95 protein-coding genes and 1 tRNA gene (2 of these 96 running past the window's edge) are annotated in these 115,343 nt (G+C 63.5%); 26 read left to right on the top strand and 70 right to left on the bottom strand.

Annotated features, from left to right (window positions below; genetic code table 11):
* Window positions 1-607, top strand: partial view of a PP2C family protein-serine/threonine phosphatase gene (locus tag SH412_RS10390; protein ID WP_336523445.1) — the end only. The gene continues 680 nt to the left of window position 1, outside the view; the window shows 607 of its 1,287 coding nt (coding positions 681-1,287); its start codon lies off the left edge, out of view; it ends in the stop codon at window positions 605-607.
* Window positions 608-749: 142 nt separating this feature from the next.
* On the opposite strand, the gene SH412_RS10385 is transcribed toward SH412_RS10390, so the two are convergent.
* Together SH412_RS10385 and SH412_RS10380 are read right to left on the bottom strand one after the other, a co-directional pair.
* The gene (locus tag SH412_RS10385; protein WP_336523444.1) at window positions 750-2,138 is read right to left on the bottom strand and encodes a DUF1501 domain-containing protein; all 1,389 of its coding nucleotides are present in this window, start codon (window positions 2,136-2,138) and stop codon (window positions 750-752) included.
* A gap of 238 nt (window positions 2,139-2,376) precedes the next feature.
* Window positions 2,377-5,316 carry a PSD1 and planctomycete cytochrome C domain-containing protein gene (locus SH412_RS10380; RefSeq protein ID WP_336523443.1) on the bottom strand — a complete coding sequence of 980 codons (2,940 nt, stop codon included), beginning with the start codon at window positions 5,314-5,316 and terminating at the stop codon, window positions 2,377-2,379.
* 203 nt (window positions 5,317-5,519) lie between these two features.
* On the opposite strand from SH412_RS10380, the gene SH412_RS10375 reads away from it, so the two are divergent.
* Both SH412_RS10375 and SH412_RS10370 read left to right on the top strand, forming a co-directional pair.
* Window positions 5,520-6,905 (top strand): PIN-like domain-containing protein, encoded by a 1,386-nt coding sequence (locus SH412_RS10375; RefSeq protein ID WP_336523442.1) that lies wholly within the window; start codon window positions 5,520-5,522, stop codon window positions 6,903-6,905.
* A gap of 336 nt (window positions 6,906-7,241) precedes the next feature.
* Window positions 7,242-7,667 carry a helix-turn-helix transcriptional regulator gene (locus tag SH412_RS10370; RefSeq protein ID WP_336523441.1) on the top strand — a complete coding sequence of 142 codons (426 nt, stop codon included), beginning with the start codon at window positions 7,242-7,244 and terminating at the stop codon, window positions 7,665-7,667.
* 152 nt (window positions 7,668-7,819) lie between these two features.
* Here the strand turns inward: SH412_RS10370 and SH412_RS10365 are convergent, their stop codons facing one another.
* On the bottom strand, window positions 7,820-8,830 hold the full coding sequence (locus tag SH412_RS10365) for an alpha/beta hydrolase (RefSeq protein WP_336523440.1): 1,011 nt from the start codon (window positions 8,828-8,830) through the stop codon (window positions 7,820-7,822).
* A 410-nt stretch (window positions 8,831-9,240) separates the two neighbouring features.
* Between SH412_RS10365 and SH412_RS10360 the strand changes: the two genes are divergently transcribed.
* Window positions 9,241-9,690: a response regulator gene (locus SH412_RS10360; protein WP_336523439.1), complete on the top strand. Its 450-nt coding sequence runs from the start codon at window positions 9,241-9,243 to the stop codon at window positions 9,688-9,690.
* A gap of 92 nt (window positions 9,691-9,782) precedes the next feature.
* Entirely contained in the window at window positions 9,783-10,532 is a 750-nt protein-coding gene (locus tag SH412_RS10355) for a 3-keto-disaccharide hydrolase (RefSeq protein ID WP_336523438.1), read from the top strand.
* 87 nt (window positions 10,533-10,619) lie between these two features.
* Here the strand turns inward: SH412_RS10355 and SH412_RS10350 are convergent, their stop codons facing one another.
* The gene (locus SH412_RS10350; protein WP_336523437.1) at window positions 10,620-11,198 is read right to left on the bottom strand and encodes a DUF1990 family protein; all 579 of its coding nucleotides are present in this window, start codon (window positions 11,196-11,198) and stop codon (window positions 10,620-10,622) included.
* Between the two features lie 169 nt (window positions 11,199-11,367).
* On the opposite strand from SH412_RS10350, the gene SH412_RS10345 reads away from it, so the two are divergent.
* On the top strand, window positions 11,368-12,294 hold the full coding sequence (locus SH412_RS10345) for an NAD(P)H-binding protein (RefSeq protein WP_336523436.1): 927 nt from the start codon (window positions 11,368-11,370) through the stop codon (window positions 12,292-12,294).
* A 7-nt stretch (window positions 12,295-12,301) separates the two neighbouring features.
* Here the strand turns inward: SH412_RS10345 and SH412_RS10340 are convergent, their stop codons facing one another.
* From SH412_RS10340 to SH412_RS10330, 3 genes are all read right to left on the bottom strand, one after another.
* Window positions 12,302-13,576 carry an outer membrane protein assembly factor BamB family protein gene (locus SH412_RS10340; RefSeq protein WP_336523435.1) on the bottom strand — a complete coding sequence of 425 codons (1,275 nt, stop codon included), beginning with the start codon at window positions 13,574-13,576 and terminating at the stop codon, window positions 12,302-12,304.
* A gap of 125 nt (window positions 13,577-13,701) precedes the next feature.
* Window positions 13,702-15,171: a pyruvate kinase gene (gene pyk, locus SH412_RS10335; protein WP_336523434.1), complete on the bottom strand. Its 1,470-nt coding sequence runs from the start codon at window positions 15,169-15,171 to the stop codon at window positions 13,702-13,704.
* 82 nt (window positions 15,172-15,253) lie between these two features.
* The gene (locus tag SH412_RS10330; protein WP_336523433.1) at window positions 15,254-17,812 is read right to left on the bottom strand and encodes a DUF255 domain-containing protein; all 2,559 of its coding nucleotides are present in this window, start codon (window positions 17,810-17,812) and stop codon (window positions 15,254-15,256) included.
* 159 nt (window positions 17,813-17,971) lie between these two features.
* Between SH412_RS10330 and SH412_RS10325 the strand changes: the two genes are divergently transcribed.
* The 3 genes from SH412_RS10325 to SH412_RS10315 all read left to right on the top strand — a co-directional run bounded on the left by SH412_RS10325 (window position 17,972) and on the right by SH412_RS10315 (window position 20,060).
* Window positions 17,972-18,490, top strand: a complete 519-nt coding sequence (locus SH412_RS10325) for a GNAT family N-acetyltransferase (protein WP_336523432.1) — start codon at window positions 17,972-17,974, stop codon at window positions 18,488-18,490.
* A gap of 207 nt (window positions 18,491-18,697) precedes the next feature.
* Window positions 18,698-19,468, top strand: a complete 771-nt coding sequence (locus tag SH412_RS10320) for a hypothetical protein (protein WP_336523431.1) — start codon at window positions 18,698-18,700, stop codon at window positions 19,466-19,468.
* Window positions 19,469-19,553: 85 nt separating this feature from the next.
* A complete protein-coding gene (locus tag SH412_RS10315; RefSeq protein WP_336523430.1) occupies window positions 19,554-20,060 on the top strand; it encodes a hypothetical protein in 507 nt (168 codons plus the stop codon).
* 1,036 nt (window positions 20,061-21,096) lie between these two features.
* Here SH412_RS10315 and SH412_RS10310 read toward each other — a convergent pair.
* The 3 genes from SH412_RS10310 to leuB form a co-directional block, all read right to left on the bottom strand.
* A complete protein-coding gene (locus tag SH412_RS10310) occupies window positions 21,097-22,113 on the bottom strand; it encodes a prenyltransferase/squalene oxidase repeat-containing protein (protein WP_336523429.1) in 1,017 nt (338 codons plus the stop codon).
* A 16-nt stretch (window positions 22,114-22,129) separates the two neighbouring features.
* Window positions 22,130-22,492 carry a gamma-glutamylcyclotransferase family protein gene (locus SH412_RS10305; RefSeq protein ID WP_336523428.1) on the bottom strand — a complete coding sequence of 121 codons (363 nt, stop codon included), beginning with the start codon at window positions 22,490-22,492 and terminating at the stop codon, window positions 22,130-22,132.
* Between the two features lie 188 nt (window positions 22,493-22,680).
* Window positions 22,681-23,751 carry a 3-isopropylmalate dehydrogenase gene (gene leuB, locus SH412_RS10300; RefSeq protein WP_336523427.1) on the bottom strand — a complete coding sequence of 357 codons (1,071 nt, stop codon included), beginning with the start codon at window positions 23,749-23,751 and terminating at the stop codon, window positions 22,681-22,683.
* Between the two features lie 354 nt (window positions 23,752-24,105).
* On the opposite strand from leuB, the gene SH412_RS10295 reads away from it, so the two are divergent.
* The 3 genes from SH412_RS10295 (at window position 24,106) to SH412_RS10285 (ending at window position 25,825) form a co-directional block, all read left to right on the top strand.
* A complete protein-coding gene (locus tag SH412_RS10295) occupies window positions 24,106-24,369 on the top strand; it encodes a hypothetical protein (protein ID WP_336523426.1) in 264 nt (87 codons plus the stop codon).
* A gap of 255 nt (window positions 24,370-24,624) precedes the next feature.
* Window positions 24,625-25,389, top strand: a complete 765-nt coding sequence (locus tag SH412_RS10290; RefSeq protein WP_336523425.1) for a hypothetical protein — start codon at window positions 24,625-24,627, stop codon at window positions 25,387-25,389.
* A gap of 124 nt (window positions 25,390-25,513) precedes the next feature.
* Window positions 25,514-25,825, top strand: a complete 312-nt coding sequence (locus SH412_RS10285) for a hypothetical protein (protein ID WP_336523424.1) — start codon at window positions 25,514-25,516, stop codon at window positions 25,823-25,825.
* Window positions 25,826-25,854: 29 nt separating this feature from the next.
* On the opposite strand, the gene SH412_RS10280 is transcribed toward SH412_RS10285, so the two are convergent.
* Entirely contained in the window at window positions 25,855-26,889 is a 1,035-nt protein-coding gene (locus SH412_RS10280) for a hypothetical protein (RefSeq protein WP_336523423.1), read from the bottom strand.
* A gap of 123 nt (window positions 26,890-27,012) precedes the next feature.
* Between SH412_RS10280 and SH412_RS10275 the strand changes: the two genes are divergently transcribed.
* Window positions 27,013-28,968 carry a WD40 repeat domain-containing protein gene (locus tag SH412_RS10275; RefSeq protein ID WP_336523422.1) on the top strand — a complete coding sequence of 652 codons (1,956 nt, stop codon included), beginning with the start codon at window positions 27,013-27,015 and terminating at the stop codon, window positions 28,966-28,968.
* A 24-nt stretch (window positions 28,969-28,992) separates the two neighbouring features.
* Here SH412_RS10275 and SH412_RS10270 read toward each other — a convergent pair whose 3' ends face one another.
* A complete protein-coding gene (locus SH412_RS10270; RefSeq protein WP_336523421.1) occupies window positions 28,993-31,095 on the bottom strand; it encodes a terpene cyclase/mutase family protein in 2,103 nt (700 codons plus the stop codon).
* Between the two features lie 346 nt (window positions 31,096-31,441).
* On the opposite strand from SH412_RS10270, the gene SH412_RS10265 reads away from it, so the two are divergent.
* From SH412_RS10265 to SH412_RS10230, 8 genes are all read left to right on the top strand, one after another.
* On the top strand, window positions 31,442-32,827 hold the full coding sequence (locus SH412_RS10265) for a 6-phosphofructokinase (RefSeq protein WP_336523420.1): 1,386 nt from the start codon (window positions 31,442-31,444) through the stop codon (window positions 32,825-32,827).
* An 81-nt stretch (window positions 32,828-32,908) separates the two neighbouring features.
* Window positions 32,909-34,441, top strand: a complete 1,533-nt coding sequence (locus tag SH412_RS10260; protein ID WP_336523419.1) for a leucyl aminopeptidase — start codon at window positions 32,909-32,911, stop codon at window positions 34,439-34,441.
* A gap of 175 nt (window positions 34,442-34,616) precedes the next feature.
* A complete protein-coding gene (locus SH412_RS10255) occupies window positions 34,617-36,272 on the top strand; it encodes an FHA domain-containing serine/threonine-protein kinase (RefSeq protein WP_336523418.1) in 1,656 nt (551 codons plus the stop codon).
* Window positions 36,273-36,548: 276 nt separating this feature from the next.
* Window positions 36,549-36,974, top strand: coding sequence for an iron-sulfur cluster assembly scaffold protein (locus tag SH412_RS10250; protein WP_336523417.1), 426 nt, complete (start codon window positions 36,549-36,551; stop codon window positions 36,972-36,974).
* Window positions 36,975-37,026: 52 nt separating this feature from the next.
* Window positions 37,027-38,331 carry an aminotransferase class V-fold PLP-dependent enzyme gene (locus SH412_RS10245; protein ID WP_336523416.1) on the top strand — a complete coding sequence of 435 codons (1,305 nt, stop codon included), beginning with the start codon at window positions 37,027-37,029 and terminating at the stop codon, window positions 38,329-38,331.
* Window positions 38,332-38,342: 11 nt separating this feature from the next.
* Window positions 38,343-39,644 (top strand): aminotransferase-like domain-containing protein, encoded by a 1,302-nt coding sequence (locus SH412_RS10240; RefSeq protein WP_336523415.1) that lies wholly within the window; start codon window positions 38,343-38,345, stop codon window positions 39,642-39,644.
* Between the two features lie 171 nt (window positions 39,645-39,815).
* Complete coding sequence (locus tag SH412_RS10235) at window positions 39,816-40,724, top strand: DUF1559 domain-containing protein (protein ID WP_336523414.1); 909 nt, start codon at window positions 39,816-39,818, stop codon at window positions 40,722-40,724.
* Between the two features lie 25 nt (window positions 40,725-40,749).
* The gene (locus SH412_RS10230; RefSeq protein WP_336523413.1) at window positions 40,750-41,139 is read left to right on the top strand and encodes a hypothetical protein; all 390 of its coding nucleotides are present in this window, start codon (window positions 40,750-40,752) and stop codon (window positions 41,137-41,139) included.
* Between the two features lie 913 nt (window positions 41,140-42,052).
* Here the strand turns inward: SH412_RS10230 and SH412_RS10225 are convergent.
* Entirely contained in the window at window positions 42,053-44,746 is a 2,694-nt protein-coding gene (locus SH412_RS10225) for a helicase C-terminal domain-containing protein (protein ID WP_336523412.1), read from the bottom strand.
* A gap of 418 nt (window positions 44,747-45,164) precedes the next feature.
* On the opposite strand from SH412_RS10225, the gene SH412_RS10220 reads away from it, so the two are divergent.
* Window positions 45,165-46,547: a transposase gene (locus tag SH412_RS10220; protein ID WP_336523411.1), complete on the top strand. Its 1,383-nt coding sequence runs from the start codon at window positions 45,165-45,167 to the stop codon at window positions 46,545-46,547.
* Window positions 46,548-46,563: 16 nt separating this feature from the next.
* Here SH412_RS10220 and SH412_RS10215 read toward each other — a convergent pair whose 3' ends face one another.
* The 5 genes from SH412_RS10215 to pglZ all read right to left on the bottom strand — a co-directional run bounded on the left by SH412_RS10215 (window position 46,564) and on the right by pglZ (window position 54,783).
* Entirely contained in the window at window positions 46,564-46,920 is a 357-nt protein-coding gene (locus SH412_RS10215; RefSeq protein WP_336523410.1) for a hypothetical protein, read from the bottom strand.
* Window positions 46,917-48,746 carry a phospholipase D family protein gene (locus SH412_RS10210; protein ID WP_336523409.1) on the bottom strand — a complete coding sequence of 610 codons (1,830 nt, stop codon included), beginning with the start codon at window positions 48,744-48,746 and terminating at the stop codon, window positions 46,917-46,919. The genes SH412_RS10215 and SH412_RS10210 overlap by 4 nt, the downstream gene beginning before the upstream one ends.
* Window positions 48,739-50,025 (bottom strand): DUF6361 family protein, encoded by a 1,287-nt coding sequence (locus tag SH412_RS10205; protein WP_336523408.1) that lies wholly within the window; start codon window positions 50,023-50,025, stop codon window positions 48,739-48,741. Before SH412_RS10205 ends, SH412_RS10210 begins: the two co-directional genes overlap by 8 nt.
* A gap of 95 nt (window positions 50,026-50,120) precedes the next feature.
* Entirely contained in the window at window positions 50,121-52,175 is a 2,055-nt protein-coding gene (gene brxL, locus SH412_RS10200; protein WP_336523407.1) for a protease Lon-related BREX system protein BrxL, read from the bottom strand.
* Window positions 52,165-54,783 carry a BREX-1 system phosphatase PglZ type A gene (gene pglZ, locus SH412_RS10195; RefSeq protein WP_336523406.1) on the bottom strand — a complete coding sequence of 873 codons (2,619 nt, stop codon included), beginning with the start codon at window positions 54,781-54,783 and terminating at the stop codon, window positions 52,165-52,167. Before pglZ ends, brxL begins: the two co-directional genes overlap by 11 nt.
* A 236-nt stretch (window positions 54,784-55,019) precedes the next feature.
* Between pglZ and SH412_RS10190 the strand changes: the two genes are divergently transcribed.
* Window positions 55,020-56,051, top strand: a complete 1,032-nt coding sequence (locus tag SH412_RS10190) for an IS630 family transposase (RefSeq protein ID WP_336518647.1) — start codon at window positions 55,020-55,022, stop codon at window positions 56,049-56,051.
* Between the two features lie 19 nt (window positions 56,052-56,070).
* Here SH412_RS10190 and SH412_RS10185 read toward each other — a convergent pair whose 3' ends face one another.
* From SH412_RS10185 to SH412_RS10005, 37 genes are all read right to left on the bottom strand, one after another.
* The gene (locus SH412_RS10185) at window positions 56,071-56,640 is read right to left on the bottom strand and encodes a hypothetical protein (RefSeq protein ID WP_336523405.1); all 570 of its coding nucleotides are present in this window, start codon (window positions 56,638-56,640) and stop codon (window positions 56,071-56,073) included.
* A 2-nt stretch (window positions 56,641-56,642) separates the two neighbouring features.
* Entirely contained in the window at window positions 56,643-60,293 is a 3,651-nt protein-coding gene (gene pglX, locus SH412_RS10180) for a BREX-1 system adenine-specific DNA-methyltransferase PglX (protein WP_336523404.1), read from the bottom strand.
* A gap of 10 nt (window positions 60,294-60,303) precedes the next feature.
* Window positions 60,304-61,023 carry a hypothetical protein gene (locus SH412_RS10175; protein ID WP_336523403.1) on the bottom strand — a complete coding sequence of 240 codons (720 nt, stop codon included), beginning with the start codon at window positions 61,021-61,023 and terminating at the stop codon, window positions 60,304-60,306.
* Between the two features lie 10 nt (window positions 61,024-61,033).
* On the bottom strand, window positions 61,034-64,639 hold the full coding sequence (brxC, locus tag SH412_RS10170; RefSeq protein WP_336523402.1) for a BREX system P-loop protein BrxC: 3,606 nt from the start codon (window positions 64,637-64,639) through the stop codon (window positions 61,034-61,036).
* Window positions 64,640-64,652: 13 nt separating this feature from the next.
* Window positions 64,653-65,228, bottom strand: coding sequence for a DUF1788 domain-containing protein (locus SH412_RS10165; protein ID WP_336523401.1), 576 nt, complete (start codon window positions 65,226-65,228; stop codon window positions 64,653-64,655).
* Window positions 65,225-65,815, bottom strand: coding sequence for a DUF1819 family protein (locus SH412_RS10160; protein ID WP_336523400.1), 591 nt, complete (start codon window positions 65,813-65,815; stop codon window positions 65,225-65,227). Before SH412_RS10160 ends, SH412_RS10165 begins: the two co-directional genes overlap by 4 nt.
* Before the next feature lie 356 nt (window positions 65,816-66,171).
* A complete protein-coding gene (locus SH412_RS10155; protein ID WP_336523399.1) occupies window positions 66,172-66,543 on the bottom strand; it encodes a hypothetical protein in 372 nt (123 codons plus the stop codon).
* A gap of 65 nt (window positions 66,544-66,608) precedes the next feature.
* A complete protein-coding gene (locus SH412_RS10150; RefSeq protein ID WP_336523398.1) occupies window positions 66,609-67,664 on the bottom strand; it encodes a helix-turn-helix transcriptional regulator in 1,056 nt (351 codons plus the stop codon).
* Window positions 67,665-69,027: 1,363 nt separating this feature from the next.
* Window positions 69,028-71,421 carry an AAA family ATPase gene (locus tag SH412_RS10145; RefSeq protein ID WP_336523397.1) on the bottom strand — a complete coding sequence of 798 codons (2,394 nt, stop codon included), beginning with the start codon at window positions 71,419-71,421 and terminating at the stop codon, window positions 69,028-69,030.
* Window positions 71,422-71,553: 132 nt separating this feature from the next.
* A complete protein-coding gene (locus SH412_RS10140) occupies window positions 71,554-71,859 on the bottom strand; it encodes a DUF1580 domain-containing protein (protein ID WP_336523396.1) in 306 nt (101 codons plus the stop codon).
* 181 nt (window positions 71,860-72,040) lie between these two features.
* Complete coding sequence (locus SH412_RS10135) at window positions 72,041-73,072, bottom strand: IS630 family transposase (protein WP_336518647.1); 1,032 nt, start codon at window positions 73,070-73,072, stop codon at window positions 72,041-72,043.
* 156 nt (window positions 73,073-73,228) lie between these two features.
* Window positions 73,229-73,990 (bottom strand): hypothetical protein, encoded by a 762-nt coding sequence (locus SH412_RS10130; protein WP_336523395.1) that lies wholly within the window; start codon window positions 73,988-73,990, stop codon window positions 73,229-73,231.
* Window positions 73,991-74,110: 120 nt separating this feature from the next.
* Window positions 74,111-75,184, bottom strand: a complete 1,074-nt coding sequence (locus tag SH412_RS10125) for a tyrosine-type recombinase/integrase (protein ID WP_336523394.1) — start codon at window positions 75,182-75,184, stop codon at window positions 74,111-74,113.
* Between the two features lie 205 nt (window positions 75,185-75,389).
* Window positions 75,390-76,178, bottom strand: coding sequence for a DNA-methyltransferase (locus SH412_RS10120; protein ID WP_336523393.1), 789 nt, complete (start codon window positions 76,176-76,178; stop codon window positions 75,390-75,392).
* A 246-nt stretch (window positions 76,179-76,424) separates the two neighbouring features.
* Complete coding sequence (locus tag SH412_RS10115; RefSeq protein WP_336523392.1) at window positions 76,425-77,303, bottom strand: DNA adenine methylase; 879 nt, start codon at window positions 77,301-77,303, stop codon at window positions 76,425-76,427.
* A gap of 56 nt (window positions 77,304-77,359) precedes the next feature.
* Window positions 77,360-79,216, bottom strand: coding sequence for a glycosyltransferase (locus SH412_RS10110; protein WP_336523391.1), 1,857 nt, complete (start codon window positions 79,214-79,216; stop codon window positions 77,360-77,362).
* Between the two features lie 16 nt (window positions 79,217-79,232).
* Window positions 79,233-80,429, bottom strand: a complete 1,197-nt coding sequence (locus SH412_RS10105) for a hypothetical protein (protein ID WP_336523390.1) — start codon at window positions 80,427-80,429, stop codon at window positions 79,233-79,235.
* Window positions 80,426-81,145, bottom strand: coding sequence for a hypothetical protein (locus tag SH412_RS10100; RefSeq protein WP_336523389.1), 720 nt, complete (start codon window positions 81,143-81,145; stop codon window positions 80,426-80,428). Before SH412_RS10100 ends, SH412_RS10105 begins: the two co-directional genes overlap by 4 nt.
* On the bottom strand, window positions 81,142-83,610 hold the full coding sequence (locus tag SH412_RS10095; protein WP_336523388.1) for a hypothetical protein: 2,469 nt from the start codon (window positions 83,608-83,610) through the stop codon (window positions 81,142-81,144). Before SH412_RS10095 ends, SH412_RS10100 begins: the two co-directional genes overlap by 4 nt.
* A 97-nt stretch (window positions 83,611-83,707) precedes the next feature.
* A complete protein-coding gene (locus tag SH412_RS10090) occupies window positions 83,708-84,577 on the bottom strand; it encodes a hypothetical protein (protein ID WP_336523387.1) in 870 nt (289 codons plus the stop codon).
* Window positions 84,574-86,544 carry a coiled-coil domain-containing protein gene (locus SH412_RS10085; protein ID WP_336523386.1) on the bottom strand — a complete coding sequence of 657 codons (1,971 nt, stop codon included), beginning with the start codon at window positions 86,542-86,544 and terminating at the stop codon, window positions 84,574-84,576. The genes SH412_RS10090 and SH412_RS10085 overlap by 4 nt, the downstream gene beginning before the upstream one ends.
* Window positions 86,541-86,738, bottom strand: a complete 198-nt coding sequence (locus tag SH412_RS10080; protein WP_336523385.1) for a hypothetical protein — start codon at window positions 86,736-86,738, stop codon at window positions 86,541-86,543. The genes SH412_RS10085 and SH412_RS10080 overlap by 4 nt, the downstream gene beginning before the upstream one ends.
* Window positions 86,739-86,758: 20 nt before the next feature.
* Entirely contained in the window at window positions 86,759-87,232 is a 474-nt protein-coding gene (locus SH412_RS10075; protein ID WP_336523384.1) for a hypothetical protein, read from the bottom strand.
* 57 nt (window positions 87,233-87,289) lie between these two features.
* A complete protein-coding gene (locus tag SH412_RS10070; protein ID WP_336523383.1) occupies window positions 87,290-87,742 on the bottom strand; it encodes a hypothetical protein in 453 nt (150 codons plus the stop codon).
* A 13-nt stretch (window positions 87,743-87,755) separates the two neighbouring features.
* A complete protein-coding gene (locus SH412_RS10065) occupies window positions 87,756-88,292 on the bottom strand; it encodes a hypothetical protein (RefSeq protein WP_336523382.1) in 537 nt (178 codons plus the stop codon).
* Window positions 88,293-88,296: 4 nt separating this feature from the next.
* Window positions 88,297-88,734: a hypothetical protein gene (locus tag SH412_RS10060; RefSeq protein ID WP_336523381.1), complete on the bottom strand. Its 438-nt coding sequence runs from the start codon at window positions 88,732-88,734 to the stop codon at window positions 88,297-88,299.
* Window positions 88,735-88,821: 87 nt separating this feature from the next.
* Entirely contained in the window at window positions 88,822-89,172 is a 351-nt protein-coding gene (locus SH412_RS10055; protein WP_336523380.1) for a hypothetical protein, read from the bottom strand.
* A gap of 15 nt (window positions 89,173-89,187) precedes the next feature.
* Window positions 89,188-90,135: a major capsid protein gene (locus tag SH412_RS10050; protein ID WP_336523379.1), complete on the bottom strand. Its 948-nt coding sequence runs from the start codon at window positions 90,133-90,135 to the stop codon at window positions 89,188-89,190.
* Between the two features lie 81 nt (window positions 90,136-90,216).
* Window positions 90,217-91,218, bottom strand: coding sequence for a hypothetical protein (locus SH412_RS10045; RefSeq protein ID WP_336523378.1), 1,002 nt, complete (start codon window positions 91,216-91,218; stop codon window positions 90,217-90,219).
* Window positions 91,202-92,677 carry a phage portal protein gene (locus SH412_RS10040; RefSeq protein ID WP_336523377.1) on the bottom strand — a complete coding sequence of 492 codons (1,476 nt, stop codon included), beginning with the start codon at window positions 92,675-92,677 and terminating at the stop codon, window positions 91,202-91,204. Before SH412_RS10040 ends, SH412_RS10045 begins: the two co-directional genes overlap by 17 nt.
* Window positions 92,674-92,874 (bottom strand): hypothetical protein, encoded by a 201-nt coding sequence (locus tag SH412_RS10035; protein ID WP_336523376.1) that lies wholly within the window; start codon window positions 92,872-92,874, stop codon window positions 92,674-92,676. Before SH412_RS10035 ends, SH412_RS10040 begins: the two co-directional genes overlap by 4 nt.
* 214 nt (window positions 92,875-93,088) lie before the next feature.
* A complete protein-coding gene (locus SH412_RS10030) occupies window positions 93,089-94,975 on the bottom strand; it encodes a TOPRIM nucleotidyl transferase/hydrolase domain-containing protein (protein WP_336523375.1) in 1,887 nt (628 codons plus the stop codon).
* A gap of 43 nt (window positions 94,976-95,018) precedes the next feature.
* Window positions 95,019-95,306 (bottom strand): hypothetical protein, encoded by a 288-nt coding sequence (locus tag SH412_RS10025; RefSeq protein WP_336523374.1) that lies wholly within the window; start codon window positions 95,304-95,306, stop codon window positions 95,019-95,021.
* Between the two features lie 20 nt (window positions 95,307-95,326).
* Window positions 95,327-97,408: a terminase gpA endonuclease subunit gene (locus SH412_RS10020; protein ID WP_336523373.1), complete on the bottom strand. Its 2,082-nt coding sequence runs from the start codon at window positions 97,406-97,408 to the stop codon at window positions 95,327-95,329.
* Window positions 97,408-97,779 (bottom strand): hypothetical protein, encoded by a 372-nt coding sequence (locus SH412_RS10015; protein WP_336523372.1) that lies wholly within the window; start codon window positions 97,777-97,779, stop codon window positions 97,408-97,410. Before SH412_RS10015 ends, SH412_RS10020 begins: the two co-directional genes overlap by 1 nt.
* A gap of 18 nt (window positions 97,780-97,797) precedes the next feature.
* Complete coding sequence (locus SH412_RS10010) at window positions 97,798-98,559, bottom strand: hypothetical protein (RefSeq protein WP_336523371.1); 762 nt, start codon at window positions 98,557-98,559, stop codon at window positions 97,798-97,800.
* Between the two features lie 147 nt (window positions 98,560-98,706).
* A complete protein-coding gene (locus SH412_RS10005; RefSeq protein WP_336523370.1) occupies window positions 98,707-99,324 on the bottom strand; it encodes a host-nuclease inhibitor Gam family protein in 618 nt (205 codons plus the stop codon).
* 255 nt (window positions 99,325-99,579) lie between these two features.
* On the opposite strand from SH412_RS10005, the gene SH412_RS10000 reads away from it, so the two are divergent.
* Window positions 99,580-99,717 carry a hypothetical protein gene (locus tag SH412_RS10000; protein WP_336523369.1) on the top strand — a complete coding sequence of 46 codons (138 nt, stop codon included), beginning with the start codon at window positions 99,580-99,582 and terminating at the stop codon, window positions 99,715-99,717.
* Between the two features lies 1 nt (window position 99,718).
* On the opposite strand, the gene SH412_RS09995 is transcribed toward SH412_RS10000, so the two are convergent.
* The 3 genes from SH412_RS09995 to SH412_RS09985 are packed head-to-tail and all read right to left on the bottom strand — an operon-like array spanning window position 99,719 to window position 102,512.
* Window positions 99,719-100,153 carry a hypothetical protein gene (locus SH412_RS09995; RefSeq protein ID WP_336523368.1) on the bottom strand — a complete coding sequence of 145 codons (435 nt, stop codon included), beginning with the start codon at window positions 100,151-100,153 and terminating at the stop codon, window positions 99,719-99,721.
* Complete coding sequence (locus SH412_RS09990) at window positions 100,122-101,258, bottom strand: C1 family peptidase (RefSeq protein WP_336523367.1); 1,137 nt, start codon at window positions 101,256-101,258, stop codon at window positions 100,122-100,124. The genes SH412_RS09995 and SH412_RS09990 overlap by 32 nt, the downstream gene beginning before the upstream one ends.
* A gap of 45 nt (window positions 101,259-101,303) precedes the next feature.
* Entirely contained in the window at window positions 101,304-102,512 is a 1,209-nt protein-coding gene (locus SH412_RS09985) for a hypothetical protein (protein ID WP_336523366.1), read from the bottom strand.
* Between the two features lie 285 nt (window positions 102,513-102,797).
* Between SH412_RS09985 and SH412_RS09980 the strand changes: the two genes are divergently transcribed.
* Complete coding sequence (locus tag SH412_RS09980) at window positions 102,798-102,995, top strand: hypothetical protein (RefSeq protein ID WP_336523365.1); 198 nt, start codon at window positions 102,798-102,800, stop codon at window positions 102,993-102,995.
* A 74-nt stretch (window positions 102,996-103,069) separates the two neighbouring features.
* Here SH412_RS09980 and SH412_RS09975 read toward each other — a convergent pair whose 3' ends face one another.
* The 11 genes from SH412_RS09975 to SH412_RS09925 form a co-directional block, all read right to left on the bottom strand.
* Window positions 103,070-106,756: a leucine-rich repeat domain-containing protein gene (locus SH412_RS09975; protein WP_336523364.1), complete on the bottom strand. Its 3,687-nt coding sequence runs from the start codon at window positions 106,754-106,756 to the stop codon at window positions 103,070-103,072.
* 330 nt (window positions 106,757-107,086) lie between these two features.
* On the bottom strand, window positions 107,087-109,048 hold the full coding sequence (locus SH412_RS09970) for a ParB/RepB/Spo0J family partition protein (RefSeq protein WP_336523363.1): 1,962 nt from the start codon (window positions 109,046-109,048) through the stop codon (window positions 107,087-107,089).
* Window positions 109,045-109,371 carry a hypothetical protein gene (locus SH412_RS09965; RefSeq protein WP_336523362.1) on the bottom strand — a complete coding sequence of 109 codons (327 nt, stop codon included), beginning with the start codon at window positions 109,369-109,371 and terminating at the stop codon, window positions 109,045-109,047. The genes SH412_RS09970 and SH412_RS09965 overlap by 4 nt, the downstream gene beginning before the upstream one ends.
* Window positions 109,372-109,381: 10 nt before the next feature.
* Complete coding sequence (locus SH412_RS09960; RefSeq protein ID WP_336523361.1) at window positions 109,382-109,705, bottom strand: hypothetical protein; 324 nt, start codon at window positions 109,703-109,705, stop codon at window positions 109,382-109,384.
* Window positions 109,702-110,799, bottom strand: a complete 1,098-nt coding sequence (locus SH412_RS09955) for a hypothetical protein (RefSeq protein ID WP_336523360.1) — start codon at window positions 110,797-110,799, stop codon at window positions 109,702-109,704. The genes SH412_RS09960 and SH412_RS09955 overlap by 4 nt, the downstream gene beginning before the upstream one ends.
* Window positions 110,800-110,848: 49 nt before the next feature.
* Window positions 110,849-111,097: a carbon storage regulator gene (locus tag SH412_RS09950; RefSeq protein ID WP_336523359.1), complete on the bottom strand. Its 249-nt coding sequence runs from the start codon at window positions 111,095-111,097 to the stop codon at window positions 110,849-110,851.
* 12 nt (window positions 111,098-111,109) lie between these two features.
* On the bottom strand, window positions 111,110-111,583 hold the full coding sequence (locus SH412_RS09945; protein WP_336523358.1) for a hypothetical protein: 474 nt from the start codon (window positions 111,581-111,583) through the stop codon (window positions 111,110-111,112).
* Between the two features lie 371 nt (window positions 111,584-111,954).
* The gene (locus SH412_RS09940) at window positions 111,955-112,944 is read right to left on the bottom strand and encodes a hypothetical protein (protein ID WP_336523357.1); all 990 of its coding nucleotides are present in this window, start codon (window positions 112,942-112,944) and stop codon (window positions 111,955-111,957) included.
* A gap of 383 nt (window positions 112,945-113,327) precedes the next feature.
* Window positions 113,328-113,594, bottom strand: a complete 267-nt coding sequence (locus SH412_RS09935) for a helix-turn-helix domain-containing protein (protein ID WP_336523356.1) — start codon at window positions 113,592-113,594, stop codon at window positions 113,328-113,330.
* A gap of 205 nt (window positions 113,595-113,799) precedes the next feature.
* Window positions 113,800-114,147: a hypothetical protein gene (locus SH412_RS09930; RefSeq protein ID WP_336523355.1), complete on the bottom strand. Its 348-nt coding sequence runs from the start codon at window positions 114,145-114,147 to the stop codon at window positions 113,800-113,802.
* 214 nt (window positions 114,148-114,361) lie between these two features.
* Window positions 114,362-114,445: transfer RNA gene (locus tag SH412_RS09925), tRNA-Leu, on the bottom strand.
* Window positions 114,446-114,686: 241 nt separating this feature from the next.
* Between SH412_RS09925 and SH412_RS09920 the strand changes: the two genes are divergently transcribed.
* Window positions 114,687-115,187 carry a MarR family winged helix-turn-helix transcriptional regulator gene (locus SH412_RS09920; RefSeq protein WP_336523354.1) on the top strand — a complete coding sequence of 167 codons (501 nt, stop codon included), beginning with the start codon at window positions 114,687-114,689 and terminating at the stop codon, window positions 115,185-115,187.
* A 4-nt stretch (window positions 115,188-115,191) separates the two neighbouring features.
* Here the strand turns inward: SH412_RS09920 and SH412_RS09915 are convergent, their stop codons facing one another.
* On the bottom strand, window positions 115,192-115,343 hold the 3' end of the coding sequence (locus SH412_RS09915; protein WP_336523353.1) for a DUF1501 domain-containing protein. It continues 1,288 nt past the right edge of the window; only the last 152 of its 1,440 coding nucleotides appear in the window; its start codon lies beyond the right edge, outside the window; its stop codon occupies window positions 115,192-115,194.

The following is a 115,343-nucleotide window of genomic DNA, read 5'->3' as shown; positions in this document are numbered from 1 at the left end:
CGACTTCTTTCCGCTCGCCAACGGCGCCTGGGGACTGTTCATCGCCGACGTCTCGGGCCACGGCACCCCGGCCGCGGTCCTGATGGCGATCACTCACGCCATCGCCCACGCGCAGCCGGGGACGCACTCGCCCCCCGCCGCGCTGCTGTCCTATCTGAACGACCGGCTCGCGCGGGCCTACACGCGCGACGGTACGTTCGTGACCGCCTTCTATGCGATTCTCGATCCGGCCGCGCGGACGCTGACCTGCTCCAGCGCCGGCCACAATCCCCCGCGGCTCGTCCGTGCGGGGCGCGTGCTGTCGCTCGACGAAAGCGGCGGCCTGCCGATGGGCCTGATGCCCGGCCTGACCTACGACGAGGCGACCATTGAACTTGTCAGCGGCGACCTGCTGCTGCTCTATACCGACGGCATTCCCGAAGCGATGGGACCGGGCGAAGGGATCAGCCGCCTGTTCGGCCTCGACCGCCTCGATCCACTGCTCCTGGAGTGCGCCGCGGGGAGCGCGGAAGACTGCCTGCAGCAGATCCGCACCGCCGTCGCCGAGTTCTGCGAGAACGCCCCGCCGACCGACGATCAGACGCTGATTGCGATGCGGGTGGAGTAGCTCGGCCGGCAGCTTCTACGTTCGGGGCCGAGCAGCCATCGGGAACGAGCAATCGCGACGTCTCGCATCCTGGGGGGATGCCAGAAAGTAGCCGGGGGTTGAGGATCGCAGCGACGACACCTCCGGTTGCTCGGTCTGGCCCCTACCCCAGCACGCCCCCCACCACGTTCCCATGCACATCGGTCAGCCGGTAGTCCCGGCCGCTGTGCCGGTACGTCAGCCGCTCGTGATCGAAGCCCATCAGGTGCAGGATCGTTGCGTGGAAGTCGTGGACGTGGACGCCGTCTTTCGCCACGCGGACGCCGTATTCGTCGGTTTCGCCATAGACCGTCCCGCCGCGGACCCCGGCCCCGGCGAGCCAGGAGCTGAAGGCCCAGTTGTGGTGCTCGCGGCCCTTCGCCGTCGCCGAGTTGTTGAACGGCGTCCGCCCGAACTCCGTTGTCCAGACGACCAGAGTTTCATCGAGCAGCCCGCGCGATTTCAGGTCCTTCAGCAGCCCCGCGATCGGCTGGTCGACGTTCTTCGCCAGCCGCTCGTGGTCCAGCATGTCCCCGTGCGAATCCCAGTTGCCCGACGATCCGGTATCGATCAGCTCGACGAACCGCACTCCGCGTTCAACCAGCCGCCGGGCCATCAGGCACTGCCAGCCGAAGCCCTGCGTCGAGCCCCGCGGCAGGCCGTACAAGTCGAGCGTCGCGTCGGATTCGTGAGCCAGATCAAAGACTTCCGGAACGGCCATCTGCATGCCGTACGCCGTTTCGAACGAGCGCATCCGCGCCTGAAGGAAAGAATTCTCGGCCCGGTCGGCCAGATGCCGGCGGTTCCACTTCGCCAGCGCCGCCAGTTCCTGCTGCTGCCGGTCGAGCGGCACGCGCGGCGCGACGTTCGCCACTGGCTCCGCCCCGGGCACGACCAGCGTTCCCTGATGGGCGCCGGGGAGAAAATCGCTGGCGTAGACCTGCGTCCCGGCGTACGTCTGAGCCGGGGCCAGCACCACGAATGATGGCAAATTCCGGTTCTCCGCCCCCAACCCGTAGCTGACCCACGACCCGATGCTGGGCCGGGCGAAGGCGAACGACCCGGTATGCATCCCCAGCGTCGCGTTGTAATGATTCGAGTGGTCGGTGTGCATCGAACGGATCAGCGCGATGTCATCCACGCACCCGGCCACGTGCGGAAACAGTCCGCTGACCTCCGAACCGCTTTCGCCGTAGCGATGAAAATCCCACTGCGGGGCCTTCAGGAAGATGCGTTCGTATCCCGGCCGGTTCTGGATTTCCGGGTGATCGAGCTTGACCTCTTTGCCCACATCCTGCGACAGCCGCGGCTTCGGATCGAACGTATCGACGTGCGACACGCCCCCCGTCATGAACAGGAAGATCACCGACTTCGCCTTGCCGGTATGGTGCGGCGAGCGCGCCGCCAGCGGATCCTCCGCAGCCAGCAGTTCGCTGACCAGCCCCGGCAAGATTGCAGAAGCGGCGACGGACGAACGCAGGAAATCACGACGACAGCAATCCGGTTTCAGCATGGTCGTTGGACCTTGATCTCGATTTCAGATTCCGAAGAGTCAGGACTTAACCACGAATCACACGAATTCGCACGAATGAAGAGAGAGAGAGAGAGAGAGAGAGAGCAAACTTAAGACGACGCATCAAGCGATCCTCTCTCAATTCGTTGTCTCCGTGAATTCTGTGTTCTCCGTGGTTCAATCGCTTCGATTTCATTCGTGAAGATTCGTGTCATTCGTGGTTCAAACTCTTCCCGGTTCAATCCACAAACAGGAACTCGTTGCTCGACAGCAGCACGCGACCCAGCGCGCTCCAGGCCGCTTTCGGCTCCCCGTACGCCTGCAGGAATTCCGCTGCGTCCCGTTGTTCATCCGCGCTGGCGTTGCGGCCGTAGAGGATCTGACAGGCTGCATTCAGGCGTTTCGCGTCGGTGTCCGCCGCCGCCAGAACCCGCCCGGCAAAGGCGTCCGCCCGGCCGTGCAGCAGTGCATCGTTCAGGAAGAACAGGGCCTGCGTGGGGACTGTCGTCAGATCTCGCACCGGCGTGCTGGCGTTCGGATCGGGACCGTCGAACAGCATCAGGAACCGGCTTCGGCGGTTGCGCTTCTGCATCAGGTAGACGGATCGCTTTAGCGTGTCGTACTCCGCCGCGAACGGTCCGTGCTGCGAGAACGCCCAGGTTTCTTCCGGCGGGAACGGATGTGCCCCGCCTGGAGTTGTATCCAGTTCGCCGCTCACCAGCAGCAGGCTGTCCCGCAGCTCCTCCGCCGTCAGCCGGCGACCGGGGAAGCGGCCGAAGGCCGCTTCCAACTCCGGCCCCCCCTGCCCGCTCTCGGCGTACGTCGCGCTGGAGAGAATCAACCGGTGCATGGCCTTCACGCTCCAGCCGCTCTTCACGAATTCGTCCGCCAGGAAATCGAGCAATTCGGGATACGTCGGCGGCGTACCGCGCGTGCCGAAGTCATTCGGCGACGCCACCAGTCCCCGGCCGAAGTGCCACAGCCAGATTCGATTGACCATCACACGGGCGGTCAGCGGATTCGTCGGACTCGCAAGCCAGTCCGCCAGTTCCAGCCGGCCGCTCGACGCCGTCTGCTGCACGACCTGCCCGCCGAGGACATCCAGGAACTTCCGCGGCGCCTCGTCCCCCAGGTTCGTCGGTTCCCCCCGGTTATGAATCCGCGCATTGGCCGGCGTTCCTTCGCTGACCGCATAGGCCAGCGGCGTCTTCGGCTGCCGGGCTATTAGTTCGGCCCGCTGCTTGTTGAGGGCCGCCGCCTGCTGTTCCAGCGTCTGCAGTTTTGCCAGCGTCTCGCCCGCGGCTTCGCTGGCGATCTGCTCCAGCCGCCAGGCGACGCCATCCAGCCCGCCGGCCGGGTGCGCGTCAGCCACGGTCCCGGTGAGGCTCACCATTCCGTCGATCGGGCTCCGCCACGCCACCGCCACGGGACCGCCCGGCCCCGGATGGACGAAGAACGATTTCGCGGGAAGCATCGTCCAGACCGGCGACGGCTGATCCGAACGGTTCACAAACACCGACGGCGTATCCCCGCTTCGCCAGGCCTGCAGTTCGGGCCGGCCGTTGACCTGCCCGACCGACTCCGGCAGCAGCGCCAGACCGTCTTTGGCATCCAGGAAGAACCACGTCCCGGCGTGGCCGTAACTGTCCGCGTGCGGGTTCCCCGCCAGCAGATCGGGAACCAGGTCGGCAGTGCTCCACTTCCGGCCGTCGCCTCCCGCTTCGGCGATCTGCCACTCGACCCGCGTGCTGTCGGCTCCATGATTCCCCCGCGGCAGAATGGAGAGCTGCAGGAGCTGCCCCTTGCGGACTTCGATCGCATTGAGCCCCGTCGTCGCGCCGACATTCAGGTCGAGCGACAAGCCCTCGCCGACGTCCGCCGAGGAGAGCAACCGCATTGACCCCGCAGTCGCGTCTTTCCATGCGGTGCGGAGGGCGGCCTGCTGCTCGCCGAGCGTTTTCAGTTCGGCGTCGACCTTCGCCAGCTCGGCCCGAATCGGTCCCGACTGCCGCTCGATTTCGTCGGCACTCCAGAGGGGCGTCAAATCGCGGGGCTGCTGCTGCGGCTCGCACCCCGGAAAGGCGAACTTCGTGCTCGAAAAGATGCCGTACAGCCCGTAGTAATCGCGGGTGGAAAGCGGGTCGTACTTATGGTCGTGACACCGGCAGCAGCCGATCGTCAGGCCCAGGACGGATTTCCCCAGCGTGTCGAGCGTGTCTTCCAGCGTGAGATGAATGTCTTTGTCGATGTCGTGCCCGAACCGCCGGGCGATCGCCAGATACCCCGTCGCCACGATTCGATCGGCAGCCTGCTCGGCCGGCCCCGCGGCGGCCCGCAGGTCCCCGGCGATCTGGTCCCGTAGAAACTCGTCGTACGGCAGATCGGCGTTGAACGCGTCAATCACCCAGTTGCGATAGCGCCAGGCATGCGGCAGCGGATGGTCGCTGTTTTCGCCGGCGGTATCGGCATAGCGGACGACATCCAGCCAATGCCGGCCCCAGTGTTCGCCGTAGTGCGGCGACTCCAGCAGCCGCTCGACGATTTTCTGCTGCGCCGTCGGCGATGCATCGGCCAGAAACGCCGCGACGTCTTCGGGCGACGGCGGCAGGCCGGTCAGGTCATACGTCACCCGGCGGAGCCAGATGCGACGATCCGCCGGCGGCGCAGGCTTCAATCCGGCTGCCTCCAGCTTCGCCAGAATGAACCGGTCGATCGGACTCCGCACCCAGCTCTCATCTTTAACGACCGGCAACTTCGGCTGCCGGACGGGCTCGAAGGCCCAGTGCCGGGTTCCCTCAAACCGCGGCGTCGCTTTCGGCCACGGCGCCCCGGCAGCAATCCACGCTTCCAGCGCCGCCACCTGGGCCTTCGGCAGCGGCTTGTCGGGCGGCATCGCCGAGACGTCATCCGCCCGGCGGATGGCCTGAATCAGCAGGCTGGCGTCGACCTTCCCCGGCTCCAGCGCCGCCCCGGATTCGCCTCCCTTGAGGAGCCCGTCGCGCGAATCGACCCGCAACCCGCCGGCGACCCGCTGATCGCCGTGGCATTTGAAGCAGGTCCCGACCAGCACGGGCCGGATTTCGCGTTCGAAGAATTCTTCGGACGCCGGGTCGGCGGCGCGGGCGAAGGAGGTCAGGCCGGCGAGGGCGCAGGCAAAAAACAGGAGTCGTCCGGACACGAATCGGTCTCCGGTGGGGAGTCGTTCACGGGTGAGGGGTTCAGGATAGCGAGATTGTCTGACAAAGTGGAAGGGGGAACGACGCTGATCCTGCACGAGAGAATCAAAGCAGGCCTGCCCGTTGACCAGGAAGGCGACCAGCAGTACACTTCTGCTCTCGGGTAGTGATCCTCGGTCACATTTGTGGAGTGAATTGAGTCATCGTGAAGGGCCTCTTCCCGCAGTTTGAGGAACCGTCAGCCAAAGACCACAAATCCATTTGGGGAGAGGCTCTGTTCGTGTTCGACACGAACGTTCTTCTCAATCTCTACCGCTACCAGCTTCCCACTCGCAACGAGCTGTTGGGCATCCTTGATGGGCTTTCAGACAGAATCTGGATCCCTCACCATGTCGCTCTTGAGTTTCAACGGAATCGACTGACAGTTATTGCCGATCAGAATCGCCGCTTTGCTGATGTCCGAAAGGCCGTCGAGAAAGCTCGCTCCGGTTTGATTACCGACCTTGAAGCGCTTCAACTGCGAACTCGCCACTCGTCAATCAATCCGCAACCTATCATCGATACGATTACGAAGGTAGTCAGCGATTTCTTGGCAGAGTTGGACCAACTCAGAGCTTCGCAACAAGTTCTCTCGGCTCATGATCCACTAAAAAATCGAATTGAAGACCTCTTTATCACAAAAGTTGGTGCTGCACCACACTCGCAGAATGACATCGACGATCTATACAAACAGGCCGAGATTCGCTTCAAACGGAAGACTCCGCCGGGATATGCGGATGGAAGCAAGGATAAGGACGCAGTTTCCGAGTATGTAGCAGGAGGAGTCGTCTACCAGCGGCGCTATGGCGATTTTCTCGTTTGGATGCAGATCTTGGCGTACGCAAAGGAGGCCTCCCACCGTTCCGTCGTATTTGTCACGGACGATGCGAAGGAGGATTGGTGGCTCAAAGTCGACGAAGACGGCTCCAAAACCATCGGACCGCGACCCGAATTGATTGAAGAAGCAGCGCTTTCTGCCGGAATTCAGTCATTCCTGATGTATTCTCCCGAAAGCTTTCTCAAGTACGCCGGAAAATTCTTAGAGACCCAAGTATCAGACGACGTACTGCAAGAAGTACGCGATGTATCTACGCATCGTTCGATGCAAAGCGACGACGCCTTTGAGAGGATTCCATTCTCAGCGCGTGCGGAATCGGCCGTGTGCGAATGGCTAATTCGACTATATAGTCAACTTGAGATCGGTTCTGGCAGCGCTCCTGAAATCATTGCGTTTCGTGACGATTCTAGGGATGCGTTTTACGTAATGGCGGCCGGATCGTCGCCATTTATGGCGAAACGACTTCGTGGAAAGCTATTGAAAGCCACGGTTGCGATTCACGAGAAAAGGTTTGCTAACGTTACGATTGTTCTTGTTGCTTCAACTCCGCGACGCACGCGTGACCTGCCAAGAGTCATCGCGGGGTTGGCGACGGATGACATCCCAAACTCATTACGGTTCGTCACAGGAGTAATCGTTCGAAACAGAAGTGGTGTTGAAGAGCTTGAGGTATTTTCTGAGTTTTCGATTGCAGAGTGTCGCTCCGAACGTTGAGTTCTTGATTCTGAATGACTTGAAGCCCCCACAAGTTGTGACCTCTGACTCGCCAGCAGGCCCAGCAATTTCCTTCTCCAATGCCGGGCGGTCCGGATACGTCTCTTGGCGGCTTCGCCGTTACCGAAAATTCAGCGGGGCAAGCTGGCATCGCCACAATTGTTTTTCGTGAAATGAACTGCAATCGTTCGCAGCGCCGACTCCTAACCGAGCCACATGCCCAGGCATTGCATTTAGGCCAAATTTGAGCTGAAAATACCACGCCGCGTCTTTCAGGATGGACCGTAAGCGTCACGCCGCGATCCCGCCGGGGGAAATACTATCCCTACCTCCGAATTGCTTGCCGCCCGTCTCACCGACGCCCGCAAATCCTGCGGACTCACCGAGGAAGCCGCTGCCGAGCATCTCGGCTGCAGCCACGCCACGTTGATCGCCATCGAACAGGGAACCCGGCCACCCAAGCCCGAGGAACTCCTCTCCCTCGCCGAACTGTATGGCTGCCGCGTCCACGATCTGGTTCGATCGGGCGAGCCCTTCCAGCGATTCGGCGAGGACTGTAGCCGCCGCGAAGGCTTCCCTGATCGCGACACGTTTCTCGCCGTCCAGGCCTATGACCGCGGCGACCTGAGCGAGGGTCAGCTTGCCGGCCTGCTGGGCTGCAATCGGGTGACGGCCCGCGAAACCGTCGAACGCTTTCGGACCGCGGTCGGACTGACTGGCACCTGCGATGATCAGCAGGGGCTGCCTGAATCGCAGCAGTAGCTGCGTAAGAAGCCTGTCGTAGTTGCTGTTGCCTGGACGGTGTGCCACGGCCGTGTCGGCCGTGCTGCGTGGCAGGCGAGGTGGAGCGCTCGCACGGCTGACACAGCCGTGGCACACACCATGTTCTGCATATGCAGCCTGCTGTCCCCTCCTCACTTCTTCTCTGCCGGCTTCGCCGGCACCGTGACCTCCTCTGCCGGCAGCGCTTCAATCCTCGCCTCCACGCCCTTCAGGTGCTTGTCGAAAAACGCATTCGCCAGCTTCGCAAGCCCCGGCAGGCCGAACGAGGCTCCGCCGTGGCCGGCCCCTGGCAGTCGCTGCAGCGTGACTTCCACGCCCGCCTTCTTCAGGAGATCTTCCAGCTCCACGCTCTGCGCGTACGGCACCAGCGTGTCGTGGTCGCCGTGCAGAATCAGGAATGGGGGATTGTCCGCGCTGACATACTGCACCGGGCTGACCGCGTCGCACTTCTCCTTGTCTTCGCCCAGCTTCGCGTCGATCAACAGGGAGTACGGATCGCCGTTGTTCCATTTGAAGATGTTCTTGACGTTCGGGTCGGCCTCCGCCTGCTGGATGACCGTCCAGAAATCGGTCGGGCCGAAGATGTCACAGACCGCCTGGACGCGATCGGACTGATCGTCGTTGCCGCCGATCTTCGGAAAGACGTTCTTGCCGCCGCTGGTTCCCAGCAGCGCCACCAGATGACCACCCGCCGAGCCGCCCCCGACGCCGATCTTCCCCGGATCGATGCTGTACTTCTTTGCGTTGGCCCGCAGCCAGCGAATCGCCGCCTGGCAGTCCTGAATCTGGGCCGGGAACTTCGCCTTCTGGCTGAAGCGATACTCCACGCTGGCCACGACGTAGCCCCGCCGCAACTGGGCCAGGTACGGCACCTGCGACTTGCTCCCGCCCTGCCAGCCGCCGCCGTGCACCCACACCAGCAGCGGCAACGGTTTGTCGGAGAGCGTCTCGGGATAGTAAATGTCGAGGGCCTGGGCCGCGTCCCCGTCGGGAACGTACTTGACGTCGTGCTCGGCGACAAATCCCCTGGGGAGCGCCAGCCGTTGCGGCGCGGGATTCTGGGCTTGGACTTCAGCGTCGGAGAACAGAGCGCAGAGCGAGAGGGCGGCGATGATCGCTGGCAATCGACGGGGGACGGTCACGGGCAGCTCCTGCAGTCAGGCGAAGGTGGATGTCTGCCGCGATTCTAACCGGCAGAGGACGACACGCCAGAGTCTCCCCGGTCTCTGCGGGACTTCCGGCCATGAACGAGGATGATCGCCGGAAAGCGAATTCCCGACCAGGGCAAGTCCCGACCGCCCGCGGCAAAGCGTTCTACGTCTCCGCGCAACTCGAGGCAGAATTGCAGTCGACCCGGCGGCCAGACGACGGGCATCCCGTCCAGAGCTGCGACTGCCAGCGGGAAGGACCGGCCGATGCGGAGTTCGGACAGTCCCTTTCCCAATCTCAGAATTCTTCCGCCAGAACGTTCCCTCCCCCTGTCGCTCGGCCCCCCGCCTCCTCTAAACTGAGCGGAAACGATCCAGCTTCTCCGCCTCAGGGGTCGGACGTCATGCATCACAATTTGGTCGGCCGCCCGATGGAAATCCTCCTTGTGGAGGACAGCCTGATGTTTGCGCGCATCGCCATCGGCGCTTTGCGCAAGGCTCCCGTCCATCATCGACTGACCTGGCTCTCCGACGGCGGCGAGGCTCTGGAATTTCTCTATCAGCGCGGACGCTACGCCCGCGTCCCCGAGCCCGATCTCGTGCTGCTCGACCTGAGCCTCCCCGGCTGTGACGGTCGCGAAATTCTCGCGCAGCTCCGGGCCGACGATTCTCACCGTCATATTCCTGTCGTCATCATGACGGCGTCGACCAGCGCCTCCGATCGCGCCGCGGTCGAGCAGCTCGACGTCCAGGGCTACCTCACCAAGCCCCTCAATCTCGACGAATTCGTCGGGCTGATTCAGCAGCTCAGCAACCTCTGGAAAGAGGATCTGATCGTCCCCGGCGCCCGCTGATTGCCGCAGCGCGCCGTCTCGCGGTACGATGGCCGGCCGCAGCTCGCTCCAGCCGCGCGACTCCGTCCACCACTCACCGCGAGGATACCCCGATGCGATCTCTCCATAGCCGTCTGCTGGCCGTTTCGGCTCCCGTCGTCCTGCTCGTCGGCGGCTTTGCCGTCGGCAAGGAGTGGGTCAGCGGCATCGTCTGGCCCGAACCTGCCGTGGTCGATCCCGGTCCCGTCGGCGGACCTCCGTCCGATGCCCGTGTCCTTTTCGATGGCAAAGACCTCTCGCAGTGGCAGGGTGGGGACAAGTGGCTGATTGAAAACGGCTACGCCATCCCGCAGGGGGGCGGCATCACCACTAAAGACGGCTTCGGCGACTGCCAGCTCCACCTCGAATGGGCCTCTCCGGAAGAGGTCAAAGGGAGCGGCCAGGGCCGGGGCAACAGCGGCGTCTATCTGATGGGCCGCTACGAAGTCCAGATCCTCGACTCCTACGATAACAAGACCTACTTCGACGGCCAATGCGCCTCGCTCTACAAGACGAAGCCGCCGCTGGTTAACGCATGCCGCAAGCCGGGCGAGTGGCAGACTTATGACATCCTCTTCACCGCCCCGCGGTTCGACGAACAGGGAACGCTGCTGAAACCGGGCTACGTCACCGTCCTGCAGAACGGAGTCGTCGTTCAAAATCACTCCGAGCTGCTCGGCAAGACCGACTACGAGTCCCCGCCGTCTTACACGAAGCACGGCGACCGCGAACCGATCCATATCCAGTTCCACGGCAATCCGGTCAAGTTCCGCAACATCTGGATCCGCGAGCTGCAGGAGCCGCAGGGGGTCTACCCGGAGTAAAGTTCGCTGTGCCGGCCGTCTGAAAGCCAGCATTGCCTTGCGACGTCTGTTCCCGAGTGACGACAGCCGCCCCGGCGCCTCGAAGCATCAACCGGTCGACTGACAAATGTCGGGCAGCGGCGCGGGTCCGCGCACGGCCCGGAACATCGCCGCCGCAGAGTCCCGTCCGAACCGCTTCTGACTGCGGCGCACCAGCCGGTAACCCAGGCGCGTCAGGACATGGTTCGGCCGCGAAAACGCCAGAATGTCGTACGAAACTTCTTCGGTTTCGCGGTCCCACTCGATCAGAAATCGCTCTTCGCCCTTTTCGACATGTCCCGGCAAAGTTCCGTACGCAAAACCGAAGCGGGTGATCGGCCCCGATTCGTCGATCACGTAGACAATCCGGCACGGATTGCGCCACCACAGCCCCATCGCCCACCCCATCACGGCCACAACTTCGCCAGCCACGAGGGGTGTTACAGGCGACCACGCCTCCACCCAGCCCAGCCGGAACTGCTCCCAGCGCTGCAAAGCAAGTTTCGCCGCCTCAAATGTCGGCTCCCCCGCGCCGAGCACCATGCGGGTGCGATCAATGTCGAACCCGGCCGGCGGCACATGGGCCGTGGCGCCGACCGCCGCATAGCTGTAGTCCAGCCCCGACTTGGCGGCAACGAAACGCTGCAAGGACTCGTCAGACGGTTTTCGCCACGAGATCAATCCCATCGGCAATACCGCCTGTTCCGAAAGCTGTGTATGACTAGAATCAACCGAAGACGTTTCCCGAAGAATCCTAGCCGCACCACAACCCGCCGCCCATCCGGGAGTTGGAACGAAAGCGATGCAGCCCCCCGAGATGAACCGTACCCAAGCGCCGAATTCCCCGGTTGTCCTGCTGACTGGCGCCACCGGTTACGTTGGCGGGCGGCTCATTGCCGAGTTCGAAAAGCTGCCAGTCACCCTGCGTTGTCTGGCCCGAAACCCGGAGAAACTCCGGCCGCTCGTCCGCGAATCGACGCAGATCGTCCGGGGAGATGTGCTCGACGCTCCCTCGCTCGACGCGGCCCTCCGCGGCGTGCATACCGCGTATTATCTCATACACCTGATGTCCGGCTCGAACAACTTTGAGCAGGCAGACCGCCAGGCCGCGACCAACTTCGGCCAGGCCGCCAGGCAAGCCGGCGTCCAACGCATCGTCTACCTGGGGGGATTGGGCGACGACAGCGACCCGGGGCTCTCGCCCCACTTGCGGAGTCGGCACGAAGTCGGAGAGATTCTCCGCGAATCGGGTGTTGAAACGGTCGAGTTCCGCGCCGGGATGGTCATCGGGACGGGCAGCCTCTCCTATCAATTGATGAAGTCCCTCACCGATCGCCTGCCGGTGATGATCTGCCCGCGCTGGCTGGCGACCGCCACGCAACCTGTCGCCATCGACGACGTCCTGGCCTATCTCCTGGCCGCCCGGGTGTTGCCGCCGGGAACGAGCCGCATCTACGAAATCGGCAGCCCGGACGTGGTGACGTACGGCGAACTGATCCGCGAATACTCCCGCCAGCGTGGCCTGCGGCGGTGGCTGATTTTCGTCCCCATTCTGACGCCCTATCTCTCGGGCCTCTGGCTGGCGCTGGTCACCCCCGCTACTTACGCAATCGGCCGCCATCTGATCGAAGGACTGAAGAACCCGACCGTCGTCCGGAACAAGCGAGCCATGCAAGACTTCGCAATCCGTCCGCTGGGAGTCAAAGAGGCCATTCGAAGAGCCATTGAGGCGACCGGCGAATGACTGCCGTCTATTCGCTCTTCAATGGAAAGCACACAATCCCCCCCTCGCGGTCTTTGCACAACAGTCGCCCGTCCGCCAGGACCACGTGCGGCCAGACGTCCGACCGCGCCAGCCGATCACGCACGGCAATTTCGCGGTACCTGGTCGCTCCCTTCGCGGCATCAACAAGCGCCAGCTTGCCGTGTCCGCCCCACACGATCAGTTTTCCGTCCTTCGTCAGCACACACGAACCGGCGTCGCCAAAGGTTCCTCCCGACCAGCGCTCGGCCCCCGACGCAAAGTCGAGGCAATGCATCGTCTGCCAGGCCCAGGTGATCCGTCCGTCGTGAACGATCGGACTGCAGACTTTGGACGCAAACGGCTGCTCCCAGACCTTTCGGGCTCCCTGCAGGTCGACATCGAGCCGGCAGATCGCCTGGTGATTGTAGGCCGAGGTGATCAGCACCGAATTCTCATGCACGGCGGGCGTTGCGATGTTGTTCGCAAAGTCGGTCGTCCACTCGTGCTCCGCCACCGTTCGCCCCTCGTGCCCGGCATCGAGTCGGGCTACCAGCAGTCCCCGATACGTCATCACCGCCACGCACGGCACGCCTTCCACGGTCAGCGGTACGAGGCCGCCCGAATGCCCCGCCGGATCGCGGCATTCGCTGGTCCACACGCGCTGGCCACTCGTCTGGTCGAAAGCCATCAAGGTTCCTTCGCCAGCGCCGACCTCGACGATCACCCAGTCGCCCCATGCCAGCGGAGCGGTCGTGTAACCGTAGTCGCGCCGGCCGGATCGTCCGTGCCGCGGACGCTGAGGCACGTCGTAGTCGTCATAGAGATTCCGGCTCCACACCAGCGCCCCCTCACGCGCCGGGTCCCAGCAATTCAACCATCCGTCGGCGCTGAGCGTGAACAACTTCTCCGTCGCCGGATCGAACTCGGGACTCGAAGTCGGCCCCGAATACAGGCCTTCGTCGCCGACAGCCCGACGTCCGTACTTCAGACACGCATAAGACTGATTCCACAGCTCGCGCCCGGTGCTTGCCTCAAGGCAGACCACCGTATCCCGGCCGTCGCGCCAGCCCATCACGTAAACGCGCCCGGCCACCACGATCGGCGATGTGGCCCCCTCTCCCACATTCGCCCGCCAGGCCGGAGCGGCATCGGCCCATGTCGCCGCAACGTCCCCCAGGCTCTCGTCGACCACCCCATTGCGAAAAGGCCCCCGCCAGTGCGGCCAGTCTCCAGCCATCGACGGCGCAATGCTCGCCAGAACTGCGATCAAGCCAGAAGCCACGGATCGCCTGCCGAAGGCATTGCACTGCATCAGAATTGCCTGCAAGAGATGCAAGACACAATTTCCCAGGTGCAAACTCTTTCTCCGGGCCTGGCGTTCATTTCGGATTTCGTGCTTCGCACCGACTACGGCACTACGTGGACCAGCATCATATCGTGAAACTCCAGCCGCCAGTCGCTGCTTCCCACCAGCACCAGTTTCGACCCCGGCTGCAGCACTCCCGCCTCGATTCCCCGCTGCTGCACGTAGGTCAGCAGTTCGCGCGGAGACGCCGACACGGCTTCCGTACACAGCGGCGCCACGCCCCACAGCAGCGTCAGTCGCCGGGAAACTTCCGGTCGGTCGGTCAGCGCCAGCGTCGGGACCTTCCCGCGCTGGCGCGAAATCGCCATCGCGGTTTTCCCACCCCGCGTCGCCACCACGATCAGGTTCGCCCCCAGATTTGCCGCGGCAGCCCCCGCCCCGTGGGTCACTGCTTCGGTGATCGCCTTCGCCCGCGTTCGCTGATTCGTCGGAACGTCCATCGAATGCCGCGGCGCCAGCAGCCGCTCGGCGTCCTGGGCAATCCGGCTCATCATGGACACCGCCTGAATGGGATAGTCGCCGACGGCCGTTTCACCCGACAGCATCACGGCATCGGTGCCGTCCAGAATGGCGTTCGCAACGTCGCTCACTTCGGCGCGGGTCGGCATTTCGTTCTTCTGCATGCTGTCGAGCATCTGCGTCGCTGTAATCACCGGCACGCGCCGCTCGTTGCACAGCCGGATGATCCGCTTCTGCAGGCCCGGCACGTGGGCGATATCCGCCTCGACGCCAAGATCTCCGCGGGCCACCATCACGCAATCGGTTTCTTCGACAATCGCTTCCAGATCGTCGATGGCCTCGACCTTCTCAATCTTCGCCACAATCCAGGGGGGCGTCGGCGTCCCATGCTCAGAAATTGCCGTCCGCAGGTCGACCAGATCCTGCGCCCGCCGGACAAAGCTCAAGCCAATGAAGTCGAGCTGATGATCCAGCGCCCACGTCAGATCCTGCCGATCCTTCTCCGTCAGACACGGCGTGCTGAGCGCCACGCCCGGCAGATTCACCCCCTGCTTGCTCCGGACCACTCCCGGCTGAACGACTTCGCACCGCGCCCGCCCCGCCTTTGGATCGGCATCGAGCACGCGCATCGAAACCGTACCATCCGCCAGCAACACCCGGTCGCCCGGCTTCAGATCGTCGATCAGCGACTCGTAGGTGCACGTAAACTGGTTCGGCGTTCCGGGAGTCAGCTCGCGGACAAATTCGTACACGGCTCCCATCCGGCACCGGACCCCCTCTTCGGGCAGCACTCCCAGGCGGATCTTCGGTCCCGACAAATCTCCCAGCACGCCGATCGGACGCTCGAGTTCGCGGCTGATCTCACGGATCCACGTCAGCACTTGCGCCAGATTATCGTACAGGCCGTGAGCAAAGTTCAGCCGGAAGACATCGACTCCCGCCCGGACCAGCCCGCGCAACATTTCGGGATTGCCCGACGCCGGCCCCACCGTGGCCACGATCTTCGTTTTGACCAGCGGACCTTCGGTATATTCGCGATGCCAGAAGTCCATGTCGCTGCTTTCCCTGCACAAGACGCTTCGCGCTGCTCCGCAACGGCGGCGCAGCAAGTCCGCATGGACTGTGACTGGTGTGTTATCGGTCAGACGGCGCCGCCGCTGTCACCGGGAAGTGCTTCGCATTGATCTGCTTGACCGTCTCGCCCGGACCTGCGACGGCAATCTTCCCTTTCAACGAGACGACCTTTGGCGCCAGACACGTCTTCGCGTTACACGCCTGGTACTTCACCTTGATCTCCATCTCGTCGACTTTCCCGGCCGCTTCAGCGGGAATCTCGATCATTCCCCGAAACTCCACCGCCCCCTCATACACACTCACCGGCTCGGGAGTATCTTCCATCTTGAACGGCTTCCCCTTCGGGTACTTCGCGTCCAGCAGCTTGCATCCCAGGGCGCTCTCAATCGTCAATGTCGTGGGAATGTAGTTCTCGGCGCTCGGCGGATTCGCGTTTGCGTGCCACCCCTCTTCGAGCTTGAACCGGACGAGTATCTGGCACGTTCCTCCGGCCGGCAGCCGATCCACTGACAGACACGCCTGAGCGGTCGCAACTTCCTTTTTCTTCTTCACGCTGCCGTCATCATCGACGGCTTCCCCGGAGACCAGGACGATCCCTTCGAACTCCGGCACGCCCGCGGCGGCGCCGCCAACGGTCGGAATTCCCTTCGGCGCACGTTCGGTCTCACTCTGTTCCGAAGCGGGCGCCAGTGCGGCAAACTCGACCATCGCAATCGCCAGATTGGTGACACTGCGAGGGATCTCGACAATCTGACCGGAAAACGTCTTCAGCGTCCGTTCGGCGCTCTCCCGGTATCCCGCTTCACCCGTCAGCCGGGTCAGCGCCACCAGATTGCGGGCTGCGACGCTGTTTCCAGCCGGAATGGCCGAGTCGTAACAAGTCTTGATGCGGGCCAAAGTGGCTCCGTGATCGGTTGCCGTAAAGTAGTACCCGCCGACCGCGCCATCGCCAAACAGCCGATCCTGCTCTGCCTGCAGCTTGCGGGCCGCCGTCAGCCACTGCGGTTGCTGCGTCGCCTGATGCAGCGCCAGCAGGCCGTCAATCAGGAAGGCATAGTCTTCCAGATAGCCCGCGAGGCTGGCCTTCCCCGCCGTGTGCGTCCGGAGCAGGCGTCCGTCGTCAGTCCGTAGATTCGCCAGCACGAAATTTGCCGCCCGCTCGGCCGCCGAGACGTATTCCGGTCGCTGCAGAATCCGTCCGGCCTGCGCCAGTCCCCGGATCATCAATCCGTTCCAGGCCGTTAGAATTTTGTCGTCACGCAACAGGGCCGGGCGTTCCCGGCGTTTCGCCAGCAGCAACCGTCGCATGCCGGCCAGCCGCTCTTCCAGTTCCGCCAATGGCATCTGAAACGCGGCCGCCCAGTCGGCCAGCGGCCGCGACATCCGCAGCACGTTGCCATGCTCGAACTCGGGCCGGTCGACGACTTCGTAGACCGCCCGGAACAGTTTTGCGTCGGCGCTCCCCAGCACCTGTTCAATCTCCGCGGCCGACCAGACGTAGTACGCCCCTTCGATTCCTTTCGTCTCGGCGTCGAGCGCCGCATAGAACCCGCCCGCCGGCGACGCCAGCTCGGACATCACGAAATGAAAGATCTCGTCGGCCACCTGCCGATACAGCGGGTTCTGCTGCTGTTCCCAGCCGCGGGCATACAGCTCCAGGAGTTGAGCCTGGTCGTACAGCATCTTCTCGAAGTGGGGCACCTTCCACTCGCGGTCCACCGAGTACCGGTGAAAGCCCCCTCCCAGGTGATCCCGCAACCCGCCGAGCGCCATCTGATCCAGCGTCAGGGCCAGAGCCTGTCCGCGCGGCCCGCTGGGTCCGATCGCTTCCAGCGTTTGCAGCAGCGCCAGTTTTCCGGGGCTCGGAAATTTCGGACCGACCGGCGACGACGTCCGGAAATCGACTCCGCCGTACCGCGGATCGACGCTCGCGAGGACCGCCGCACCGGCCTCCATCGCCACTTCCGACGTCAGCTTCACCGGCGTCAGCGACAGCCGCGGCCGCATCAGGCGCTGCGTCTCCGTCGTGAGGATCTTCGCATTCGAAACGAGCTGGTCGTGATTGTCTTTCCAGAGGGCGGTCAGCTTCCGCATCACCGTCGGGAAACCGTACGTTCCGTCTTTGTCCTCTGGGGGGAAATAGGTCCCTCCCGCGACCGGCTGTGCGTCGGGGGTCAGAAACATCGACAGCGGCCAGCCGCCGCCCGCATCCGACCCGGTCGCCTGCTGATAGACCAGCAGGGCCGTCATGTAGACGTCGTCGATCTCGGGCCGTTCTTCGCGGTCGACCTTGATGCACACGAAGTGCTCGTTCATGTAGCGGGCGATGTCTTCGTTCTCGAAGACCTTCCGCTCCATCACGTGGCACCAGTAGCAACTGCTGTAGCCGATCGACAGAAAGATCAGCTTGTTCTCGCGCTTCGCCTTCTCCAGCGCCTCCGGCCCCCACGGATACCAGTCCACGGGATTGTGGGCGTGCAGCAGCAGATACGGACTCGTCTCGCGGGCCAGCCGGTTCGGACGGCCCTTGGCCCCCGGGTCTGCCGGGCATAATCCGGCCATCCACAGAACGAGCCCCAGCGTCCCCCCAATTCGAACAACAGTCTGAGCGCGGAGCATCAGCCCTCCGATCTGGTTTCCATTGACTCCGTCCACACGCCACGCCGTCCTACGGAATTTCTGCCGACGCTGAGCGGTCGCATTGTAGCAGAAGCCCCCCGTCTCCGCTGAAGACCAGTTCCACTGGGTGACGGGAACGCAATCGACTATCCTGCCCGGATGACCTCAAACTCTCCCACGATCCGCCCCGAACAGCCCGGCGACGAAGCCGGGATCCGCCAGATTCTCACCGCCGCCTTCCCGACGGACCTCGAAGCCCGCCTCGTCGACGACCTGCGCGCCGCATCTCAACTGACATTCTCGCTTGTCGCCACCCGCGACGACCGGATCGTCGGCCATGTCGCCTTCAGCCCGGTTACGCTGGCCGGCGTCGCAGTCGGCCTTGGCCTGGCGCCCGTTGCCGTCGCTCCCGAATTTCAGCGGCAGGGATTCGGCGGCGCCCTGATCACCGCCGGTCTGGCAATCGCACGACAGTCGGCCGCTCCGTTGGTCGTCGTCCTCGGCGACCCCGCGTACTACTCGCGCTTCGGATTCCGGCCCGCGTCGACCTGGAATCTCCACGACGAATACGGCGGCGGAGAGGCGTTTCAGGCGATTGTGTTTGACGAGTCGGCGGTCACCGCCGAAGGCGGACTCGTGCGGTATTCGCCGGAGTTTGCGATTTTTTCAGGTGAGTAAACCACTCTTCCTGAAAAGTCACCGCGAGTTCGGCGATGACTTTCCGCGCCTGCATGTTCTATGGATCAGGAGCGCTCGGACGGGCCGGCCGTAAAGAGATCCGTCCCCCCCCCTTCTACCGCCATCCGTAATCTCATTTTCTTGACACTACAGACAGAATGGCTACACTGTCTCCAGGCTGGCCAGTTCCTGTTCCAAGGAAGCAATATGCCTCTCATTCCCGTCGTCATCACGATGATCGCCCTCAGCCAGACCACTGCGGACGACGCCTCATTGATGGCGATGCAGCACCGCGTGCAGGACTGCCGCGTCGCGCTGACGAACGACGCAAGTGTCAAGACGCAGCTCGTGACGGCCCCGGTCTTTCGCTACAGCGACGAATTGCGCCACATTGAGGACGCGGGCCTTTGGATCTGGACGGAACGCGGCCAGCCGGTCGCAACCCTGAAAGTTGAGCACTACAAAGACGGCGTGTTCCGGACTCCGTGGCTCTATTGCTTTGCATCATTGTCGCCGGAGCTCGTCTCTGCAGACTGGGACGGAGACCCTCCCTTTCGAGCGACCCAACCGGGAGTGACGTGGACGCTGCTGGATGATCGACCGTCGGCAACGCGCGCCGGTCGGCTGGTGCAGATGCGGGAGTTCGCCCGGCGGTTCTCGGCGGAGCTGGAAGAGCCGACAGCGGCCAAAGAAGTCCATCAGATGCGGCTGCTCTCCCGACCGCTGTACCGGTATGAAGAACAACCGGCGACGAACGAAGACGGCGCCATGTTCGGCTTCACGGGAACGGGTACAAATCCGGATCTGCTCCTCCTGTTCGATCTGTCGAAAGAGGGAATGTGGCGGTTCGGCGCTGCGCGAATGACCGCGGCCGCCGTCACCGTCCGACTCCAGGACAAAGTCGTGCACGAGTTCCCCAGCGGAGCCGGAAAAGGCCGAGTTTTCGACACCTGGACGTATTTTCTGTCGGCAAAGTGACGGCCGCTTGCCTGTTTCTTCAGAATGAAGACGACCTACGATCAAGCGTTCCAGCAATTGTCGCCCGGCGAAAAAGGGTCGCGCGATGGAAACGACACGGGATCCGGAAACGCTCGCTAGAAACCACGCCCACTGGCGACGGGTTTACGACCGCCTCTACATGGCGATCGCTGCGCTATTGGGGCTCGGTGGGACAACGGCGTGGTCGTCCACCGGAGTTATGGAATACTTCCTCGTTGGATTGTTCTTCGCGGCCGCCTCCCTGGCTTACCTACTCGAAACTCATTTTAACACTTACAACCCGCGACGAAGTCCGGTCGAAACAGAACGCCTGCTCGAAGAGATGAACAGGAAGCAGCAAGACAACGAGATCAACACGGCGACTTTCAACGGCTGGATGCTTGCACTTGCCTCGCTATTATTTCTCGCGGTCTCGGCCGTCACTCGCACCGAGAATGGCATTCTCATCGGCACAATTGGCGGGCTGATGTTCCTTGTCGGGGGATTGCTTTCAATCGCATGGGGGCGAAGTTCTCAGCGTCGGTTGACGGCGAAGAGAGAAGCCGACATTGACCGTGCCCGGCTGAATTGATGAATGGTTGCCGCAGGCGGCGGGGATCGGTGACGGCAGTTGTGACCGCGGGGGAATCGCTGCGGTACTCGGTGAAAGGCTGACGTGATACCGGAGTCGCAGCGTGAGTTCGAAGAGAGAAGTCACTGCAATACGAAAAATGCCAATTGCAGAATGGGAGAGATGGCGCGCGGGGGTGCTTGGCGCGCAGCGCGAGCGCGGCCTGCGGGGAGGCTTTCTCGATAAGCGACCGGCTCGGACGCGGCGGAGCGGGTTGTTGAGATCCGCTCCACCGCATCCTTTGAGCTGGCGTTGATCAGGTGGCGGGTTGTGAGGCCCGCGTCGTCCGGGAAGGACTCTCGACGCCGAGCGCGCACGGGGTGCGCTCCCTCGACCAGGCGTTTCCGCCTGGCCGTGATGGGCCCTGACCAGGCCCGCTGGCCGGCGGGGATTCGCTCGAGCGCTCCGGGTTGCCCCGTTGCGTGCATGCATGTCGTTTCCCACGCCGACGTCACGCACGTTCACTCTGGTACGGCGGGTTTGCAAGAGCAGATTGGCAGTTTTTTGCAAAAATGTGGAAATTTGTCCCCTGCGACAAAGACGAGCGAGACAGAACCACGAATTCCACGAATCAACATGGGTGAGAAGACGAGGCGGAGCCTCGGAAGAAGCATTCCCAGGCGGAGCCTGGGAACGAGGTCAACTTGTGCGCTGCGTTGAGGATGAGCGAGGCACGACCACGGGTTTCACGAATCAGCACGGATGAGAAGACGAGGCGGAGCCTCGGAAGAGGCATTCCCAGGCGGAGCCTGGGAACGAGGCCAACTTGTGCACTGCGTTGAAGATGAGCGAGGCAGGACCACGGGTTTCACGAATCAACATGGGTGAGAAGACGAGGCGGAGCCTCGGAAGAGGCATTCCCAGGCGGAGCCTGGGAACGAGGGTGAAAGTTAGAACGTGGAAAAATGCTGTCTCGCCGGGCGCCCTGCCCTGCAGCACGAAATGACACCTGCTCAAAGCGGCGGGCGACCGCTCCGCATCGCCCGCGTCAACCGGACTACCGCTGATAGATCGGCAGAAACCCGTTGTCGATCTGCAGGATCGTCGCGTTGATCGCCGTCGTGTAGACCGGACCGACGTGACCCTCTTTCCACGAACCGTCCGCCGACTGCTTCTTGATGATGTCCTTGCTGATCTCGGCGTAATACTTGTTCCACTTCTCGTCGCCCAGCCGGTAGATCACTTGCGAGTAGTAGTAATGGGTGTAGTGCCAGTGCCCGAACAGGTTCCCCCCCTGCGCCGAGATCTGGATCTCCTTGTCGCAATATTTCAGCAGTTTCTGGGCGAAGTCGTTGTCGGTTTCGCCGGTATTAAACAGACAGGCGACCGCCGCGGCGGTGATCGGCGGTCGCGGCCCGCCGCCGCGGATGCTGTACTGCACCGCCCCCTCGGGCGTCGTGCATTTGCGGATGTACTCCACCGCCCGGTCGATCACTTCCTTCGGCACTGGAATTCCCGCGTTCCGGCAGGCCCGCAGCCCCTGCACCTGCGTCACGCAAGTCGAACCTTCGTCGAAGTTGTTCCCGTCCTTCGCCGAGACGTACCCCCAACCGCCGTCCGGCGTCTGCGCCTCGCCGCAGAACTGCACGGCCTTCTCCAGCACCGTTTTCAGCCGCTCGCGCCGGCGGGAGTCTTCCTCCTCGCCGAACACCTGCGACAGAAACAGCATCGAAAAGCCGTGCCCGTAGGTGTAATGGTAGTCGTTTTTGTAGCCGATCAGCCCGTTCGGCTGCGAAGCGTCCAGCAGATAATCGACGGCGTCCCGGATGTTCTTCGAGTACTTTCCGCCGTTGGCCGTCGAGCCTTCCGCCAGCATGGCGTTCGCCGCCAGCGCGGTCATCGCCACCCGGTACTGGCCACCGTTGGCCTCCCAGTACCCCTGCCGGTGCTGCTCCCCGGCGAGCCAGTCGAGCGCCTTGTGAGCCGAGACGCGCCCCTTCGGATCGGAGTGCTGCGCCGATGCCGTCGAAACGCAGCCGACCAGCGCCGTCAGCAGGATGAGCAGTTTTGCCATCAGTTCCCTCTCCCGTTCACTCCGGTTCGGGCTCTACATACGCCCAGGCATCGACTGGACCGTCTTGCGTGAGAACCGTCACCCGCTTCCGCTGATACTCCGCCCCCCGCAGCATCCCCGGCGGAATCTCTTCCAGCTCATCGCAGCCGGCCAGCGTCGCCACGTACCGCGACAGATCGAGGAAAAACAATTCGCCATCCACGACGCAGCCATCCGCCCGGGCGATCATCAGCTCCGCCACCCGAGTATAGCCCTCCAGCCGGGCCGGAACGCTCCGTTTGAAGCGACCCGCCAGATAATGGTGATTGCACTGCCCCGTCCGCAGCGTCCCGAACGCAAACAACGGCAGCAGTTCGTCGGTCAGGATGGAGATCCTCAAAGGTTCGCCGTGAGGGAAAGCCCCCTCCAGAGAGAGACGCTCAGCACGTCCCGTTCCAACCGACCAAATCCCGGCAAACATTGGCACAAACGCTCAGGTCGCCGGGGCCGGGGCGCGGGTCTTAAAGCCCCGGGGCATCGCGAAGACGCTTCTGCCCCGGCCACCCGCTCGTCAAACAAAACTCGGGCCTAATTCAGCGCTGCCAGCACCAGATCCCCCATCTGAGCCGTCGTCACGGAGACTCCGCCCGCCGCCAGATCCTTCGTCCGATGCCCGGCTGACAGCACGGCGTCCACCGCCGCCTCGACCGCTTTGGCCTCCGCCTCCAGCTTCAGCGAGTGCCGCAACAGCATCGCCGACGCCAGAATCGTCGCCAGCGGGTTCGCGATGCCCTGCCCGGCGATGTCGGGCGCCGAACCGTGAATCGGCTCGTACAACCCGGGACCGCTGGAACCCAGCGACGCCGACGGCAGCAGCCCCATCGACCCCGGCAGCATCGAACCTTCATCGGTCAAAATGTCGCCGAACAGGTTTTCGGTCACCACGACGTCAAACTTCGTCGGCCGGGCGATCAGGTGCATCGCCATCGCATCGACGAGTACGTTTTCGAATTCCACGTCCGGAAACTCGTCCTTCATCACCCGTTCGAAGACCCGCCGCCACAAGCGAGACACTTCGAGCACGTTGGCCTTGTCGACCGAAGTCACTTTTTTCCGACGACCGCGGGCCGCCTGCCCCGCCATCCGCACGATCCGCTCGATTTCGTGCGTGCTGTAAATCATCGTGTTCCAGGCGGTTTCCCCTTCGGCGGTCGTCTCTTTGCCCGACTTCCCGAAGTACAACCCGCCGGTCAGCTCGCGGAAGAACAGAATGTCCGTCCCCGCGACGATTTCCTGTTTCAGGGGCGATGCTGCCGCCATTTGCGGCAGCACCTGGATCGGCCGCAGATTCGCGAACAGCCCGAGTTCCTTGCGGATCTTCAGCAGGCCAACTTCCGGGCGGGTCTTCGCGTTCGGATCATCCCACTTCGGACCGCCCACCGCCCCCAGCAGAATGGCATCCGCCGCCCGGCAGGCGGTCAGGCTCTGTTCGGGCAGCGGGTCGCCGAATTCATCGATCGCGCAGCCGCCGATGGCGTGCGTGCTGAACTCGAACTGATGGCCGAACTTCGCCGCCACGCGGTCCAGCACCCGCTGCGCCTGAGCCACGACTTCCGGACCAATCCCGTCCCCCGGGAGGAGCACAATCCTCGCTTGCACCGCAGAACCGCCTTTCTGTGAATCCGACCAAACCAGTGACAGATCCCTATGTTACGCGCAGAACGCGTTCCACGAAAGCCAGCCGCAAGCCTCCATGGTCTCTCCGTCACTTTGCACTTTTCATTTTTCATTTTTCACTTTGCACTGCTTCCGAGTCTCCTCACCGCGGCGCCGGCCCCCTTTCCCAACCGGATCCTCTCCCGCAGACCGCGCCGCCTGACATCCGCTGAAGTCCGTCCCCCCGTCCGGCCGATAACCCGAGTACGCGGCGCCTCAGGGAGGCGGGCCAGACCGTTTCACGCGAGCAGCACGGATGCTCCGAATCCAGTCTCTCCCTCACAAGGTGATCGACCCATGATCCGAGCGTCGTTCTTCGCCGCCGGCGTGTTTGTGGCTCTCTGGGGCGTTTCGTTCCTGACCATCGACAAGCTCGTCCTCAACAAAGTCGACGACAAGAACCGGGACCAGGGCTTCCGCGGCATGCTCGCCAGCAGCCAGATCGTGGAACGGGAGTCCCGCCCCGTCATCGACCCGCCCGAATGGATGGCCTTCAGCCTCATGTCCATCGGCACTGTCACCATGCTCTACTCCGCAGCCCTCCCCAAACGCCACGACTAGCCGCCACACGCGGCACCGGCTGCCGACTTAGAGATGGGTTGGACGTGGATGCCGCATTCGGCGGCGATGGGGGATTCCTGCTGCAGCAGGAATCCCTGGCGAACTAGCGTTCGCCGACCGGCGAATGCCAGTTCGAACTGGCTGCACGCGAACCATGCACATTCGTGCCTCGATAAAGTCTTCCCCATCTCTACACGCTATGGGAGTATTCTGCTGCCGGCCTGGTTCTGAATCACCCCGCCGGAGTTCGTCACGATGCTCCCCTTCCTGCTGACGCTCCTTCTCTCCGCCCCGCCCGAATCAAAACTCCCCCTCGCTCGCGGCTGGATCGAGTCGGCCACCCTCAAGTCCGAATTCGCCACGCAGGCTGCGGCTGCCGACGAGCGGTTCACATACGCCGTTTCGAACACCCGCGTTGCTCGCTACGACCGCGCGACGGGAAAACTGCTGGGCGTCGGGACTGCTCCGGACGCCAAGCACCTCAACAGCGCCTTCGTCTGGCGGGGCAAGATCTACTGCGCCCATTCGAACTATCCGAAGACGCCGGAGGAAAGCGACATCCGCGTTTACGATCCCTCCGACGACAGCTTGCAGGTCTTCCACACGTTCGAGAAACCGCAGGGCAGCCTGGTCTGGTGCATTCGCGATCCCGCCGACCGAAACTGGTGGTGCTGCTTCGCACATTACCAGGCCGACAATGCTCAGACGATCCTGGTACGGATGGACGACGACTTCCGCGAGCAGGCCCGCTGGAGCTTCCCCGAAGAAGTCATCGCCGACTGGGACGGCATGAGCGCTTCGGGCGGCCTCTGGGACGGCGACACGCTCCTGACGACGCACCACCACTTTGCGGTCCTGTACCGCCTCCGACTCCCTGAAACCGGCCCCTCGCTGGAGCTCGTCGAAGCGCTGAAGTGCCCGTATCCGGGACAGGGAATCGCGGTCGATCCGGTCACGCCGGACGGTCTCGTCGGCATCGACCGCCGGAAACGGCTGGTTGTCTTCGCAAAACTGCGGTAGAGCCGGGTAGAAGTACGATTCGGTCTCGAATTCAGTGCATTCGCTTTGACTCCGCCTGCCGCGCCGGGCGAGACTGGCTGGGACGTGCCGTTGGGCATCGTCACACGCCGTGGAGCCGATCCGAATGACCGCGGACCCCAGGGCCGAACCGAACGCGCGGCCGGCCCCCTCGACCGCCCTGTGGCTCGCGACGGTTGCGGCCGTTGGAATCGCAGCATTCCTGCTCGGGCGCTCGACCGCCGGCGAATTGCCGCTCATCACCGGCATCCTGGAAAGCGTGACGTATGAAACCAGCCCCGGCGCTTTCGTCACCCAGAGCAACGCCACGTCCAACGTCCGTCCCAGCCGGATTTATCCGTCCGCTCTGATCGTTGGCGATGGCGGCCAGATCATCCCGCTCCAGAGGATCTTTTCCATCGAGCTGCGGGACGAGTAGGTGGGGCGAAGTCAGCGCTGCGACGGGGCCTATTCCGCCCGCAGCCGCAGCGCATCGACCGCAACGTCGAACTTTCCGGACATTTCATACTCCACCGTCACATGTGTCGCGTCGCGAACCGTTTCCGCAGGCGCGACCACATCATCGCTGGCGCTCCATTCAGCACGGGCCGGCTTGGTCGACCTGACAGTGGCGATATGCATCCCTTCCTTCCAGAACACGAGCTTGAATTGCCCGGTTCCGGCGACGGCGCTGTGCCATCCCCCCAGACGATATCCCGTCCCGGATTTGATCGGCAGCCGGTTCGTCGAGAGGACCGCGGATTTCGCTTCGCCGACAATCCTCACGGACAACCATCCTCGCAGGGGCTCCCTGAAGATCGGACTCAGGCGGACGTCGACCGGCTCCGTCGTGAACAGTCGCCAGCCAGGAAACTCATTTCCGGCGAGCAATTCGAATCCCCCGTTGTTCAGCAGGTTCGTCTCGTCGGATGCCGTGAACTGTCGAAAATCAAAGTCGTCCCAGACGGCGACTCCGCCCTCTTTCTGCTGCGCGACGAAAATCAACCGTTTGGCCTGCGGAAACGCCGCCGAGTTCCCCTCGACCGCAATCAGTTTCCACTCGGCGTCTCCCGTTCCCTGCGGCGGACGCAGACTGACTGTCGGCGAGCTCCCGATCGTGACTCCGGCCTCGTTCAGATAGTCGATTCTCAACAGCCACTCGCAGTCGGAACCTGGAATGCTGCGCACCCACGCCTTGCCGGCCTGCTGCGTTCCCGCTTCGACCGGAAGCTGAGCTGCAATTACGCGGGTCCAGGGAACTCTTGAAGCCACACGCAATCCCCGTGGCGGGCTGCGCGACACGTCGGTCACGGTGTAGCAGTCGTACTGCGTTGAACCGACCGGATACACATCCCAGCCGGCCGGCAGTCCGTTGTCGCTGAGCGCTCCGTCGAACGAGCCCCAGTTCACGAGCGAACGCGCCGCCTGCTTCGGATCGTCCCCGAACGCCACCACATTGTTCAGAACCAGAAAGATCGTTAGTATCCAGAAGACGCATCGCATTTCGGAGCTGCTCCCGGAGTGACTGAAAGGCGACATCGGCCCGGTCGGCCGGATGACTGAACGACATTCCCATCGTAACAGAGGCTCAGGCCCGCGTCACCCGGTCGTGTTGGGGAGTTTCCCATGTGCAGTCCTGCCGTCCGTCGCCCCGTAGTCCTTGCCGTCCTGGCGCTGCTGTTCGTCAGTCCCGCTCCCCGCCTCCGCGCCCAGTCTCTCTTCAACGACGACGCCGGCGAGTTTCGCGCCCGCATCGAACGCCAGCTCATCGAGCGCCGGTATACGGAACTCGAGGAAACGGCGTCCCGCCTCCGTCGCGAACGTCCGACTTTCCTCACCGGTCGACCGCAGTCGCTCGATTTCTACGAAGCCCTCACCGAAGTCAAAGACGCCGATGGCCGACGTCAACAGCGGCAACTCGACGACCGGTTGCAGCATCTCGAAGCCTGGCACGCCGCACAGCCCTCGCCCACCACGCGGCTGGTACTCGCGACTGCGTTGCGACAGGCGGCCTGGACCGCCCGCGGCTCCGGATTTGCCAATACCATCACGCCGGAAGCCGTGCAACGCATGAAGGACGCCGTCCGCCGCGCCGAAGTGCTGCTCAAAGAAGCCGAACCGGACCTCCGCGACGCCCCTTCTGCCGACGCCTTTCTCTATTACACATGGATGGGCATCGGCGTCTTGGACGGATACCCCGAACCGCGGATGCGAGAACTGCTCGGCCGGGCCCTTGCCTGCGATCCTTGGTTTATCAGCGCCATCGACGTCATGTGCCAGTATTTGCTGCCGCGTTGGTACGGCGAGGAAGGCGACCTTCTTCGACTCGCCAACGATCTGACCGATCAGACCCGCGAGAAGACAGGGGAAATGACCTATGCCGTCGTCGCACTGAGCGCTCTGAATTTCGGCGAGATCCGCGAACCGGCCGACGACGGCTTTCAATGGTCTCGCGTGCGCCAGGGTCTCCGCGACTGGCTGAAGCCTGCCTCCGACTCCCCGTATCGCTGGTCGCTTCTCGCGTACTGGGCACACCTGGCCGACGATCACCCCACGGCTCAGGAGGCCATGACGCAACTGCGGGGCCGCTGGCACAGCAAAGTCTTCAGCCGACAGGTCGACTTTCTGCGAACTGAAACCTGGGCCGCCGCTACGCCTGCCGAGCCCCAGGACACGGTAGTCGTCGAGTTCGGGCCGCGACCGTTGATGGACGTCGTCTTTGTTCGCAATGGAACAGCGTTCATCCCCGGGACGCGGGAAACCCAAGTGCAGCTTCGGTCCAGCGAAAACGGGTCACTCATCCAGACCATTCCCGTCGACACTGGTCGGGTCGAGCGGTTGGCCGCGGACGCGGCTGGCCCCATGGTCCTCTTCACGTCGCCCGGATGGAGCGAAACGCGAGTTTCCATCCTCGATCTCGATTCGGGCGAACATGCCGCGTTCGGTTCGCAGAGTGGCCGGATTTCCTCCCTTGCGCTCTCGGCAAATCAGCAGTACGTCGTCATGGGCAATCACGCAGGCTCCCTCCGCCGCTGGGAGAACGCCGAGCGACCGATTCCTTTCGAATGGCCTTCCGGCCAGAATCAGCAGATCGCCGATCTCGCGATCTCCCCCGATGCCCGCCTCCTCGCCGCCGTCGCCGGTCGCCAGCTCATGGTCTGGAATCTCGCCTCACGCGAACATGTCCGCAACTGGGATGCTCACCCCTCCGGACTCCGCGCCATCGCCTGGTCGCCCGCCGCACCACCGCTCATCGCGACGGCCGGTCGCGGCAATCAAGTCAGATTGTGGGACGCCAGCGAGGGCAAAGAACTTGCGAGTTTCTTCGGCGGCAATGCCTCAATCGAATCGCTGGCCTTCACGCCCGACGGCAAGCACCTCGTCGGCGGCACCATGTCCACCGAAAAGCCTCAGATTCCCGGCGAAGTGATCCTCTGGAATGTGGAAACCCGGAAACCCGTCAAAACGTTCTCGGGACATCGCCTGGGAATCTGGAAAGTGGTCATCTCCCCCGACGGCCAGAAAATCGCTTCCGCCAGCGAAGACGGCACCGTCCGCATCTGGCCAGTGCCGAAGGACTAAGCCCGGCTGCTCACCGCGAGTTCGTTATTCGACATTCCGCGCCGTCGCGTACCGTCCCAGGGCCATCAGCGGGAAGTACAGGCGATAGCCGTGATACCGCAGGTAAAACACCCGCGGGAAGCCGGTCCCCGTGAAGTCGACTTCGTCCCAGTCGCCGTCGCCACGCTGCGTACCGACGAGATAGCCAATCCCGCGGCGGACCGCTTCCGACTCGGTTTCTCCCGCCGCCATTAATCCCAGGACCGCCCAGGCCGTCTGCGAGGGGGTCGGATTCCCGGTACCGCGCAGTTCCGGCTTGTCGTAGGTCAATGCCGTCTCGCCCCAGCCGCCGCACGGCTGCTGCATTTGCTTCAGCCACTCGACTGCGCCTCGAATGCGCGGGTCAGCCAACGGAATCCCCGCCAGCCGCAGTCCGACCAGCACCTGCCATGTGCCGTAGATGTAATTTACGCCCCAGCGGCCAAACCAGCTATGATCCGGCTCCTGGTGATCCCACACGAACTGCAGCGCCCGCTGAATGAACGGTTCGCTCATCGGCACGCCGACGCATGCCAGCGATTCCACGATTCTCGCCGTAATGTCCGCCCAGCTTGGATCGATCATCGCGTTGTGATCGGCGAAGGGGACCTTGGTCAGGAACTCCTTGGTATTGTCCGCGTCGAACGCCCCCCAGCCGCCATCCTTGCTCTGCATCGCTCTGAGCCATTGCACGCCGCGGCGAATCGCCTGCAGCATCGGTCGGACTCGTTCCCAGTCGGCGACGGTCTGCTTCGGATCGTCGCACCGGCTCCGCAGCACGATTTCCGTGTCCTGCCCCGGCGTCTCCAGCAGGTCCGCGGTCCATTCGGAGCCGAATTCTTCGGGCAGACACCGGCTGAGCGCGATCAGGACCATGCAGGTGTCGTCGAAGTCGGGATAGAACTCGTTGTTGAATTCGAACGCCCAGCCCGAAGCTTCGACATCCGGCCGCAGCCGCGCCCAGTCCCCGCGCCGTCGAATTTCCCGGTCCAGCAGCCACTGGATCGACTTGGCGATTGCCGGATGCTGCCGCGGCACCCCGGCATCCCGCAGCGCAATCACCGCGATCGCCGTATCCCAGACTGGAGACTTGCACGGCTGCAGCCGCAACTTGTCGTTTTCCAGGATGCACAACTTGTCCAGCTCGACGAATTGACTCTGAACGACGGGGTGATCGTCGGCGTAGCCCAGGCACCTCAGGCCGATGATGCTCCAGATGATCGGCGGAAAGATCGCCCCCAGACCGTCGCTCCCTTCAAGCCTTTCGACGATCCACTGCTCGCATTGCTGGAGCGCCCGCTTCCGCAGCGGCTTCCAACCCATCCGTTCACAAAACTTGATGGAACTATCGACTGCGCGGAAGAACCGGGTCCAGCTCACCAGCCGGCCGACGTCGGCCTCATGGTTCACGCCTTCCACGTGGCGCGGGAACTGGCGGTCAGGGCTGGCGTACAGCTCATCGATCCGGTGTGACTCCGGCAATCGCGTCTCCGGCTGGAACGCCCAGAGCAGGCTCAGCGGAATCACAATCGTCCGGGACCAGGACGACATTTCGTAGATATTGAACGGCGCCCAATCGGGGAGCAGGATCATCTCAGGGGGGACGGCCGGGCAGCGGTTGTAGGGAATCAGCCCCAGCATCGCCAGGTAGTAGCGGGTGAAGCTGTTGACCTTCTCGATCCCCCCGGCCGCCAGGATCGCCCGCCGCGCGCGAACCATGAAGTCCGAGTCCGCGGAGTGGCCGGTGATTTTGAGCGCCAGGTAGGCTTTCACGGAACCGCTGATTTCCAGCGGCCCGCCGGGAAACATCGCCCAGCCGCCGTGCGGACATTGTTGATCGAGGATGTACGCCGCGGCGGCTTTGGCTTCGGCCGACTGTCCGCGTCCCAGAAACGCCAGCAGCAGGACGTACTCCGATTCGAGGATCGTGTCTCCTTCCAGCTCCGCCACCCAGTACCCCTCCGGGGTCTGCCGGCTCAGGAGGCAGTTGCGAGCCCGGTCGATGGACCGCTGCAATCGCTCGGAACTGACCGGATTCTCGGCGCGACGCGACGCGGGGACGAGATCATCCATGATTTCTGCGGCAGAGCCCATCCGTCCTGAACCCATCTCCCGTCCGCTCCTTCTCTGATGGCCGCCTTGCCTGGGGACCGAATCCGCACGAATCCTGCAGAATTCACAGCAGAATTTGAGATCCTAGGTGCTTCCCCGCATTGCCGCAAGCACAGTCATGTCCCCAACATCCGCTCGGACTCATCCTTCATTTTGCGATTTGCACTTTCCGCCCCTTCGCTCATCGCCTTCGCTTCGACATTCGTCATTCCCTTCCGCCATCCCTGTCCTTCCCGTCAGCCTTGAACATTGCGGATTCGACCGACAATCCGTTAAAACCCGCTTCGGTGCCCGTGGGCGCGGTTTTTGCATCCAATTGCGTTTATTGATAGAGGCGGGTTCCATGCGACGGATCGGCATCCTGACAGCAGGCGGCGACACGCCGGCCCTCAACGCCACGATCTTCGGGGCCGTCGAACGGGCCAACGCCCTCCGGATTGAAGTCGTCGGAATCATTCGGGGCTTCGCGGGGATCGTCGATCCCCGCGTCCCCCACGTCCGGCTTAATCCGCTGTTCACAACCATTCCCGAACTGGATCCCACCAAGGGAGGGACGCTTCTCGGGGCTTCGCGAACCTACATTGACCCCGATCAGGTCGACTTGATCGGCGAGATGACGCCGCGAATTCAGGCTCTGGAGCTGGAAGGTCTGATCTGCATCGGCGGCGACGGCACGATCAACGGCATGCAGCCCCTCTCCGAACTCTTCCCCTGCGTGCTGGCGCCCAAGACGATCGACAACGATCTGGGGCTGAACTATATCGATGAACCGAACGAGTGGGCCCGCGAAGAACACCACGCCGGCGGTAAAGCCACCTACTTCAAGACGCCTCAGCGCGAATCCATCGAACTCGAAGACATCATCAATTTTGCCACTCCGGGCTACGCCACTGCGGTCTTCGTCGTGACGCAGGGCATCGAACGCATCCGGACGACCGCCGAGAGCCATCGCCGGATCGCCATCATCGAGGTGATGGGGCGAGATTCGGGATATATTCCGCTGGGCTCGGCCTACGGTCAGCCCGACATCGTCCTGCTCCCCGAGTTCCCGCTCGACATGGATCATCTCGAAGAGCGCGTCGCCACGCTCTACGACCTCCAGAAACACGTGGTGATCGTCGTCGGCGAAGGGGTCCGCGATTCCGAAGGCCGACAACTCGGGGCCGCCACGAAGAGCTACGATCCCGCCGGCAACGTGATCTACAGCGGCGCGGCCGAGGAACTCAAACGGCTGCTCGCCGCCCGCTTCGGCGACGACTACTTCGGCAGCCGCCGCCAGCACGAATCGGCAGACTCGGCCATCTTCACCCGCAAAGTCGGCCACACGCAGCGCGGCGGACGCCCGATTCTGTTTGACCGTTTTTACGCTACGCAGCTCGGCGGCAAAGCGGTCGACCTGCTGCAACAGGGCCAGAACAACTCTGTCGCTACGCTCCAGTGGTCGAAAACGAACGGCTTTTATCTGGATTCCATTCCCGCCAACAAGCTCCGCGATCGGTGGAAGCGGATTCACCCTCGCCACGTCCACCCGTCGCTCTACGACGCCAAGCGTTTTCAGCCCTCCCGCCTGGGAAAGGAGTATCTGATGACGATGCTCACCAACGCCATCGGCGCTGACGACATCGAAGTCATCCGCAGCGACCTCTTCAGCCCCGGCAAGCTCTCCACGCGCTATCAAAGCATCAATATCGACATCCAGCGCCGGATCGAAACCATCAAGACCAAGTAGGGCCGATTGCACCCGCTCTTGCACTTCCCGAGGCGTGCCGCCGTTTCTTTGAACCACGTTCCGCAACCGACGGACGCTTCCATGCCTCCGCTGCTTCAGGAATCCCTCGCCGTGACTGAATTCCTCGCTGTGACTACGGACCTCCGCTGCGAATCCGCCGCCTGGACACAGGCCCCCGCCGACTGGCTCGTGATCCCCGTTCTCGCCGACGGCGCTCTGCCGGCGAATCTCACCGCCCTGGATGCGGCTCTTGGCGGCTTGCTCACCCGTCTCCGCGAGTCCGGCGACTTCTCGGCCAAGTTCGCGACGACGCTCGCGCTGCGCGGAGTGACCGGGATCGCTGCGTCCCGCGTGCTGCTGCTCGGCCTGGGAAATGCCGCCGAACTCACTCGCGGCCGACTTGATCGCGCACTGACGACTGCGGCGCGGGCTATCTCGGACAAAGCCGGCGTCAAAGTCGCCGTCGCCCTGCCGGACCTCCCGGTTGGCAGTGCAATCTCCGCCGAGTCCGCGATCAGCGCATTCCTGATCGGCTGTGTTGGCCAGGACCTTTTCAAAGCGGAGAAAAGCCGGTTTCCATTCGCCGCCGTTACCCTGCTCGCAAGTGCCGCCGAACTGACTGAGGTCGCGGCCGGGCTCGCCCGCGGCCAGATTCTGGGCGAAGCGGTCAACCTGGCCCGCGACCTCGTCAATCGCCCGCCGCAGGAAATCACCCCCATCGGCTTCGCCGCGCGCGCCCAGACCGTTGCGGCGGAAACCGGGCTGGCGATCGAGATCTTCGACCAGCCCCGCCTGGAGCAGGAGCGGATGCAGTCTCTGCTCGCGGTCTCCCGCGGCAGCGACCAGTCCCCCCGCATGGTGATCCTCGAACATCGGGGCGGCCCGGCGGACGCCCCGATGCTGGCACTGGTCGGCAAGGGGGTCACGTTCGACAGCGGCGGGCTCTCGCTGAAGCCGACAGACGGCATGTTGACGATGAAATGCGATATGGCCGGCGCCGCCACCGTCCTCGGGGCCATGTCCGCCATCGCCCGCCTCAAACTTCCGGTGAACGTCGTCGGCTATATGGGGCTCGTCGAGAACATGACCGGCGGCTCGGCATTCAAACTGGGGGATATCCTGACGGCGCGCAACGGCGTCACCATCGAGGTCCTCAACACCGACGCCGAAGGCCGCCTCGTCCTGGCCGACGTCCTCAGTTATGCCGTCGACCGGGGCGTCGACCGGATCATCGACCTCGCCACGCTGACCGGCGCCTGCGTCGTGGCTCTCGGCGAAGACGTCGCCGGTGCATTCACGAACAATCAGGCGTGGTGCGACGCCGTCCTTGCGGCTGCGAAGTCGACCGGCGAGGACCTCTGGCAACTCCCGATGTGGGACCAGTATGACGACCTGATCAAGGGCGACATCGGCGACATCAAGAACACCGGGGGACGCTGGGGGGGCGCCATCACCGCCGCCAAGTTCCTGCAGCGATTTGTGAACGGCAAACCCTGGGTTCACCTGGACATTGCCGGCCCGGCGTTCGCATCCGGCAACAAGCCGCACCGCGAGGCGGGCGGGACGGGTTGTTTCGTACGGACGCTGGTGGACACCGCCGCACGGCAGGTGTAGCTCCATTCCCTGATCCCTGCCGCCATGTGGACCGGAAAGCCCCGACAGTTTCAGTATTTCTGCGAGTTCTTGACGTAATTCCAGAAATGCCGTTGGCGCTGCACGGCCATCGACGAATACTTGACACGGAGTGCGGGCCTGCGTTCCACGTCACTTTCGTTCAGGCGTCAACTCCATGGAGCAATCTCAGCTCCTCGCATCCTTTCGGGGGCATCTCGCCGAAAGCGGATTGCTCACGGCCGGGCAGCTTGCTGCGCTGGACCGTGACTCCTCGGTCGCCGAGCAGACTTCTGACGAGGGCCTGGCCCGGTTGCTGGTCTCTCGAAAGCTGCTTACGCGTTTTCAGGCCGACCGGCTGCTCGAAGGGCGTTCGCGCGGCTTCTTCTTCGATCAGTATCAGATCCTGGACGTTCTCGGCGTCGGCGGCATGGGCTGCGTCTACCAGGCCCGGGACACGACGACCGGCGAACCTGTCGCATTGAAGGTGCTTTCGGAACGTCTTAAGAACGATCAGGGGATGTTTGCGCGGTTTCAGCAGGAAGCCCGCGTCGGCCTGCTGCTGAAGCATCCGAATATCATCCGGACGCATCACCTCGGCATCGCCGGCGGCCTCCCGTACATGACGATGGAGCTCGTCGAAGGGGCCAATCTCCTCGAATTGCTGCAGAAGCATCATTGCCTTCCCTGGGGGCAGGCCTGCGAGTTCATCCGCCAAGCGGCGCTCGCACTCGACTACATTCACCGCCGCGGGGTCGTGCACCGCGACGTCAAACCCCAGAATCTGCTCATCGACCGCAAAGGGCACGTCCGCCTGCTCGACTTCGGCCTGGCCATGGTCCGCGAAGGGGATGCTGGCGACGAATTCTCCATGGCGATGATTTTCGGCCACGAGAGCGTCGGTACCGAAGACTTCTCGGCCCCCGAGCAGACCGACGACAGCCTCGCCTCCGATCCCCGCTCCGATGTCTACAGCCTGGGCGCCACGCTGTTCCTGGCGCTCACCTGCCGGTCGCATCGTCCCCGTTCGAGGAATTCCGAAGGCCGGATTCCAGCCAGTCGGACCGTTCGGGATCTCGTTCCCACGATCCCGCAGGAGGTCTCTGACGTTGTGGCGAAAATGCTCGCCGCCGACCCCGCCGATCGCTACCCGACGGCCGTCGCCGCCGCGGAGGCGCTCTCGCAATGGGCGAGACCGGCGATCGCGGCCTTTGACTTCCCGACGATTCTCGCGCAACGGAAGCGGGACGCCGAGCGCCGTCTGGCCCGACTGGCCGACGATCGGGCGTCAACGAATCAGCTTGCTGGTTCGACGGCCCGTCCCGCGCTTGGAAGTTCCGTCGCGCAGGCACAGCCATCCCGTCGAACCGCCGATCAGGACAGCGGCGGGAATGACGATGCTGCGCTGCCCCTGCTGGGGACTCTCATCTGGAGAAACCGCAATCAGACGATTCCGCTCACGGCGACGTCATTGATCGTCGGCCGGAAAGACGATTGCGAACTCTGCGTCCCGGAGGCCGCCGTCTCCGGTCACCAATGCGAATTGCAGTTCGACGGGACCTTCTGGTGGGTCCGGGATCTGGGGAGCCGCAATGGAACTCAGGTCAATGGCGAGGATATCTCGTACCGCGCCCTCCGCAACGGGGACGAGCTGACCATCGGCAACCAGCAGTTGTTCCGGATCACTTACAGTCTCCCGTCAACCGCCAGTTTCCCCGAGCCGGCCCCCCGTTCCACCGCCGGTTGGCGGTCGTTCGCGACCTTCTGCGGCATCGCGTTGATCGTCGCCCTCGTCCTTGCCGCCGCCTGGTGGACGCTTCTCAGCCCGCGCTGATCGCCCCCGCTCGTTCGCCAGACACCTCGCATTCCGGCGCCGGAACCGAGAAAGGCGCCGGCATGCGGGCCTTCATCGCCGCTGAATGGGGCATCCACACCCAATCCGACTCTGCGCCGGCCGCCGGTCCGCGTCCGGCGGCGGGCCGGTTGGAAACGGAGGGCGTCCTTCCTACAATGAGGTTGCGGAAACGCCGGGATTCCGCGGCTGATTTTTTTAGGAATCTTTCGAGAGTATGCGGGCCTCCTGGAAGGAGTTTCCGCCGGGTGGAGCCACGTGGACGATCGTTTCGACGATATGTACGACGATCACATTCTCGATCACTTCGAGAGTCCGTACCACCGTGGTCCGCTCGCTTGCGCTTCCTGCACCCACGCCGATAAAAATCCGATCTGCGGCGACCAGCTCGAACTTCAACTCCGGCTGGAGGAGGGTCGCGTCGCCGAGGCGTGGTTCACCGGACGCGGTTGCGCCATCAGCCAGGCGGCCGCGTCGATCCTCTGCCAGTACGTGGAAGGCAAAACACTGGACGAACTGAAGACTTTTCAAGCGAGGCAGATGCTCGACCTGATCGGCGTCCGTCTGACCGCCAGCCGTCAGAAATGCGGCCTGCTGAGCTTCAAGATTTTCAAGACGATGCTGTATTCGCTGGACGCCCCCGGCGCGAACCCGCCCGCCACAACGGCGTCCGAGACTCCATAAACATTACCGCCTGACGCCCGCGCGTTCGGTTGGCCCCAGGAACACGCTGCCAATGTCCGCCGAGGCCCCCAGCACCGCCCGCCCCCTGGATGTGGATGCCGTCCGCCAGGACTTTCCGATCCTGCACCAGACGCTCGCCGGAGACCGGCCGCTGGTCTACCTCGACACGGCCGCAACCGCCCAGAAACCCCGCGTTGTCATCGATAAGGTCCGGGAGTGCTTCGAGCAGTACAACTCGAACGTCCATCGCGGGATTCACCAGCTCGGCGACCGGATGACGACCGAGATGGAAGACGCCCGGGAAAAAGTCCGCAAGCTCCTGGGGGCCGCCGAAGCCGATGAAATCGTTTTCAACTCCGGAACCACGATGGCGATCAATCAGGTCGCCCTCGGCTGGGCTCGCAAGATGCTCGGTCCCGGCGACGAAATTCTCGTCAACGAAATGGAACACCACGCCAATCTCGTCCCCTGGCAGATGGCCGCGAAGGCGACTGGTGCGTCCCTCAAATATCTTCCGCTTACTGCCGACGGTCGTCTCGATGTTGAACGGCTCGACGCCTGCCTGACGCACAAGACGAAGCTGCTCGCCGTCACCGGCATGTCGAACGTGCTGGGGACGATCAACCCCATCGGACTGCTGGCCCAGCGCGCTCATGCGGTCGGTGCGAAGATTCTCGTCGACGGCGCTCAGAGCGTCCCGCACCAGCCGGTGGACGTTCACCAACTGGGCATCGACTTCCTCGCCTTCTCCGGGCACAAGTTCTACGCCCCGACCGGTGTCGGCGTCCTGTATGCGAAGCGGGAGATCCTCGAAGCGATGGACCCGGTCTTCGGCGGCGGTCACATGATCCGCGAAGTCTTCCGCGACCACGCCACCTGGGCCGATATTCCCGCCAAGTTCGAGGCCGGCACGGCTCCGTTCATCGAGATCGTCGGCCTGGGCGCCGCGATCGACTACGTCCGGAACCTTGACTGGGACGCCATTGCCGCCTGGGAGCACGAACTCTCGATCTACGCCCATCGACGGATGGCGGAAATCCCGGACCTCGTGGTCCACGGCCCGGGCGTCGAACACAAGGGGTCGATTCTCAGCTTCAGCCTCCCCGACGTCCACTCCCACGACCTGTCCGATCTGCTCGACCGGCAAGGCATCGCCGTCCGGGCCGGACACCATTGTACCATGCCGCTGCACGAACGATTGGGGCTCGCCGCCACGACGCGCGCCAGCCTGGCGTTCTACAACACGAAATCCGAAATCGACGTCCTGGTCGAAGGAATCGAAGCCGCCCGCAAAGTCTTCCAGCGCCGCCGCCCGGCAGCTTCTTCTCCTCACCAGCCACTCACCACCAACCACTAGCCACATCTTTCATGCCCCCCATCTCCCTCAGCCAGCGTTCCGCCTGGACTCGTCGCCAGGCCATCAGCTTCCTGATGCAGCAGGCGGTCGAGAACCGCCACGTCCTGTCGCTCGCCGCGGGGCTGGTTGATGAAGCGACTCTGCCGGCGTTCGAATGCCAGACCGCATTGCAGATGCTGCTGTCCGATCCCGTACGGGCTCGCTCCGCTCTGCAATACGGGACGACACAAGGCGCCGACGGGCTCCGCGAACAGCTTGTCGAACACTTCGCCCGGTTAGAGGGAGTTCCTCGCTCGGAACTCGGCGTCGGCGCCGACCAGTTCCTGGCGACCACGGGCTCGCAGCAGTTCCTGTCGCTCGCAGCGGAGACCTTGCTCGACCCCGGCGACATCTGCCTGGTCGCGGCTCCGACGTATTTCGTTTTTCTCGGCGTGCTGAATGGCGTTGGCGCGCGGGCGATTCCTGTGACGGCCGACGCCGACGGCATGCGAATGGACGCTCTCGAAGACCGCCTCCGGGAGCTGGAACGCTCCGGCGAACTTTCCCGCGTCAAGGTGATCTACCTCGTCAGCGACTTCGAGAATCCCAGCGGCGTCTGCCTGTCGGCCGAACGCCGTCGGGAGGTCGTCGAGATTGCCCGGCGCTGGTCTCGCGAGCGACGGATTGTGATTCTGGAAGATGCCGCCTACCGCGAGCTCCGCTACGATGGAGAGCCGCTCCCCAGCGTCTGGAGCTGCGACCCGTCGCACGAGCACGTCGTCTATACGCAGACGTTTTCGAAGAGCTTCGCCCCCGGCATCCGAGTCGGCTTCGGCATCGCCCCCCGCGAACTGGTCGGCCCTCTGTGCGACCGTAAGGGAAACGAAGACTTCGGCTCAGCGAATCTCAACCAGCACCTGCTGGCAACGATCCTCGCCTCCGGGCAGTACGCCAGCCACCTGCAGCAGGTCCTGGCGGGGTATCGGGCCAAGCGGGACGCCATGCTGGCCGCCTGCGACGAGTTCTTCGCCGACGTGCCGGGCGTTTCCTGGGTCCATCCCGCCGGCGGTCTGTACGTCTGGATGAGCCTCCCCGCGGGCATTTCCACCGGGTTCGACAGTCCGCTCTTTTCGCTGGCCAGCAAGCGCCATGAGGTGATGTACGTGCCCGGCGAGCTCTGCTATCCCGCCGATCGCCCCGATTGGACAGCTCCGCGCTATCAGATGCGGCTGAGCTTCGGCGTTCTCCACTCCGATGGCATTCGCGAAGCCATCCGCCGTCTCGCGGGCGCCGTTCGAGACGTCCTCAGTTCGCCCGGATCGGCCGGCCGCTAAGTCGGCGCGAAAATTCCACCGCCAATTCTCGATCCGCGCAGGTTTTCCTGTTGCAAGTCATTTGCATCAGGATTAGACTCGCAGACGACCAGCCGCTGCTGCGCTGTCTGCCATGTAATTCATTCCACGGCGTATTTGCCGGTTCATTGCGTCTGATCGAGGGTTTCCGCTATGTCCAACCGCCCTGCCCGCCGCGGCTTTACACTCATCGAACTGCTGGTCGTCATCGCGATTATCGCGATCCTGATCGCCCTGCTCCTCCCGGCGGTGCAGCAGGCCCGCGAGGCGGCCCGGCGCACTCAGTGCAAGAACAATCTCAAACAGTTCGGCCTGGCGCTCCACAACTACCACGACACGCACAACGCCTTTCCGTCCGGCTGGATCGGCGTCAATCCCGCGTCGCCCACCGTCGCCAATTTCGAGGGTGTCTCCGGCTTCGGCTGGGGGGCGATGATTCTGCCGATGCTCGATCAGGCCCCGCTTTACAACCGCATCAACTTTTCGCTGTCGATTCTCGATCCGGCCAACCTGCCCGTCCACGAGGTCGTCCTGCCGGCGTTCCGGTGCCCCTCGGACACCGGTCCGGACCGGTGGGAAATCGGCGAAGAAGCCAATCCCTCCAACATCCTCGCACGACTGCCGATCGCGAACTATGTCGCCTCATTCGGGACCGAGGCTCCCGAGGACATCTGCGTCGGCGGCTCGTTTCCGGACGCGCAGTGCCGGGGCGACGGCGCGATGTACCACAACAGCGCCACTCGATTGAGGGACTTTTCGGACGGGGCCAGCAATTCCCTGCTCGTCGGCGAACGAAAGACCGACGTCCAGCTCGGCTGGTACTCCACCTGGGTGGGTTCAGTCCCCGAGGGAGAAGAGGCGCCGATGCGAGTTGTCGGCGTTACCGATCACACGCCGAATCACCCGGCCCAGCATCTGGACGACTTCAGCAGCCGACACGTCGGCGGAGCCCAGTTTCTGTTCGGCGACGGCCGCGTGCAGTTCATCAGCGAGAACATTGACGACTCGATCTACAAGGGCCTCGCGACGCGCTCCGGGGGCGAGGTTCTCGGCGAATTCTAACGAACAGCGCCCGGCGCTTTCCGTTGTGGGCGGTTTTGCGCCGGGCGAGATCGGCACGCCGGGCTTCGCCGCTCCGTTCGATCATGGCAGTCGTCAGACCGAGCAGTTCTCCCGGCCGAGCGCCCATGAGCAGCACCAAGTCGAACAGGTCGCGGTTTCGCGCCCGCAGCAGACTTCGCACGGCGAACAGCTTCTCCTCCGGGACCGCGGCTCGCTGTCGCTGATCACTGATCGGCGGCGATCGAACAGTCTTGAGGGAGTCGACCAGCGACTGCGAGACGAACTCGGCCAGCGGCGTCCCGCCAAACAACTCACGGATCGCCCCCTTCTGGCAGTGTCGTTCCGCGTCGCTGAACCGGGGAATCTCCTCGGTGACGTACCGGAACAGCAATTCGCGGACGGTCGGACCGGTTGAGGTCGGCGTCTCCCGTCGAGAGCGGCCTCCGTCCCGCGCTGGGCGATGTCTGCCAGGAGCTTGCCGCAGGCGGCCTGCGCCTCGGGACTGCCGACCGGGCGAGGCCCACGAACCGGCCGCCCACTTTCGTGAAGGCGCGGTTCCGGGAGCGGTCAATGCAGAGCTTTGGAAACGAGTTACGCTGTCTGGCCATCGTGCAGCCCGTCGTGGTTTTGGTTCCCACTGGAACCGAAACTCAGAGGTTTTGAGCTGCACTGCCGACCGTCGGCAGGTAACGTAACTCGTTTCAGCGTCAGACAATGCCCAAGACAGGACTTGAACCTGCACGGTATTGCTACCACTAGGCCCTCAATAGACACTGACACCGAAACTCACTCAGCAAAATCCAGTCGAACCGCATGATAGGCTACGACTTGCTGATTCTCAATCCCTCTCGCCGTCATTCGCGAAAACTCGTTGATTGCCGGTACATCGCCGAGTTTGTGGGTAGATGTGGGTAGTCCTGGTCGGTCGTTGATTCCTGCCGACGAGCGAAGTTTCTCGCGATGCCGATCAGCCACCCCCGTCGCCCCCCCCGCTCGGCGCATGGAGCGTGTGCTGGGGTTGGCATGTTTCAGAATTCCTGAATTTCCTGACCTTCTTGCCGAGTGTCCCTCTTTGCAGTGCACACCTCGATGCGGTCGGCACTGTCTGGTGCAGCTGCTTGCGGGAGGCTGCTTCGAGATCGCACGACGTGCCAGCAGTTTGACGGCGGTGGAGCAGGATCGGAGCTCGCCTTGGGGGGGGGCAGGCCCCCCCCCAAGGCGGCCGTCGATGGTTGCTTATATCCCCTCGCGGAGTTTTTGGGGTTTCGAACTCCCGCCCTTTTAGGAGACGGCGGCAATCCTCGAAATCGCAGATGACCACCGGTGGATCAGGTTTCAGAGTTACTCTCAGGCAGGACGGTCAGCATTCGCCGTTGGTAACTGATCGGGGAAAGATCAATCATGAGTGAGCTGCGAGCCTGTTCCAGAGTCTCCTCTGGCACATGTCGTAGAAGGTGCTCGATCAGTTCCGACTGCCGCGGCTGGCCGAAGGCGAGTCGGTAGATGGCGAGCGTCCGCAGCAAGGAAACGAGCCTCGCCCGGTCACGGCTGAACGGGTACAGCGGAATGATCCTCTCGATGCGGTACTGCTCGAACTCGGTCGTCTCGACGTGCCAGTAAGGGACCAGGTCGCACGTCGAATCGCCCCGCTCGTTCTGCTCGGCGATCCAGAAGAGATCTTTCCAAACGTCGGGCGAAGGCAGGTCGTCCTTCAAGAGCAGCGGGCCGTATTTTCGCGCCACCTGAAGGCGAATGACGTGCCCCTTGTACCGGTTCACGCGGCCCTCACGCTGTTCGAGGTCGATGGGGTTGCTCGGTAGGTTCCAATGCACGACCTTCCGACAGTACTGGTGGAAGTCGAGTCCTTCCTGTCCAATCGAGGGCGTGGCGAGCACGAAGGGCCGGAATGGCGAGTTGAAATTCTGGCGGATTCCGGTCACACGCTTGCTGCCCTCCTCAGTCTCGATCCGCTGATTTCCCAGATTCTCCGCGAAGTGGCACCGCAGCTTCTTCTTCTCGTCTCGCAGGAACGACGCAAGGTCGTCCACGTCGAGTGGGACGGTCCTAAACGCCATCACACCCGCAAGGCGTTCAATAGTAGCGCCTGCAGTCTCGCACTCTGACTTGAGGAGGTGAATGTACTCGTCGAGCACGGCCTGGAAGCAGCCGTCTCCGCAGTAGCGGATCACTTTTCGCCAATATGGAGTCCGTTCGGGGACGGCGATCCTGATGGCGGCAATCGATTCCGGCTTGTTAAACATGGTTTCAAGTGCGCTCGCAGCCGCGAAGGCCAGCGCGCAGTTGGCAGCGTCGTCCCCTCCGTAATGGGATCGAAGGCTTCGGAGGGCAACTATGGAGGGCGACCCCAACGCCATCTGGGCGAGAACTTCAAACAGGTCAGGCGGCAGCGGACCCAGCCCGAGTTCGTGCGGAGCGTCGAAGGCTCGCACGAGACGCTGGAAATGCAGGCTCTTCGAGGTGTCCTTGGTGTTCCCATCCGTCGAGAAGCTCGTGCGGTGGATGTCGTCGGAACAGAGCCACGACTCAGCGACTGGCCCGTAGTCGGAGCTGAGCTTGTCGAGGAGGACCGGTGCTGCCCAGTACCAGCGGTCAGACTCACCGTCGTTCCGTACATACCGCTGCAGACCGAGTCGTACCGCCAGCTCCCGGCACTTGGCGGCGATCTGTGACTCGATGGCCGCTCGGTCCCGGCCTGACGTCAGCGCTGAAGCCGGGTCGAAGAGCCCGGCGAGCGTTAGCGACGGGTACAGGAGCGTATAGTTCGTCATGCTGCCCGGCTCACCGCCTTCCGTACGGTAGACAAGCTGCGGGACTGGGTGCCGACGCCCGCCTTCGGGCACGAAATACCTGCGGGGGTCTTTCTCCTGCGGATCGACCGACTTCGGGTTGCCGATGGTGCGGCGTTCAACCTCGTAGGACAGCAATGACGCTATCATGCGGGGCACCATCAGCCACCCCGAGAACACCAGCGTCTTCGAAAACCCGTCCGTGGCATCGAAGGTTCCTGTGAGCGGGTAATACGGTAGACTCGGGGGAACCCAGAGGAGAAGTTCGGCGTGGCACGCGAGCGACTCGCGTACGAGCAGCGAGAACCGGGCGTTTGCCGCAGTCGAGTCGTCTTCGCCCATGAGGAGGCTGTAGTTGTCGATACTTGCGTGGTCGAGCCACGCCCGATCATTGCCTTCCAGAGCCGCCCGAACGCTCGGCATGTCCCGTTTCGCCTTCAGCTCTTTCTTCAGCTTGTAGTCATCCAAGAAGGACAACGGGCACGGTGCCGACTTACAGAACTCAAGCGGAGCGTGCAGCCGGTAAGATGGGCGGTCAATGGTCCCGTTAAGGGCTTGAACCACACTGTCGGTCGCCACAAACGTACGGACATCTCCAGTCGTCAGCGGAACTGGCCCATCGAGCCACTTGTCGTGGGTCATGGCGTCCCGGCGTTTTGAGACGCTCAGCCGTTCGGTGCGGCACATGACCCGCCGCAGGACCCCCTCTACCACCTCCCGGTGCGACGGGTCGATCTTGGCCGTGTCCGGCCGCAGCGTGAGCAGTTGCTTGAAGAGCGCCTGCCGGTGTCTTTCGTACTCGGCGAGAGCCTGCCGGTCGTTCTCCATCAGGAACGAAAGGACCGTTCGGAATTCTTTGTAGTGCTCATCACCGCATTCGAGGTCGTCGCCCCCGGTGAACGCCTTGAACGGGGTTGCTGAGAGCAACAGGATCTTCGTGTCCGGCTTGTGGAAGATCTGTTTGGCGATGACGGCGGCTTCCGAGTCACTATCCTCGTCGATGAGGTCTCTGAACCGCTGGAATTCGTCGAGGATGTAAAGGTCGGCCTCGATGTAGTCGATGCACTCCGATCCCAGCGCCTTCCTCAGTTGCCGGATCAGTTCGAGCGACGTGCCGCGGTAGTCGTTGTAGTTGTGAAAGTCGAGGCGGCAGGCGCACTCAACGACAGCTTCGTACAGACTGACGGAGCCGTTCAGGTCGAGTTGCTCGGACATGACATCCGAGCGGACAACCGGCGTGGCCCTGATCCGGTCAAGGAACCGCTCGGGAAGGCTCTCTCGGATGCCATCCCGGAATCGGTTCAGCCTTCGGTCTTCGAGTTGATCGGCCCAATCCTCGACGCTCCTCTGGACCGACCCCCGTAGGAGGCAGGCGAGTCCGTCAGGGACATCGCCGAGCAGGCCATCGCTCATCAGGAGCGTGTATATGATCTTACGTTCTCGCTGATGCCCCGCGTGGTCGCCGGACTGGAACGACGTGCCCGGAGTCAGTGTGTTGAGCCGAAGCAGCCCAGACTGCTCGACCTGCGGCTTTAGCAGCGTGTTGAAGTATTCCCCCTGACGCTGCCACGATCGAACGCGGTTTGTTATCTTCTCGCGGTCGGTCAGGCGCGGCGGTCACGGAGGGTTCCCGATGGCGATGGGACGGCGGAAGGAATCGCGGCAGGAGCCGCTGTTTGTCACGGCGGAGCAGCTGCCCCGCTCGCAGGGACATCCCTTCTACAAGGCGCTCAACGCGCTGCTCGCCGAGGCCGGTTTCGACCGCTGGATCGAGAAGCGGTGCCAGGCGTTCTACGAGCAGGTCGAGACTCGCGGCCAACGCTCGATCCCGCCGGGCGTCTATTTCCGCATGCTGCTGGTGGGCTATTTCGAAGGGATCGACAGTCAGCGGGGGATCGCCTGGCGGTGCTCCGACAGCCTGTCGCTGCGGGAGTTCCTGGGGCTGACCCTGAACGAATCGAGTCCCGAGCACTCGACGCTGTCGCTGACCCGCCGGCGGCTGCCGGTGGAAGTGTTCGAGGAAGTCTTTCAGTTCGTGCTGAAGATCGCGTCCGAAAAGAAGCTGCTGTCGGGGAAGACGGTCGGCGTCGATTCAACCACGCTGGAAGCGGATGCGGCGATGAAGTCGATCGTCCGCCGCGACACCGGCGAAGGCTGGAAGGCGTATGTCGTCCGGCTGATGCGGGAAGAAGGCGTGATCGCCCCCGGCGAAGAGCCGAGTGACGAAGAGGTCCGCCGGTTCGACCGGAACCGCAAGGACAAGAAGGTCTCGAACGAGGAATGGGTCAGCGAGACCGATCCCGAAGCGAAGATCGCCCGCATGAAAGACGGGACAACGCATCTGGCGTACAAGGCCGAGCACGTGGTGGACCTGGAGAGCGACCTGATTCTGGCCGCCGAGATTCGCTCGGCCGATCATGCCGACCCGCACACGCTGGTCGACAGCGTGCTGAAAGCGGAGGAAAACCTGCAGGCCATCGGCTGCGAGCACAGCATCGAAGAAGTGGCGGCGGACAAGGGGTATCACTCGGTCGCCACGCTGGAGCAGTGCCAGTCGCTCGGCTTTCGGACCTACATTCCGGAGCCGACACGCAAGAACGACTGGACGTGGACGGACAAGACGCCGGAGGACCAGCGGGCGGTGATGGGGAACCGTCAGCGGGTCCGGCGGGCGAAGGGGAAACAGTTGCAGAAACGGCGGAGCGAAGTCTGCGAACGGACCTTCGCTCACGTCTGCGAGACGGGCGGCATGCGTCGGAGCTGGCTCGAAGGGCTGACGGAGGTGACGAAGCGCTACCTGATCGCGACGGCGGCGCACAATCTCGGGCGAGTGATGTGGAAGCTGCTGGGAGTTGGCAAGCCACGGAGACTGCAGGGGCGGAATGTGGCGGTTTGGGCGGCCTTCGCGGCGGTTTGGGCCGCGCTCGATTGGCTCCTGCGGAGCCAGACCGACCGAGCCGAGCAACCCGCCGGACTCGTCGCCCCCGCCCCAATCGTCGCCCGCCTGGCCGGGTGACGGAAAAGTGCTTTGTTCAACACGCTGTTAGGGCGAGGAAGTTCAAGCGAGTGACGCTGCGGTCGAGCGACTGTTGTTGGGGATAGATGTCGAGCTTCTTGACGTTCTCCTGTCCGATGATCTGATTGGAGCAGATGTACGTAACCCGGAGCGGATTAACGTTCCCCGATTCCAGCCTGTGCAGCAGCCGTCGAGCGATGACGCCCTTGGCCACGACAGTTTTCCCCAGCCCTACCTCATCGGCGACCAGCATCCTCGACTGACCCTCAACGAACAAGCGGTCGTACACCACATCCACCGTCGCTCGCTGGAACTTCTTAAGCATCTGTAGGGCGGCGTCGATGCGGCTAAGGGTCGGGTCGTTATGGGTCACGCCGATTCTCCCACGGTCTGAGTGGCCACGTCCCGGAACGCCCGCCAAAACGCCAAGAAGTCCTGTGGCACGATCTCCGTTCCGTCCTGACCGTCCCCGTCGAGAAGTTGGGCGATCAGGTCGTCAATTTCCTTCAGACGCTTGGGACGGCGTGAGACCGTGACCAAGAGCTGCTCGAAGATCGGGGACTGAACGCCCCACGCCCCATTGTTCCAGTCCCCGTCGCGAGATTCACGGATCGCGTCCCCGCCGACGCAAGCGTCCTTGTCGAAATCTTCGGCCAGCAGGAATCTGAGGTACTCGAAGAACTTCTCCGGGTCGCTTACGATCCCTCGGACGATCGTGCCGACCCGGCCCGGGGGCATCCCGGCGACCTTGATCTTCATCAGGAACGCCTGCTGGCGCTCTTTCTCGCGGAGGATCTCGAAACGCAGGAAGCTGCTCAGGTTGCTCTCATTGATGTTCTCGAAGCGAAGTTCGATATCACCGGACCGCGGTAACGGTTCCGGGACGTGGTCCGTGTTGAACGGGGCTACCTGCACTTCGAGGTCGGCCCATGCAAGCCCGTCCGTAGCGAAATCGAGCATCAGGTCGTAGTTGGTCCCGTTCGGAGAGCGGACGAGTTCGGCCCGTGTGATCTGAAGGACGTGGAGCAGGTCGAATTCGAGACGCCGGATCCGGCGTTCGAGCGCCTCCTCGGCAGGGGCGTCCACCGCCTCCTCGGGCGAGACGAACGGCTCGAAGACCCCGGCGTTCCGGTCCGGGCCGAGCAGGTCGTCGAGCACACGCTCCAACTGGACGGCTTCGCCAGCGCCGCGAAGCTCCAGCAGAAACTCAACGTTTCTCTCGAACGCCGCCATTGTTGCATTGGCTGAGCCAATGAACCACCGATTTGCCCGGTCGCCAGTTTTAAAGACGAAGAGCTTAGCGTGGAGGTTCTGTTCGAGCGGCTCACCCTCGCCGTCCTCGGCCTTGCTCAGCGACTCTCCATCGACGACCAGATCCGACAGCGAGTAGGCGTGGAAGCCCTCGAACGTCGTCGGCATGAGCCGATTCAACTCCTCCTTACGTCCGAACAGCCACCGCTCCCCGACGACGTTCCGACGCAGCCGGTCGAGGGCGGCGTCGTGGACGAACGGAGAGACGCAGATCAGCCGCTCTCCCTTCTGCGTCTCGACGGGGTTGCGGTATTCCCCGACGCCGATGGGATGGAAACAGAAGTTCCCGTTGAACCCGTGAGGCGGCGTGAACTCAACCCGGCCCAGTTCGTTGAGGAAAAGCTCGCCACCGTCGAACGTCTGGTGATCGAGCAGGTAGCGGACGAAGTCGACGAGGGGGACATTCCGCTCCTGCGGATCGTCGGAAACATCGCCGTCGAGCGTGGCTGCGATGTCCCAACTCCGATCGTAGGTCAAGTTGCGGCTCAGGACGATCAGCCGATACCGGGCCGGTCCCCGTTCCTGCTCAAAGCGAAGCACCCAGACCTTCGGATGGAAGGAACTGTTCTCGTCCTTGGGGAGCACACCTACTACACAGTCTTCGAGCAGGCCGTAGAGCCGGTTCTGGATGCGTGGGACGTGGATCTTGCCCTCTTGGTGGTAGACGCGCAGCACCTCCGGGCACCGCTGGATCGCTTCCAGCAGCTGGACCCGTTCCCCGGACTCGATCCCCTCCAACGTCTGGGCGTAGAAGAGGGCGACGGGAATCGACAGCAGCGTGTTCAGGTCGAGCGAGTAAGTGGCGGCGACGGCACGCCGCAGGCGGTATCCGGTCGGCGGGATCAGTCGCTCGCCGTAGTCGAGGCGGTCCTTCTTGTAGTCAAGCATCGACCCGCTCCGTCCGGGTCAATCCGTCATCGATATCCATGATGATCGTCCTCGCCTGCGAGTACCGGTAGTCGAGCGCGTCGATGCCGATCCACTTCGGCACCCGCTCGCTGGAGTTGTCCTTGAGACGAGCCCTCGCCCCCTTATTCAGTCGCTCCTGTGTCGCCACAAGCCGGTCGAGGCCGCTGACCGCCTCGGTACCGCTGCGGACGGCGGCAATCCAGTTGGCGACAAAGAGCCTGGTGAACGGCTTGATCTGTCGCCGGTGCCTCTTTGCAAGCTGCCACAGGAAGTCGGTTTCCCAGCGGTCCCAGGAGAACCCATGCATCTCCGACCGCCACGCCTCCCACCGCTGCTCGAACTCGGCCCGCCGCTCCTCCGTTCCATGCCTCGCCTGAAGGGCAACGTTGTAGCGGATGTGAGCGCCTTTCAGCAGTTGCCAGAAGTCGTTCGCCGCCCAGAGGACTCGCCGCAGTTCGTCCGTCAGACGCCCAAGGAACGGCGTTCCCTCGCAGAACTCGGCGAACCGCCAATCGTCCGGCAACTCGACGAAAGTGTTCCTGATCTCGTCGTCCATCAAGATCTGACCGAGCAGGCTCTCCGGCACGCGGGTCTCGATCTGGCGGGCCAAGAAGTTGGCCTCGTCGAAACTGAGGTGCAGCGTCAAGGACTCTTCCCAGCCTTCCGCGTAGGCCGCTGTATGAACGACAGGCCCGCCGACATCGACCGCATCAGGGTCGTCACCCTTGGTCTCGTCCGAAGAGCCGATGAGGTCATGAAGCGCGGAATCAGGATTGGCGAAGATCCTCATGAACTCCTTGAGGGAGAGAGAAGTCGTGACCAGCCCGAATGTCCGCAGACCATTCCAGTAGACTGAGGACGGCTTCCGCTGGACCTCGCCCTTCTTGCCGACGAAGTCGACTCCGATGATGCCACGCTCGGGGCGTGTCCTGTGGTTCCGCTCCAAGGCCCCCATGACTTGGTTCTCTCGCTCCTTCAGGTACTCAGCGAGGCTACTTCGATGGCGGGTTTTGAGGGGAAGCCGCTCGTAGTCCCGAAGGATGCGAGGGATTGTCAGGAAGTACTTGGCACGGGTCTGGATCGTCAAGATGCCTGGAAAGAGCGTATCCGAGAATGAATCTCGGATGGCACCAATCCCAAGCTCGTCGAGAACGGAAGGAACCCCCAGCAGGTCCAAGACCGTCCTGACCTTCTCCCGATGTTCGGAGGAAAAGTCGATCCAGCCTATCGACGAACTGCGCCCATTGCCGTTTAACATGTGCTGCCAGGTGACTATGAAATGTGTGCTTCTAGTTCGCCAAGCCGGTACAACTCGACGACGATGTCTCCAGACTCAGTGAATGTTGCTCGGTTTCATTGCACCCCCAACGCCTTGAACACGGCATCCGCCGGATCGGCGTAGAACCCGGTCTGGAACTTGGCGAACAGCTCTCCGGGGATCGTCGGAATATCCTTCACGCTCGCCATCGGCAGCAGCAGGCGGCGGGCTCCGGCGTCGAAGGCAACCTGGAGCGACTCCGCCAGGTTCTCGACCGGGACGATGTTGCCGCCCAGACTCATGCTGCCCAAGACGACCATCTGCTGCTGGATCGGCTTCCCAAAGACTCCCGAGCAGAGGGCCACGAATGCCGCCAGGGTCATCGCGGTCGTCGGTCCGGAGTTGTGGAGTTCGACGATATGCAGATGGTAGTCGTGATCTCCGGGCTTGATTGACGAACTGACGCGATTGGCATTCGCCTTGAAGTAGTCGAAGCCGACCTTGATCGCTTCCTTGGCCGTGGAGTTCGAGCCGAGGCCTGAGGTCTTCAGCGCGCCGTTCCCGGAGGTGACCTGAGTCTCCAGCCGATACAGCCCCAGGTGACCGCTGGAGCCCGTGGCCACCGTGTGCAGCACTCCAGGATTCAGCGGTGCGTCCGGGATCAGCGAGCCGCTGCTCTGTTCCGGAACGCTGATGAAGCGCTCCTCCATCGTTTCCGCGTCGATGTAGGAGAAGTGGACGTCGAAGAACTCCATCCCGCCGATCTTCTTCAACTGCTCCTTCACCCGGCGGCGGACTTCGAGAGCGTATTCCAGGCAGCGACGCACGGCCTCCTTGTCGTACGCCTCGTTCGGGTACAGCAACTTCAGCAGGCCAGAGACCGTGTGCTTGACGGCGATCGTATCCCGCTGGTTCAGGTCCCGGCCGAGCTTGAAGTACTTGTTGATGGCATCGCTGAAGTTTCGCTTGCGCATCTCCCGAATCCATTCGGCGAGGTAGTCCACGATCAGCCCGTACTGATTCGTGAAGAACTCCGGCCGCATCTTTGGAACTTCCCAGCCCGGCACGTACGCGTGGAAGCGATCAAAGAAGGCCGAGTCGATCATGGCCTCCGGGAACGGGGCGAAGAGGTGGCCGGTCTTGACCAGCCCCTCGACCGTCTGGCCTTCCTTGAAATTGCCGACAAAGACCATCGAGGCGTAGGCGTTGATGGCGTCCCGGCCGCGGGCGAACGAGCCCGAAGCCATGTAGTCCTTCATGATCTGGACGCCGTCCTTGTCCTTGAAGGAGATGCCCGCCACTTCGTCGAACGCCACCACGTCCCACAGGCCGACCAGGCCGACCTGACGCCGGGCCATGTTGTAGAACAAATTGGCCACCGTCGTCTGTCCGCCCGACACCAGAATGCTGTTCGGGCTGATCTCCTTGTAGACGTGGCTCTTGCCGGTGCCGCGGGGGCCCAGTTCGGCCAGGTTGAAGTTGTTCTCGACCAGCGGAATCATGCGGGCCAGCAGGTGCCACTTGACGCGCTCCGGAAAATTGGCCGGCTCCATGCCGGTTGATCGCAGCAGGACGTCGATCCACTGCGATTCGGTGAAGGCCTGCCGGGCCTCGAAGAGTTCGTCGAGATCCAGGTTCGGCATCTGAATCGGCTTCAGATCCCGCAGCAGGAACGGCGAACCCTTCTGGTCCGCTTCGAAGAAGTATTCCAGCGTGGCGATGCACCAGATGCCGCCGACCAGCAACTTCTCGTACCGCTTGACGATCTCGCTGGGGACTTCGATGCGACCCACCCCCAGATTGCCCAATTCGGCCTCGTAGACGTCCCGCTTCTCGTTGAGGGCCACCGTCACTTTGTCGATGATCTTCAGGCTGCCTCGCTCCCGGATCGTCGACTTCACCTTCTCGGCTTCGTCAGGCCGGACGTAGTTCTCCGCCAGGACGCGTTTGACCGTTTGCAACCCCTCGGCAATGACGGTTTCGTCATTGGAGGCGCAGTAGCTGCCGAGCAAGTATTCCAGCACATAGACGGGGACGTTCGCCCCTTCCTTGACCAGCTTGGTCAGGTCCTTGCGCACGACCTTGCCGGGAAAGTGCCGGTTCAGCAGGTCATCGAGTCCGTGATCCGGAGCCGCAGTTTCAGAAGTCATCGGTAAAAGCCCTGTCGATAATCACTTCCACGCTCTGCTGCTCGACACCAGTTTCGGCATCCCGCAGGACGAGGCGGTACTGAGTCTTCTTGTCGTACGGTCGATCCTTCAGGGCGAGGCTGACCCACTTTTTCCGCTCTTCCATGTTGGCAGAAGTGCTTTCGAAGGTCACGGTCTGCGTATCGGTGACCGGCTCGCCATTCTCGCACACGGCAATCTTGAGCGTCATCGGCTTCAGCCGCTCGCCGACGGGTTCCATTTGAATCAGTTCAAAACGGTGCCGGGAGGCGGTGATGCGGTGATTGGCTCCCAGCACCTGCACGGCCACGGGCCTGGTCTTCGTTTCCTGAGCCGACTTGCCCCGGACATGCCGGACGGTGAGGACCGGAATCGCGATCTCCTGCAGCATGGCTCCGCCGTGGACAAACCGGGCTCCCCCCACGAAGTGGAACAGGTTGGTCCCTTTGGGAATCCAGAATTCCATCTCTCCTTCGGCCCTGGCCGTCACACTCAGTTGCCCATGCCAGGCGGCCTCGTGGTCCGGCAGGTGCTGCCCCAGCAGATACCGCTTTTTGGCGAGAACAGTTCCTGCTGGCTTCTGCTCCAGCTTGCTCTTGTCCGTGGCGACTGGCTCATCTTCGGTGAAGAGGAAGCCGTGGTCCGCGGTGACGACGATGTAATGGCCATTCAGATTGTTGACGACGTGGCCCACCAGGTCGGCCAGCTCGCGAATCGCCGACCGGACTCCCTCGAACGTCTTACCCTCCGTCTTGTCGACGTCGCCTACGGCATCGATCGTGTCGTGATAGATGTAGATCACCCGCTTATCTTTGACGAACTCCCGGCCCTCCTCCTTCTTCCGAGCCATCAACTCGTCACTCTTGCAGGCCGCGCCGCCGACCGACTGCAAAATCGCGTCCCGGCTGCCGGCGCTGCTCGACTTGCCATCGACCAGAACGTCGGTCCCCTTGCAGGCGAGCGACTTATGCGGCAGCAGGCTGGCCATGCCGAGCGCCGTGTAGGACGGCAATACGCCGAGTTGCGACGAGAGCGTGGCTTCAAAGCGGTACTTCCCGTTCAATTCGGCGGCGAGTTCCTCGGCCGCTTCGTAGCGGAAGGCGTCGCTGATGATCACGAAGGCCCGCCGATTGTCTCCCTCATCGAGCCAGGGGCGAACGGAGCGGTCGTAGAAGCGATACTGATTGGGAACACCTTCGATCTGCCAGTGGGAGAGCAGGCCGTCGGGAGCTTCGAAGAACTTGCCCCAGCCCAGCGCCAGGTCGGTCAGGTAGCCGTTGACGTAATGGGCTTCAATCTCGGACCGCAGCGGCTTGAGGATGTTCCAGCCCCGGGCCTCGGCGACGTCCGCCGATTCGCAGAAGTGTCGGTAGAGCTGGTCGAACCGGAACAGCTCGTCGACGTAGGCCCGGTACATTTCCGAGGCATTGGCGAAGCTGAATCCATGCTGGTGTTCGTTGCGGAGAGCATAGAAGTCGGCGGCGGCAATCAGCGCCTCGTAGACGGCGTGCAGGGCTTCGCGGGGAGCGAAGTCCGAACCGGCGACGGCCTGCGTGGCCCAGTGGCCCGACTGCCGGCGGAGAGCGATCTGCCGGACTTCCCCGGCATTGACGGTCGCGACCGTCGACCGGATCAGTTCCCGCAGACTGTGGGCGATCCGTTTCTCCACAAGCAGGAACGTCATCACGTCGATGAGCTGGTTCCCTTCCAACGGACCGAGATGATCTTCCAGCTTCAGGATGGCGGCTGCCGCGGCGGTGAGCCGGTCGTAGCTGGCTCCCTTGCTGCTGGAATCCCGCCATTGGGCCAGGCAGACCACGGCGTTCGACCAGCCGTGGCGGGGCAGCACCAGGCCGGCGAGGGCCTGCGGGACGTCGCCGCGGAGGTGATACGCGAAATCGGTGACCAGCAGGCGGAGCAGGAAGTTTCTCAGGCTGGGATTGTCGTCTTCGTAGCCGAAGCTGGCTTTGACCATCTGCCAGAACGGTTGGTCGAGGTCGAACTTTTCCATCAGTCCCCAGGCGGCCGGCGGCTCGTCCAAGTCGACTTCGCCGCCAGCTTCCAGAAAGGCGTGAAAGAGCGTGCGGACGAGATTGAACAGTTCCGGCTGGTCGGCGCGGGCGACCACGGCCATCATCTTGCGGTCGAGATCGGGGGCGGCGTCGTCCGGGTTGACGAGCGACTTCAGCTTCTGAAGGCGCTCCTTGGCGTCGAAGAACTTGCGGTACTTCAGCAGGTGCTCGCGGAGGCTCAGCGTCAGGAGCCCCAGCTCCTGCAGCAGAATCGAGGCCCGGTCGGCCCGGAAGCCTTCACTGTAGAGTCGGACGTCGAGGAGCCAGTCCTCCTGCGGATCGGGTTCCTCGGTGGGGGCATAGAGGAGGAACTTGCCCGTCGGGACTTCCCGTTCGAGGCGGATCTTCGCTTCCAACGCCCCGACTTCGTCGAGCCGGAGCGTCGTCACGCCATCCAGGCTGAGGAACGGGAGGAGATTGAGGAACTCCCGGTCGGGATCGTTCCAAAAGACGATCCGCTGGCCGTCCTGGTTGAAGAGGCGGTCCAACGCCGTGTGAATCTGGTTGAGGTCGCTCATTCTCCCGTCGTCTCCTCATCGGCATCTGAATCCGATCCAGCAGCGTCGCAGCTCACTCCCCCAAGAGTGGGGATTGCTACGTCGGGTTGGTCGAGCCAATACAGGATCACGCTGTCAACTAAATCACCGGCCACGAATGTGAGGCGCGCGGCAGAGCGGAGGGATTGCAGTGGAAACGAGATGGGGAACCCTTACCTTGGAGGTATCACAACTCCAAACCAAGGAAGGAGTTCCCCATGGAAGGCATTCTTTCACCCCGGGCGGAGCGCGCCAAGCAGCGGTTGTCCGAGCAGTTGAAGTTTCTGAAGGACGCCGGGCTGAGAACGCGGTATCTGATCGTGATCCATCGACTGGAAGGACGTTCTCCCACCTGGATTGCCCGCTCGCTCAAGGTCGGTCGCAGCACCGTGTATCGGACCGAGCAGCGTTACGGGAAGGACGGCGAGATCGGTTTGTTCGACCGGCGGGGCGGCAACGGGCCACGGAAACTGACCGAGGAGTACCTGACGCAGTTGCGGGAGGTCGTGGCCGGCGATCCGCTGCAGGACGGCTGGAAGCGGCCGACCTGGACGCGGGAGATGCTGATCACAACGCTCCGTCGACGGACGAGTGTGAAGATCAGCCTGTCGACGATGAGCCGGGCCTTGCGGCTGATCGGGGCGCGGCGCGGACGACCGAAGCCAACGGTCGAGTGTCCGTGGCCGGAGGCCGAAAAACAGCAGTGTCTGGAGCAGATCGAGGAACTGGTGGCGCATCTGCCGACGGGCGAAGTGGCGGTCTGGGAGGACGAGATCGACATCCATCTCAATCCGAAGATCGGCGAGGACTGGATGCTCCGCGGGCAGCAGAAACAGGTTCTCACGCCGGGGAAGAACGAGAAGCGTTACCTGGCGGGGGCTCAGGATGCGCGGACGAAGGAGTTGATCGCGATCGAAGGCGACCGGAAGGACACGGCGTTGTTCGTACTGCTGCTGTGGGAGCTGACGCAGCGCTATCCGCAGGCGAAGAAGATCCATGTCGTCCTGGACAACTACGCGATCCATACGACCCGACTGGTGCGGGAGAGTCTGGCGACGCCGCTGGGGCGCAGGCTGCGCCTGCACTTCCTGCCGCCGTACTGTCCGGATCACAACCGGATCGAACGAACGTGGGAGGACTTACACGCCAACGTGACACGGAACCACAAATGCTCGACGATGCCGCAACTGATGCGAAACGTCCGCTCCTACATCCGCCGACACAACCACCGGCGACCGGCGGCGCTGTAGGAACGACCATCGAAGTGTTTCAGAATCGTGGCCGGTGATTTAGATTGAGACAGTAAAATAGGTCGAACAGTGATCTTTGCACGATAAAGTAAATTGTCGCCTTGCCGCCGGACGAGATAGAGTCCCATTCGTCCGCTGAACCAGCCTTCGTGTGGGCCACAAATCCATAAAGCACTAAATCAATTGCGTCTTTTACTGTATATAACTTACTTCCAACGCGAAAGTTCATCGGGGCGCTCTCAAGCGTTCTCTTCCAAAACGATCGAGAGTATTCAGACCAGGCGACAAGCTCGCTCCTCCCACATCTTCGACGAATCGTCTTGCAGATCTTAAAGAACTGTACCGCGTCATCATTGAGCAAAAACTGACGCAGCGTTGATAGGGCGGAGCGGAAATGGTCACGATCGAAGCCCTTGAACGGAATGGAATCGCCGTCAAGCGGCCCACCGAACTGAAAGTCGACTTTGAGAGTCACCGCTCCATGAGTCACAACACCGCATTCGCGCAAGTCTTGAACTCGTTTCCGAAAAAGCCGAAGAGACCGTTCTTCATCGGCAGACAGAGGATGCAAAGACGTATTACCGCTCATATCTACTCCTCATCCTTTCCACCCGTAATCGCTTTCGACTCCGCCAGCAGATCCCCGAACTTCGCGTAGTTCACCTTCACCCCATCGTCCAGGTCGAGCCTGATCCGCTGGTCGGCGGCGTGTTTCAGTTTTTCGTCGAACTCCAACAGCTCGGCCTGCTGCTTTCTCAGCCGGTCCCGTTCCTTCTCGAACTTCTTTCGCTGGCTGGTGCTGGTGGCCTGCGTGATCTCCGTGGCCAGCTGGTCGATCCGGGCGGTGATGGCCCCCTGGGCCTTGAAGACGTACTCGGTGCGCATCCGGGCCAGCGTGCCTTCGTGGTAGCGGTGCAGATAGACGAGGCACTGAAAGGCCCGCTGCTTGCCGCTGGAGAACAACCAGTAGATCGGCCGCTTCCTGTAAATTGACAGGTGGTGCTTGTAGAAGCCCGTTGCGACGTAGCGGCGGATCGTCTCCCGTGGCTGCTCGCCGTTGTTCGGGCCGAGACTGTCGGCGACGAACGTCAGGTTCTCTTCCAGGTGTTCCTTCGGCCACGCCACGCTGATGAACTCCACGATGCGGTTCGTGGCGTCGTCCCGGATGCCCCAATCGGTTTCGAGCAGCGGGATAATGCCGTCGTCATCGGCCCGGAAGGTCTTGTACTGGCTGGGGTCGAAGCCCTGGTTGCCGCTGTGGGCGTAGATCAGCCCCGGCTTGTCGAGGCTGTAGCGGCCCATGATGCAGCCGATGGCATAAGAGAGCAGACGTTTGATGTCTTCTTCTCGGTCGGGCCGGTAGAGCGTAATCTGGTCGTCGGGAACTTCGGGTGAAAGCTCGTCTTGCAGGCCGTAGGCTTCGAGGAAGTGGCGATTGTTATCCTCTTCAAGCATTTTCATGTGGGCGAAGCGAGTCCGACATTCAGCGTCGGCGGCTTCCTGTGCTAGAGGCAGCGTTGCGGCTTTATGATCTAACAGCAGGAACGTTGCGAAGTCCCACGAGGTTTCAAACGAATCCCAGTCTGATTTGGAAACGGCGATTGCCTCATTTACCACATGGAGGATGAGCGGCCATCGTGATGACAGATGTGTTCGGCCAAATGGCAACGTGGCGATGTTGCCGACCTGAAAGTTTACCGTTGGATTCATCACCTTGAGGCATTCAAATGCCATAGAGGAACACAGGAATCCAACAACGACTGGCAGATCAGCTTCAGATGGAAATGCTGAAGACCCTCCCACATCAAAAATAAACCCCTTGGGTGAATACCGCACACCGAAGAACGAGACACTGACAAACGACCAAGTTGCAGAAGGCAAGAAGTAGAAGTCGGTGTTTTGCGCCCGTGACCGGATGTATCCACTATCGTCTGAGAATTCACGGATGGCTTTCCCGTCGAACTCCCAGTTCACAAGGTATTCATTGTTTCCATACCATTTCCTGAATTCACCGCCCTTGTTGTACGGGAACCATTTGAGCTTTGATTCTGAGGCGGCATGCCGTGACTCCATACCGAAACCGATCTTGGCCGAATCGACTTCATGCCACCGGCGCAAGAACTGTGAATTGTCGGCAGTTGCCAAGCCTTGCTTGGCAACTGCGACTGCTCCTAGCTGTTCTGAATGAGCGAAAACATCCATCAATGCTTCGCTCACCCAATATGCCACAGGGCAACCGGGGATTGTGGCGAAGTCGGCATTGCACGGCGTGTGCGTTGTTGATGTGTGGAAGCGAGACTCCAGTTCCTCGTTGCTCGCAACACTGCCTTGCTTCTCGAAGAGGCGGCGATAGCTGCCCCGATACTCCGGCAGGTGGGCCTTGCGAATCACGAACGCACAACTGCCGAAGTCCGAGCCGAACACGCCCCGGCCATTGTGAATGAAGGTGTCGATGGACTGTGTATCGAACAGCCTTTTCCGCAACTCCTCAAAACTGCTGAGAAACATCCAATTCGGAATGTTAATCATGCCGTGGAAGCCGCTCGGCTTAGTGGCTCGATTGTTCCGCTCCATGAAGCAGGCGTACAAATCGGCCTTTCCTTCTTTGTATTCTGTGTTAATGAATGCCTTGAGCGTGGGCGTGTAAAACTTGCTGCCCATGTACGGTGGATTCGCTACCACAGCGTCGTAGCGGCGACCGAGGAGCCGAGCCTGCCGCAAAAGCGGCTTGAGGACGTGGGCCGAGGCGTGCGTCAGGTCGCCGAACTTTAACACGTCTTCGAGCCGCTTTTCGATTTCCGGCAGCTTCGCCGCCAGCTTCGGCGGAATCTGGATCAGCGAGCCGAAGGTCTTGGCGTTGTCGAACAATTCCACCAGCGAGGCGATGTCGGCCTGCGAAACGTGGCCCTTCTCGGCCAGCGCCTTCTTGCTGAAGAGCCCGCGTTTCTCCTCGTCGATCTCTTCGAACAGAGACTCCTGCGGCACATCTTCCTTGTTGATCGGCGAGTTTAGAGCGTGCGTGATGTCAGCGGCGTTCAGGCCCTGGCTGTCCTGGAGCGCCACGATGTTCGGCTTCGCCTCGCTGTCGAAGAGGCGGCGGTCGTCGGCACGGGCTTTCATCATCAGGGCGAAGGCGGCAAGCTGTGCCGCCCGGTCGTCGATCTCCAGGCCGAACAGGTTCTGTCGCAGGATCAGGGCGGGGATGTCCCTGGCCCGGTAGCCCCGCTCCTGGTAAATCGCTTTGAACAGGTCGTAGGCTTCGACCAGGATGTGACCGGAGCCGCAGGCCGGGTCGAGCAGCGTCAGTTCTTCCGGGTTCAGGCTCGTCGGCGTGATCGCCTGCAACTGCTCCTGCACTTCGGGCGTCTGCTCGGCGGGATCGATGTAATACTCCATCTGCTGCCGCAGGGCCGACTGCGGGTAGGTCGCCAGCCATTGCCGACCTAGCGTGTTCTGCACGAGGTACTTGACGATCCAGTTTGGCGTGAAAAGCTGCGTGGCGGCGGGGATGTCCTCGCTGGCGACCACCTTGCCGATCACTGCGTCCTTCTTCTCCGAGATGTAGAACTGGTACAGCCAGCCGATGATCTCGACCTCCTGCCAGTCCTCCTCGTCGATGTCGCCGACCAGCTTGCGGATCAGCGAATCGGAGTGGAGCAGGTTGTCGGGGAGCAGCAGTTCCGTCTCGTCGTCGAGCTTCTCGAACAGGAACGGCATCGCAGTATGCAGGGCGTTGCACTGGGCGACCAGCAGGCGGCGGTAGAGTTCGCTCTCCTTGTTCCCGGCCAGCTTGAGGTCGATGACGGCATCCCGCGGCAACCCCGGCAGCTCGACATGCTCGGCATGCTCCAGAATCTCGGGCGTCGCTTTGCCTTCCGGATGGCTGAGTACCCGGTAACCGTGTTCCAGGTAGCCGTGCAGCTCCATGTAACGAATGGCGACGAGCCGGTTAAACCACGTGTAGGCCAGCGCCTCCATCGTCGGCCGAAAGCCGTGCGCGGTGATTCGCTCCTCCAGGGCCTTCCGCTTCTTGACAACCGACCGGGGAAAGTCCCGGCCGGCGATCACGGCGACGTTCCCCTGCTCGACGATCGGCTCGAAGACGGGAACCAGCCTCTGCTGGCCGTCGGCGTCTTTCCGCTCTTCCTCACGAATCCCATAGAACAGGGCGCGATCGGTGATCGCCTGGAGGAAATCCCGGCGGGCCTGCGGAGCGTAGTTCTTCAGCTTGGTGCGGTTCATGGATCTCGACTCAGTCATTTCCAATGGCGTCAGCAGGAATCCAGATCCAACCCTCAGAAAGAGGCGGATCGTCAACCGGGGCGACTAGCTGGTTGCGGTCGGCCACAAACAGGTAGGCGACCAGAGCACAGACAACGGCGTCAATTCTGTCTTGGGTCGCCACGGCGACTCGAAGTGCCTCAAAACACTTCATCAGCGTTGCGGACTCACGGCATGGGGTGGGATAAGTTTCGATTGCCGTCACGTTGTCGTTCGCCCAAATGCCGCATTGGTTAGCGTGCAATTGGAGCTTGCGAAGCAGATGTATGCCCTTGGTTGCCTGGCTGCCGATCATGTCCTTGATGGCTGACAGAGGAGAGAACCCTCTCCGGAACAGCCACTGCTCGGTTTGGCGATAGAGATACGGATTCCGAGAATAGTCGTCAGGGATATCGTCGTTGAAAAAACGGCCGCCGAGCAGTTCGCCGATCGCCGCTGGTAGGCCGAGTGGGGTGTCAATGGCAAGCACAATTTCGTCCGCCGGTCGAATCTGCGTTCCACAACGGGTGTTAATGAGGCTCGCCAGATCCCTGAGGCAGTTGATGTCGTGTCTTATGTTGCCACGGGCGACTTGGCCGACCACGGAAAGATCGCCAGCATCATTGACCGTGAGTACGGCCAGCGCATCCCTGCTATTCGGATTCTTGTCGCAATTCCAACCGCCAACATCCCAGCCGACAAAATAGTGCATAGTTCACCCGCTAGCGAATCTGAATTCGTTCGTTGGCGGCGATCGCCTGCTCCAGTTGCTGACGCAACTTGTCGAGGAATCCGCTCACGTCCTCTGCGGTCTCCAGATAGGCCGCCTGCACCAGATCCGCCGGCTTGATGATCCGCTGCTTTTTGACTGGCGGAGGTTTTGATGTCGTGGAGTCCTTTCCGTTGCCACCGGCGGGCTTCTGCTCCGCCTGCTTGCGGACGAATTCTTCGATCCGAGCCACGCCAGCGTTGAAGACTGAGACGGCTTCGGTTTCGGCCTGGGTGATGTGGGCGAGGCTGGCTTCCCGCTCGACGCGGGCCCGCAGGGTTTCCAGCGGCTTCAGGCACGCTTCCCGGAGTTCCGCCAGGTTCTGCGCGGCTTCGACAAGATCCTTCGTCAGCTGCGTGATCAGGGCGTCGATCTGCCGGATGGCCGCGGCACGCCGCTCGGTGAGCAGAGAGGAGTTCACCGCTTCCGCAGTCGTGATCAGCCCCTCGGCCTCCTTGATCAGGCCGTACGGGCTGGCCGCCTCCAGGATCTCGCGCATCCGCCGCAGAGCCGGTCCCGCCTGATCGTCCTTCTCCAGCTCCAGGCGGTTGAGCTGAAACTCTCCGTAGGATTTCCGCAGCTTTTCCCAGGTCGGTTTCTGGTGGGTGTAGAAGTGCTGCAGATCGCGGAAGTGGTCCGCCAGGTCGAGCAGATCCTGCTTCAAGCGATTGAAGCGCTCGATGAATTTCCGGCTCTCCTTGTCGTTCAGCAGCGGGGCAATCAGCGTCAGGCCGTCGGTGATTTCGGTCTGGCCGGGATACTGACCGGTGTCAGCCAACTGCTTGAAGCCGTGCAGGGCCGTCTGCCACTCTCGCAGGCGCGTCTGGAGGAACGCCATCAGGCCATCCTCCCCATCCGGCCCCATGTCGGCAAACAGGTCCTTCCCCAGCAGCCGGGCGTTCTGAATAGCCTTGGGATCAGACGTTTCCCGCCGCTTGACGATGACCTTGCGGCGTTTGGACGGCGTCGTGATCGCGTCGTAGACCTTGTCGACGGGCAGCAGCACGGAGTCCATCAGCAAGTTGACCTCGCTGAGGACGACGAGCCGGGCCAGGAGCAGCAGAACTTCCTCTTCGGGCCATCCGTAGGGGCGGACCGAATAGCGCTTCTCCAGCATGTCGTGCAGGACCACCTGCTGACTCTTCATCGCACAGAGCTGGAGGTAGCTCCGCAGGTCTTCGAGGGCTTCCGGGTTGTTCTCCCCCTTCTGGAAGAGGAGCTGCTCTTTGGCGACGTCATTACTGCGGAGGACCGCCTGAATCTCCTTCAGAGGCTCCGACGACAGCCGCTTGAGGAGTCCCATCTTGGTGAAGGTGTTCTGGATGAGGTACTCCATCGCCTCTTCCAGGGCCCCCATCGGGTTGACCGACTTGATCTTCAACAGTTGCCCGGTGACGAAATACTCGGCAGCCGGCAGCATGTCGCTCAACAGGGCGATGAGTCGTTCCCGACGCTGGCGATTGTCGTCTGCACAGTCGCGCAGGATCTTCTTCGTCGATTCCGCGAGCGTGCCATCGTCCTTGCGGGAAAGGTACCTTTCCGTCTGCAGATAGATCCGCAGCTCGGCCCCGAGCGTCTTGTCGTTCCCGAGGCGGATCAGGACGTGGCCTCCGTCGGCCGAACTTTCGAGCAGTCCCCGGGACTTGTCGTACAGCTCGTAGTCGTCTGCCAAGGGAGAAATGACGGAGACGAGGAGGGCGTTTTCCTTCTGATTGCCGATCGGAAACTGGTCGCAACGGCGATTGAACTCGAAATCCATCTTGTTCGCGCTGAAGCGATGCTTCTTGTGTTCCTTCAGTACGTCGTTGAAGATCAGTTGGCCGAGTCGACGGGACTCTTCGCCAGCGACGAGGTCGACCTCCTTGATTTCTTTGTTGATGTCCCGTTCTTCGTTCGTCAAGAAGAAGTAGAGGTCGCCATTGCGGCTGATCAGGGTCTCGCTCTCCAGGCGGGCGACGCTCGCTTCAATCTGGCGGCGTAGAGACACGCGGTCCCCGTCGATCTGGTTCATGCAGAGCGTGACCAGGTTGTCGACGTTCCCCTTCATCTCGTCAACGTAGCGAATCAGAAACAGCGCCTGCAGCAGGCGGACGTCAAACGGTTCGAGACTGACGTTCTCGCCGGCCTGGTCGATGGTTTTCTTGACGGAGGTATCGAGAAAGCTCTCGATCGAGGGGTAGAAGTCGTAAAGCGGCACCAGCAGGCCGACTTCACCGACCGAAGCCGTCTTGGCTGCGGACTGGAAGGCGTCGAGCATGGACCGCTCGCCGCGCGCCAGGTGCATGCCGGTCGCCCCGGCTTTGCGAATGGCTTCGAAGATCTTCTGCACCAGCTGAAACTGGTAGGGCGCGAACGGGTAGTTCTTCGCGAAGTCCTCGCCGTCTTTGAACTGGCGGAAGGTCATCCCGCAGTCCTTGAAGAGGAGCTGGTGCTTGAGGACGTCCCCCTGCTTCTGGAAGACGATTTCGAGTTCCGGACGGACATCGGCCCGCTTGGCGAGCAGACGGGATTGAATGACCTCGTCGACATTGGCGCTGGAGAGGGAGAGTGGCGGGAAGAAGCGGCCCTGGATCTTGGAGAAATCCTGCTTCTTTTGCTTGCTCATGTCCCCCAAGACGGTATCCATGTCCTCCTGAGACGTGACGACGACCCAGGCCCGCCGACGGCACATGGTCCCAAGTTCCTCGGTGATCGTCTGCAGGTTGAGCATCAGGTGAGAGTCGGTCCCGATGAACTGGCCGACTTCGTCCACGAGGAACACGATCCGGTGCTGCGGCCCCTTGGAATCGAGGTACTCCTTGACCCACTTGCAGAAGTTCTCCACGGACAGCGAGAAACTGTCCTCGGCCCCGTCGATCCACTTTTCAGCGGCCGCCTGGCTCTGGCCCAGCGTTTCGCTGAGGGCTTTGACGACCTCATCCCGGTTGAACTGGTAAGCGTCGCGCTCCTGCAGCCAGTTCAGTCCTGTGTGCCGCGCATAGGCCTCCTGAAACGACTTGAGCTTCCCCTTACCGTCGAGATACCGCTCCAGGTGGGCGATGTGGGGGTGGTCGCCGCTGTATCCCTGCAGTTCGTTGAGGACGCGGAGGAAGACGCGGAGAATCAGGTCGCGGCCCTTGCCGGTCCCGTGATCAGCCTTGCTGTCGATGTTGAACAGAATGACGTCGGTCTGGCTAGCGACGGCCTTCTTGATATCGGCGAAGAGCATGGCGTCCGGCACTTTGCTCTCGAAGAAGTCGACGGCCTGCCGGCTCTGGCCGTTGTGCGTATGCGTGCGATTGCGGAGCAGGTACGAGAGCACTTTCAGGAAGTGCGACTTACCGGAACCGAAGAACCCGGAGATCCAGATGCCCATCTTGCCCGTAGGGTCGGTCGACTTTCCCTGGTCCACCGCCTGCAGGTACCAGTCGATGAACTTCCGGAAATGCCCGTCGAGTTCCCGCGTGATGACGAATTCGTCGAGTTCCTGCCAGACGGAGGACTCGTCGAGCTGGTCGGCTTTCACAACGCCGTTGATCGGCCGGAAGATGTCGCGTTCGAAGAGGTTCTGGATGAGCATCAGGGCCTCGGAATTACGGAACGAGCTTGAACGCCCGGTAGTAGTTGTTGTTCTTCAGCTTGCCGAACAGCCGGAGGGACTGCCCGTCGTACCGGCCGGGATAGAACATGACGAGCGGCGTCTGCCCCATGACGGCGTGGAGGTTGTTGAGCAACGTGTGCGAACGGAGAAGCGGCCAGACACTGCCGACGCCGGAGACGATGACGAGATCGTGCTGGTCTGGCTGGGCGGCATCGGCAAAGAGGGGCCCGAGTTTCGATTCGTGCAGCGGACCGGCCAGCGCCTTCTGGAGCGCTTCGTCTCCCTTTTCCCGCTGCATCTGGATCGCTTTGTCGAGCAGATTGCGGCTGCGGAGATATTCGAGCACGAAATCAAACAGGTTGACATGCTTCACGCGCAGGTCAGGCCTCTGTTTGGGAATGTGCTCCAGCAGCGTGCGGAGGAAGTCGCGGACCCGCAATTCGTCTTCCGGGGGATAATCGAAGATGTAAAACGCGATCTCGTTCCCGATGCCGCTGCCGCTGAGGAATTCATCGGACGTGATCCGCGGCATGATCTTGTTGAGGCGTTCGTTGAGAGTGTCGCTCATGGGGCCACCTCGATGCAGCGGAGGACATATTTCTCACTGTGAGCCCTCAGGTATCGCAGCACCGGCTCGGCGATGTGGACCTTCTGCAACCTGAGAGACCGCGTGTTTTCGATGTAGCCGGCCTGAGCCAGCATCTGAAACACGGAAGAGCGGAGCCGACGTCGGGTCGTTTCGTTCCACAACGGCATCTCGGGATCGCGTTCCCGGCACCCAGTCAGATACTCAGACCAGAGCGAATTCGACAGCGTCTTCGCAAATCGCCGGTACTGCTCGCACACGATCGACTGCAGAAAGTCGCCGAGCAGGGGACTGTGTTTCACCGCGGCGGCAAAGACCGCATGCGTGGCCACGTCTCCCTTGCCGTCGCGAACGAGCTTCCAAAGACCGGCTTCCATCGTCTCCAGACGAGCGCGAATCAGTCGGCAAAGACGGCGGGCCGTTTCGGGATTCCGTGCCTGCAGCAGATTCTCTGCCTGGATCGCCTGAGTCCAGCCAGTCGGATCAACTTGTCGCATGAGCAGGTCCGCGATGATCCTGCTCTCAGGGAGCTTGAGGGAACCAGCGGTGATGTCAGCCCGATAGCGCATCAGACTCGATTCAAGGAGCAACTCGGTTGTGGTTGTCACGCGTTGAGCGCCGAATGCGATGCTCTCTTGGCGAGCCTCTGGCCAGGCAGTCGACGATGAATTTGACGTCGAAACCCTGTCGAGGACGCTTCCCGAGCTGCGGCGGATCGAGCGACTCAACTTGTTCATGTTCAAAATTGTTCAGCGGAGTGTAGCTCGCGGGACGTACTGCTCGCAACTGGCAGCAAGTGCTCAAGACAACGAACGTTGCAACGTGGCTCTGGCATGAAGTGCCTAGCATTCCGATTCGTTCGGATTTGCCGGCAGATGGCAAGACGAACAGGCCTGTGTCGTTTCGCGTCCGAGGACGATGTCCCCTATTTCTGAAGTTGCCGCATCACCGACCAGACCTTGTGGAGCGACTGTTCGTAGGCCGCTCCGGCCAGTCCCTGATGCTGGGCCACCTCCGACTTGAAGTTGTCGAAGTCCAGTTCGTCATTCAGGGCGGCGAGGACCTGCCCCCAGATGGGCTTGGGGACGAAGATCCGGAACGCGTAATCACTGCCGGGAAAGTGCTGGATGTCGGCATCGCCGAGCAGCTCGGGAAAACGCTGAAACAGGGCAGCCAGGTGTGTCTTCAAGCGGGCACGGATCATCAGCCGGTCTGGATCAACCGGCTGGTCATGACCGCCAGCACCCTGCCGGGCGCAGACTGCGCTGAAGAAACCGTATCTGGCGAAGAGCCACATGGCGGGATTTTCCTTTCCGGGGAGCGCGAGCGGCAAAGTCATCCGGGAGTTGCGATCGAAGGGCGTCAATTCGGTGCAGAGGGGCGGTTGGAACGCGGCGGCGGAGAAATCGGCGGACTGTCGGACGGTCGCGACCGCTCGTAAACATCCAGCGTCCCCCGCAGTGTTTCCGCCAATTCCTCCCGCAGGTACGGTGGCTCCAGGATCTCCGCATGGGGTCCGAAGCTGAGAATCCACGCCAGGAACTCTTCGAACGCGGTCAGGCGGAACTCGACATCGGCGCTGCCGTCTCTCCGCTTTGTCAGCATCTGCGAGTCGTGGAACTGCTTCTCTTCCAGAATCCGGACGACCGTCCGCCGGAAGCGAACCCGCACAGTCGTCGGCGAGCCGTCGCTCCGGATCAGGCCAAACGCCCCGGCCAGGTGCTTCTCAATCTGGAACTCTCTGGGTTTGGGGAACTGCAGTCCCTGGACGTCGACGTCGGAAATCCGATCGACTTTGAACGTCCGGATCTCGTCATGGTCGCAGGACCAGCCGACGAGGTAGAGCGCCCCCTTGTGGAAGACCAGAGCGTACGGATGGACGTCGTAGAGCGTCACGGGTTCCGTCGATCGGAGCGACTGGTAGGTCAAGACAGAAAGTCTGCGTTCCTCGATCGCGAAGACCAGCTGGTCGATCAGTTCGGCCTTCGATGAGTAATCGGTCTTGCCGACCGCGGTCTGGTGAAATCCTTCGGCCAGCTTCTCCAGGTGGCGAAGAGCCGCCGGACCGAGACGCGTCCGGATCTTTTCGAATGCCTCCCGCGACGACTTCCAGAAGACGGTTCCAGCAAGAGGCTCCAGCAGCCGTTGCCCGACATACAGAGCCGCCGCTTCCTCGACCGTCAGTTGGAGCGCCGGCAGACGGCCTTCTTCTGCGATCCGCCAGAACTTCTTGCCGTTCGTCCCGGCCTGCTCCTCCAGTGGGAGGCCTAGCTGCTGGAACAGCTTCAGGTCCCGGCGAATCGTCCGCAGATTGACGCCGGTGTCGTCCGCCAGTTCCTGCACAGTCACGCCTAACCGGCGGGCGGACAGAACCTGCAGGATCTTCCATTGCCGTAAAAGACCGGGTGTCTCAGCCATGCCTCACACTTTCATCTTGAAGTCGCGGGCGATTCTACCAGTGGGGTGGGACACGGGGTGTCATAGCGGGGGCCAATAAGATGATCCGCGAACCGAAAGGATGATTTCGGCTTCATCGTCTCAAACCGGTTTGGTTCGGCTCCGGTCTCAAAAGGTGGGGCTCCAGTGCGCCGTGAGGAGGCGGTACAATTTCGTGACTCCGGTCGTCATGTCAAGGGACCGATCTGGCGAGTGGATGGAGGCCACAATGAGTACGATCGCAGCCTGCCGCGAACCTCAGATTCGCACCGAGCCCGGTCGAGCCTGTGGCTGGTGTCAAAGGCGTCTGCGACGCGGTCAGGATCTATACTGCTCGCGGAGCTGCTACGCGAATGCCCGTCAGTGTGAAGCGGCTCGGAAGGCCATCTTCAACGGGAAGTCTTGTCGCTGCTGCCGGCGCGCTCTGCGGCATGGCCGAAAGGTCTACTGCAGCCTGGACTGTCGGACCCGGTTCGAGCGTCCGCGGAAACGCTGCTGGGTCTGCTGCCAGCTCGTGCGTCAGAAATCCGCGAGCTACTGTGGCGCCGCATGTCGGGAATACGGTCGAACGCTCCGACGAATGCGGACAGAAGAGCTGAAACGCCGTTGCCGCCGGCAGGAGCAGCAGATCTTCGCACTGGTTCCCACCCATGTCTGCGTGGCCCGGCGACGCTGTGGCGGTACGGGCCTGGAGCGACTGGGCTGGTTGAAGGACGAGTTTCCGCAACGGAATGGAGCCGTTGTCTGGAAGGTTGGTGGGTGGGTCTACGCCGAAGCCCGCAGCTGGCGGACGTCCGAAGCCCGACTGCGCCGGATCAGCGACGAAGAGATCCAGCGGCTCTCTGACCTGCCAACTCAGGCGACTCCCCGGATCGAGAGGAAGGCGAGGCGACGGACTCACAGCGTAATCGTTGTGAAGGTCCCGCCCCCTCCGCGTGGCTTTTATCGGGTCGGCAGGTGATTGCGGGTTTTACAAACGCCGTTTCGGATTTGAACTCCTGCCCCCGAGCCAAGTTGCGCGTCAGGTTATCCGAGACTTTATCGACTGATTCTGCTGGTGATCCTCAATTTACCATCGAACCATAAGTCTGTGCCCTCAAGTGAGGAGATGGGCACTGGTCCCGTCTTGCTCAGCCCCGGAACAGCCGGTCGAGTTCGTCCAAGTCAGTCGGTTGCGTACTCACCCGCTGTGAGCGTCTCTGTGTCGCTCTGACGGTTCCGGGGAATGCCGTGGCAGATCGACCATCGTCGGGACTGCGGAGCCGCCAGCGGCAGCGTGCGAAGCGTCCGCTGGCGACTTCCTCAAACCGATCGCCGCCACAGTCCGGGCAGGTGTCGGCAATCATTACCAGCCCCCTAGCAGCGCGGGATTGTACGGCAGGTCTGGTTCGGGCTCGTCGTCAACCGGCTCACTATGCCCATGATGGTTTTCTTGGGCCCCTTGAACTTCTTGAGCCCCTTCTGAACGCTTGCATGTCGTTCCGGGCCTGGAATTGAAATCAAGTGGCTCATGGGGTTCATGGGGTTCATGTTTCTCATGTGGGATGGTATGAGCCAGTAGCCCCTCCGGCAGCGACACTGCCCACTTTCCGGACTCCCGGCATTTCGTTGCTTTGACGTTCAGTTGCTCCCGCGCTCGCTTCAGGGTTGCGGGCGTAATCCCGTGAGCGGTCGCGGCCTCCTTCATATCATTCGACGGGATCGGCCCATCGTTGAGCAGTTCCAACAGCAGGTCGCAGGCGCGGTGGAGTTCGCCACGATCTTGGTCGCTGCTTCCGGCGCTGTCGGCTTCCTTCCGCAGATACTCGTCGCCGGTCATTTCCACGGGATTGGCTTCCCAGCGGATGTGCGAGCCGGCTGGCCCGTTCTCGATCGTCATGGCCAGTCCGGGGATCGTCTTTGCCAGGTTGCACTTCACCGGCAGCAACAGGCGTCGGTTTTTGTCGTCCAGATCCTGGCAGAACATCCAGACCGCACGGGCGGCCGCTGCAAAGGCCAGGGAGCCGGTCGAGCGGTACACGGCCTTCCCCCCGCCGCTCTTGTTCAAGTGCGTGATCGAGACGACGGAGAAGTCATAAGTGGCAGCCAGGTCGGCCAGCGGTGACAGCATGACCCGCACTTCGGCGTTCTTGTGGCTGTCGGTCTTTCCGGTGTAGGACGAAACCGGGTCGATCACCTCCAGCTTCACATCGCTGATCTCTTCGGCGGCCCGCTTCAGAATCGGCAGGTCTGTCGTCATATCGAAACCGCGTTCGGCCTCGTTGCCTTCGGCGTCGGCCATCTTCACACATTTGAAGATATGCACCCGCTGCAGGTCAGCGCCGGCCGCAATCAGTCGCGGGACAATGGTATCGTCCGCGTCATCTTCGGCGGAGAAGATGATGACGGAGCCAGGATCGCAGCCAGGGGAGCCGTCAGGCCAGTTCCTGCCGGTCGTCACCCGCGCGGCGATGTCTACTGTCAGATGCGACTTTCCCAGGCCGGGATCGCCGCCGATCAGCGTCATCTTCCCCAACGGAATCCGGCCCGGCCACAGCCACTGCACTTCCTTCGGTTCAACGTCACAGGCCCGCACGAACTGCAGGGAAGTTGTCATCGCGGATTTCTTGCCGGCCGCCGACGATGATGTCTTGGGCTGGACGGTGCAGTGCGTCGAGCCCGGCTGTGTGATCTTGGGAAGGCTTCCATAGCCTTGTGATCGCAGGGCCTTTGTCGCGTCGGAGAAATCCCCGTCGTGCTGCAGGCGGGCGTAGACTGCGAACTTGGAATAGGACTGCTCCGCGTCCAGATCAAGATTCGACGAAAAGACGTGCAGCCGGTTGGTCCCCTTGAAATTGATCGTGGCGGCCAGAAGGTTGCCGGAGCCCTTCCGGTGCAAGCGAGTCACACCGGCCGGCGTCGTGTCGATGACTTCCAGCCCGAGGTCGGGGAGCAGATCCTCCCAGCGGGCACGAGCGTTGTAATCGTCCCCCGGCCGCAGGTCGTCGCCGGTCTGCAGATTCAGTTCAGCCGGGATCGACTCGGCCTGCTGCTCCTCGGGAAACCCGTCGAGTATTCGAGCGATGGCCAGCAGGGTGCGCCGCTCGTCGCCGGTGATCCGCAAGGCATCTTCGATATTGGGGCCTGCATGGTGCGTGTAGCCTGGCGTCGGGAATTCGAGGGCGTATCCACCTTCCCCGCGAGTCTCGATCAATACTGCCTTCTTAGGGCGTCCAAGGCGGTCAAGATCCGGGGAGCCTTCCGCGTTGAGCTTCGGCACGTTGGCCAGCTTCTGATTGCCTTCGACAGGCCCCACACAGCGGAACCGGATGTGAAAGCCCTTCCGCGTCTTCGTGACCTGCAACCGATTGGAGATTCCGGGGAGCAGTTGCTCGGCCTGCACCAGGAAGGCCTCGCAGGTCCGCTGCGAATGATCGGCAGAGTATCCCTCGGGCAGATCGAAGTCGACCGTCTCCAGGTTGCTGCTCACCAGCCCGTTGACGACCGCGATCCCATAGGCTCCGTCGGCAAACCAGCCGTCGATCTCGTCGGCCGTCGGCAATTCCGTCGTGAAGATGTCCCACGAGGGCTTGCCGTCAATCCCGGCTGGAAGACGATCGAATGCAGGTCGTTTGTCAGATCCCACCGGGATAAACGAGATTCCGGCCTGCAGCAGGCTGCAGGCTCGGGCCCGGATCGGATTGATCGGAGCCTCCGGTCGGGTGGGCTTGCTCGCATCCTGCGACAAGGTAGAATCCATGCTATATCGTTTCTCATGGCCCGGTTGGTGCTCGTCACACCGCCGGGCTCCCTTTGTCGGTGGCTGCTGATGATGAGGGGGCGTCCGTCGCTTTCTGGAGAAGTGAACGAACAGAGAGCACGCGGAGACGTCTCACGCCCCGAGGGCTTCCAGGGCTTTCGCAGCATCCCGAGCCCGACGAACAGCATCGTCATCGCGGACCGGCGGCTTGGCAGTCGGTTCGGCGTTCCAGGCGGCAATGAACCGGTCGATGGCGTCACGTTGGACGAAGCGCCGCCCGCCGCATTTGAACGACTCCAGGCGGACGGTCTCCCCGTTGGGACCGCGAACGCCGTTCAAAATCCACCGCCAGACTGTGGCGATGGACGGTCGACCGGGGAAGAGCGCCGGGACCTCGGGAACAGGGACGGCGTTGTAGACATCAGTCGGCGATATCAATAACCCTTTCATTCAACTTACGGCAGGCACCGTTGCAAAACGTTGTGTTTCGCATGTGAATGAGAGGGTAGGCGTCGACCGTCCCGCGATCGATTTGAATTGAGTCAGATTCTGCGCAGAGTCACCGAATCTGCGCAACTAAATCACCGGCCACGATTCTGAAACACTTCGATGGTCGTTCCTACAGCGCCGCCGGTCGCCGGTGGTTGTGTCGGCGGATGTAGGAGCGGACGTTTCGCATCAGTTGCGGCATCGTCGAGCATTTGTGGTTCCGTGTCACGTTGGCGTGTAAGTCCTCCCACGTTCGTTCGATCCGGTTGTGATCCGGACAGTACGGCGGCAGGAAGTGCAGGCGCAGCCTGCGCCCCAGCGGCGTCGCCAGACTCTCCCGCACCAGTCGGGTCGTATGGATCGCGTAGTTGTCCAGGACGACATGGATCTTCTTCGCCTGCGGATAGCGCTGCGTCAGCTCCCACAGCAGCAGTACGAACAACGCCGTGTCCTTCCGGTCGCCTTCGATCGCGATCAACTCCTTCGTCCGCGCATCCTGAGCCCCCGCCAGGTAACGCTTCTCGTTCTTCCCCGGCGTGAGAACCTGTTTCTGCTGCCCGCGGAGCATCCAGTCCTCGCCGATCTTCGGATTGAGATGGATGTCGATCTCGTCCTCCCAGACCGCCACTTCGCCCGTCGGCAGATGCGCCACCAGTTCCTCGATCTGCTCCAGACACTGCTGTTTTTCGGCCTCCGGCCACGGACACTCGACCGTTGGCTTCGGTCGTCCGCGCCGCGCCCCGATCAGCCGCAAGGCCCGGCTCATCGTCGACAGGCTGATCTTCACACTCGTCCGTCGACGGAGCGTTGTGATCAGCATCTCCCGCGTCCAGGTCGGCCGCTTCCAGCCGTCCTGCAGCGGATCGCCGGCCACGACCTCCCGCAACTGCGTCAGGTACTCCTCGGTCAGTTTCCGTGGCCCGTTGCCGCCCCGCCGGTCGAACAAACCGATCTCGCCGTCCTTCCCGTAACGCTGCTCGGTCCGATACACGGTGCTGCGACCGACCTTGAGCGAGCGGGCAATCCAGGTGGGAGAACGTCCTTCCAGTCGATGGATCACGATCAGATACCGCGTTCTCAGCCCGGCGTCCTTCAGAAACTTCAACTGCTCGGACAACCGCTGCTTGGCGCGCTCCGCCCGGGGTGAAAGAATGCCTTCCATGGGGAACTCCTTCCTTGGTTTGGAGTTGTGATACCTCCAAGGTAAGGGTTCCCCATCTCGTTTCCACTGCAATCCCTCCGCTCTGCCGCGCGCCTCACATTCGTGGCCGGTGATTTAGGTCGAAGTTTTGCGCAGAGTCGCCGAACCTGCGCAGCGTCACTTCAGTTCCGACGTGCGACCTTCCGCGTAATAGCCTTCAAGCGCCCGGACGCTGATGGCCTTTCCCGGCCGGGTTGCCCATCTGGGAACAATGTTCCCTTCGGCGTCGACGACGGTCTCCTCCGTCATTTCCTGGGCGATGGACTTGACGCTCATTCTGGCGTTCTTCTTCAAGCTCAGCCGGCGCTTCATCTCGGCAATCAATTCGAGCTTGCGCTCGTTCGTCCTTGTCATTCGCGCCGCTGTATTCTGCGATCGAGTCGCGGCTGCAGCCTGCTCCCGCTTCACCAAGTTCTCGTATTGAGAGAATTGGACTGCTGCAAAATAAAAACCGGCGACAAAGCAGCAATAAGCAGCCTCCCGAGGTTTGCCGTCCTGGAATGCCTGGCGGGCGTTCTCAACTTCGATCCAGGCGGTCTTGGCGTAATACTCCGGAGAATCAACTGACGGCCGCTCTCCGCCGACAAGAAAATGTGTGTGGCGAGGGAGTTCGCCGGTTGCCTCAATGGCCTCATTCATCTGCGGAAGAATGCTCAGAAAAGTACTTGTGAGGAACTTTTCTTCGTTCGTCGAGAGCCGAGCGCCGAGCGCCTCGACTATGGGGCGGCATTGCTCCTCAGCCTGTTCCAGCAGCTCGTCGATGTTGTGACTCAGCACCAGTTTCAGCTTTGATGGGGTATCCAACCCGTCAAGTGATGGATATGGTCCGGAGACACGCATACCGGGAGACACGTCCTGGCGCTTTGCCTTCTTTCCCATTTGTGTCTACCCCCGATTGGCACGATTGCAACTCTGCGGTCGCAGCCCGGCTCATGAAGTCTGAGACGCAGTTCGCTACGACATTCTCAGGCTATCGCATTCCCTATCGGCGAAGAAGAATCAGCCCAAGGCTTTCGCCGCTTCCACCGCCTGCCGTTCCGCCGTCCGCGAATACATTAGCGTCATGGCCTTGGTGGAGTGTCCCAGCAGGCGCTGCGCGGCCTCGGTGTCGACCATGTCAGCCAGTTTAGTGGCGACGGCGTGCCGGCACTGGTGCGGGCAGAATTCCGGGATGTTGTTCGCCCGGCACGCGTAGCGAAGTCGGCCGGAAAACGTGTCACGACGGGTCGCGAACAGCCGGACGTCCGGGTCGGGCGACGTGAAGTACTTGGCCAGGATCTTCTGCGCAGTTTCATTAAACTGCAGCACGCGGGATTTTCCACGAGCCGCGTTCTTATGATTCTTCAGCTCGGCGCGCCAGACTTCGCCGGTGCGTTCGATGTCGCCGACTCTCAGGTTGATGATCTCGCCGGGCCGCGCTCCCGTCAGCAGCAGCAAGTCCAGAATATCGCGGTCCCGTTCTTTCAAATGCTGGCGGACGGCCTGCACCTGTTCGTCGGTGACCGGCTTGCGCCGTGGTCGTTCCGGGGCGGCGGATTCGCCCGGAGCCAGGGCGGGCAGGGATTCAAGCGGCACCAGCGTCTCGGGTTTGACCATTTCCCAGGAAACACCCACGCGGAAGATCAGGCGGATGCGAGCGACCTGGGAATTGATGAAGCCCCGCGACCAGCCGGTTCTCACCATCGCCTCGCGAACGGCCCGGAGTCGCAACGGTCCGAAGCTGTCGGTCGACGTCTCGCCGCAGATGGCGCGCAGATGGCGAATCGCCCCTTTGTGGCAGTCCACTTCCGCCGAGGGCGTCCCGTCCGAATTCCGATACCGCTGAGCGTAGTCCGTGAGGAACCGCAGGCAGAGTACGTTGACGGTGATTGAGCGAGGGCCTGCCGCCTCGTTTTCGGCCGGATTCGGCAGTTCGCCACGCTGCAGCCCCGTGATGATCGCCGCATAGCGTTCGCGGGACTCCGGGGATCCGTAGGGGCCAAGGTAGACCCGCTTGCGGTTAATGTAGGCGCATGCCTGCCCGCTGGGCGTGTGGCGCGAATAAGCCGGAACGGTCGACTTTGGACGTGGCATTTGTGCAGCTCCAGGGTTTGTGGGTAGTGACTACCCACATTCACAACTGGATTCTGCTGCACTGCCGACCGTCGGCAGGTAACGTAACTCGTTTCAGCGTCAGACAATGCCCAAGACAGGACTTGAACCTGCACGGTATTGCTACCACTAGGCCCTCAACCTAGTTGCGCACGCGTTTCAGGGCAGCTTGAAGCGGTCGCGCCGGTCACACCGCCAGCGAGCGATTCCGGGGCGGCGCGCGACGGGGTGGTTCGGCCGGGCGGACCGGCTGCAGGCGGCCGCGCGAGATTTCGCAGTACTCCCGCTCGCGTTCGATGCCGTCCGCCGGGCGGCCCAGTTCCTGCGCGGCCACCAGCGTGGTTCCGCTTCCCGCGAACGGGTCGAGGATCCGCGCTCCGGGTGGGACGACTTGCACCAGCTCCCGCAGCAGTTCGGTCGGCTTGCCCGTCAGGTGATGCTTGTCCGCCTTGCGGACGCCGACCGAGTAGCAGCCGTCGAACGGTCCGGCGTGGGTAGCCTGAGGGCAGGCGCCCTTCGTCCCCCAGACCAGATATTCGCATTGGTGGCGGAAATAGCCCTTATGCGGGGCGCGGGCTCCGCTTCCCTTGTCCCAGGCGATGATCCCCCGCCAGGTCAGGTCGGCCGCCTGAAAGGCGTCCGTCATCGCGGGGAGCTGTCGCCAGTCGATGAAGACCAGGCAGTACCCTCCCGGCTTGAGCAGCCGGCGGCAGTCGATCAACCATTGCTGACACCACCAGGTGAAAGACCGCTGGTCTTTGAGGTCTCCGCCGAACGAGGGGCGGCCCCGGAGTTCGCCGTCCTGCGAGTACTTGTCTTCCGGCGATCGGCGGCGTTCGCCCGCCGTCGTCCCGCCGGAGCAATACGGCGGGTCGGTGATCACCGCGTCATAGCTCGCCGGTGCGAGCTGTGGGAGGGCTTCGTGGATCTCGGCGTGAAAAAGTCGGGTCTGAGCGTTCTCGAAAAATGGTCGCATCGTGCGGGCCTTTGCTGCAGGTGAGATCGAACGAACGAGCGGGTTCGATCGCATCAGCGGCGGGCCGCGAATCCGCGCAGCAGGAACCGCACCAGCCGGGAAGCGGCGGCGCGACGGGCAACAGTGAGACAGGTTGGCGGCAGGCATGCAAATCCCCACGGGGACACGCATGTCGGCCTGCCAGATTCAGGCTGACGTGTGGACCGGCCGGCAGCTCCTACTGCCGGCCGGTCGCTTCTCTTTCGGTCAGACGGCGAGCTGCTGAGCCCGGGCACGTTTGCGCGTCGACGACGTCGTCGACGGCGGAACGCTCGCGGCGAGCGACGGTCCGTTGATCAGCAGAATTTCGGGCGGCTTCACTTTCTTGACGCCGTTCTGCGGGTGATGCGTCCACTCGCTGAGGATCCGCTTGTGCCAGCCGGCGTAGAGCTGGTCGAGCAGCGGGTGGTCGTAATAGCTGACGATCACCCGGGCCTGCTGGAACCGGGCGAGGGCGGCCGCCAGGCGGGCATGGTCTTCGGCGACGAAGTCGTGCCGATACTTGCCCCCCTTCACGACGTAGGGCGGGTCGCAATAGATCAGCGTTCCCGCTTCGTCGGCGATGCGGCCCAGGACGTCGAACCCGTCCCGCTGCAGGATCGTCACGTTCTGCAATCGGTCATGCCAGGCGCGGATCGAAGCCAGGGCGGCCCGGAACTTTGACGGCTTCGAGTCGCCGGAATTCTTGAAGCGGGTCGCAAAGGACTGGGACGACGTCGTGCCCGCGTACCCGTTCATCGACATCCAGCAGACGCAGAAGAAATCGGCCGCCCGGTCGACGCCTTCTACGAACGGCTCACGCTGCCGTTCCAGGGCGTCCTTGTGGGTGGCCTCGCAATTCAGCCGCCGACTGAGACGTCGCACCAGGGCGGCGCACAGGACGGAGCTTGCGACTGTGCGGGCCAGGTTGATCATGTCGCCGTGCAGGTCGTTCAGAGTCTCGAACCGGCAACGCTCCTTCTTGAAGATCATGCCGAACCCGCCGGTTAACGGCTCCCAGTAAGCGCGATGGGGGCCGAACTCGGGCAGGATGTGACGGGAGAGGGCTGGCTTGCTGCCGTACCACGGGACGATCTGGTTCAACATGCGAGCGTTCCTTCGCGTTTGAGGAGAGGTTTCGAAACGAGTGATTTCGCGCGGAATCACTCCCGCCGCGGGCCGCTGCGGGCGGCGTCGCGGAAGGCGGCGACCCACTCGCTGGCCATGCGGCGGGCGTTGCCGCGGTACAGGGCGAATTCCCGTGCCCGTTCGACCACGGGACGATGGAGCGGATCGACCGCCTGCCGGACCGCAGCCGCCAGGACGTCCCCGGACGGATCGAGCGGGACCGGGACGTAGAGCGCCCCATGGCGCGCCGTGAGGTCCGGGAGCGTCCCGACCGGCGTGGCCACCAGCGGGCAGCCGGCGGCGAAGGCCTCCAGCGCCACCAGCGGCCCCCCTTCTTCGTGACTCGGCAGGATCAGACAATCGAGGGCCTGATAGATTTCGCCCATCGTCGGGCTGTGCGTCCAGACGACGCGGCCGCCGGTGAGCTGTTCGACCTCGCGCCGGGTCTGCAGAGTCAGCGCCGACGACGCCGGCGACTCGACCGACTGCGGCGAGCAGTAGACGGCCACGGCGTCGGGTCCGAGTCGATTCACGGCCTGGGCCAGTGCCAGGGGATTCTTTTCAGGACTCCAGCGGCCGACGAACCCGACCGCCAGTTGTCGCGAGGAGACCTTCCAGCGCCGCCGGACCTGCCACCGCGATTCGAGCGGGTGCAAGGCCGCCAGGTCGGCCCCGTTGGGGATCACCTGCAGCCGGCGTCGATCCTCGGCCGGCACGTTGCTCCGGCAGCGTTCGGCGACGCCGATGATCGACGTAGCCAGGTCCCCCAGCTCGGCGGCCGACTCGGTCGACCAGATCCCCGTCGCGTGCAAGGCCAGGACGATCGGCAGCCGGTCGGCGAACGGTTCCAGCAGGGAGCGGAAGCCGTGCCCCCAGACGTAGAGGACGTCGCAACGGTCGACCAGCTCGGCGAGGGCCTCGGCAGCCGTCGTCCGTCGATCGACTAGCTTCGAATCGGACCCGGGGCGCTCGTTGGCCGGCCCGCCGGTGATCGGCATGGCCTGACGAATCACGGAAGCCGAGGCGTCATCGACCGGCCCGCGATCGACGACGACAGCGCCCGCCCACCGCAGGCCGCGGGCATGCTTCACGAGCATCTGCAGATGGCGGGTGACGCCGCCGGCGACCAGCGACGGCGTCACGAACCCGACGCGCACGGTCTCCCGCGAACGCGGTCCGGCGGCCTGCCGGTAGCGATCGGCCCAGGCGACCGGGTAGTCGAGGGTCTCGTTGCGATCGTGGCGGCGGTACCAGTGAATGCCGGAGCTGCGGGCCACTTGCCAGCCGGCCGCCTCCAGTCGTTTCCAGAGCCAGTAGTCCTCGGAGATCATGCCCACCGGTTCGAGCTGCTCGTAGGACCGCGTCCCGTCGATCGCCACGCGGCGAACGAGGCTGGCGCTCGTGGCGCAGCAGGACTGCCGCATGTCGCACAGTTCGGGAGCCCAGACCTCCGACGACAGGCCGAACTCGTGAGCCGTCCCGGTGACGATCCCCACCCGCTGGTCGTTGAAGAGCGGCAGGCCGACTTCCAGGAAGTCCTCGCTGAGTTTGTCGTCGGCGTCCAGGAACACGACGTACGGGGCCGACGTCGCCCGCAGTCCGGCCCGCCGGCTGAGCGTGGTGTCACAGCACTGGACCTGCAGCACCTGCACGCCCCGGTCCCGATACCGCGCAGCCACGGCCGCCGAGTCGTCCCGGCAGTTGTCCAGGACGACGACGATCTCGGCCGCCGGCCGGGTCTGGGCCAGGGCGGATTCCAGCGCCTCGGCCAGGAAGCGCCCGTAGTTGTGGCAGGGAATGACCACGGCGCAGTTGAGCGGACCGGACCGGGCCGGCGTCGGAGTCGGATCCATGGCGCGGGGCTGCAGCACGGCATGAGACTTGAAGGCCACGGTGGAAAGCATCCTTTCAACGGTCCAATCGATCGATCGAGAGCACTCCGCGATCCGTCGCGAAGTAGCAGTTCTCGTCACCGTCGATCGCGGTGTCGCGAACGGTGACGCCGGCGGGACGCCAGAGCGGGCGCCCGTCGTCGTCGTACATGGCCCCGCCGGCGAGCGCCCAGCCGAGCCCCTCGGTCGTTGGAGGAATGACCTCGCCATCGATCACGGGCACTTCCCCCACGGTCCCACGGGCCGCCAGCGAGCCGTCTGCGCCACGCAGCACGATGTAGCCGCCGAACGGACTGACCAGGCCGACGAAGTCGGGCGCACCGAGCAGCAGGCCGCCCCCTCCGCCGAATTGGAAGTCCGTCGCCCACTGGAGGATCGGCGACGCGTCGAGCGCGGAATTGACACGCCCGATGAAGTGGTTGGGGGAGTCGTCCAGATGATTCTGGATCACAGCGACCTGACCGGCCCAACTGCCGTTGACGAAGATCCCATCCGCCTGGCTCGTCGTGGGACTCGGCCCCAAGAACGCCTCGTCGACGGCTGGATCGATTACGCCATCGTGGCCGAATTTGTTGACCGCGAAACTCTGGGGCAGGTATTGGTCGAGTCCGATCAGGAACCAGCTCCGGGAATGGCCCAGAGGCGGCCCCGCCGGCCAATGGATCATCGGGACGGGCTCGTCGGGCTGCAGCGCGGGGGGCGTGATCTGCGTCCAGGTCGACCGGCCGCGGCCGTCGATCCGGTACCAGGCTCCGGGAATGGCTCCGTTGATGTCGCGGGCCACGGCGTTGCCCCAGGCATGCCCCTGCCGGCCGGGAGCCAGGCGGACGTCGATCGGCGTTGACGGCGGAAAGCGTTCGACCGTCCCCCCCACCGGTGGCCAGGTCAGCTCGGACAGCCAGCCGAACGGAGCCGGCGACCAGCTCCAGCGGAGTTCGCCAGCCGGGCTGTAGCAGCGGACCGTCCACATCGGCGGCTGAGCGGTGTCGGGATTGTCGCGGCAAGCCCGGCTGGGCGAACTGCCGAGAATCACGTTCCCCGCGTCGTCACACGAGACGCAGATCGACTGCAGCGGGAGCGGACCAAGACGCCGGCCCGCATTGACGGCCTCCTCGGCCGCGTCCCAGCCGGCGAAGTGATCCCGTCGCCACAGGATCTCGCCGGCGCGGGAAACCTTCCAAAGCGTGCCGAGGCCGGAGCAGCAGCGTTTCATTCGCCCTGCTCCCAGCACTCGTGACTCACGACATGGTGCCAGCGCCCCTTCAGCTCCGCCCAGACGAACGTGCCGGCGAAGAGCGTGTCGGCCAGCGGCCAGAGAGGATAGACCTGCACGACGCGTTCGATGGGCCACCAGCGGGTGCGGGTGACGGAGGCCGTGGCCTGGTCGACCAGCGGGACAGCGGCCGTCAGCTCCGGAGGTACGTCGTCGGGATTATCCGGCGTGAGTCGGATGAACCATTGGCGGACGTCCCACGCCGTCTGGAGCGCTCCCCAGGGCCGGCCGGGGCCGTCGACTTCGACCTTCACGCCGGCCAACTCGGTCATGCCTTCCAGGACAGCCTGCAGCTCGGCGGCGGTTGCTTCCTCGCTGACCGCCGGCGTGTGCGACGTCCCGACCTTGCACCGCCACTCCAGCGGTTCGGAATCTTCTTCGTCGTCGGGCAGGACGCCCGTCGTGATGCGGATGACGTATTGTGCGGCCGTCCGATTCGGATCGTCGTTCGGTTGCGTCACGACGGCGTCGACGGCCGCCAGGTCGCCCAGCGCGCGCGTGTCGAGATCGGCCAGGAGCATGGCCCGCACAGCGCGCGCCGCCTCGACCCGACCGTTGTCCGGGGGCGCCTGACTTCCCAACGCCCCGGTGCGGTAGGCCCGCAGCAAGGCGCTGAGCGTCGGGACGTCGCGCGAGTCGATCAGGACGCCGCTCACAGGAACGCCTCCCCGTTGACGGTCGCACCCAGCATGGTCAGCTCGCCGCCGGTCCGGCGGATGGCTCCCACCGTGACGTCGCGACCGATGATCACCTGGCCGGCCCGTTGAACCAGCCTTCCAAATTGGGCGGAGTCTTCGGGGAACAGCGCAATGCCGAATTCGCCGTCGACGACTTCGAGGCGATTGTCGACGTGGTCGCCGTCCCAGAGAACGGCGGGGATGCCCGCTTCCGTGCTGCCGCCGGTGGCGATGACTTCGATCGACGTCGGTTGATCGCCGGTCGCCAGCTTGATCCGGGTGGAACCGCTGCCGTTGCCCGCTCCAATCTCGATCGACGTCGCCCACAACTCCAGCTTCAACGGGCGATACTCGTCGTAGCCGGCCGGGTTGGTGCGCGGGAGACCGAGTTTCGAGCCGGCGAACCGGCTGTCGACGAACAGGTTCGCGAGCTGGACGCCCACCTGGTGGATTCCGGTTCCACCGCTGGTCAGGTTGACTGCGTCGCCGTCCGGGGTGAGCGCGAGCTGCAGCGAGGCGCCCGTGACGTTGACCGCGTAGTACGTGGTCGCGTCGGAGAGGCCGCCGGGCAGCGTGTCGGACGAACGGACGGAGAGGGCCTGACCGTTCCAGAATGTTTCGCGTCCGGTGGCCAGCGTCAGCCGGTCGGTCGCCGGATCGGCGGTGAAGGTGCAGCGCTGGCGGAGGCCGTGCAGCAGCTCGGCGCGGGCCAGCTCCAGCGACACGTCGTCGCCGGAGCCAGGGACGCCGGGCAAGCCGTCCGCGTCGGCCCAGTTCAGCGGATCGTCCCAATGCAGCGGGCCGCGGCTGCGCTGGATCTCCGTCACGACGACGGCCGCTCCCCCCTGCTGGAGCGTGGTGACCGCGATGCCGGCATTGGTCAGCGTGTGGGTGGCCGTCATCTGCGGCAGGTTGCCGAGCGACTGGTCGAACTCACAGACGATCGGATGCGTTGGCCACGGTCCGCCGTAACAGGTGACGAGCCCGGCCCCGACGTTCGGCAATCCCTCCAGCTCGGTCTGCAGCTCGGACGACGTCGTGGCGAAGCCCAGTGGGGCCGTCGTCTGGTCGTCCAGCGTGAGCGTGACGCCCCCCTTCCAGGCGTCAGGGCTGATCGCCACCTGCTGAATCTCTTCGCCGCCGAAGCCGATCACTTCCAGCAGCGCCAGGTCGGTCGACTGATAGCCCAAGGCCCAGAACTCGAAATACAGAATGCCGTCGCCGGAGTAGCTGGCGAGCAGGGTCTCCAGGGGATCGGTCTGTCCCGTGCCGGCTTTGACGGGGTTGTTCGACGAGCCGCCCAGCGCGGACGACAGGGTGGACATGATCTCGTTGTGCGTCGCCGTCCACGGAATCTCGCCCGTGACCTTGTCCCCGAGCTTGAGGCGGTAGCCGGTCCCGACCGTGGGACCGATCAGCCGCAGCGACTGCTGCTCGTTGGTGCCGGCAGCCCCCTCGGCGACGGTCGTACTGGCGATCGTCCCGCCGCCGGAGACGACCTGCAACTGGATCTGAGCCAGAGACGTCGACTTCCAGTCGCCCACCCATTCGACGACGACCCCATCGGTCGGATTGACCCACGACGCGGCCAGCGTGCCGGAGAGCGAGACGTTGCCCTCGCCCCAGACACTCGTGCCATTCCCCCAGCGGGTGGCCTCCAGCGCGTCCGTCATGGTCGCCAGGCTGGCGTCCGCGGCGAACGGGGCGCTGTAGTTGAACCCGCTGCTATTGGGTACCACCCAGCGGACGGTGATGCCGGAGAGCGAACCGGGATCGGACGTGAACCGGAACCGCTGCTGCTCGTTCGTGCCGGCGACGCCGGCCACTTCCTGCGTCACCAGCAACGGCGACGTCGACCCGGCTCCGTCCTGCAACGTGTCGATCGAGACGGCGGCGTTCCCGCCGGTCAGGTTCGTGCGATCGGTCGTCAGCTCCGGCTGATCGACGTCGGCCAGGTCGCCAATGAACCGCACCCGCCAGGCTCCGGGCTCCCCGGTGACTTCGACATTCCCCGCGCCGATCGTCGGAACGGCTTCGAGCGTTGCTTTTACCACCGACGGCAGGGCGGTCACCGAGATGGCGGCCGAAGTCTGACCGGCGAACGTCAACGGGAAGGTTCCCCCCGCGCCGGCCGGGCCGATCGTCACGAGCTGCTCGTCGTCGGCCGTCGCCTCGCCGTTGACCAGGCCGCTGACTTCGAACGGCTGGCCGGGCGACTTCGACGTCAGCAGGACGTCGACCCCGTCGGCGGCCGCGGCCACTTCCAGGAACTCCGGCAGTCGGGAGGCATTCCAGGCGGCCGCGATCGCCGCGGCGTCCCAGCTCGACACGGCGACCCCCGTCTTGCCATTGATTCCGAGCGTAATCAGTCCAGTCGCCTGGCTGGCCAGCCGGCTGATCTGGGCCTGCGTCGGCGCGTCGCCCCGCAAGATGCGTTTCGTCATGGTCAGACGTCCTTCCGTCTCAAAGCTCCAAATCTCAAACACCAACTCTCAAGAAAGACTTCCGGTTTGGAACTTGGTGTTTGGCGTTTGGTGTTTCCTATCGCAGTTGCAGCGTGCTGAAGGCCTTCGCCGTCGGAATCTGGAACTTCAGCAGCACGATGTCCTCGGGCTTCGGGTCTTTGAGGGCCTTGCCGTCGGCGTCCAGGAACTGCGGCTCCGCGAACGGCTGGTCGAAATCGTCGACAATCGGGATCGTCAGAAACTTTTTGCCGCCGTTGACCTGCTGCTGCAGCGGACTGAGCAGAGGCAACCGCTCTTTCCAGCCTTTGCTGGGGACGACGGTCAGCCAGGTCGATTCCCGATAGTGCAATTCGACGGTCAGCGGAAAGAACTCGATCTCGTCCTGTTCCTGCGGTTCGTCGACGGTCATGCCGGCCATCGCCAGCGTCTTCGCCGGACAGCTCTGCCCCTGGATCCGAACCGCGTCCGAGTTGATGCACTCGGGATAGGTCATCAGCCAGTTGGGCCACTTCGGCAGATTCTTTTTGCCGCGGAAAATGAGAATCCGTTCCTTCTTTTCGAACGGCTCGAAGGGGCAGCCGGCCGTGTTGAGCATCATCCGGCCTTGATGATCGACCAGCGTGTAGGCCGACAGCGACTGCGACGAGACCGACCACTTCCAGGGCTCGTCCAGCGGGCTCTTCTCGGTCCGGGTCGCATAGGTGACCTCGATGTTCCAGAACCGGCTGTTCGGATGCTGTTCGGCCGAAAACTTGTCGACGTAGAACCCGACCTCGACGGGATGGGGCTGCCAGCGCTGCAGCTCGGGGAGCGCCCGCCGCAGTTCCATGTGCGTCGCGGCGGCCGTGTCCATGCGGGCGATGTACTCGTCGACGAACGAATCGCTCCCGCTCGCATCGCTGTCGAGCTTCCCCCGGTTCCGGATTTCGCAGGACAACAAGGTCATGACAGGCTCACCGTCTGCGGACCGGGCTGCATCACCCCGTCCTTGATTCTTTTCAACAGGACCGTGTGCTTGACCGCTTCCTTCGCCGTGACGTCAGCCGCCTTCCCCTGGCCGTTGTTGAACAGCGCGAGCAAGTCGCGGGCGCCCGCCTCGCTGCGGAGGTCATTCCCCGCGGCGGCCTGCTCCGTCTGCTGGCGGACCTGCTTCGCGTCGGGCTTGGTCTGTTCGTCCAGCTTCTGCAGCGCCCGTTCGTAGGTCCGCTGGTCGATGAACGAGGTTCCGGTCGTCGGATCGACGTTGAACCGCAGCCGCTGCAGCTCGCGGACCTGCTGCTGCCGTTGTTCTTCCGGCGTCATGGTCTCCTGGGCGATGCGGGCCGCACTCGACCGGGCGTCGCCGTAAATCTGGTCAATCTGCTGCTGGCGGTCCTGATCGCGTTTCTCGGCCGCGTCCTTGTCAGCCTTCGCTTTCTCCCGCGCGGCCTGGAGCTGGCGGTACTGCTCGATCAGGGCCTGCGGCGCACCGTTGCGGGCCATCTTCTCCAGTTCGAGCTCGCTCTCGGTCGTCTGACCCTTCAACAGCCGGATTTCATCGCGGGCTTTCGACATCGCATCGTAAATGCCGGTCCCGGCGTTGATCGCCGATTCCCGCAACTGGACCAGCGCCCGGTCGAAGCCGTCCAGCGTCCGCGTCCCCTGCTCGTTTCCGGCGACGAACTCGTCGCGGGCCTTGTTGAGGGCCTCCAGCTCCTGCCGCAGTTTTTCCGCCGGCGTCCGGGCGTCGCTGAACATCTTCTCGACGTCGGCAGCCGTCTGTTTCGGCTGGGCCGCGATCGCCCGGTTCAGCCGGGTCTGGGCCTGGGCCGTCTGATCGAGCTGCGATTCGGCCCGCTTCAGTGCCGGTTCAGCCGCGGACAGCGAGTTGTAGACGCCGGCCACGGCGACGGTGGCCACGCCGGCCGCCACGGCCAGCGTCAGCCAGCCCTTCGGTCCCTGCAGCGCCAACAGCACGGCCTGGGCTGCGGCCGCCGACTGCGTCACCACCCGATAGGCGGCCAGGGCGGCCGCGGTAATGCGGATCGCTCCCGCCAGGGCGAACAGCGCCGTCCCGCCCCCCAGAATCACGGCCGTCAGAATCCCGGCGTTCTCGACCAGGTGGCCGTTCTGATCGAGCCATTCGGCGGAGGCCTGCACGGCCGCGGCCAGCGGGCCGACGACCTTCTTCACCACGGGGAGGAGTTTACTGCCGACGACGATGGCCAGTTCGTCGGTTGCTGCCCGCAGCGCCCGCCAGACCCCTTCGAACGTGGTCGACTCGCGGATCGTCGCTCCCTGCGCCACCGCGGTCGACTTCAAAATGATGTTGTAACGGGCCTGCACCTTCTCCGCTTCGCTGACCTTGTTAATGTCGAACCCGCGGTTCAGCAGCTCCTGTTTGACGGCGGTTTCGTTGACGATCACGCCGTACTTCTTCATGGTCTCGCTCTCGCCCGTGAGCGCGGACCGGAAATCCCGGATGACGTCGGCGTCCTGTTTGTTGTGGAAAGTGGCCACGTCGATCGCCAGCTTCGTTAGCGTGCGGCTCATCGTCTCCGCCGCTCCCGCTTCGAACCCCAGCGGCACAATCACCGCCTGCGTGTCGGCCAGAAACGAAAAGACCGTCTGCCGGCTGCGGCGGAACTCCTTCGCCAGGTCGTCGGCCCAGGCCTTGTTGGCTTCGCTGAGGCTGCCGAAGATCGAATCGAATTTCCCCAGCGTCTGCTCGAACTCGCTGGCCTTCGACAGCGCGAACCCCAGCCCGGTCGCGCTGGCCACGCCGACGGCCAGGACCTTGGCCGACAGGGTGGCCACGGAGCCTGACCAGTTCTGCAGCTTGGCGATGTCGTTCTTGAGGACGAGATCGAGCTGTTTGTCGTCCGCCCCGATTTCGACATACGCCTGGCCGGCGCGAACGCCTTTACTGCTCATGATGGGCTGGCCTTGAGCGTGGTCTGAGGCAACACCGCCGCGAAGCCGCCGAGCCCCGGCAGCTCGGTCGGCGTCTCGGCGAACGGATGAAAGTCACGGCTGGTCCAGAGGACCTGACCGGCGTGCAGATTCCCCAAGTGGGCCATCAGGTCCGCGGTCCGGTCCCAGGCCTCCCGCCGGCGGGCCTGGGCCATCCAGACCAGTTCCCGCAGCGTCAGCCCGCGGGGGCAGACGCCGGCGATTCCGGCCAGCTCGAAACAGTCCCGGAGGGCGTCGCGGCCGCGATAGCTTCCCGCAGCTTCTCCGCCACCCAGGTCTGTGTCTTCCGTTCCAGGTCCATCCCCTGCAGTTGCAGAGCCAGCCGCGCCGTCAGTTCGTCGCGCTGGCTCTGGAGGGGGAAAAAATCGGTCAGTTCCTCCAGCAGGGCCTGCGAAGCGTCAAACAGCTTTCCCCGCAGCGATCGACCGAAGTCTTCCTCGCTGACGCCGGCTTTGGCCGCCTGCTCCTCACACAGGAGCCAGAGCGTGTCGACGATCCGCACCGGGTTCTGCAGCCAGGGGGCGAGCAGCTCGTCCTGCAGGCGGACGTCCAGGAGGTTGTATTTGAGCCGGGCCTCGATCCGCTTCACGTCGAACGGGTCGACGACCAGCTCCCAGGTCCGGCCGGCGTTGTCACTGAAAGTCTTCACGAGTCGCTTCCTTGCTCATTCTGCGAAGCCCGAAGCCCGATACCCGAAGCCCGCCGCTTACGGTGCCGTCACCGTGAAGAAGCTCGGCACTTCCGCCGAATCGGTCGGGGCCGCCTCGACGTCCCACTTCGCTTCCCCTTTCAGGCCGGCCGTCTTCTCGAACTTGAAGACCTCGCAGACGGCGCGGACGCCCTGCGTGCCGGCGACCGTGATGTCGCCGTCGACGGCCGCCAGCTCGATCGACGTCTTGCCGGTGAAGCTGGCCAGCAGCGCGATGAACCCCGCGTCGGCCGGCTTGTTCGACACGTCGAACGTGAAGCCCATGTCGACGCCGCCGCCGGCGTAGCGGTTCGTCTCCCCGTGGCCTCGGTTGGTGATCTCGACCTTCTCCTTGTCCGCCGTGACCTTGATGTCCTTGGCGATCGTGATCTGAACCCAGGTCGGCGTGGTGGGCGTGGCCGTGTTGTAGTACAGCCGCTGGGCGATGCCGACCATCGAACGCGTCGTCATGGCAAGAACTCCTTCAGTGGAGGGAATTGAGGAACAGTTGGGCGAACTTGGGGCGCTCGGCCTCGAACGCCGGCCCCATGAACGGCCGGGCGGCGATCGTGATCGTGCGGCGTTTGAGCTGCTGACCGACGAGGCGCCGGCGACTCCGTAGATCAGCCCGGACCCATTTGCCGAGGTACGGGATGTACCGCATCAGCATCGAAATCTGACCGCCCCCTTCGAGGACGCCGGGGACCGTCCCCTTCACCGGCTGGCCGTCGCCGTTGAAGAAGATCATGTTGAGCAGCGTCGGACCGATGACCACGGAGCGGCTCTCCGGGTCGTACACGAAGACGATGTTGTTCCGCAGCAGCCCCTTCCGGTTGGTGGGGGGCTTGCCGGGCTTGGAGGCCTTCTTCCGCTTGCGGATCGACGACCGCGCCCGCTGGCGGATGAACGCACCGGCCTTGCTGAGCTGGCGGAGGATCGCCCGGTCGACCTTGCGGTCGATCATGGCCCGGTCGAAGAACATCCGCTTGGCCTGGCTCATTGTGAAGCGGGCGTTGAGCATTTTCTTATCCGACCTCCCGGACCGCGGTGATTTCGAGCGAAATCAGCGACAGGAACGTCCGCTTCAGCCGCAGCCGCTGCGGGTCGTAGAGCAGCTTCACGTCCCGTTTCGTCACCATTGCGTCGACGCCGGGGAGCGTCAGGTTTCGAAAATGGTCCCGGACCGCTTCGGCGACGTCGGTCAGCGGATCGAGCGTCGCCGGGGCGAAGTTCGCCACCCGTTGGACCAGGGCGATATGCACGGCATGGGTTTCCCGGTCGTCGCCGTGATTCTCCGCTTCGCTCTCGATCTCGGCGGCCATCACCCAGGCCTTCAGCGTGGTCTGGTTTTCAAGCTGGACGGGGAGCACATAACCCCGCTCCGCCGTCAGCGCAGGGTCGAACGTCGCGGCATTGAGCACGCTGACGACGGCCTCGGCGATGGCGCGGGAAAGGGCTGGCATGAAACATCAAACTCCAAACACCAAATTCCAAACACCAAACCGGAAGTCTTCTGTTGAGAGTTGGTGTTTGAGATTTGGAGCTTTTTCCTATCCGATCAGCTTCGTGTGGAGGCGAATGACCGCCCGGCCGGGATCTTCGTAGCCGAAGCAGGCGTCCTGATCCGGGAGGGCGGCGTAGATCTCGCCCCCCACCTGGATCTCGTGGCCTGGCTCCGGCCGGAACATGACGTCGTCGACTACCAGTTCGCTGGCCAGCAGCAGCCAGTCGCAGGCCGTCCAGGACTCTTCGACCTCGTCCTGCTCGCTGGCGACGGTCGACCGGTCCCGCACGACCCGGAGCGTTAGGGAAAATCCCGTCCCCAGGTCGTACGTGACGTCGGTGCCGGCAAGGCGGCGGAGGGTTTTGAAGGCCCCCGCCGCGGCTGCGGAAAAACTCATGCGATCCCTCGCGGCTTACGTCAGGAGCGCTTCCGTGCTCTTGATCTGGTCCGTGGTGACGATCGGAATCCCTTCCACCTCGGTCGGGATCGGGGCCGGCGCGCCGGTGGCGTTGGTCGCCGTCCGGCTCTTGCGGAGCTGTTCCAGCGACCGGCGGTTCATCGCAATCCGGTTCGGCTGCCGGCTGGCGGGGAACCGCGACAGGGCCTCATAGATCAGCGCGTCGGTGAGCCCCTTGCCGGGATCGGCCGTCAGGTTGGCGATCCGCCCGACGGAGTAGGCCGAACCAATCTGCAGACCGAGCCAGCCCTCGATCGGCGTGTAATAGGCCGGATAGGACTTGCCGGTGGCGGTCCCGTCGTCCTTCTGGATCACCACCGTATCGCCGACCTCGATCTTCCCTTCCTTGCCGGCAATCAACGTGCAGTCGTTGCCGTCCTCATTGGTCCGGATCAGGAACACCGACGAACCCGTGGCGGCCGTGGTTCCCGCAGCGTTCACGACCATCGCGTCGGCCAGGGCGTTGAGGGTCGACGCATCGGCCAGGCCGACGAAGCCGTCCGCATCGCTGCCGACGCCGTACAGGATCTGCCCCTCGGCCCCGGCAAAGGCCGCCTTCAGATGGCGGATCGCCTCCCGGCCCAGCCACTGTTGCGCCCCCTTCGGGTAGGCGTCGGCGATCGCCTTATCGCAGTCGAACGAGGCGGCGAGAATCTTGAGGACGATCGTCACCAGCGTGTCGGCCGACTTCTTGTTCTCGCGGCCGGCATTCGGCGCGCGGAAGCCGACGACCGGGGCTCCGGTCTCCTTGAGGTACTTGTGCTCGGTCGCGTGCGAAGCGGGGCCGGCGGCCAGGGCGGCCAGCAAAGGCGCGTCCTGCAGCAGGTCGGTCACGTTGAGATCAGCGAGATTCATGTCGCTGATCTGCAGCAGCTCGGTCAGGCCGAGATACTCATTGGCCATGATGCGTTCTTTCCATCCTTGGAGGTCAGCGGGGAGTGATTCCGCGCGGAATCACCAGCAGTCAGCGACGACGGGCAGGGGCTACTTCGCAGCCCCGGGCAACTTGATCAGGCCGGCGAAGCCCTGCTTCTGCTTGGCTCCGTCCGGGGTCGCTCCGGTGAACGACACCGGTTCCGACGCGCCCCGGAGCTTCTGGTTGGCCTCCGTCAGGGCCTGCACCTGCTCGGTCAGTTCCTTGTTCTTCGCCGCCACTTCGGCGTGGAACAGGGTCTGCGCCTCGGCGAACGTCTTCCCCTGGGCGAACCAGACGGCCCCCTTCTCGCCGAAGGCGTCCATGAACTGCTGGCCGGTGTGCGCCATGGGGGCGACGACGGGCGCAACTGGGGGATTCGCGGGGGGCTGGGCCGCCAGGCCGGTGTCGGCCGGCGGATTCGCCGGAGCGACAGGCTCCGGAGCGGGTGCGGGGCCGGGTGCGGGAGCGGTCGTCATGGAAAAGCCTCCGGGGAAATTGGAAATGGTGACTTCGCCGGCCAGCGGACCGGCGGAGAACTCGGACGACGTCGCGGCGTCGGAACCCTGCGGACAGGTTGCCAGGCCGCGGAGCGTCCACTGGCGGAACACAACGCCCGGACCGCTGAACGACTGGCCGTTGACGTCGACCGTCGCGCCGGCGTCGACCCATTCGACGACCAGGCCGGCGGCCGACTGGAGGATGCTCGCCTCGTAGGGCACACCGGCGTCGGAATCCGCCATCAGTTTCGCAGCCCGATCCTCGGGCCGGTGTGTCACGAGGCTTGCATCGCATTCCAGTTGGCCGGCGGCCGCATCAAAGCCCTCGGCAAAGCCGACGACGTCGCAGGGGTTGTGGCAGTAGTCGAGCGGAACCCGCGGCTTGGGCAGGTTCATCCCCGCCAGGTCATGGACGCAGCGACCCCAGTACCAGTGGAAGGCCTCGCCGCCGGTCCGGGCGACGATCTTCCCCTGGCGAATCTTGGTCTCTCCGTCGTCGGCCGGCTGGAGCTGCAGCTCGGCGGCGAAGGCCATGGCGCGGGCGGGAACCCGCTTCTCAACCAGCGTTGCCATTCTTCGCCCCTCCCTGGGTCTTTTGCTTCTGGCGCTTCCTGCGCTGAGGGCTGGGTGTCACGACGTCCGCGGCCGCGGTGACGTCGAACGTCAGGCCGCGGGCTTCTTCGAGCTTCCGCTCTTCGACGATCTCGTCGAGGATCTCCTCGTAGTCGAGACCGTTCGCCGCACAGATGCGGGTTTTCGACGTGACCCCCAGCGCCAAGGCGGCCGCGTTGGCCTGGACCTCCTTCAGTGGATCGATCCAGGGGACCCCCGTCGGAATCCACTGCCACATCCACGGTTCGAGGACCTGTTGCGGCAACTGGCGATCGAGAACCGCGAGCTGCAGACGCCAGCGGGTCAGGCCGTTGAGCAACCACAGGACGGAGCGGCGTTTGATCTTCGCCGACTCGTTGTACATGACCAGCGCCTGCCGCGCGCCGGAGTAGTTGGTGAAGTTCTCTTTGAAGAACGAATAGGGGATATCGAGGGCCTTCAGCGTGAGCTGAATCAGCAGTTCCAGGAAGGCCTGCGTCTCGTGCGCCGGCGTCTTGCTCTCCAGAAACTCCGCCCGCTCCCCCCGATCCATATCGAGGATCAGCGGCCGCTTCCCCAGGATGAGCTGGGTGTAGTCCTGGGTCGCGTCCTCGGCCGGCCCGTTCGGATCGCCGCGCATGACGGCCAGGCCGAACAACGCGTGGACCTTGAGCTTTGCTGAGATGAAGTCGATCCCTTCCTGGGTATCGACGAGGGAGTTGATGGCGGCCGTGAGGGGCGTGATCCCGCGGACCTGGTCGAACCGCTCGCGGTGGGCGAACAGCAGGGCCTGATGGGCCGGGACGGCCCGTTCGAACACGAACTGACTGGAGCCGACCGCGCCGAAGTCGTTCGACTGGCCGCGGCCGTGGACGGCGTAGGCCAGGTGCCGGCCGTAGCGATCGAGCTCGACGCCGTGGAACCAGTTCCGGGCGGCGATCTCCCGCGGGGCGGTCCGGGGCGAGAGCAACCGGTCCCCCTCGATCGCCTGCACCTGCCCGTTGGCCAGCTTCAGCGCCAGCATGTCGCCGTCGATACAGCGGCGGACCTCGGCCAGGCGGATGAAGTTCCAGAGGGGCGTGATCCCGGCGACGTCGAAGTTCTCCGGCTCGCTCCAGTTCTCCAGAAAGGCGGCCAGCTTCTGGTTCAGCCGGCGGCTGCCGGTCTTGGGCTGAAAGTTGAACGTGGTGATGTAATTCAGGTGCTGCCGGATGGCCCAGCCGAGCAGCGCGAAGTTGCGGGCCAGGTCCCGCGTCTGCGAGAGGAGCTTCCGCCGCTTCTGCACCGGCAGCTCGTCGTCCTCGCTGCGAGTGACGCCGGACGGGGCGCGGCGTTTGCCTTCGCCGGTGTCGACGGCGTCATAGCCGAACGCATGCCGCGCCTGCCGCAGGCCGGCGTCGAACAGTCCGGCCGCACTCTGCCAGAGACCGGACGCGTTCATGGCCCCTCCATCGTGAGGGACCGGAGGAAGGGCCGTTTGCCGGTCTCGCGGGCGGCCTGGGCCTTCCAGCGTTGGTACTGCTGCTGCAGGTCGGCGTAACTGACCGTCTGGCCGCCGAACGTGACGGTCTGGACGCCGACGTTCTCACGCAGCAGCGTTTCGAGCTGGGCCACCATCTCTTCGGCGAACGTGGGCATCGCGACCTTCCTGCAGGCAGGGGACGCGATTCAGGTTCGTGCTGGTAGCTGGGACTGGGAAGGGCGTTTCGGGGTGGGAAACGCGGGAAATAACCGTTGGTTAGATATTCCGTGGCTCGCACTGCACCGCCCAGCGATGCGACTACTCCCAACACACTCCGCGAGCAAACGTCAGCCGGATTAACGTGATCCTACGCCCTGATCGATGCTCTTTCTAAAGCACCGCAATCCGCTTGGCCTCCGCCGCTTGATACAACGCAATTGCTCCCATGAAATCTAGCAAATCCCTCGCCATACTCGGGTTGCTCCGAATCCTTGCTGACGCTTCGTTTGCCCACTCTGACTTTCGCCGCCTGCTGGGGCCGTCCTTCATCAGTTCTGGTGCCCAGCACTCCAGTTCGCCAACTGGAACCAAGAACAGGCCGAGCTTCGCGCATTGCGAGACTATATCCTTAAGTCCGTCATGAATCTCCGGGTGTGCCGCGAATGCCGAAAGTCCACCCTTGATTCGTCGCATCCGCTTCAAATCGTCTACAAGGCCGCGAAGCTTCTCCATGAGTTGTTGGTCACCGTCTTCGTCCCACCTCAGCTTCAATTCGGAAACCTCCCGCAGCTTATCAAATATGACATTCTCCGGAACCGTAGGTGGAAGCGTTCGGATCAAGTCACGAATGAGCCGACACTTCTCCGTAAGTTGAGTAGTGGCCTCCGCATCGCCGGAAGACTGGAGGATTCTCCTGAGCTTGTCGGAATCCATAATAAGATCAAGGTCGGCAACGATTACCGTTGGAATTCTCAAGGCTCGATAAAACCCTGCTGTCTCCGTGATACCGCCGGTTCCGCCGACGGGTATGAACAGCAGGTCACGCCGAATTGCGTCTGGTGGAACTGAAGTATGCGATGACTCAGATCTCAACACTTCCCATGCGGCTTCGTAGACAGCCCTGTCCCCGTCGGCTTCGACGATCACAACAGAATCCGCAAATATTCCATCGAGAATCGTCTCGGTTCGGACGATCGGTCGCTTTAAGCACTCCTTCAGCGTATCAAATCCGATGAGGTGACCCTGAAAGCGATCTCCATCCTTTGTAAGCCGAAGGATCTGCACGTTTTCGGTAGATTCGATGACACCGCGAAGCACATGACTACTGTGCGTACTCGCGAATGTCACATGGTCTGGTGAGGCTCCGTTCCGCCCAATGAACTGACCCATTGCATACGCTTGCGGTGGGTGCAGACAGAGTTCGGGTTCGTCGAGAATGCAAACCGGCCTTCGCCCTAGCAATAAGGCGATGCAGATTCCAACGTACGATCGCAGTCCGTCACCTTCTGTCTCGATCTGACGGTATTTCATCATCTCTTCGGGTTCTTGGCGATCCTCTGCTGACGGTACACTTGGCAACTGATTCACTCTGAGACAGAGAATTCCACCTCGCGTGCTGTCGAGCCAGACGCCTTTTCCGAAGACTCGCTCGGTCTCTTGAGTAAGTTGCTGTTTCGCGGCCTTGCTGATGTAGAGAGCCTGTAGATCAATACTTGGTGGATTCTTTGCATAGTCGAAGTGGTTAGCCTGATTTGCCATCATCATACGGTTTTCGAGAAATAGAACCGTTGTCAAGCAGTGGCCGATCAAATCGAGGAACGGCGCTGCCTCTACTCGGCCTGGTGCGCTCTTCGCTGTGCGGAGGTCTCGGTAGAAGGTCGGTACATTGCCGATCCGGACATCGTGGCCTCGAAAAGGGCTACCTCCTAGGTGAGGCGAGATCTGTCGGATGAATTCGTTTCCGTTGTCGTCGCGTCGCCTTTCGAGAAAGCCGGAGTCATAAAACGTCTTCATGGGATCTTCGACGTTTTGCGGCTTCGTGAGTTGGAAGTCAGAGCAAACAACGAGATCTCTTTGTTTGCCCGTGAGAATCGCCGTGATGTCTTTGAGCAGTTGCGTCTTGCCGGCCGAGTTCGGCCCGACAATCAGGACGAGTCCAGTTGGGCGAATCGCTATTCCCGGCGGAACAGTTATTGATGACAGCAGGCTCGCCGGCGGAACCGTTCCTCCCATTCTCTCAGGCCTTTCGCGTAAGCGTTTCCAGGAAGAAGTGCTCAATCACCTGTACTCTAGCGTTATTCTCATTTCGGCAGAAGGAGCATTACACCCGGTTCTCGCGAGTCACATCAATCCGCATCTGCCCGCAGCTCTCGCACCGCACCCGCCGCCGGACGATGTGCGTGAACGGCTTCCCCTGTGAGTCGACCCCGCCAAAGTCCAGCTCGGCTTTGTCGAGGTACGGCCCCCGCTCGGTCGACCCGCAGGCGTTGCAGCGAGACGGGACCGCAACGGCCGTCTCCCGCACGTTCGGGCTTCCCGGCGGCCGGCCGGTCGGCTTCTTCGCGGTCTGGGTCTCCGTCGTCGGCGTGGCATGTTTCGGCTTGGTCATAGCGAAAAAACCTTCTGTGGTCAGTGGTACGAAACCCGCGGGGCCTTCTTTTTCGTCGTGTCCCGCTTTTCGACGTAGGCGAGTTTGCAGCCCAGCTCGAAGCAGCCCAGGGCGGCCATCTTGGTCGCGTCGAGCCAGTGGTTGTCCGGGTGGTCGGGCTTGGGGGTCCAGATGCGGTGCGTCTGGCCGGTCTTCTTGTCCATCCAGTCGGTCGACGACTCCGCGGTGATGTGATCGGCGAAGCAGCGGTGCGTTTCCGAGTTCTCCCCCTGGAACAGGGTCCACGCCCCCCGGCTCCCCATCGGCGTGAGGAACCCGTTGATCGTGCGGGTGATCCAGGCGTTCGAATTCATCTGTCCCACCCGGACCGGCCATTTCCCCTGCGGCGGGACGTGGTAGTCAACGCCGGGGCGAGTCCCCGGAGCCAGCCGGCGGCCGAAGTCTTCCAGCTTGGGGGAGCCCATCACCGGCAGCAGCAGCCGGGAATGCGGAGACTGCTTGCACCAGCGGGTGACAACCTCGGTCATGTACCGGGCGTCGATCACCACCAGCCCAACTTTGAGTTTCTCCCCCGGTCGGCGTTCGTACTCCTGGGCCAGCAGCTCGTCGGAGAGCAGCGTCAGTGCCCGATAGAGCCGGGCTTCGGGGTCGAGGGTCTTCAGCTCCGGGTGATTCTTCATCGTGCGGGTCGCCCCGCGCTTCGAGAAATACCCCAACACCTGCCGCGGCCAGGTCCAGTAGTCGACGACGGCGATGGTGGGGTCGAGTTCGGCGGCCGCCGTCGTGACGTAGAGCAGGTCGCCGTGAACGTCGACGCCGGCGGCGATGTACTCGGCCGCGGAGGGCAGGCGCCCGCGCTTCAGGCCGTTCGTCCGCCGCATCAGGTCGCCCGGATCGAGCGAGCCCCCGTCGTCCTCGATCGCTCCGGCCGGATCGTTCTGGTACTCGGAGTAGAAGGCCTGTTTGTTCTTGTAGAACAGCTCCATCGCGTACTGCACGGCGGAGAGCTGGCCCGGTGCGAAGCGTTCCGGCCAGGTGGGGGCGGCCCCCGCGTCCATCGCCTTGCGGTTCGCCCGGTAGAAGGCGGTTCCGGCCGCTCCGCTGTCGCCGGCCCGCAATCCTTCCGCCCGGACTTCCTGGAACTTGTTCCAGAGTTCCATGTCGTCCGGCAGGGCGTCCAGGAGCTTGGTCCGGCGGCCGTTCCAGTCGGGCTTCTTCTCGCGGTCCAGAAAGCGGTCGGCCAGGTCGTTCGGGTAGATCACCGTGCAGGGCATGATGATCGAGATCGACTTGTCCGGACCGGGGAGGCCGGCCGTATCGGCTTCCAGGAGTCCCTCCCGGGTCTCGGTCTGCAGGTCGCTGCGGGCCGTGGCCTTCGTCTGCGGATCGTCGGCAATCACCAGCGTCGGCCGGGCCTTGCGTCCGTCCGTCCGTTCGTAGGCCCGGCCGCGGATCGCGCCGGAGAGGCCGAGGCATTCGATGATGGCTTCGGAAGCCAGCGTGCCGGGCGTGTCGGGCAGCAGGATCCGTTCGCTGGTCATTTCGAGCGTGAGGGACCGGCCTTCGCTCATCACGCGCCGCTGGTTCACCCCGCCGTGGCACTTCAGCGGGAAGCAGATCTCGGGGAAGTCGGCGGCGAACTCCGGCCGTTCGAGCAGCAGCTTCTTCAGCGTGGCGAGCTGCTTGCGGGCCATCCCCTGCGTGGCGGACAGCAGCAGCACGTAGTTGTGCGAACCGCGGACGATGGCCCACAGGACGGCGATTTCCGCCCAGGCACTTTTGCCGCTGCCGCGGGGCATGGCCACGGCCAGGCGGCCGCCGTGAAGGATGATCCGCTCCAGGTCGGCGACGTAGCCTTTGTGGATCGGCGACAGCTTCAGGTAGAACCGCTCGGGAAAGTACGTCCGGCCGAACGCCTCCAGCGACGCCAGACACTTCTTGCGGCGCTTCGGATCGGCGACGGGGGGAATCGGGCCGATATCCCTGCCGGCTGCCGAGATCTTCGCCTGGCGTTTCCGCGCCCGTTCCTTCTGCTTGGCGTAGGCGGACTGGTCTTTGTCGCCTGTCGGTCCGGCGGCTTTCCCGCCGCTGAAGAGTCCCATCACTCGCGCGCCATGTCGAGGAGCTGCTTCAGCGCCCGCAGCGCTCCCGCGAAGTCGCCGATCCCGACCATCTTGCGGTACAGCTCCTTCGTCGCCTCGAACACGAAGCCCCGCACGATGGCCGGATCGATCTCACCCGCCTCTGCCAGGCGGTGAATCGCTGCCTGGGCGATCGCCAGGGCCGGCAGGCCGGGGAATGCCTCGACGATCGCCTCGAGAACGTCGGCGTCCCGGTTGCCGTCCAGCAGCCAGCGGACCGCCTGCTCGACGGCCGCCGCTTCGTCCGGAACCGCCAGGGCGCACGGGACCGGGGCCGCGGGAGGCGGTTCCGGGGGGAGCTCGGTCGGTCTGGCGGGCCGTTTCTTGGGCATCCGGGCCTCGGGGGTGCGTCACATCTCGTCGACGAAGTAGCGGCGGATCTCGGACAGGGAAGAATCGGCCAGGCTCCGTTTCTGCCGGCTCCAGATTTCCCCCAGCAGCCGGTCCAGGAATCCGGCCAGGACGGGATCGTGGGCGATGGTGAAGTCCTCGAACCGCGGGTTCATGTTGAGGTTCATGGACGTCCGGACGACGAGCTGCCAGTCGGCGTTCTGGAACAGGGCGAACTTGGCGTGGTTCTGGGCCACCCGGATCGCTTCCAGTCCGAACGTCTGCCGGATCTGGTGGGCGGCCTCGGGATCGCGGCGGGCGAACGTGAAGTCGACCAGCCAGCGGCAGCTCGTCAGCGCGCCGGCCTTCAGCATGCGGTCGAGTTCCTGGATCTCGTGCCGGGCGGCGGTCCAGGTCGACAGGCTGACGCCAGCGGGGCCGGTCACCTGCAGGCAGGCCTTCAGCAGATCCAGCAGGGAGAACTGCCCCTTGGTGAAGCCGTAGATTTCGTTGTCGTGAGTCAGGCCGGTGATCGCTTCGACGGCCGACTGCCGGCGGCGCAGGTCGCGGATTTCCCGGCGCTCGACCCGCTTCGAGCGGAACAGGACGGACGGGGACTGGAGTTTCTCGACGTCGACGGTTTGCACCTGGTGATCGCGGCCGGAAACCAGCGGATTTCGAGCCAGGGCCAGGGCGGCTGCCGCCCCGAACGGCTTGAGCGTGCTGACCGGGGCGACCGGCAGAACCTCCCGAGATCTCGCGCGAAAGAAAGTGTCTCGCATAGCGCGACTGTTCCCGTAGGGGTCGCCTTTAAGGACTTACGGAAGGACCCGCGACAGGTCGGGAGGTGACGACCTGTCGCCTCGTGGCCGGCCGGGCGGGACGCGTCGGGAGCTGACGACGTCTCGCCCGGTCCGACCTGATGGCGCTCAGCCGGCCGGGGCGGCTACCTCGATCGCTGCCGGTTCGATCACCCAGCTCGATCGGTTGGTCTCGACGACCACGCCCAGGCTCTTCAGCGTCTGCTGGTGGCGGGCCGACTTGCCCCAGGCGGCCTTCGCCGCTGTCTTGCTGACCTCGGGCTTCAGCTTGATCACGTTGGCCAGCGTGATCGCTCCCAGGGCCGTCTCCAGCAGCTTGTCGATCAGCCCGACCAGCCCGCCCCGCTTCTTCACGGCGGCCAGGACGGCCTTGTCGTCACAGACCACGGCGTCCGGGAGCGAGCGCGTACCGATGACCCCGTGGGCCAGCGTCAGCGACTGCTTACCGGTCTCGGCCAGGTGGCCGGCCAGCTTCTTTCCGCACCAGGTCACGAGCGCCGCCTCCAGGGCGGCCGTCCGATCGGCGATGCTGACGTCGCTCTCCTTGATCTTGACGACAAGCGCCGCCTGGTTGTCGGCCTTCAACCGTTCGATGATCGCTTGAACCATCGCCTCCGCGTGCGCCGTCTGCTGCCGACACCAGCCCAGCTCATGCAGGGCCGCGTCGACGTCGGCCAGCGTGGTAAGCTTCAATTCAACGCCCAGCGTCTCGGGACGTGGGATCATGGCGAGTCCTTTCGTGCCACGGTGTGCGGGTTCCATCCCTCGGTGATTCCGCGCGGAATCAGTCGCGATCAACGGCGCGGAATCGGCTGTTCAACGGCGGCGGCCTGCCGTATCTTTGGCGGCGAGGTCGCCATGCAATTCGATCCAATCCCCCTGGGACCGCTGCTGCCGGTCATCGCGATCGCCGCCATCGTCGGCTTCGCGTGGTTCTTTGCGTTCTGGTTCTTCCGGCGACGGCCGTAGGTCTCTGCCACCATGCCGACCGACGTCTACATCTTCGGCAAATACATCCAGCTTCCGTCGATGGTCCCGAGTCTGGCCGTTGTCGCAGTCGCCGCCATCGCCGGCTTCGTCTGGTTCTTTCTCTTCTGGTACCACCAGCGCCGGCCGTAGCTCACCGCCCCTTCCGCCCCCGCAGCTTCGGCGGCCGGAAGTAACACTGGCCGCCAGCGCAGAAAACGCCCGCCGGGGCCGTGGTCGCGGGAACGGCCGCCGGCGGACGGACCGCCGCCGGCAGCACGAGCTGGGCCGCCGGCGTCGGCTTTGGACTTGGCTCTCCGCTTTCCGCTTTCGGCTTTCCGCTCTCCAACTCCTGCAGGCCGGAGAGCTGCAGCCCGCCGGCCACGGACAGCGGACGGGACAGTTGGTCGAGGCCGCTCAGATCGAGCGGAGCGGGAGCGGCCGCCACGACGGGCGGCGAGGCCTCCAGCGAACTGAGGCCGGCCAGGTTCAGGTTCTGCGCCAGGACGTGGCCCGGACAGGCCAGGCAGACGGCCAGCAGGCACAGCGCCGCCAGATTACGGAGCGAGCAGACGTTTCGAGACGACATTGCGTTTCTCCCGTTGCGCGACGGCGGGAGTTGCCGCCGATCGCATCACCAGATCGTCGAGCCCGCTCAAGTCGAGCTCGTTCGCCGGAAAGCCCGGCACGGATGAGAAGACCCAGAACGTCCCGGTCTCCATCATCCAGTCCAACGTCGCGCGGGTGACCCGGAACGAGCCCGGCGGGTCGCCGGGGTTCGTCGGGTGGGCATCGGCCCCGTGCGAATTCGCGAAGATGAACTGGCCTTCGCCCGCCTGGCCGTCGTACCCGACCAGCGCCACCTGGTGGCCCCCCAGGTTGCGGCCGTCGAATTGCGTGATTGCGTACCCGTTCAATTCGCGGACTCGGCCCGGCCGCCACTCAATCCCGCCCGTCAGGGCGTAGCCGTTGCAGAGGCCGTCGATCGCTTCATCCGTCGTCCGGGCCGGATAGACGTCGCCGCCGGCGCGGGCCTTCCCGACCTCCAGCAGCGCGCGGGGCGGCCCCTGGCAGCCCCACTGATCCGCCAGCCGGCCGGAATACGGGACGCCCGCCTCGGCATAGCTGACGAAGCCGAACCGGCGAAACCCGGCGGCCAGGTCGTCGGGATAGGCTCCCCCCTGGTTGCAGCGCGGGCGGCCGCCGCCGATCGTCACCCGCGACAGGCCGTACAGATGCGGCTCGAACGGCGGGACGGCCGCGGCCGCCTTGCCGTTGACCACCTGGACCGCGGCCGTGGTGAAGATGGCCCGTGCGCCTCCCATGCTGACGCAGTCGCTCGACTGCTGGAACCGGCAGGGAAAGAATTCCCCCTTCGGCTTGCCGGGGGCCTCGATCGCCAGCTCCGCCTTGAACAGCAGGGCCTGCTTCTTCCGGTTGGCAGCGTCGCCGGCCGCGCCATGGATCCGGAACGGGGCCGGGAACGCCTTGTACGCCTCGTCGGCCTTCGCCTTGAAGTCGGCCGGCAACCCCAGCAGCGGCGGGGCCTTTTCGCTCTTCGCGGGTGGCGCTTGCGGCACAGCGGGCGCCGATTGTTGCGGCAGCCCAATGTTGACGGTGCAGGACATCCGCGCCGTGGCAATCAACGCCACGAGCGCCAGCAGTGCGGCAGAGATCACGCGACCGAGTTTCATGGGTTCCTTCCTCTGGCTCTCAACTCTCAACGGGCCGTCCGCGGCCTACAGCCCGTTCAGGGCGTCGAGGATCTCCCCCGCCAGGTCAACGAAATCTTCTACCGTCGCGAGCTGTTTCGCGGTGATGAGGACGCGAATGCCCAGGGCGGCCAGCGTCTTGACCACCTGCCAGGAGTCGGGGAGTGACTTCAGCTCGTTGACGATCGCGTCGAGGAAATCCTGCGTTGTGATCGTGCCGGCCGCTCCCTGCTGCTGCAGGCTGGTCAGCGTCGATCGCAGCTTTGCCACTTCAGCGGCCCGCGTCGGCGAGCTGACGCCCAGGACGGCGGCCCGGACGCGCGCGGCAATGCCGAACCGCCCCGGCGTCGGAGCCGGAGGCGTGGGCGTGACCGGTTGCGGGGCCGGCGTGGGCATGGGGATGACTGGTTCGGGAGCCGGCGGCCGCGGTGGCGCGGGTTCGACAGGAATCGGTTCGACCGGCGTCGGGGTCACCGGCTGCGGTTCCGGGGACGGGCACGGCATATCGCCGGGGATCGTCAGCGGCCAGGTCAGGACGTCGTTGCCGTCTGCGTTGCTGACCAGCAGCGTCACCACGTAGGAGCCGCCATAGCTGGCCACCTGCACGCGGCGGCCGCCGTCCTTCACGTCGAGCTGCTTCCGCCCCTTCAGCTCCGGGTTGATCTTCCAGGTGAAGTGCGTCGGTTCCCCTGCGCAGCCCGTCGCGTCCAGGACGAGGATCTCGCCCCGGACGCCGGTCGTCGGGCCGTTGATGATCGCCGTCGGCGGGGCGGCCTGGGCCACCTGGCAGCCGATCCAGAGCAGCGGGACCAGCCACAGGAACGAGAACGGGACGTCGTCGCCGCCGGAGAGCTTGGCCATGTCCATCGCCGGAGGCGGTGGAGGTGCGACGTAGTCGATGTCGTACCCGCCGGCCCGCAGATCGGCGAGCTGCTCGTCCGTCAGCGGTCCCAGCAGATCGAGCTTCTGCAGGTCCAGCGCGGCAGGCGTGGTCGTTTGGCCGGCCAGCTTCGCCTTCAGCCATTCCAGCAGGACGGGGGACAGGCTTTGGATCAGGTTGGCCAGCCAGGCGGAGACACCGGCGGCGATCGCCGACCCGGTGTTCCCGAGGTCTGCGCCGGTGGCCGTCTGCGTCAGGGCCGCCCCGATCACGCCGGCCAGGCTGATCAGGGCCGATTTCACATACTTGTTGCCCGCCAGTCCGGCGAGCAGGGAGAAGAGCGGGAGCCAGTTCATAGGCCATCCTTTGCGTGAGAACTCGCAGTCAGTTGCGAGACGCACCGCAAAGTCAGCCGATGATTCCTGAGAGGAAAAAGATTCCCGCGGGTGCGGGTCGCCACGTAGAATGGCGGGGTCTCTGGCAGGAAACCCCTTTTGCCTCGCACCTCACGGGAACCAGCGGAAGAGCCCCGACATGATCATCCCTGATCCAGCGGGCCATCCTGACCTCGGGGCCGTCTTCAACACCACGGCCGATTGCGACACTGGTAACCGAGGTCTGCAAGAGCAAAAGGGACGAGCATGGATGCCGGCAGAAAAAAGACGGGGGACGGTCCGGTTGGACCGAAGAAGCAGATCGGGATCTACGTCGAGCGAGAAGACTGGCTGCGGTTGCGAGCGCATGCCGCCCGGCGCGGGCTGCCGATCACGAGTGTCTTCTGGGAACGGTTGCGGCCGTTAATTGAGGAACTGCGGCGTAACGGCGAATTCGCAAAGTAACGGCCGAAACGAACGGCCCCGGCGGCGAACGGTCCCGCGGGCATTTTCGACTTTAGGGGCTGCTGCAAGTTTCGTTACTTGCCGCTCTCGCGGCGAGTAAACACATCTCCGGCAATCAGGCTCGACACCACCAATGCCCACGCGACAAAAAACCATCCGCTAGTTGAGTTATCCCAACGGAACCCTCCGCTAGACTCACCGCGACCGCCCCATACAGTCATCGTGAATCCTGTCGCCTGGACGAGGAATCCTCCGGGAATGACGTAGCAAAGCCACCAGCGATAGACGTTGATCGGATTCCATGATGCGACAATCCCGGTGACCAGCAAAAACACCCCGGCGAGCCCGCCGACGATCGCGCGAGACTCATTGTTGGGTAACAGCCAGATCACGATCGCCAACGCCACAGCTCCCAAACCACAGGCAATGGAGAACATCGGCCAGTTCGCAAAAACTGTCGCTCCTTTCCACCACGGCTCTGCGGGATGACTTGCAGGTGCTCCGTTCATGGTAGTCGGCCCCTCACCACCGGAGACAACCGTTACATGCGCGTTGTCGCCAGCGCTAACGCGAATGTTGTGATGGCCGATGAGACGGCTTTCTCTTTCTTCGTCGCCCATTACTCGCCTCTCCCATCGCACACCGTCGAGCAGCTCTCGAACTTTGTATTCTCGATCGCCGTCTTCCGGAAGAAACGTAAACTCGGCTCCCTTACTGCGCTCAAGTCTCAGTAGGTAATCGTAGCTCACCGACAACTCGGGCCTATCCGGAAGCGGAACTCTCGCAACGGGTTGAATCTCGGAATTCAATCGATGCACATACTCCAAGTCGTTCAAAATCACATTCAACGCGGCCCTACGTTGACCATTGGGTCCGGCGACGGAAATGTCGATTCGCTGTTTATCGCGATAGCCACGAACCAAGATCGGGCAGCCGGCAGCCTGCAGGACTACTCCTGTGTACCATCGCGTCGGTTGATCACTCAGGTTGCGGTGCGACTGAACGATGAATCTCGGAATTAGTCCCGGCGGCAGGAACTCGTACTGGAACCGAAAGTGCAAAGAATCCTGCGGCCAAATACCATAGTCCGGTTCGTTCTTCGGCAGAGCCTCGGGAATCAGATACTTCTCGCGAGAGTGACCTGGTAGTTCGAACATCAGCCCAACGTCTGGATGCTGCATCATGTCGAGGATGAATTCATGCCTCTCTTCGGGATAGAGCTGCGGGTCCAACCACTCCGACAACTGAGAGCGTCTAACCTCTCCAAGCTGATCGCGGACCACGGGGTTCGTCAGCAGCGTATAGATAGCCACAGTCAGCCAATTTGGATCGAGCAACGTGATCTCTCGAAGCGCCGCAGGGGCATCGCGACTCACTCCATGAGCAACGACAGTTCCCAGATCGTGCAGAAGCTTCAACAATCCACGTTGCTCAGCTTCTTCGAGAATCCGATCGCTGGAGGCGGTGTCTTCTACGGGCGCCTGCTCGCACAAGCGGATGAACTCATCAGTTCTCAGCACTTGGCGGTTACGCGCCACTTCCGCGAGCGAGTACTTGATCCGGAGATAGGAACGCGGCATGGGATCGCGCACGTGTTTGAGCCGATCGTCGCCTTTCAGGATCGCTGCAATCCTAGCCCGCAGAGTAGCGATCGATTGTCGCGACTCGTCGTCGTCATTGCAGGATGTCTGCAGAAATGCTGCGACGCCGTACTGTTCGGCCAGCTCTCGCTCATTGAGCTGCAGAACGTGCCTTTTCTGGGGATCGCATTTGTTGACGACAACGATGATCGGCGAATCACCCCCGCGATTGCGAATCGTTTTCAGCCAACCGTAAACCGAGCGGTCGTCTTCACGGCGAGCCTCTAGAACCACCAGGTAGAGGCTCCGTTCGGTCAGGAAAAACCGATGCGTGCCATGCATGATTTCCTGACCGCCAAAGTCCCAAACGTGCAGCGTCACCGGGCAGCCATCGACAGACCAGTCTTTGGTTTCAATCTTCTCGCGTATCTGGGCGCGGGGCGTTTTCGGTTCGTCTTGGTTTCTCGGCTCATTGTCCACGAGAAAACGAATGAGCGACGTTTTACCGACGGCTTCATTTCCAAGTACGAGGAGTTTGGCCTCATTGAGCGGTTGCAGCCCGTCTCTCGTTCGAAGTTCGCTTCGAAAGCGCCGAAACGCGGCCAAGATTGCCTGAGCGTCGAGCTGATCCAGGACTTCGGGGGGGAGGATCGCCGATAGGTCGCCATTTCGTCTGATGTCGAGGATACGCTGCCGAACGGCAGAGGTTGAGTCCGCCCATGCGGACAACAGCGTGCGGGCCCCCTCGGCTCCCAAGCTGTTGTCGCTGAGAGAGAGCGAGGTGAGGTTCGACAGCGATGCCAGCGCGCGGGCTCCCTCGTCTCCCACGCTGTTGTTGTTAAGATTGAGCGAAGTGAGGTTCGTCAGCGACGACAGCGCGCGGGCCCCCTCAGTTCTCACGCCGTTGTCGGCGAGACTAAGTGAGGTGAGGCCTGCCAGCGACGACAGCGAGCGAGCCCCCTCGTCTCCTATCTTGTTTCCGTTGAGACCGAGCGAGGTGAGGTTCGTCAGTGATGCCAGCGCGCGGGCTCCCACGGATCCCACGCTGTTGCCCCAGAGTTCGAGCGAGGTGAGGTTCGTCAGCAACGCCAGCGAGCAGGCCCCATTATCTCCTATTCCGTTGATGCCGAGATTGAGCGAAGTCAGATTCGTCAGCGACGCCAGCGCGCTTGCCCCCTCGTCTCCCACGCTGTTGTTGTTGAGATGGAGCAAGTTGAGGTTCGTCAGCGACGCCAGCGCGCGAGCCCCCTCGGCTCCCAAGCCGTTGTCGCTGAGATAGAGCGAGGCGAGGTTCGTCAGTGATGCCAGCGCGCGGGCTCCCTCGTCTCCCACGCCGTTGTTCCAGAGGTCGAGTACTTCGAGGTTCTTCAGTGATGCCAGCGCGCGGGCTCCCTCGTCTCCCACACCGTTGCCCCAGAGGTCGAGCGAGGTGAGGTTCGTCAGCGACGCCAGCGCGCGGGCCCCTTCGTCTCCTATGCCGTTTCTCCAGAGGTCGAGTACTTCGAGGTTCGTCAGCGACGCCAGCGCGCGAGCCCCCTCGTCTCCTACGTGGTTGTCGTTGAGACTGAGCGAGGTAAGTTTTGTCAGTGACGCCAGCGCGCGGGCTCCCTCGGATCCCACGCCGTTGTTCCAGAGGTCGAGCGAGGTGAGATTCGTCAGCGACGCCAGTGCGCGGGCTCCCTCGTCTCCCACGCCGTTTTCATCGAGACTGAGCGAGGTGAGGTTTGTCAATGATGCCAGCAAGCGGGCCCCCTCGGATCCCACGCTGTTGAAACTGAGTTCGAGCGAGGTGAGGTTCGCCAGCGACGCCAGTGCGCGGGCTCCCTCGGGTCCCACGCTGTTGAAATTGAGTTTGAGCGAAGTGAGGTTCGTCAACGACGCCAGCGCGCGAGCCCCCTCGTCTCCTATTTCGTTGTTGTTGAGGTTGAGCGAAGTGAGGTTCGTCAACGACGCCAGCGCGCGAGCCCCCTCGACTCCGATGCAGTTTCTTCGGAGGTCGAGCGAGGTGAGGTTCGTCAGCGACGCCAGCGCGCGGGCTCCCTCTGTTCCTACGTTGTTGTTGCTGAGAATGAGCGAGGTGAGGTTCGTCAGCGATGCGAGCGCGCCGGCCTCCTCATCCAAGATTGGTTTGCAAACTCCAAAGAAGCGGGTGGGAACCCAGTTGAACAAAGTCGTCAGCATCGATCGAAACCCTGCAAGCTCTTCTTGCGGCGATTCTGGGGAATTCGCAGATCGGAGAGCGAACGGGCAAGCGAAAGCTAACTGTTTCCAGTCCTCGTCCCGGGCCTGTGCTATGACTCTGACGACCTCTTCGGGAGAGAGCAATCGGACTGGTGATTCGTCATACCGCATGTCGAAAGCTCGCTGCTGGGCGACGTGAACGAAGTCGACCTGAGCTAGAAGCACCGCTCAGTGGTCAACAGCGTAGTGCTCGCACGGCAATCGAACAACTGATCTCGTTCCGCCATGCTCATTGCGTCGAACAGATGGCAGTTAATTTGAGTCCGACTTTCAAACCAACGAAACCGCCTTGATCCCCCGCACCGCTTTCGGGCAGGGCTTTTCCTTGCCGGCGGTGGCCAGCCACTCGACCAGGTCGCCGCGCTTCGTGTCGGTCGATCGCAGTTTCCACTCGGCCGCCAGCTCCTGGAGCTGGGCCGTCGTCAGCAGCTCCAGATACGACCGATCGAGCGACCACTGCCGGACGATGTCGATTCCCAGATGCTCAGCGAGCCAGTCGACCAGCGGGGCCGGCATGTCGGTTGATCCCGTGTCGGCCGGATGCTGCACCCACTCCTGCAGGATCCGGCGGAGGCTGGCCGTCCGTGTCGCGGCCGGCTTCGCGGCGACCGCCTGCAGGATGTGAATGGCGTCCGTCTGGTACCACGACGTACGGCGGACGCCGAACGCCTTCGCCAGCGAGGTTCGCCGCTCGTGGGAGGCCGTATGCCCGTCCTGGGCAAACCAGACCAGCAACAGGACCAGCGTGTCCCCCTCCGTCTTGTCCTCCAGGGCCGCGGCAATCCGCTGCTGCAGCCAGGCGACCTTCCACCGATAGAGCCGTTTGTTGAACTGCTCGGCCGCCTGTTTCGGCGTGACCTTCTTCGCGGCCACCTTGCCCGCGGTCGCCTCCGCCTGCATCGCGGACTTCGCCGCGGCCTTGTCCTCGGCCACGTGCTGCATGGAGTCCCAGAGTGCGGTGTTGAAGGCTCGATCGGACTTCCCTACCTTGCGGACCTGCAGGTGCTTGCATTCGTCCGGCGTCGCCGCGAAGGCCATAACCGTTCGGCGTTGCCGTTGCTCGTCGAAGAACCCGGCCCCCTTCTCCATCGGCCGGCTGACGTCGTAGAGCGCCTGGTCGAGCAGTTGTGAGAAGTCGCGGGAGAACCATTCCGGCCCCTCATCGTCGCGGAACTTCTCCAGCCTCGGCCACAGCGCCGCGACGTCGCACCACGGCAGCAGCTCGCGGGCCTGCGTCTTGGTGATTCCGCCCGTAATCAGTCGCTCCTGCCAGGCCGCTGGGAGCGTCAGCAGACGGGTCAGATTGCTGATCTCGGACTGACTGACGCCGACGTCGTCCGCCAGATCTCGCTGCGAGCGACCGGCGGCCGCGTACTCGTCGACGAGTCCCTGCAGGGCGCGGGCCTTTTCGAGGATGTCGAGATCCCGGCGTTTCGCGTTCTCGACCAGGACCAGCCGGCGGGCCGTCGCGTCGTCGCACTGGACGATCCGGCATTCGAGCTGCGGTCGATGCGTCCGCTTCGCGGCGGCCGTACGCGTGTGCCCGGCGATCAGTTCGAAGCCGTTCGCCTCCGGCAACGGCCGGACCAGGCAGGGCGTGAGCTGGCCATCCTGGCGGAGCGAGTTGCCCAGCTCGATCAGCCATTCCTCGGACGGCGGCCGCCGCGTCTGGTACGGACTCGGCCGCAGCAGGCCGACGTCAATCATCCGCAGTTCGCCGGCCAGCTCCGGCTTGGCAGTCGTCGATGTCTCAACGGCCGCGGGCTTCTCGGCTTTCGGCCTGGGCGGCCTCGCGGCCTTCGTCTTGCGGGCTGCAGCCTGGGGCATGGTTCTTTCCTCTCTGGCTCTCGACTCTGGACTCTCGTCTCTCGACTCCTGGCCGCACACGCGGGCCAGCATCAGGTTGATTTCATCCGTGATCGCGTCGTCGGCCGTCTCGAACGGCGTGGCCTGCTGCCAGACGTAGCGCCGGCCGCCGAGCGGTCCCAGCTCCTCCTCGGCCGCGGCCTTGACGAGCAGCCAGAACTCGCGGTCGTTCCGTTCGGTCTCACAGACGAGATCGAGCTGACGCAGAGATGCGATCCGCGGTATTGGCGTGCCGGCGGCGACGGTCCGCCAGCATTCCCGCAGAGCGGCGCGGGCCTCCGTGCCCGCTGGCTCGTCGGGCAGCAGCGAGAGCTGCCCCGGCAAGGGGACGTGTTCCCCCGGTTGCGGCAACGTCGCGTCGATCAATCCAGCAGCTCCTTTTGCCGCAGGCGCGGCGCTTCCCGCGGCCGATCGTGAGCCGGCGGCGGGACCACCAGCATGGTCAGGCAGTTCCGTTCGATGACCTGCAGCCTCTCGCCGTGCAGGATCGTCACCGGCTGCAGCCAGGCCCGTCCGTTCGCTCGCAAGGCGAGCTGCCGCGCGGTGATCATGGCGGTTTCGATCTGCGCCAGCGGGATCCGGCCGCGGTGGTACCGAGTGTTGAACCACTCGACCCGGTCTCCCTTCTGCAGCAGCGTTCCATCGGGGCAACGCACGTTGCAGGCCATCCGCCACTGAATGCGACTCATGCCGTCCCCCTCAAAAGAGAGCCATCTGTTTCGCCGGCTTGGCCGGCGCGATGACGATCGCCGGCGGGGCCGGCGGAGTGTTGGTCAGCGTGCAGGCCATCACGACGTGCAGGCGCCCGCAGTGGACGATGATCACGGGGCGCGAGCCCTGCGGATCGTGGGGATAGGGTCGCCAGCTCTTCAGCCGCGCCATGGCCACGTTGACCGCGGCATCGGTGAAGCGACCGCACATCATCCGCGAGTTGTAGACCTCGACCTCGTCGCCGGGCCGCAGCAGCGTCTGGTCGTCGGTCCGGGTGAAGTAGGCCAGCCAGGGGCCTTGGTGTTCGGTCATGACAGCCCCCGTTCGCGCAACAACCGCTTCCCTTCCGCCAGTTGCCTGGCCCGCTCGCGTTCGAACGAATCGTCGCCCGCGGCCAGATCCGACGTCCTGGGGGCCTGCAGCGGCCCCTGATCGAGGGATTTGATCGCCGACGTCGCCCAGTCCAGGTCGACGGTCGCCATCCGCGCGGCGAACGGCTTGCCGTAGTTCGGCCGGCCCAGTTGCGACGTGAAAACCGCGGGCCGGTTTCGGATGCTGCCGACCCGGCTGACGTGCTTGGCCCAGCCAAAGAAGATCAGCCGGTCCCGCTCCGAGTCGGACCAGACGCCGGCGGCCGTCGCCTCGCGGTAGAGCTGCTGCACGGCCGCAGGCGAGCGGAGGTCCTGCGGTTCGATGTCTTTGCTCCACCACCTTTTCAAGGTCCCACCGGTCCCATGTGATGGAACTGTGGGAACTGAAAGTTGAGGAGAGGGTGGAACTGTGGAGTGGAATGGAATGGGGGAAGCCTCGGCGGCGGAGCGCGGAGCGCCGACGTCAGAATTCTGCGGTGGTACGGCAACCTCCGCGCGGACCGGCGCGGAACTGACGACCGGCTCCGCGCTCACCTCAGCGATCGGCGCGTCGGCGCTGTGCGCGAAGTCGAACACCAGTTGCCGCGACAGGGGTTCGATGCGCCGCCTCCGCGCGAGCTGCGCGCGACGCGCCGAGCGCCGATGCGCGCCGAAGACCAATGTGATGAGCAGAGAGACCGTCCTCAGCGCGCTGGCGCGGAGGTCCGACCAGGTCGGCGCGACGTCTTCGGTGCTCGGCGCTGGCGAGGCGGCCGCCGGCGTCAGCGCCGTCAGGCGGTAGGCCCCCGGCCTGCCGCTGCTCAGGCTCACGGCCAGGTGGCCGGACTCCGCGGCGCGCTTGGCGCGGCGGGTGGCCGTCCCCGGGGCGCAGCCCATGTGAGCCGCCAGCTCGCGCGACGGCCCGGTCCAGGTCACGTGATCCGGGGCGAGGTCGTAGACCGCGACCAGGACGGCCCGCTGGTCGGGAGGAAGCGGCAGGCCGCAGAGCCTGTCGCGCGGTGAGAGGTCGAACGGGAGAGACTTCTGCGTCGCCACGATCGAGTCCATTCGGCGAGGGAAAAATTCCGATACGGATCGGCCGGCGTCATGCGGCCCCGAGCTGTTGCTTCGCGACTTCGAGCGAGGCCGCATCGGCGACCGTCACCACGGGCCAGGTCGGGACATCGAACGGGACCGGTGTCGGGGGCGACGTCAGCACGTTCTGCCGGCGGATCGGGATCTCGCGGGGCGCGTCGATCCCGATCCGTACGTTGCTGCCACGGCGGACGATCGTGAGCGTGATGCAATCGCCGATCACGATTTGCTCGGCTTCCTTGGGCGTCATGTAGAGCATTGAAGGAACCTTTCAGAGCGGGGTCGGGGGCGCTAGGGAATCAATGCGATCGAGCCAGGACTGAGCGGACCGTTCCCACTGTTCCCCGGAGAACGGGAGGCCGCGGGCGTTCCACTTCTCCGCAAACCGCTCGACGGGGAGTCTGCGGGCCGACCGATCGAGTTCGTTCTCGATCAAATCGCGGGCCTCTCGAAGCTGCTGCAGCAGCACGTCGATTCGTGCGGCCGCCTCGGCGGCGGGGACGTGTCGGAAGTCGGCGTTGCAGAGGGATCGGTGAATGTCGCCACCGACGAGAGCCGTCAGCGATTCGCCTGTCCTGGCGGCGGCGATCTTGTCCTCGGGCGTGTTGCCCCAGGTCGCGGTGGCCAGCATGCCGCAGGACTGATCGAAGGAGAGGACGATCACCTGATCCTTGCGGCAGTCGCGGCCGATCTGGGCGGCCATGTCGACCGGGATGAAACGAAAGTCGGCGTCAGGCTGGTTCACGGTTCGGGCTCCGAACGAAGGTCGGCGCGCACCGCGAGCGCAGAAGTTGCGAAGCGATGCGCGCCGAGTTGAAAGCACTGCGCCGAAGCGTGAGTCCCGGCCGGGATGGGAACCGGGTGAGAGACGAGCGACGCAGGCTCGGGACGGGGCTACGCCCCCCGACCCTCTGAATCAAAACGCCGGACGCCGGCCAGGACGCAGAGGCCACCCGCGAAGGAGTAAACCGGATGGATCTGCACCGGCGTCCGGCGCTGGGTCACGGGCTGAGCGAACGATGCAACATGGCGGAATCCTTTCGGCCGTTGGAAAGAACGGACGTCGGCCGGGCGACATGCGCCCGACCATCGGGAGCACCGACCGACGTCCGTGAATCAGGACAGGCCGGCGGTTCCTGCCGCCGACAGGAACCGATCGAGCAGAAAATCGGTGGCAGCCGCTTCCGCGGCCGTGGGAGCGCGGGACTTGTAGTGCCGTTCGAACACCCGCGACGCGGGCGATTGCTTCAGCTTCCGCTTGGCCACGCCGTCGTTGAACTGATCGCCGACCAGCGTGGCCGACGTCGATCGCAGGTTCTTCAGCCGCACGCAATCCTCTGGCAGAATGCCGGCCTTGATCTGAAACTCCTTCAGCGAGCGCGAGAAGTGGCTCAGGCTCATGCGTCGCCCCCGACGATCGATCCAGGGCAACAACGGTTCGCCCGGCAGGCTGGGGAGCGAGGCGAATAACTCGACCAGCTCGCGACGCGTGCCGAGGGAGACCCATTCGTCCCGCCGCCGCTTGTTGTAGCGGGCCGGCAACGGAATCTGCTTCAGCTCCAGCAGTTCCACGTCGTCCGGCCGCGGGATCTGCAGCAGCGCCCCACGCCGCAGGAGCGTCAGCGAATCGAGCAACAGGGCACAAGTCCAGAACGTCCGCGGCGAACAGCCTTCGATCCTGGGCGTCGTCGCGTAGCGCGTGGCAGCCAGGCAGGCGGAGATCCGCTCCGGCGTCAGCAGCACGGGAACAACGTCGTCTTCCGGGAGCGGGTCGAGGTACGGGGGCCGCGCGAGCAGTTCGAGGTTGCTGCGACCAGTTCCGCGGGACTCGCGCGGACCACACCAGGCGAAGATCGCGTTCAGGATGGCGATCTCGTTATTGATCGTCACCGCGCTCAGGGGCTTTCCGCGCCACAGGTCTTTGCGGCGTCGGGAGACGTACTGTTCGAGGTCGATCTGCGTGATTTCCCGAATGTCCCGTCCGATCAGTCCCCGGTAGTCGGTGAAGCGGATCAGCACGCGGCGGACGTTCTGGTTGTAAGTCGCTCTCGGGGACTTCGTCTCCAGTCGATCGACGAACAATTCCCGCAGAATGATCCACTGCATTCCAGGCTCCATCCGGCGCGGGAGGTCGGTCTCCGAAGCTGAAGGGGAAGAAGACGCCGCCGGAGCGGCTGGCGAAAACAGGGCGTTGAACCGCTCGGAGGCGGGTATGGTTTGCCCGAGGGCAATGCTCATCAGGATCGCTCCGCAATGTGCGAAGGCGTACATCCGTGAAAACATCTGGAAGGCTCCGTCCGGCGTGAAGCGTAGTTCACATTTCCACCCGTGACGTGGCAAAACAACCACGTCACAGGCGAGGCCCGGTCAGTGCCAAATGCAGAACGCCGACCGTCCTCCGCACCTCGGGAAGACGACCGGCGTTTACCGATTCCGCAGCCCCTCCGTCAGTGCGACGGGGAGCAGTATTCAGTTTTGAATATTCTCTGTCAAGCGGTTTCTACAAATTCGCGCTTCCGGGGAGGCTTCGACGCGGCCTGTGGATCAGAGAGCAGATAGTCCACCGACGTGTCCAACGCTGCCGCGACGCGGGTTAGCGTGCCGACCTTCGGCACATGGTCGCCGTGGAGCAGTCTCGAAATTGTAGGCTGACTTTCGCCGCTCTCCTGAGCCAGTTTGACACCGGTCCAGCCGCGCAACGACAGCAGCCGCTGCAGGTTGGCCGAGAGGTGTTCTTTTACTTCGTCGTCAGTCACGATATTCATTCCTGAAATATACCGCGATTTCGCGAAATGGGAACTGCGGTCAGTTCTGAATTTGGTCAGGAGGTTGTCGCGGGGGCACTGCTGATCGAGGCGCGAAGGAGACTCCTGGAGCTACTGCTGCGTCACGCGGAACTGAATGACGAACGTGTGGACTACATCCTGATGGAGTGCGTCATTCGACTGGAGGTCCAGTTTGCTAGTGATCTGCTTGCGACGGGGGGAACGTCAGAGGTACTGAAAAACGAATCCTGCTGACTTGCTCTCCCATGATCGAACTGTCCTCTCCTCCTCCGGCTTGCAAGACCCAGACCTGAACCTGGCCACTCTTGTTTGACGTCGACTCGGATCGCGTCGTCACTGCGAGATCGAACGCAACCGATTCGCTGATCCCCAAGGCTTCAGCCTTCGAGGTCAGCGATCCCGACACTTCTCTCGGAAACTGAAGTGTGTTCTTCGTCTTCGACGCGACACGACCACCGCTCTCTTCAATCACGTACCGGGCTGCGATGACTCCCTTGACGATGTCAACGAGCGTCTCCGTCACGAACTGATCGAGTTTGACCCCTGGCCCCATCCGGCCACCCCCTGAACGAAAACACGCCGATCGGTCTCAGCTTGTGAGTCCGACCGGCGTGTTGTGTTCTCCTGCTCTCGGTCCGCTACGACCTGCGACGGCCTTTCCTATTTCGCCCGGCTTCACTAGGCGGCGAAACGCGCATCATTGCGGGGCTGTCGTCGTAAACCCTTTCGCACCAAAGTGCCCAAGACAGGACTTGAACCTGCACGGTATTGCTACCACTAGGCCCTCAACCTAGCGCGTCTGCCAATTCCGCCACTTGGGCCGATTGCGAGCTGGAGGCTCCCCGGCAGACACCGGTCTCCGCTGCGAGGTTCAGCGGGGCGACTGCCGAGAGGAGCAGTATAGCGGCTGCCTCTCCTGACGCAAGCATTCCCAACGCCGGTTCTGACCGTTCATCCGCGCCTCCCGGACCCCGCGATTGGCTCTCTCCGATTTCTGCTCCGAATCCCGTCTCAACAACCATCGGGTTGACAGGCGTCGCCCGGACGATTACCCCTGTGAGCATGACAGACGCCCCCGCTTCCGCCGCCCGTCCCCGTTCCCGCCGCCGGTTCGATTCCCTCGAACAGGAAGCCTACCTCCATCTCTGGCGGGCCTACGACCGCCTCAAGGGGATTGAGGATGAACTCTTCTCCGCGCACGGACTATCCGCCCAGCAGTACAACGCGCTCCGCCTGCTCCGCAGCGTCCATCCCGGCACGATGCCGGTGCTCGTGATGGGCTCCCGGCTGATCTCCCGCGCTCCAGACATGACCCGCATGCTCGATCGCCTGGAAAAACGGGACTGGGTCCATCGCGAACGCCGGGCGGAAAACCGCCGCGTCGTCGAAGTCGGCATCACCCCCGCGGGAATCGCCCTGCTGGACCAGCTCGCCGATTCCGTGCGGGACTGCCATCAGCGCCAGCTCGGACACCTGAGCCCCGAAGAACTGCAGCGGCTGGTCGAACTCCTCAACAAGGCTCGCGCCCCGCACGAGGATCTCGAAGGCCCCTGGAAGCCATAACCGCTCAAGCCGGCTGACCCCGCTCCAGGATGTCCCACACTACCCGCGTCTGCTGGCCGTCGATCAGGCTGCCGACGCCCGTCGGTCGCTCGAACGTCAACTGCTCCGGCCCCAGCCCGAACAGGTGCAGCAGCGTCGCGTGATAGTCGTAATGAT

The sequence above is a fragment of the Planctellipticum variicoloris genome (assembly GCF_030622045.1).
Classification (GTDB): Bacteria; Planctomycetota; Planctomycetia; order Planctomycetales; family Planctomycetaceae; genus Planctellipticum; species Planctellipticum variicoloris.
The sequence above is the reverse complement of the archived record's forward strand: the minus strand, read 5'-3'. Positions and strand labels throughout refer to the sequence as shown.

Bases quoted from the DNA above. Each gene is read 5' to 3' on its own strand.
- brxC (WP_336523402.1), bottom strand. From the start codon at position 64,639: ATGCTCATCCAGAACCTCTTCGAACGCGACATCTTCCGGCCGATCAAC.
- SH412_RS10040 (WP_336523377.1), bottom strand. From the start codon at position 92,677: ATGAACGCGTCCGGTCTCTGGCAGAGTGCGGCCGGACTGTTCGACGCC.
- SH412_RS09975 (WP_336523364.1), bottom strand. From the start codon at position 106,756: ATGCTGACGACTTTGTTCAACTGGGTTCCCACCCGCTTCTTTGGAGTT.
- SH412_RS10010 (WP_336523371.1), bottom strand. From the start codon at position 98,559: ATGCGAGACACTTTCTTTCGCGCGAGATCTCGGGAGGTTCTGCCGGTC.
- SH412_RS10020 (WP_336523373.1), bottom strand. From the start codon at position 97,408: ATGGGACTCTTCAGCGGCGGGAAAGCCGCCGGACCGACAGGCGACAAA.
- pglX (WP_336523404.1), bottom strand. From the start codon at position 60,293: ATGAACCGCACCAAGCTGAAGAACTACGCTCCGCAGGCCCGCCGGGAT.
- SH412_RS09995 (WP_336523368.1), bottom strand. From the start codon at position 100,153: ATGTCGTCTCGAAACGTCTGCTCGCTCCGTAATCTGGCGGCGCTGTGC.
- SH412_RS10270 (WP_336523421.1), bottom strand. From the start codon at position 31,095: ATGGGTTCAGGACGGATGGGCTCTGCCGCAGAAATCATGGATGATCTC.
- SH412_RS10360 (WP_336523439.1), top strand. From the start codon at position 9,241: ATGCATCACAATTTGGTCGGCCGCCCGATGGAAATCCTCCTTGTGGAG.
- SH412_RS10070 (WP_336523383.1), bottom strand. From the start codon at position 87,742: ATGACGACGCGTTCGATGGTCGGCATCGCCCAGCGGCTGTACTACAAC.
- SH412_RS09980 (WP_336523365.1), top strand. From the start codon at position 102,798: ATGGATGCCGGCAGAAAAAAGACGGGGGACGGTCCGGTTGGACCGAAG.
- SH412_RS10210 (WP_336523409.1), bottom strand. From the start codon at position 48,746: ATGCTTGACTACAAGAAGGACCGCCTCGACTACGGCGAGCGACTGATC.
- SH412_RS10120 (WP_336523393.1), bottom strand. From the start codon at position 76,178: ATGCGACCATTTTTCGAGAACGCTCAGACCCGACTTTTTCACGCCGAG.
- SH412_RS10245 (WP_336523416.1), top strand. From the start codon at position 37,027: ATGTCCGCCGAGGCCCCCAGCACCGCCCGCCCCCTGGATGTGGATGCC.
- SH412_RS10295 (WP_336523426.1), top strand. From the start codon at position 24,106: ATGATCCGAGCGTCGTTCTTCGCCGCCGGCGTGTTTGTGGCTCTCTGG.
- SH412_RS09965 (WP_336523362.1), bottom strand. From the start codon at position 109,371: ATGAGTCGCATTCAGTGGCGGATGGCCTGCAACGTGCGTTGCCCCGAT.
- SH412_RS10125 (WP_336523394.1), bottom strand. From the start codon at position 75,184: ATGCCACGTCCAAAGTCGACCGTTCCGGCTTATTCGCGCCACACGCCC.
- SH412_RS10190 (WP_336518647.1), top strand. From the start codon at position 55,020: ATGGAAGGCATTCTTTCACCCCGGGCGGAGCGCGCCAAGCAGCGGTTG.
- SH412_RS10035 (WP_336523376.1), bottom strand. From the start codon at position 92,874: ATGCCCACGTTCGCCGAAGAGATGGTGGCCCAGCTCGAAACGCTGCTG.
- SH412_RS10015 (WP_336523372.1), bottom strand. From the start codon at position 97,779: ATGCCCAAGAAACGGCCCGCCAGACCGACCGAGCTCCCCCCGGAACCG.
- SH412_RS10325 (WP_336523432.1), top strand. From the start codon at position 17,972: ATGACCTCAAACTCTCCCACGATCCGCCCCGAACAGCCCGGCGACGAA.
- SH412_RS10055 (WP_336523380.1), bottom strand. From the start codon at position 89,172: ATGAGTTTTTCCGCAGCCGCGGCGGGGGCCTTCAAAACCCTCCGCCGC.
- SH412_RS10135 (WP_336518647.1), bottom strand. From the start codon at position 73,072: ATGGAAGGCATTCTTTCACCCCGGGCGGAGCGCGCCAAGCAGCGGTTG.
- SH412_RS10160 (WP_336523400.1), bottom strand. From the start codon at position 65,815: ATGCGCTATCGGGCTGACATCACCGCTGGTTCCCTCAAGCTCCCTGAG.
- SH412_RS10235 (WP_336523414.1), top strand. From the start codon at position 39,816: ATGTCCAACCGCCCTGCCCGCCGCGGCTTTACACTCATCGAACTGCTG.
- SH412_RS10000 (WP_336523369.1), top strand. From the start codon at position 99,580: ATGCCGACCGACGTCTACATCTTCGGCAAATACATCCAGCTTCCGTCG.
- SH412_RS10175 (WP_336523403.1), bottom strand. From the start codon at position 61,023: ATGCACTATTTTGTCGGCTGGGATGTTGGCGGTTGGAATTGCGACAAG.
- SH412_RS10265 (WP_336523420.1), top strand. From the start codon at position 31,442: ATGCGACGGATCGGCATCCTGACAGCAGGCGGCGACACGCCGGCCCTC.
- SH412_RS10130 (WP_336523395.1), bottom strand. From the start codon at position 73,990: ATGGGAAAGAAGGCAAAGCGCCAGGACGTGTCTCCCGGTATGCGTGTC.
- SH412_RS10310 (WP_336523429.1), bottom strand. From the start codon at position 22,113: ATGGCAAAACTGCTCATCCTGCTGACGGCGCTGGTCGGCTGCGTTTCG.
- SH412_RS10150 (WP_336523398.1), bottom strand. From the start codon at position 67,664: ATGGCTGAGACACCCGGTCTTTTACGGCAATGGAAGATCCTGCAGGTT.
- SH412_RS10085 (WP_336523386.1), bottom strand. From the start codon at position 86,544: ATGAGCAGTAAAGGCGTTCGCGCCGGCCAGGCGTATGTCGAAATCGGG.
- SH412_RS10080 (WP_336523385.1), bottom strand. From the start codon at position 86,738: ATGGCCCAGGCCCGCCGGCGGGAGGCCTGGGACCGGACCGCGGACCTG.
- SH412_RS10205 (WP_336523408.1), bottom strand. From the start codon at position 50,025: ATGTTAAACGGCAATGGGCGCAGTTCGTCGATAGGCTGGATCGACTTT.
- SH412_RS10045 (WP_336523378.1), bottom strand. From the start codon at position 91,218: ATGGCAACGCTGGTTGAGAAGCGGGTTCCCGCCCGCGCCATGGCCTTC.
- SH412_RS10315 (WP_336523430.1), top strand. From the start codon at position 19,554: ATGGAAACGACACGGGATCCGGAAACGCTCGCTAGAAACCACGCCCAC.
- SH412_RS09940 (WP_336523357.1), bottom strand. From the start codon at position 112,944: ATGCAGTGGATCATTCTGCGGGAATTGTTCGTCGATCGACTGGAGACG.
- SH412_RS10105 (WP_336523390.1), bottom strand. From the start codon at position 80,429: ATGAAACGCTGCTGCTCCGGCCTCGGCACGCTTTGGAAGGTTTCCCGC.
- SH412_RS10275 (WP_336523422.1), top strand. From the start codon at position 27,013: ATGTGCAGTCCTGCCGTCCGTCGCCCCGTAGTCCTTGCCGTCCTGGCG.
- pglZ (WP_336523406.1), bottom strand. From the start codon at position 54,783: ATGAGCGACCTCAACCAGATTCACACGGCGTTGGACCGCCTCTTCAAC.
- SH412_RS09960 (WP_336523361.1), bottom strand. From the start codon at position 109,705: ATGACCGAACACCAAGGCCCCTGGCTGGCCTACTTCACCCGGACCGAC.
- SH412_RS10165 (WP_336523401.1), bottom strand. From the start codon at position 65,228: ATGAGCGACACTCTCAACGAACGCCTCAACAAGATCATGCCGCGGATC.
- SH412_RS10280 (WP_336523423.1), bottom strand. From the start codon at position 26,889: ATGCGATGCGTCTTCTGGATACTAACGATCTTTCTGGTTCTGAACAAT.
- SH412_RS10005 (WP_336523370.1), bottom strand. From the start codon at position 99,324: ATGATCCCACGTCCCGAGACGCTGGGCGTTGAATTGAAGCTTACCACG.
- SH412_RS09990 (WP_336523367.1), bottom strand. From the start codon at position 101,258: ATGAAACTCGGTCGCGTGATCTCTGCCGCACTGCTGGCGCTCGTGGCG.
- SH412_RS10285 (WP_336523424.1), top strand. From the start codon at position 25,514: ATGACCGCGGACCCCAGGGCCGAACCGAACGCGCGGCCGGCCCCCTCG.
- SH412_RS10220 (WP_336523411.1), top strand. From the start codon at position 45,165: ATGGCGATGGGACGGCGGAAGGAATCGCGGCAGGAGCCGCTGTTTGTC.
- SH412_RS10050 (WP_336523379.1), bottom strand. From the start codon at position 90,135: ATGGCCAATGAGTATCTCGGCCTGACCGAGCTGCTGCAGATCAGCGAC.
- SH412_RS10185 (WP_336523405.1), bottom strand. From the start codon at position 56,640: ATGAGCGGTAATACGTCTTTGCATCCTCTGTCTGCCGATGAAGAACGG.
- SH412_RS09920 (WP_336523354.1), top strand. From the start codon at position 114,687: ATGACAGACGCCCCCGCTTCCGCCGCCCGTCCCCGTTCCCGCCGCCGG.
- SH412_RS10225 (WP_336523412.1), bottom strand. From the start codon at position 44,746: ATGTCCGAGCAACTCGACCTGAACGGCTCCGTCAGTCTGTACGAAGCT.
- SH412_RS10095 (WP_336523388.1), bottom strand. From the start codon at position 83,610: ATGACGAAACGCATCTTGCGGGGCGACGCGCCGACGCAGGCCCAGATC.
- SH412_RS10355 (WP_336523438.1), top strand. From the start codon at position 9,783: ATGCGATCTCTCCATAGCCGTCTGCTGGCCGTTTCGGCTCCCGTCGTC.
- SH412_RS10330 (WP_336523433.1), bottom strand. From the start codon at position 17,812: ATGCTCCGCGCTCAGACTGTTGTTCGAATTGGGGGGACGCTGGGGCTC.
- SH412_RS10115 (WP_336523392.1), bottom strand. From the start codon at position 77,303: ATGTTGAACCAGATCGTCCCGTGGTACGGCAGCAAGCCAGCCCTCTCC.
- brxL (WP_336523407.1), bottom strand. From the start codon at position 52,175: ATGACTTCTGAAACTGCGGCTCCGGATCACGGACTCGATGACCTGCTG.
- SH412_RS10345 (WP_336523436.1), top strand. From the start codon at position 11,368: ATGAACCGTACCCAAGCGCCGAATTCCCCGGTTGTCCTGCTGACTGGC.
- SH412_RS10060 (WP_336523381.1), bottom strand. From the start codon at position 88,734: ATGCCAGCCCTTTCCCGCGCCATCGCCGAGGCCGTCGTCAGCGTGCTC.
- SH412_RS10290 (WP_336523425.1), top strand. From the start codon at position 24,625: ATGCTCCCCTTCCTGCTGACGCTCCTTCTCTCCGCCCCGCCCGAATCA.
- SH412_RS10090 (WP_336523387.1), bottom strand. From the start codon at position 84,577: ATGACCTTGTTGTCCTGCGAAATCCGGAACCGGGGGAAGCTCGACAGC.
- SH412_RS10240 (WP_336523415.1), top strand. From the start codon at position 38,343: ATGCCCCCCATCTCCCTCAGCCAGCGTTCCGCCTGGACTCGTCGCCAG.
- SH412_RS10385 (WP_336523444.1), bottom strand. From the start codon at position 2,138: ATGCTGAAACCGGATTGCTGTCGTCGTGATTTCCTGCGTTCGTCCGTC.
- SH412_RS09985 (WP_336523366.1), bottom strand. From the start codon at position 102,512: ATGAACTGGCTCCCGCTCTTCTCCCTGCTCGCCGGACTGGCGGGCAAC.
- pyk (WP_336523434.1), bottom strand. From the start codon at position 15,171: ATGGACTTCTGGCATCGCGAATATACCGAAGGTCCGCTGGTCAAAACG.
- SH412_RS10145 (WP_336523397.1), bottom strand. From the start codon at position 71,421: ATGGATTCTACCTTGTCGCAGGATGCGAGCAAGCCCACCCGACCGGAG.
- SH412_RS10155 (WP_336523399.1), bottom strand. From the start codon at position 66,543: ATGTGGCTCTTCGCCAGATACGGTTTCTTCAGCGCAGTCTGCGCCCGG.
- SH412_RS10320 (WP_336523431.1), top strand. From the start codon at position 18,698: ATGCCTCTCATTCCCGTCGTCATCACGATGATCGCCCTCAGCCAGACC.
- SH412_RS09950 (WP_336523359.1), bottom strand. From the start codon at position 111,097: ATGCTCTACATGACGCCCAAGGAAGCCGAGCAAATCGTGATCGGCGAT.
- SH412_RS10065 (WP_336523382.1), bottom strand. From the start codon at position 88,292: ATGCTCAACGCCCGCTTCACAATGAGCCAGGCCAAGCGGATGTTCTTC.
- SH412_RS10260 (WP_336523419.1), top strand. From the start codon at position 32,909: ATGCCTCCGCTGCTTCAGGAATCCCTCGCCGTGACTGAATTCCTCGCT.
- SH412_RS10025 (WP_336523374.1), bottom strand. From the start codon at position 95,306: ATGACCAAGCCGAAACATGCCACGCCGACGACGGAGACCCAGACCGCG.
- SH412_RS10255 (WP_336523418.1), top strand. From the start codon at position 34,617: ATGGAGCAATCTCAGCTCCTCGCATCCTTTCGGGGGCATCTCGCCGAA.